General features: G+C 61.2%; 100 protein-coding genes, 1 tRNA gene and 2 pseudogenes (1 of these 103 only partly in view). 35 read left to right on the plus strand and 68 right to left on the minus strand.

Annotation, left to right across the window (positions count from 1 at the left end; genetic code table 11):
* The 4 genes in view from ACST81_RS05310 to ACST81_RS05325 are tightly spaced (at most 12 nt apart) and all read left to right on the plus strand, a layout consistent with a single transcriptional unit that may run on beyond the window.
* Positions 1–810, plus strand: partial view of a sarcosine oxidase subunit beta family protein gene (locus ACST81_RS05310; RefSeq protein ID WP_438751809.1) — the 3' portion only. 444 nt of this gene lie to the left of the window's left edge; the window shows 810 of its 1,254 coding nt (coding positions 445–1,254); the start codon falls outside the window, past its left edge; its stop codon occupies positions 808–810.
* A gap of 12 nt (positions 811–822) precedes the next feature.
* Positions 823–1,167: a sarcosine oxidase subunit delta gene (locus ACST81_RS05315; protein WP_438751810.1), complete on the plus strand. Its 345-nt coding sequence runs from the start codon at positions 823–825 to the stop codon at positions 1,165–1,167.
* The gene (locus ACST81_RS05320; protein WP_438751811.1) at positions 1,164–4,157 is read left to right on the plus strand and encodes a sarcosine oxidase subunit alpha; all 2,994 of its coding nucleotides are present in this window, start codon (positions 1,164–1,166) and stop codon (positions 4,155–4,157) included. Before ACST81_RS05315 ends, ACST81_RS05320 begins: the two co-directional genes overlap by 4 nt.
* A complete protein-coding gene (locus tag ACST81_RS05325; RefSeq protein WP_438751812.1) occupies positions 4,150–4,713 on the plus strand; it encodes a sarcosine oxidase subunit gamma in 564 nt (187 codons plus the stop codon). The genes ACST81_RS05320 and ACST81_RS05325 overlap by 8 nt, the downstream gene beginning before the upstream one ends.
* Before the next feature lie 148 nt (positions 4,714–4,861).
* Here the strand turns inward: ACST81_RS05325 and ACST81_RS05330 are convergent, their stop codons facing one another.
* The 18 genes from ACST81_RS05330 to ACST81_RS05415 form a co-directional block, all read right to left on the minus strand.
* Positions 4,862–5,350, minus strand: a complete 489-nt coding sequence (locus tag ACST81_RS05330; RefSeq protein WP_438751813.1) for a MaoC family dehydratase — start codon at positions 5,348–5,350, stop codon at positions 4,862–4,864.
* A gap of 81 nt (positions 5,351–5,431) precedes the next feature.
* Positions 5,432–7,420: a glycogen debranching protein GlgX gene (gene glgX / locus ACST81_RS05335; protein ID WP_438751814.1), complete on the minus strand. Its 1,989-nt coding sequence runs from the start codon at positions 7,418–7,420 to the stop codon at positions 5,432–5,434.
* 482 nt (positions 7,421–7,902) lie between these two features.
* Positions 7,903–9,531, minus strand: a complete 1,629-nt coding sequence (locus ACST81_RS05340; RefSeq protein WP_438751815.1) for an alpha-D-glucose phosphate-specific phosphoglucomutase — start codon at positions 9,529–9,531, stop codon at positions 7,903–7,905.
* 5 nt (positions 9,532–9,536) lie between these two features.
* Positions 9,537–10,976, minus strand: coding sequence for a glycogen synthase GlgA (glgA, locus tag ACST81_RS05345; RefSeq protein WP_438751816.1), 1,440 nt, complete (start codon positions 10,974–10,976; stop codon positions 9,537–9,539).
* A gap of 2 nt (positions 10,977–10,978) precedes the next feature.
* Positions 10,979–12,238 carry a glucose-1-phosphate adenylyltransferase gene (gene glgC, locus ACST81_RS05350; RefSeq protein ID WP_438751817.1) on the minus strand — a complete coding sequence of 420 codons (1,260 nt, stop codon included), beginning with the start codon at positions 12,236–12,238 and terminating at the stop codon, positions 10,979–10,981.
* A 123-nt stretch (positions 12,239–12,361) separates the two neighbouring features.
* Positions 12,362–14,572 carry a 1,4-alpha-glucan branching protein GlgB gene (gene glgB, locus ACST81_RS05355; RefSeq protein WP_438751818.1) on the minus strand — a complete coding sequence of 737 codons (2,211 nt, stop codon included), beginning with the start codon at positions 14,570–14,572 and terminating at the stop codon, positions 12,362–12,364.
* Positions 14,569–17,034, minus strand: a complete 2,466-nt coding sequence (locus tag ACST81_RS05360; protein ID WP_438751819.1) for a glycogen/starch/alpha-glucan phosphorylase — start codon at positions 17,032–17,034, stop codon at positions 14,569–14,571. Before ACST81_RS05360 ends, glgB begins: the two co-directional genes overlap by 4 nt.
* A gap of 378 nt (positions 17,035–17,412) precedes the next feature.
* Complete coding sequence (locus ACST81_RS05365) at positions 17,413–18,405, minus strand: TadE/TadG family type IV pilus assembly protein (protein ID WP_438751820.1); 993 nt, start codon at positions 18,403–18,405, stop codon at positions 17,413–17,415.
* A 268-nt stretch (positions 18,406–18,673) separates the two neighbouring features.
* Positions 18,674–19,789 carry a vWA domain-containing protein gene (locus ACST81_RS05370; protein WP_438751821.1) on the minus strand — a complete coding sequence of 372 codons (1,116 nt, stop codon included), beginning with the start codon at positions 19,787–19,789 and terminating at the stop codon, positions 18,674–18,676.
* 258 nt (positions 19,790–20,047) lie between these two features.
* The gene (locus ACST81_RS05375; RefSeq protein ID WP_438751822.1) at positions 20,048–20,926 is read right to left on the minus strand and encodes a transglutaminase family protein; all 879 of its coding nucleotides are present in this window, start codon (positions 20,924–20,926) and stop codon (positions 20,048–20,050) included.
* Positions 20,927–20,962: 36 nt separating this feature from the next.
* Positions 20,963–23,377, minus strand: a complete 2,415-nt coding sequence (locus ACST81_RS05380; RefSeq protein WP_438751823.1) for a circularly permuted type 2 ATP-grasp protein — start codon at positions 23,375–23,377, stop codon at positions 20,963–20,965.
* An 8-nt stretch (positions 23,378–23,385) separates the two neighbouring features.
* Complete coding sequence (locus ACST81_RS05385) at positions 23,386–26,715, minus strand: DUF2126 domain-containing protein (protein ID WP_438751824.1); 3,330 nt, start codon at positions 26,713–26,715, stop codon at positions 23,386–23,388.
* A gap of 152 nt (positions 26,716–26,867) precedes the next feature.
* A complete protein-coding gene (locus ACST81_RS05390; protein WP_438751825.1) occupies positions 26,868–27,257 on the minus strand; it encodes a VOC family protein in 390 nt (129 codons plus the stop codon).
* 22 nt (positions 27,258–27,279) lie between these two features.
* Complete coding sequence (locus ACST81_RS05395; RefSeq protein ID WP_438751826.1) at positions 27,280–27,660, minus strand: response regulator; 381 nt, start codon at positions 27,658–27,660, stop codon at positions 27,280–27,282.
* A 3-nt stretch (positions 27,661–27,663) separates the two neighbouring features.
* Positions 27,664–29,670: a GAF domain-containing protein gene (locus ACST81_RS05400; RefSeq protein WP_438751828.1), complete on the minus strand. Its 2,007-nt coding sequence runs from the start codon at positions 29,668–29,670 to the stop codon at positions 27,664–27,666.
* A gap of 199 nt (positions 29,671–29,869) precedes the next feature.
* Complete coding sequence (locus tag ACST81_RS05405; protein ID WP_438751829.1) at positions 29,870–30,646, minus strand: VOC family protein; 777 nt, start codon at positions 30,644–30,646, stop codon at positions 29,870–29,872.
* 64 nt (positions 30,647–30,710) lie between these two features.
* A complete protein-coding gene (locus tag ACST81_RS05410) occupies positions 30,711–31,199 on the minus strand; it encodes a DUF1579 domain-containing protein (protein WP_438751830.1) in 489 nt (162 codons plus the stop codon).
* 42 nt (positions 31,200–31,241) lie between these two features.
* On the minus strand, positions 31,242–31,973 hold the full coding sequence (locus ACST81_RS05415) for a DUF899 domain-containing protein (RefSeq protein WP_438751832.1): 732 nt from the start codon (positions 31,971–31,973) through the stop codon (positions 31,242–31,244).
* A 72-nt stretch (positions 31,974–32,045) separates the two neighbouring features.
* Here ACST81_RS05415 and ACST81_RS05420 point away from each other — a divergent pair, with 72 nt between their 5' ends.
* The 3 genes from ACST81_RS05420 to ACST81_RS05430 all read left to right on the plus strand — a co-directional run bounded on the left by ACST81_RS05420 (position 32,046) and on the right by ACST81_RS05430 (position 33,421).
* A complete protein-coding gene (locus ACST81_RS05420) occupies positions 32,046–32,492 on the plus strand; it encodes a MarR family winged helix-turn-helix transcriptional regulator (protein WP_438751833.1) in 447 nt (148 codons plus the stop codon).
* A gap of 58 nt (positions 32,493–32,550) precedes the next feature.
* On the plus strand, positions 32,551–32,949 hold the full coding sequence (locus tag ACST81_RS05425) for a VOC family protein (protein ID WP_438751834.1): 399 nt from the start codon (positions 32,551–32,553) through the stop codon (positions 32,947–32,949).
* A gap of 67 nt (positions 32,950–33,016) precedes the next feature.
* The gene (locus tag ACST81_RS05430; RefSeq protein ID WP_438751835.1) at positions 33,017–33,421 is read left to right on the plus strand and encodes a GFA family protein; all 405 of its coding nucleotides are present in this window, start codon (positions 33,017–33,019) and stop codon (positions 33,419–33,421) included.
* 6 nt (positions 33,422–33,427) lie between these two features.
* Here the strand turns inward: ACST81_RS05430 and ACST81_RS05435 are convergent, their stop codons facing one another.
* From ACST81_RS05435 to cpdR1, 6 genes are all read right to left on the minus strand, one after another.
* Complete coding sequence (locus tag ACST81_RS05435) at positions 33,428–34,249, minus strand: class I SAM-dependent methyltransferase (RefSeq protein WP_438751836.1); 822 nt, start codon at positions 34,247–34,249, stop codon at positions 33,428–33,430.
* Complete coding sequence (locus tag ACST81_RS05440; RefSeq protein ID WP_438751837.1) at positions 34,246–35,169, minus strand: metal-dependent hydrolase; 924 nt, start codon at positions 35,167–35,169, stop codon at positions 34,246–34,248. The genes ACST81_RS05435 and ACST81_RS05440 overlap by 4 nt, the downstream gene beginning before the upstream one ends.
* Before the next feature lie 153 nt (positions 35,170–35,322).
* Positions 35,323–37,161, minus strand: a complete 1,839-nt coding sequence (ilvD, locus tag ACST81_RS05445) for a dihydroxy-acid dehydratase (protein WP_438751838.1) — start codon at positions 37,159–37,161, stop codon at positions 35,323–35,325.
* 353 nt (positions 37,162–37,514) lie between these two features.
* On the minus strand, positions 37,515–37,703 hold the full coding sequence (locus ACST81_RS05450) for a hypothetical protein (RefSeq protein WP_438751840.1): 189 nt from the start codon (positions 37,701–37,703) through the stop codon (positions 37,515–37,517).
* A 250-nt stretch (positions 37,704–37,953) separates the two neighbouring features.
* Positions 37,954–38,028: transfer RNA gene (locus ACST81_RS05455), tRNA-Val, on the minus strand.
* 95 nt (positions 38,029–38,123) lie between these two features.
* On the minus strand, positions 38,124–38,486 hold the full coding sequence (gene cpdR1, locus ACST81_RS05460; protein ID WP_018327941.1) for a response regulator CpdR1: 363 nt from the start codon (positions 38,484–38,486) through the stop codon (positions 38,124–38,126).
* A 212-nt stretch (positions 38,487–38,698) separates the two neighbouring features.
* On the opposite strand from cpdR1, the gene ACST81_RS05465 reads away from it, so the two are divergent.
* The gene (locus ACST81_RS05465; RefSeq protein ID WP_438751841.1) at positions 38,699–39,586 is read left to right on the plus strand and encodes an N-formylglutamate amidohydrolase; all 888 of its coding nucleotides are present in this window, start codon (positions 38,699–38,701) and stop codon (positions 39,584–39,586) included.
* A 390-nt stretch (positions 39,587–39,976) separates the two neighbouring features.
* Positions 39,977–40,750, plus strand: a complete 774-nt coding sequence (hisN, locus tag ACST81_RS05470; protein ID WP_438751842.1) for a histidinol-phosphatase — start codon at positions 39,977–39,979, stop codon at positions 40,748–40,750.
* Positions 40,751–40,759: 9 nt separating this feature from the next.
* Here hisN and ACST81_RS05475 read toward each other — a convergent pair whose 3' ends face one another.
* The gene (locus ACST81_RS05475) at positions 40,760–41,740 is read right to left on the minus strand and encodes an alpha/beta fold hydrolase (protein WP_438751843.1); all 981 of its coding nucleotides are present in this window, start codon (positions 41,738–41,740) and stop codon (positions 40,760–40,762) included.
* A gap of 521 nt (positions 41,741–42,261) precedes the next feature.
* Between ACST81_RS05475 and ACST81_RS05480 the strand changes: the two genes are divergently transcribed.
* The gene (locus ACST81_RS05480; protein WP_438751844.1) at positions 42,262–42,738 is read left to right on the plus strand and encodes an Hsp20 family protein; all 477 of its coding nucleotides are present in this window, start codon (positions 42,262–42,264) and stop codon (positions 42,736–42,738) included.
* Between the two features lie 54 nt (positions 42,739–42,792).
* On the opposite strand, the gene ACST81_RS05485 is transcribed toward ACST81_RS05480, so the two are convergent.
* Positions 42,793–43,788, minus strand: a complete 996-nt coding sequence (locus tag ACST81_RS05485) for a bile acid:sodium symporter family protein (RefSeq protein WP_438751845.1) — start codon at positions 43,786–43,788, stop codon at positions 42,793–42,795.
* A 51-nt stretch (positions 43,789–43,839) separates the two neighbouring features.
* Positions 43,840–44,883 carry a threonine aldolase family protein gene (locus ACST81_RS05490; RefSeq protein ID WP_438751846.1) on the minus strand — a complete coding sequence of 348 codons (1,044 nt, stop codon included), beginning with the start codon at positions 44,881–44,883 and terminating at the stop codon, positions 43,840–43,842.
* Between the two features lie 561 nt (positions 44,884–45,444).
* Here ACST81_RS05490 and gltB point away from each other — a divergent pair.
* From gltB to ACST81_RS05505, 3 genes are all read left to right on the plus strand, one after another.
* Entirely contained in the window at positions 45,445–50,166 is a 4,722-nt protein-coding gene (gene gltB, locus ACST81_RS05495; protein ID WP_438751847.1) for a glutamate synthase large subunit, read from the plus strand.
* Positions 50,167–50,201: 35 nt separating this feature from the next.
* Positions 50,202–50,426, plus strand: coding sequence for a hypothetical protein (locus ACST81_RS05500; protein ID WP_438751848.1), 225 nt, complete (start codon positions 50,202–50,204; stop codon positions 50,424–50,426).
* A gap of 63 nt (positions 50,427–50,489) precedes the next feature.
* Positions 50,490–51,944, plus strand: coding sequence for a glutamate synthase subunit beta (locus tag ACST81_RS05505; protein ID WP_438751850.1), 1,455 nt, complete (start codon positions 50,490–50,492; stop codon positions 51,942–51,944).
* A gap of 110 nt (positions 51,945–52,054) precedes the next feature.
* Here the strand turns inward: ACST81_RS05505 and ACST81_RS05510 are convergent, their stop codons facing one another.
* Complete coding sequence (locus tag ACST81_RS05510; protein ID WP_438751851.1) at positions 52,055–52,645, minus strand: TetR/AcrR family transcriptional regulator; 591 nt, start codon at positions 52,643–52,645, stop codon at positions 52,055–52,057.
* Positions 52,646–52,785: 140 nt separating this feature from the next.
* Here ACST81_RS05510 and ACST81_RS05515 point away from each other — a divergent pair, with 140 nt between their 5' ends.
* Positions 52,786–53,184: a RidA family protein gene (locus ACST81_RS05515; protein ID WP_438751852.1), complete on the plus strand. Its 399-nt coding sequence runs from the start codon at positions 52,786–52,788 to the stop codon at positions 53,182–53,184.
* A 7-nt stretch (positions 53,185–53,191) separates the two neighbouring features.
* Here ACST81_RS05515 and ACST81_RS05520 read toward each other — a convergent pair whose 3' ends face one another.
* Together ACST81_RS05520 and ACST81_RS05525 are read right to left on the minus strand one after the other, a co-directional pair.
* Positions 53,192–54,418: an SGNH/GDSL hydrolase family protein gene (locus ACST81_RS05520; protein WP_438751853.1), complete on the minus strand. Its 1,227-nt coding sequence runs from the start codon at positions 54,416–54,418 to the stop codon at positions 53,192–53,194.
* Positions 54,419–54,554: 136 nt separating this feature from the next.
* Complete coding sequence (locus tag ACST81_RS05525) at positions 54,555–55,775, minus strand: lytic murein transglycosylase (RefSeq protein ID WP_438751854.1); 1,221 nt, start codon at positions 55,773–55,775, stop codon at positions 54,555–54,557.
* 305 nt (positions 55,776–56,080) lie between these two features.
* Here ACST81_RS05525 and galU point away from each other — a divergent pair, with 305 nt between their 5' ends.
* Entirely contained in the window at positions 56,081–56,968 is an 888-nt protein-coding gene (gene galU / locus ACST81_RS05530; protein ID WP_438751855.1) for a UTP--glucose-1-phosphate uridylyltransferase GalU, read from the plus strand.
* A gap of 74 nt (positions 56,969–57,042) precedes the next feature.
* On the opposite strand, the gene ACST81_RS05535 is transcribed toward galU, so the two are convergent.
* The 11 genes from ACST81_RS05535 to hmgA all read right to left on the minus strand — a co-directional run bounded on the left by ACST81_RS05535 (position 57,043) and on the right by hmgA (position 69,725).
* Positions 57,043–58,503 carry an outer membrane beta-barrel protein gene (locus ACST81_RS05535; RefSeq protein WP_438751856.1) on the minus strand — a complete coding sequence of 487 codons (1,461 nt, stop codon included), beginning with the start codon at positions 58,501–58,503 and terminating at the stop codon, positions 57,043–57,045.
* A gap of 103 nt (positions 58,504–58,606) precedes the next feature.
* The gene (locus ACST81_RS05540) at positions 58,607–59,065 is read right to left on the minus strand and encodes an NfeD family protein (RefSeq protein ID WP_438751857.1); all 459 of its coding nucleotides are present in this window, start codon (positions 59,063–59,065) and stop codon (positions 58,607–58,609) included.
* Between the two features lie 3 nt (positions 59,066–59,068).
* Positions 59,069–60,073, minus strand: a complete 1,005-nt coding sequence (locus tag ACST81_RS05545; RefSeq protein ID WP_438753392.1) for an SPFH domain-containing protein — start codon at positions 60,071–60,073, stop codon at positions 59,069–59,071.
* Between the two features lie 133 nt (positions 60,074–60,206).
* Complete coding sequence (hemH, locus tag ACST81_RS05550; RefSeq protein WP_438751858.1) at positions 60,207–61,238, minus strand: ferrochelatase; 1,032 nt, start codon at positions 61,236–61,238, stop codon at positions 60,207–60,209.
* Between the two features lie 127 nt (positions 61,239–61,365).
* Complete coding sequence (locus ACST81_RS05555; RefSeq protein ID WP_438751859.1) at positions 61,366–63,312, minus strand: 5'-nucleotidase C-terminal domain-containing protein; 1,947 nt, start codon at positions 63,310–63,312, stop codon at positions 61,366–61,368.
* A 236-nt stretch (positions 63,313–63,548) separates the two neighbouring features.
* Positions 63,549–63,920 (minus strand): hypothetical protein, encoded by a 372-nt coding sequence (locus ACST81_RS05560; RefSeq protein WP_438751860.1) that lies wholly within the window; start codon positions 63,918–63,920, stop codon positions 63,549–63,551.
* Between the two features lie 276 nt (positions 63,921–64,196).
* Positions 64,197–65,648 (minus strand): homospermidine synthase, encoded by a 1,452-nt coding sequence (locus ACST81_RS05565; protein ID WP_438751861.1) that lies wholly within the window; start codon positions 65,646–65,648, stop codon positions 64,197–64,199.
* 157 nt (positions 65,649–65,805) lie between these two features.
* On the minus strand, positions 65,806–66,453 hold the full coding sequence (locus tag ACST81_RS05570; RefSeq protein WP_438753394.1) for an alpha/beta hydrolase family protein: 648 nt from the start codon (positions 66,451–66,453) through the stop codon (positions 65,806–65,808).
* An 84-nt stretch (positions 66,454–66,537) separates the two neighbouring features.
* Entirely contained in the window at positions 66,538–67,173 is a 636-nt protein-coding gene (maiA, locus tag ACST81_RS05575; protein ID WP_438751862.1) for a maleylacetoacetate isomerase, read from the minus strand.
* Between the two features lie 9 nt (positions 67,174–67,182).
* Complete coding sequence (locus tag ACST81_RS05580) at positions 67,183–68,199, minus strand: fumarylacetoacetate hydrolase family protein (protein ID WP_438751863.1); 1,017 nt, start codon at positions 68,197–68,199, stop codon at positions 67,183–67,185.
* 176 nt (positions 68,200–68,375) lie between these two features.
* Positions 68,376–69,725 carry a homogentisate 1,2-dioxygenase gene (hmgA, locus tag ACST81_RS05585; RefSeq protein ID WP_438751864.1) on the minus strand — a complete coding sequence of 450 codons (1,350 nt, stop codon included), beginning with the start codon at positions 69,723–69,725 and terminating at the stop codon, positions 68,376–68,378.
* 75 nt (positions 69,726–69,800) lie between these two features.
* On the opposite strand from hmgA, the gene ACST81_RS05590 reads away from it, so the two are divergent.
* Entirely contained in the window at positions 69,801–70,250 is a 450-nt protein-coding gene (locus ACST81_RS05590) for a MarR family winged helix-turn-helix transcriptional regulator (RefSeq protein WP_438751866.1), read from the plus strand.
* Positions 70,251–70,257: 7 nt separating this feature from the next.
* On the opposite strand, the gene ACST81_RS05595 is transcribed toward ACST81_RS05590, so the two are convergent.
* Positions 70,258–70,734 (minus strand): Lrp/AsnC family transcriptional regulator, encoded by a 477-nt coding sequence (locus ACST81_RS05595; protein ID WP_438751867.1) that lies wholly within the window; start codon positions 70,732–70,734, stop codon positions 70,258–70,260.
* 130 nt (positions 70,735–70,864) lie between these two features.
* Between ACST81_RS05595 and hppD the strand changes: the two genes are divergently transcribed.
* A complete protein-coding gene (gene hppD, locus ACST81_RS05600; RefSeq protein ID WP_438751868.1) occupies positions 70,865–71,980 on the plus strand; it encodes a 4-hydroxyphenylpyruvate dioxygenase in 1,116 nt (371 codons plus the stop codon).
* Between the two features lie 62 nt (positions 71,981–72,042).
* Here hppD and ACST81_RS05605 read toward each other — a convergent pair whose 3' ends face one another.
* From ACST81_RS05605 to ACST81_RS05620, 4 genes are all read right to left on the minus strand, one after another.
* Positions 72,043–72,327 carry a YciI family protein gene (locus tag ACST81_RS05605; RefSeq protein ID WP_438751869.1) on the minus strand — a complete coding sequence of 95 codons (285 nt, stop codon included), beginning with the start codon at positions 72,325–72,327 and terminating at the stop codon, positions 72,043–72,045.
* A 2-nt stretch (positions 72,328–72,329) separates the two neighbouring features.
* Positions 72,330–73,130, minus strand: a complete 801-nt coding sequence (locus ACST81_RS05610) for an aminotransferase class IV family protein (RefSeq protein WP_438753396.1) — start codon at positions 73,128–73,130, stop codon at positions 72,330–72,332.
* Positions 73,115–74,272, minus strand: coding sequence for an aminodeoxychorismate synthase component I (locus ACST81_RS05615; RefSeq protein WP_438753397.1), 1,158 nt, complete (start codon positions 74,270–74,272; stop codon positions 73,115–73,117). Before ACST81_RS05615 ends, ACST81_RS05610 begins: the two co-directional genes overlap by 16 nt.
* Before the next feature lie 318 nt (positions 74,273–74,590).
* Positions 74,591–76,453 carry a M3 family oligoendopeptidase gene (locus ACST81_RS05620; protein ID WP_438751870.1) on the minus strand — a complete coding sequence of 621 codons (1,863 nt, stop codon included), beginning with the start codon at positions 76,451–76,453 and terminating at the stop codon, positions 74,591–74,593.
* Positions 76,454–76,658: 205 nt separating this feature from the next.
* On the opposite strand from ACST81_RS05620, the gene ACST81_RS05625 reads away from it, so the two are divergent.
* The 4 genes from ACST81_RS05625 to msrA all read left to right on the plus strand — a co-directional run bounded on the left by ACST81_RS05625 (position 76,659) and on the right by msrA (position 81,505).
* Complete coding sequence (locus ACST81_RS05625; RefSeq protein ID WP_438751871.1) at positions 76,659–78,206, plus strand: sigma-54-dependent transcriptional regulator; 1,548 nt, start codon at positions 76,659–76,661, stop codon at positions 78,204–78,206.
* Between the two features lie 184 nt (positions 78,207–78,390).
* Positions 78,391–80,271 (plus strand): DUF882 domain-containing protein, encoded by a 1,881-nt coding sequence (locus tag ACST81_RS05630; protein ID WP_438751872.1) that lies wholly within the window; start codon positions 78,391–78,393, stop codon positions 80,269–80,271.
* A gap of 269 nt (positions 80,272–80,540) precedes the next feature.
* Positions 80,541–80,987, plus strand: a complete 447-nt coding sequence (msrB, locus tag ACST81_RS05635) for a peptide-methionine (R)-S-oxide reductase MsrB (protein ID WP_438751874.1) — start codon at positions 80,541–80,543, stop codon at positions 80,985–80,987.
* Positions 80,987–81,505: a peptide-methionine (S)-S-oxide reductase MsrA gene (msrA, locus tag ACST81_RS05640; RefSeq protein ID WP_438751875.1), complete on the plus strand. Its 519-nt coding sequence runs from the start codon at positions 80,987–80,989 to the stop codon at positions 81,503–81,505. Before msrB ends, msrA begins: the two co-directional genes overlap by 1 nt.
* Positions 81,506–81,858: 353 nt before the next feature.
* Here msrA and ACST81_RS05645 read toward each other — a convergent pair whose 3' ends face one another.
* From ACST81_RS05645 to ACST81_RS05655, 3 genes are all read right to left on the minus strand, one after another.
* Positions 81,859–82,122 (minus strand): DUF2312 domain-containing protein, encoded by a 264-nt coding sequence (locus ACST81_RS05645; RefSeq protein WP_062584009.1) that lies wholly within the window; start codon positions 82,120–82,122, stop codon positions 81,859–81,861.
* A gap of 120 nt (positions 82,123–82,242) precedes the next feature.
* On the minus strand, positions 82,243–82,548 hold the full coding sequence (locus tag ACST81_RS05650; protein ID WP_438751876.1) for a DUF1244 domain-containing protein: 306 nt from the start codon (positions 82,546–82,548) through the stop codon (positions 82,243–82,245).
* 22 nt (positions 82,549–82,570) lie between these two features.
* On the minus strand, positions 82,571–83,365 hold the full coding sequence (locus tag ACST81_RS05655; RefSeq protein ID WP_438751877.1) for an N-formylglutamate amidohydrolase: 795 nt from the start codon (positions 83,363–83,365) through the stop codon (positions 82,571–82,573).
* A 297-nt stretch (positions 83,366–83,662) separates the two neighbouring features.
* Between ACST81_RS05655 and ACST81_RS05660 the strand changes: the two are divergent.
* Positions 83,663–84,034, plus strand: a pseudogene (locus tag ACST81_RS05660) (DUF1036 domain-containing protein); the annotation flags it as partial.
* The gene (pyk, locus tag ACST81_RS05665) at positions 84,034–85,473 is read left to right on the plus strand and encodes a pyruvate kinase (RefSeq protein ID WP_438751878.1); all 1,440 of its coding nucleotides are present in this window, start codon (positions 84,034–84,036) and stop codon (positions 85,471–85,473) included. The pseudogene ACST81_RS05660 and the gene pyk, both read left to right, overlap by 1 nt.
* A gap of 80 nt (positions 85,474–85,553) precedes the next feature.
* On the opposite strand, the gene ACST81_RS05670 is transcribed toward pyk, so the two are convergent.
* From ACST81_RS05670 to ACST81_RS05695, 6 genes are all read right to left on the minus strand, one after another.
* Entirely contained in the window at positions 85,554–86,552 is a 999-nt protein-coding gene (locus tag ACST81_RS05670) for an alpha/beta fold hydrolase (RefSeq protein ID WP_438751879.1), read from the minus strand.
* Between the two features lie 126 nt (positions 86,553–86,678).
* The gene (locus ACST81_RS05675; RefSeq protein ID WP_438751880.1) at positions 86,679–87,272 is read right to left on the minus strand and encodes a hypothetical protein; all 594 of its coding nucleotides are present in this window, start codon (positions 87,270–87,272) and stop codon (positions 86,679–86,681) included.
* Between the two features lie 171 nt (positions 87,273–87,443).
* Positions 87,444–87,569, minus strand: coding sequence for a type B 50S ribosomal protein L36 (gene ykgO, locus ACST81_RS05680; RefSeq protein WP_018327898.1), 126 nt, complete (start codon positions 87,567–87,569; stop codon positions 87,444–87,446).
* 184 nt (positions 87,570–87,753) lie between these two features.
* Positions 87,754–88,803: a 5-(carboxyamino)imidazole ribonucleotide synthase gene (locus ACST81_RS05685; RefSeq protein WP_438751881.1), complete on the minus strand. Its 1,050-nt coding sequence runs from the start codon at positions 88,801–88,803 to the stop codon at positions 87,754–87,756.
* Complete coding sequence (gene purE / locus ACST81_RS05690) at positions 88,800–89,264, minus strand: 5-(carboxyamino)imidazole ribonucleotide mutase (RefSeq protein ID WP_438753400.1); 465 nt, start codon at positions 89,262–89,264, stop codon at positions 88,800–88,802. Before purE ends, ACST81_RS05685 begins: the two co-directional genes overlap by 4 nt.
* Before the next feature lie 59 nt (positions 89,265–89,323).
* Complete coding sequence (locus ACST81_RS05695; RefSeq protein WP_062584015.1) at positions 89,324–89,527, minus strand: YdcH family protein; 204 nt, start codon at positions 89,525–89,527, stop codon at positions 89,324–89,326.
* Between the two features lie 241 nt (positions 89,528–89,768).
* Here ACST81_RS05695 and ACST81_RS05700 point away from each other — a divergent pair, with 241 nt between their 5' ends.
* Positions 89,769–89,942 carry a YdcH family protein gene (locus tag ACST81_RS05700; RefSeq protein WP_325465945.1) on the plus strand — a complete coding sequence of 58 codons (174 nt, stop codon included), beginning with the start codon at positions 89,769–89,771 and terminating at the stop codon, positions 89,940–89,942.
* Positions 89,943–90,131: 189 nt separating this feature from the next.
* Here ACST81_RS05700 and ACST81_RS05705 read toward each other — a convergent pair whose 3' ends face one another.
* Positions 90,132–90,392, minus strand: a complete 261-nt coding sequence (locus ACST81_RS05705; RefSeq protein WP_037099983.1) for an ArsR/SmtB family transcription factor — start codon at positions 90,390–90,392, stop codon at positions 90,132–90,134.
* Positions 90,393–90,521: 129 nt separating this feature from the next.
* Entirely contained in the window at positions 90,522–91,301 is a 780-nt protein-coding gene (locus tag ACST81_RS05710; RefSeq protein WP_438751882.1) for a sulfite exporter TauE/SafE family protein, read from the minus strand.
* A 106-nt stretch (positions 91,302–91,407) separates the two neighbouring features.
* Between ACST81_RS05710 and ACST81_RS05715 the strand changes: the two genes are divergently transcribed.
* From ACST81_RS05715 to ACST81_RS05745, 7 genes are all read left to right on the plus strand, one after another.
* Complete coding sequence (locus ACST81_RS05715) at positions 91,408–92,061, plus strand: thiamine phosphate synthase (protein WP_438751883.1); 654 nt, start codon at positions 91,408–91,410, stop codon at positions 92,059–92,061.
* 9 nt (positions 92,062–92,070) lie between these two features.
* Positions 92,071–93,273 (plus strand): tetratricopeptide repeat protein, encoded by a 1,203-nt coding sequence (locus ACST81_RS05720; protein ID WP_438751884.1) that lies wholly within the window; start codon positions 92,071–92,073, stop codon positions 93,271–93,273.
* Between the two features lie 105 nt (positions 93,274–93,378).
* Positions 93,379–93,942, plus strand: coding sequence for an elongation factor P (efp, locus tag ACST81_RS05725; protein WP_113105411.1), 564 nt, complete (start codon positions 93,379–93,381; stop codon positions 93,940–93,942).
* 67 nt (positions 93,943–94,009) lie between these two features.
* Positions 94,010–94,810, plus strand: a complete 801-nt coding sequence (locus ACST81_RS05730; protein WP_438751885.1) for an inositol monophosphatase family protein — start codon at positions 94,010–94,012, stop codon at positions 94,808–94,810.
* A 159-nt stretch (positions 94,811–94,969) separates the two neighbouring features.
* Positions 94,970–96,070 (plus strand): flagellar motor protein MotA, encoded by a 1,101-nt coding sequence (locus ACST81_RS05735; protein WP_438751886.1) that lies wholly within the window; start codon positions 94,970–94,972, stop codon positions 96,068–96,070.
* Between the two features lie 3 nt (positions 96,071–96,073).
* Positions 96,074–97,105 (plus strand): peptidoglycan -binding protein, encoded by a 1,032-nt coding sequence (locus tag ACST81_RS05740; RefSeq protein ID WP_438751887.1) that lies wholly within the window; start codon positions 96,074–96,076, stop codon positions 97,103–97,105.
* Between the two features lie 109 nt (positions 97,106–97,214).
* A complete protein-coding gene (locus ACST81_RS05745) occupies positions 97,215–98,858 on the plus strand; it encodes an FAD-binding dehydrogenase (RefSeq protein ID WP_438751888.1) in 1,644 nt (547 codons plus the stop codon).
* Positions 98,859–99,081: 223 nt separating this feature from the next.
* Here ACST81_RS05745 and ACST81_RS05750 read toward each other — a convergent pair whose 3' ends face one another.
* Both ACST81_RS05750 and ACST81_RS05755 read right to left on the minus strand, forming a co-directional pair.
* Entirely contained in the window at positions 99,082–100,071 is a 990-nt protein-coding gene (locus tag ACST81_RS05750) for a Bug family tripartite tricarboxylate transporter substrate binding protein (protein WP_438751889.1), read from the minus strand.
* A gap of 127 nt (positions 100,072–100,198) precedes the next feature.
* Positions 100,199–102,004: an ABC transporter transmembrane domain-containing protein gene (locus ACST81_RS05755; RefSeq protein WP_438751890.1), complete on the minus strand. Its 1,806-nt coding sequence runs from the start codon at positions 102,002–102,004 to the stop codon at positions 100,199–100,201.
* Between the two features lie 206 nt (positions 102,005–102,210).
* Between ACST81_RS05755 and rpmE the strand changes: the two genes are divergently transcribed.
* Positions 102,211–102,432, plus strand: a complete 222-nt coding sequence (rpmE, locus tag ACST81_RS05760) for a 50S ribosomal protein L31 (RefSeq protein ID WP_209852762.1) — start codon at positions 102,211–102,213, stop codon at positions 102,430–102,432.
* Between the two features lie 209 nt (positions 102,433–102,641).
* Here the strand turns inward: rpmE and rcdA are convergent, their stop codons facing one another.
* The 3 genes from rcdA to ACST81_RS05775 form a co-directional block, all read right to left on the minus strand.
* Entirely contained in the window at positions 102,642–103,160 is a 519-nt protein-coding gene (gene rcdA / locus ACST81_RS05765; RefSeq protein WP_438751891.1) for a protease adaptor protein RcdA, read from the minus strand.
* Between the two features lie 388 nt (positions 103,161–103,548).
* Positions 103,549–103,737: a DUF1192 domain-containing protein gene (locus ACST81_RS05770; RefSeq protein WP_438751892.1), complete on the minus strand. Its 189-nt coding sequence runs from the start codon at positions 103,735–103,737 to the stop codon at positions 103,549–103,551.
* Positions 103,734–105,011 (minus strand): MFS transporter, encoded by a 1,278-nt coding sequence (locus tag ACST81_RS05775; protein ID WP_438751893.1) that lies wholly within the window; start codon positions 105,009–105,011, stop codon positions 103,734–103,736. The genes ACST81_RS05770 and ACST81_RS05775 overlap by 4 nt, the downstream gene beginning before the upstream one ends.
* A gap of 185 nt (positions 105,012–105,196) precedes the next feature.
* Between ACST81_RS05775 and ACST81_RS05780 the strand changes: the two genes are divergently transcribed.
* From ACST81_RS05780 to ACST81_RS05790, 3 genes are all read left to right on the plus strand, one after another.
* Positions 105,197–105,355 carry a hypothetical protein gene (locus ACST81_RS05780; protein ID WP_438753804.1) on the plus strand — a complete coding sequence of 53 codons (159 nt, stop codon included), beginning with the start codon at positions 105,197–105,199 and terminating at the stop codon, positions 105,353–105,355.
* A 147-nt stretch (positions 105,356–105,502) separates the two neighbouring features.
* Entirely contained in the window at positions 105,503–107,011 is a 1,509-nt protein-coding gene (locus tag ACST81_RS05785) for a sensor histidine kinase (protein WP_438751894.1), read from the plus strand.
* On the plus strand, positions 106,989–107,399 hold the full coding sequence (locus ACST81_RS05790; protein ID WP_438751895.1) for a response regulator: 411 nt from the start codon (positions 106,989–106,991) through the stop codon (positions 107,397–107,399). Before ACST81_RS05785 ends, ACST81_RS05790 begins: the two co-directional genes overlap by 23 nt.
* A 322-nt stretch (positions 107,400–107,721) precedes the next feature.
* Here the strand turns inward: ACST81_RS05790 and ACST81_RS05795 are convergent.
* The 6 genes and pseudogenes from ACST81_RS05795 to tkt all read right to left on the minus strand — a co-directional run.
* Positions 107,722–107,890, minus strand: a pseudogene (locus ACST81_RS05795) (DapH/DapD/GlmU-related protein); the annotation flags it as partial.
* Positions 107,891–108,322: 432 nt separating this feature from the next.
* On the minus strand, positions 108,323–109,243 hold the full coding sequence (locus ACST81_RS05800; protein ID WP_438751896.1) for a PhzF family phenazine biosynthesis protein: 921 nt from the start codon (positions 109,241–109,243) through the stop codon (positions 108,323–108,325).
* A 152-nt stretch (positions 109,244–109,395) separates the two neighbouring features.
* A complete protein-coding gene (locus ACST81_RS05805) occupies positions 109,396–110,421 on the minus strand; it encodes a class I fructose-bisphosphate aldolase (RefSeq protein ID WP_438751897.1) in 1,026 nt (341 codons plus the stop codon).
* Between the two features lie 211 nt (positions 110,422–110,632).
* A complete protein-coding gene (locus ACST81_RS05810; protein WP_438751898.1) occupies positions 110,633–111,832 on the minus strand; it encodes a phosphoglycerate kinase in 1,200 nt (399 codons plus the stop codon).
* Positions 111,833–112,014: 182 nt separating this feature from the next.
* Positions 112,015–113,025, minus strand: a complete 1,011-nt coding sequence (gap, locus tag ACST81_RS05815; RefSeq protein ID WP_438751899.1) for a type I glyceraldehyde-3-phosphate dehydrogenase — start codon at positions 113,023–113,025, stop codon at positions 112,015–112,017.
* 73 nt (positions 113,026–113,098) lie between these two features.
* Positions 113,099–115,081 carry a transketolase gene (tkt, locus tag ACST81_RS05820; RefSeq protein WP_438751900.1) on the minus strand — a complete coding sequence of 661 codons (1,983 nt, stop codon included), beginning with the start codon at positions 115,079–115,081 and terminating at the stop codon, positions 113,099–113,101.
* Positions 115,082–115,343 lie beyond the last annotated feature (262 nt).

The raw sequence follows: 115,343 nt of genomic DNA on the forward strand, positions 1-115,343 counted from the left end.
ACGCCGGAGCAGGCGCAGGAATTCTGCCCGCCGCTCGATATTTCGCGCTCGGCCCGCTACCCGATCAACGGCGCCGCCCTGCAGCGCCGTGGCGGCACCGCCCGTCACGATGCCGTCGCCTGGGGTTATGCCCGCGCCGCCGCCGATCGCGGCGTGCATATCATTCAGAACTGTGAAGTCACCGGCATCCGGCGCAATCCCGATGGTTCCGTCGCCGGTGTCGATACCAATCGCGGCCAGATCAATGCCAAGAAGGTCGGCGTCGTTGCTGCTGGCCATACCTCGGTGCTGATGGAAATGGCCGGCGTTCGCATGCCGCTCGTCAGCTATCCGCTGCAGGCGCTGGTCTCCGAGCCGGTCAAGCCGATCTTCCCCTGCGTCGTCATGTCGAACACCGTGCACGCCTATATCTCGCAGTCCGACAAGGGCGAACTCGTCATCGGCGCCGGCACCGACCAGTATTCGTCCTACTCGCAGACCGGCGGCCTGCAGATCATCACCCACACGCTGGATGCGATCTGCGAGCTGTTCCCGATCTTCCGCCGCATGAAGATGATGCGCTCCTGGGGCGGTATCGTCGACGTGACGCCGGATCGCTCGCCGATCCTCGCCAAGACGCCGGTTTCCGGGCTTTATGTCAACTGTGGCTGGGGCACCGGCGGCTTCAAGGCGACACCCGGCTCGGCCAATGTCTTTGCCCATACCATCGCCAACGACGCGCCGCACAGGATCAACGCGCCCTTCACGCTGGAGCGTTTCCGTTCCGGGCGCCTGATCGACGAAGCGGCCGCTGCGGCTGTTGCGCACTAAGGGGAACACACCATGCTTCTGATCTATTGCCCCTATTGCGAGGAAGAGCGCTCCGAGCTCGAATTCCGTCATGGCGGCGACGCCCATATCGCCCGTCCGACCAACATGACCGAGATGAGCGACGAAGACTTCGAGGCGTTCTTCTTCCTGCGCGACAACGTCAAGGGCCTGACCTTCGAGCGTTGGCGGCATCTGAACGGCTGCGGCCGGTTCTTCAATGCGGCCCGCGACACCATCAGCGACAAGTTCCTGACCACCTACAAGGCTGGCCTGCCGCGCCCGGATATCGCCACCCTGCGTCCGGCGCCGTCCGCCCCTGTCGAAACCTATGAAGCCACGGAGTCGGACGCGAAATGAGCGGCGCCAATCGTATTCCCGGTGCAGGCCGTCTCACCCCTGCAAAAACCGCCCGGTTCTTTTTCGACGGCAAGAGCTATGCAGCGCTTGAGGGTGACACCGTCGCTTCGGCGTTGCTCGCCAACGGCGTTCATCTCGTCGGCCGCTCGTTCAAGTATCATCGCCCGCGCGGTATCGTGTCGGCTGGTGCGGAAGAACCGAACGCCCTGATCGGCGTCGAGCGCGACGCTGCCCGCAAGCAGCCGAACGTGCGCGCCACCGTGCAGGACGTGTTCGACGGCATGAAGGTGATCTCGCAGAACCGCTGGCCGTCGCTCGCCTTCGATGTCGGCGCCGTCAACAATCTGCTGGCGCCGTTCTTCGCTGCCGGCTTCTACTACAAGACCTTCATGTGGCCGAAGCAGGCCTGGAAGCATGTCTATGAGCCGCGGATCCGCGCGGCTGCCGGTCTCGGCGTGTCGCCGACCGAGGACGACAGCGACCATTATTCCAGCCGCTACGCCCATTGCGACGTGCTGGTGATCGGTGCCGGTATCGCCGGCCTGTCGGCAGCGCTTGCCGCCGCCAAGACCGGTGCCCGCGTCATCATCTGCGACGAGCAGGGGCAAGTCGGTGGCGCGCTGCATTACGACAAGAGCGTCACCATCGATGGTCTCGACGGCTACACCTGGGCACAGGCAACGGCCGCCAACCTCGCCAAGATGGACAATGTCACTGTCCTGCCGCGCACGACCGCTTTTGGTTATTACGCCCAGAATTTCGTTGGCCTCAACGAGCGCGTCACCGAGCATCTGGCCAAGCCGGATCGCAAGTTGCCGCGCGAGCGTCTCTGGCAGGTCCGCGCGAAGCGCGTCATCATCGCCACCGGCGCCATCGAGCGCCACATGGTGTTCGCCAACAATGACCGTCCGGGCATCATGCTGGCGTCTGCCGCCCGCACCTTCCTCAACCATTTCGGCGTTGCCGTCGGCCAGAAGGTTGGCGTCTACACCGCCAACGATTCCGCCTATGAGGCAGCCTTCGACCTGAAGCGCGCCGGCGTCACCATCGCCGCCATCGTCGACAGCCGTGAACAGCCGGGCGAGGGCGTTCTGGCTGAAGCCCGTTCGCTCGGCATCGAGGTTCTGGCCGGTCACGGCGTCGTCGATACCGGCGGCAAGCTCAGGGTCTCGTCTATGTCGGTCGCCCGCAACGGCGGCGGTGCCGCCCGCAAGATCGCCATCGACGCGCTCCTGACCTCGGCCGGCTGGACGCCTTCGGTGCATATGTTCTCGCAGTCACGCGGCAAGGTCGCCTATGATAACGAGACGCAGCGCTTCCTGCCCGGCACCTATGCGCAGGACTGCCTGTCCGTCGGCGCCTGCAACGGCACCAACGATCTGCAGGCCACGATCGAGGAATCGCTGGCAGCCGGTGAGCTGATGTCGAATGCATCCGGCTTCACCGCTCCGGAAAAGCTCGCCCTTCAGGGCGTGAATGCCTTTGCCTGGACCGGCGGCATGGCAGGTAGCGCCGAAGGCGCCGGTGCCGATACGACGGTCAAGGCCTTCATCGACTTCCAGAACGACGTCTGCGCCAAGGACATTCGTCTCGCCGTTCGCGAAGGCATGCACTCGATCGAGCATATCAAGCGTTTTACCACCAATGGCATGGCGACGGACCAGGGCAAGCTGTCCAACATCCATGGTCTGGCGATCGCTGCCGAGACGCTTGGCCGCGAAATCCCAAAGGTCGGTCTCACCACCTTCCGCGCGCCCTATACGCCGGTCACCTTCGGAACGCTGATCAACCATTCGCGCGGCGACCTGTTCGACCCGACCCGCAAGACGCCGATGCATGCACTCGAAGAGGCAACAGGCGCCGTGTTCGAGGATGTCGGCCAGTGGAAGCGCGCCTGGTATTATCCGCGCGCCGGCGAGGACATGCATCAGGCCGTCAACCGCGAGTGCAAGACCGTGCGCGACGTCGCCGGCATCTTCGATGCCTCGACGCTCGGCAAGATCGAGGTGGTCGGCCCGGATGCGGCTCAGTTTCTCAACCTGATCTACACCAACAGCTGGGATACGCTGAAGCCCGGCCGCTGCCGCTACGGCATCATGCTGCGCGAAGACGGCTTCGTCTATGACGACGGCGTGGTCGGCCGCATGGCGGAGGATCGTTTCCACGTAACGACGACGACGGGCGGTGCCGCCCGTGTCATGAACCATATGGAAGACTATCTGCAGACCGAGTTCCCGCACCTGAACGTCTGGCTCACATCGGCCACCGAACAGTGGGCGGTCATCGCGGTGCAGGGTCCGAAGGCACGCGAGATCATCGCGCCGCTGGTGGAGGGCATCGACCTGTCGAATGAAGCCTTCCCGCACATGAGCGTTCGCGAAGGCAAGATCTGCGGCGTGCCGACCCGGCTGTTCCGCATGTCGTTCACCGGTGAAACCGGCTTCGAAGTCAACGTTCCCGCCGATTTCGGCCCGGACGTCTGGGCCGCGATTTATGAGCGGACACAGGCGCTCGGCGGCTGCGCTTACGGTACCGAGGCGATGCACGTGCTGCGCGCCGAGAAGGGCTACATCATCGTCGGTCAGGACACCGACGGGACCGTGACACCGGACGATGCCTCGCTCGGCTGGGCCGTGGCTAAGAAGAAGACGGACTTTGTCGGTATCCGCGGCCTGCGCCGTCCCGACCTCGTCGCCGAAGGCCGCAAGCAGCTTGTCGGTCTCCTGACCAAGGACCCGAAGGTTGTGCTCGAAGAAGGCGCGCAGATCGTCGCCGATCCGAACCAGGCCTTGCCGATGACGATGATCGGGCATGTGACTTCGTCCTACTGGTCGGAAAACTGCGGCCGGTCGATTGCGCTGGCACTCGTTGCCGGCGGCAAGGCGAAGATCGGGCAGACGCTCTATGTGCCGATGCCCGACAAGACGATCGCCGTCGAGGTGAGCGACATGGTCTTTGTTGACAAGGAAGGAGGCCGTATCAATGGCTGACGTGATTGGGGCTGATCTGGCTACCCGTACCCTGCCGCTCTCCGGCTTCCATGGCGGCTCCGGCGCCGCATCCCTGTCGGTGGCGAAGCCCGCCACCCGCATGTCGCTGCGCGCCAAGCCGGATGCCGTTGCGGCGCTTTCCGGCGCGCTCGGCCTGTCGCTGCCGACGAAGCCGAAGACCTCGGCTTCCGTGAACGGCCGGCATGCGCTCTGGCTCGGCCCGGACGAATGGCTTGTTATCGACGAGACCGAAGGTGACCTGATGTCGGCTGTCTCGGGCAGCGGCGTCCTGCATTCGGCGACCGACATTTCCCACCGCAACACCGCAATCCTGGTCAAGGGTCGCGGCGCCGAAGTGGCTGTTAACGGCGGCTGCCCGCAGGACCTGTCGCTGATGGCATTCCCGGTCGGCGCCTGCTCGCGCACTGTGCTCGCCAAGGCGGAAATCGTTCTCCTGCGCACGGCGGAAGACGCCTTCCGCGTCGAGTGCTGGCGGTCCTTTGCGCCGTATGTCTCGGGGCTGCTGAACGAGGCGGCGGAAGACGCGGGGAATTGAGGTTTTTACTCGTCATCCTCGGCCTTGAGCCGAGGATCTACGGTAGTGTCTCGGAAAAAAGATTATCGATAGTCCGCAGGGCCGGCACCTTCAGTAGATGCTCGGGACAAGCCCGAGCATGACGGCCGAATTGGGGTGAGACCCCACCTCAAGCATCCTCCGGCCGGTCCTTCGGGTCGAACTGGATGATGGTCAGCCAGTTTGCCGTCAGCGCGGGTTTGCGTTCGCCTTCGATATCGACGGTGACGTCGTAGGTGACCATCAGCATGCCGGCGCCGCGGAAGCGGGCTTGCGCCATCGTGAAACGGCCGCGCACCTTCGCGCCGCTCTTCACCGGCGTCATGAAGCGCACCTTGTCGAAGCCGTAGTTGATGCCCATTGTCTGTTCGCGGACACGCGGCAGGCAGTTGTAATTCATCGCCGAGAGCAGCGAGAGCGACAGGAAGCCGTGGGCGATTGTGCCGCCGAACGGGGTCTCGGCGGCGGCGCGCACCGGGTCGGTGTGGATGAACTGGTGGTCGTCGGTGGCATCGGCGAAACCGTCGATGACCTTTTGCGTGACCGTAATCCAGTCGGAAATCCCGATTTCCTTGCCGACCAGATCCTTGACGTCAGACAGTGAAATTTCCTGCGGCATTGTCTTTCCCGATCAAAAAATATCCCCCCGCTCTCTATAGGCCGATCTTGCGATGAACGGCAAACAGGCTGGCGGGTTGGTTCATGAAATTTCAACGTGGGAAATTTCAACGTGGAAGCCGACGCTGCGGGCCGCGGCCATGTTGATACCGGCGCTGGCCGATGCAACGAGGCTCTGCCAGCCGGCACCGGGGCGGGCCGGAAGCTGGAATGGATGCGGCGCGTGGCTGCGGTTGATGACGACGGCGAGCCGGGTCCGCCTGTTCTGGACCGCATCGCCGGTTGCCAGCAGCATGACCAGGTTATCGGTCGCCGGGCTTTCCCAATCGCTTGTGGTCATCGGCTGGCCGTCGAGCCGCAGCCATTCGACATCGCCGTCGCCGGTGAAGAACGCGGTCTCGCGGAACACATCGAAGCGGGCGCGGATCTGGCCGAGCAGGGCGGTATGGGCAATCAGGGTGGGGTCGAGCGCCGGCCAGTCGATCCAGGTGATCTCGTTGTCCTGGCAATAGGCATTGTTGTTGCCGCGCTGGCTGCGCCCGGCCTCGTCGCCAGCCGTCAGCATGATGGTGCCACGGGTCGCAAACAGGGTCGAGAGCAGGGCCATGACATCGCGGCGGCGGAAGGCCAGCACTTCCGGGTCGTCGGTCTCGCCTTCCACGCCATTGTTCCAGGACTGGTTTTCGTTGTGGCCATCCCGATTATCCTCGCCATTGGCCTCGTTGTGCTTGCCGGCATGGGAGACAACATCCATCAGCGTGAAACCGTCATGGGCGGCGATGAAATTGACGCTGCGGGTCTCTTCGCCGCCGTTACGCGAAAAGATGCTGGAGGAGGCGGCAAGGGCGGTGGCGAGATCGCCGACGATATGGCGGTCGCCGCGCCAGGTGCGGCGCAGGTCGTCGCGGGCGCGGTCGTTCCATTCGAGGAAGGGGGCGGGGAAATTGCCGAGCTGGTAACCGCCGGGGCCGATATCCCAGGGCTCGGCGATGAGGACCCGGTCCTTCAGCACGGGGTCGGCGAGCATTTCGGTGATGAGCGCAGCGTCGGCGCGAAAACCGTTCATGTCGCGGCCGAGGATCGAGCCGAGATCGAAGCGGAAGCCGTCGATGCCGGCGGCGCGCACGAAATGTCGAAGACTGTCTAGGATCAGCCGGCGCACCACGGGGTGGTCGCAGGCAATGGTGTTGCCAGTGCCGGTGTCGTTGATCAACTCGCCCGGCCGATCGGTCGCATGGCGGTAATAGGTGTTGTTGTCGAGGCCGCGCATGGAGAGCGTCGCGCCGAGCCGGTCGCTTTCGCCGGAATGGTTGAAGACGAGATCGAGGATGACGCCGATGCCCGCGTCGTGCAGCGCCTTCACGGTATCGCTGAGTTCGACGAGCCCGCCGGGCACAAGGCGTGGGTCGAGCGCCATGAAGGCAATGGGGTTGTAGCCCCAGCCGTTGGTCAAGCCCAGCGGTGGCAGATGGCGCTCGTCGATCCAGGCGGTGATCGGCATGAGTTCGACCGCCGAGACGCCGATCTGCTTCAGATGGGCGATGACCGAAGGATGGGCGAGGGCGGCTACCGTGCCACGCTGGGCCACTGGAATGTCGGGATGCAGCATGGTGAAGGGCCGCACGGCGATTTCGTAGATCAGCTCGCCAGCCTGAAACAGGGGTGGTTGCGGCGGCACGACGGGATGCGTGGTGACGATGGCTTTCGGGACGAGGTCGGCCGTGTCGTCGCCGAATGTGGACAGGCGCGGATCGTAGCGGAAGGGGCGGTCGAGTTCGCTTGCATAGGGATCGACCAGCAGCTTGGCCGGATCGAACCATAGGCCATCGTCTGGCGAATAGGCTCCCCAAGCGCGAAAACCGTAGCGCGTTCCCGCCGGCGCATCCGCGACCGTCAGGCTGTGAACGCCATCCTCGCCGTGCTGCATCGGCAACCGCCGCAATTCGCGCTCGCCGATCTCGTCGAACAGGCAGAGCTCGATGCCGGAGGCTGAGCCCGACCAGACGGCAAACGTCGTGCCATCCGGGCCAAGCGTGGCGCCAAGGGAGGGGGAGACGGGCAGTTGGGGCATGGTGTCACCTTGGGAGGAGCTTGGTGGGCGGGGCGTGCTTCGTATCCGGTTGGTTTGACACTGATTTGTCTCTGCTTTGGGGGATGTTGCAAGCGGCAATGTTTGGGGATTGGGTTTGCCGGAACTTCTTTGTTGCGATTGCGGCCGTTCCCGCCTTTGCGTGTTTTGTTCTGACGGAGTTTCCATCCTTGGCCTTCGGCCCCCCCCCCATCCAAGAAGGTGGCCAAGGCCGGATGAGGGGGCGAAGCCAATGGGCTTGAAATCCATGATCTCCTTTCGCTTGCTCAACCAACACCTTCAGCCACGCCCAGAACATCCGTCGTGGTGATTGTCCTGATCTCTTTGACCGGGGCGCCGGAAAGTGCCGGATAGGTCCTTCAGGGCTTCGTCGCCTGTCGTGATTTTGCAGCGCTTTTCTCGGATGAAGAAGGCGTGGCATGTTCCGCCGCGCCTTTGCGAAATCACGGTCGCCAAAAATCCGGTCAGGTGATGACGCTCGGTTCCGTGCGGCCGGTGCGGGACTTGATGCCAGCGATCTCGTCGGCGACGGCGATGAGGTCGGCGAGCGCCTCTTGGGTCTCAGTATCGTGCCTGGAGGCGTCGGGTTCGTAGCGTTCGATATAGACGCGCAGGGTCGCGCCGGAGGTGCCGGTGCCTGAGAGGCGGAAGACGACGCGGGAGCCGCCTTCGAACAGGATACGGATGCCCTGGTTGTTTGAGACCGACTTGTCGATCGGGTCGTGGTAGGAGAAATCGTCAGCGGTTGCGACCTTGAGCATGCCGAAGCTCTTGCCCGGCAGGCTGGCGAGCTGGTCGCGCAGCGCGATCATCAGGCCGTTGGCGGCGTCGGAATCGACCTCTTCATAATCGTGGCGCGAATAGTAGTTGCGGCCGTAGGTCGTCCAGTGCTGGCGGGCAATATCCTCAACACTTTCCATGCGCACGGCGAGGATGTTGAGCCAGAGCAGGACTGCCCAGAGGCCGTCCTTTTCGCGGACATGGTTGGAGCCGGTGCCGGCACTTTCCTCGCCGCAGATGGTGACGCGGCCGTCATCCATCAGGTTGCCGAAGAATTTCCAGCCGGTCGGGGTTTCGTACATGCCGATGCCGAGCTTTTCGGCGACCTTGTCGGCCGCGGCACTGGTTGGCATCGAGCGGGCGATGCCGGCAAGACCCTTGGAGTAACCGGGCGCCAGCGTCGCATTGGCGGCGAGCATGGCAAGGCTGTCGGACGGGGTGACGAAGATACCCTTGCCGATGATCAGGTTGCGGTCGCCATCGCCGTCGGAGGCGGCGCCGAAATCCGGCGCGTCGTCGCCCATCATCTCTTCATAGAGCGCGCGGGCGTGGACGAGGTTCGGATCGGGATGATGGCCGCCAAAATCGGGCAGCGGGATGAAGTTCAGCACCGAACCCTTGGCGGCGCCCAGACGGTTTTCGAGGATTTCCTTGGCATAGGGGCCGGTGACGGCGCTCATGGCATCGAAGACGATGCGGAAGCCGCCGCCGATCAGGTTGCGGATCGCCTTGAAATCGAACAGTTTTTCCATCAATTCGGCATAGTCGGCGACGGGATCGATGACAACGACCTCCATGCCGGCAACGGTCTGGCTGCCTTCACTGTCGAGATTGACGTCGGCGACCTCGGCGATCTTGTAGCTTTCGATCGTGCGGGTGCCGGCATAGATGGCATCAGTGACCTTTTCAGGCGCCGGGCCGCCATTGCCGATATTGTACTTGATGCCGAAATCTTCGGTCGGGCCGCCGGGATTGTGGCTGGCCGACAGCACGATGCCGCCGAAGGCCTTGTACTTGCGGATGACGTTGGAGGCGGCCGGCGTCGACAGGATGCCGCCACGACCGACCAGAACGCGGCCGAAACCGTTCGCCGCTGCCATCTTGATGGCGATCTGGATGACGTCGCGGTTGTAATAGCGGCCGTCGCCGCCGATCACCAGCGTATCGCCTTTGAAGCCTTCCAGGCTGTTGAAGATCGACTGGATGAAATTTTCCGCATAGTTCTTCTGCTGGAAGACCGGCACCTTCTTGCGCAGGCCGGACGTGCCCGGCTTCTGGTCCAAATAGGGGGTGGTCTGAACGGTTCTGATCATGGGACTTAGCCTTTCGCAAGAAGACTGAAATAGAGATCGGCATAACGCTGCGCGCTCATATTCCAGGAAACGTCTGATTTCATGCCTTGGGCCTGCAGGCGGGCCCAGACTTTCGGTTGCCGGTAGGCGTTGAACGCCCGCCGGAGTGCCTGACGCAGGCTGGGTGCGGAAACAGGCGAGAATTGGAAGCCGGTGGCGACCTTGGCGGCAAGTGCTGCCTCGTTGGCGTCGATGATCGTATCGGCGAGGCCGCCGGTATGGGCAACGATCGGCACGCAGCCGTAGCGCAGGCCATAAAGTTGGGTAAGCCCACAGGGCTCGAAGCGCGAGGGGATGAGGATGGCGTCGGAGCCGGCCTGCATCAGGTGCGACAGGGGCTCGTTGTAGCCGACGACCAGCCCGACGCGACCGGGATGGCGGGCGGCGGCATCGCGGAAGGAGGCTTCGAGCGCCGGATCGCCGGAGCCAAGCACGGCCAGCTTGCCGCCGTTGTCGACGATGTCGTCGATCACCTCGGCGAGCACGTCCATGCCTTTCTGCCAGGTCAGGCGGCTGACGACGCAGAAAATCGGGCCGGGTGCATCGTCGAAGCCGAAATGCTCCGACAGTGCCTTGCGGTTGACCGCGCGTTTTTTCAAAGAACTCGCGCCATAGGTGGCGGCGATGTTGGTGTCGGTCTGCGGGTCCCAGACGGCGGTGTCGATTCCGTTGACGATGCCGGAGAGGTCGGCGAGCCGAGCCGTGAGCAGGCCTTCGAAGCCCATGCCGAATTCGGGCGTCAGGATTTCCTGGGCGTAGGACGGGCTGACGGTGGTGATCGCGTTGGCCGTCTGCAGTCCGCCCTTGAGGAAGCCGACATCGCCGAAATATTCGACATAGTTCACCGAGAAGGCTTCGCGCGGCAGCGCCAGTTCCGGAAAGACCTGCGGGCCGAACTGCCCCTGGAAGGCGATGTTGTGGATGGTCAGCACCACCGGCGTGGCTTGCGCCGGACCGAAGCGCATGTAGACCGGCGTCAGCGCCGCCTGCCAGTCATGGACATGGACGAGGTCAGGCTTCCAGCTCGGCAACAGCCCGCCGGCAATCTCGGCCGCGGCTAGGGAGAGGGCCGCGAAACGGCGGAAATTGTCGGGATAATCGATGCCCGCCCGATCGACATAGGGGCCGCCGTCGCGGTCGAACAGTTCCGGTGCGTCGAGCACGAGAATGTCGATGCCTTCATGCGTGACCGCAAGGATGGAGGCGGGATGGCCGAACAAGTTTTCGAAGCCGCCGATCCTCTCCGGCTTCCTGATCTTCTGCATCACCACCGGATAACCGGGCATGAGCGTGCGCATGCGGATGCCGTGCGGCTTCAGCGCCGCCGGCAGGGCGCCCGCCACGTCGGCGAGACCCCCTGTCTTGATCAGCGGAAAGACTTCCGATGCGACGGAAAGGACTTCCATCCTCACATGCCCAGCTTGTCGATCATCGCCTGGGTGATCAGGCAGATGCCGTTTTCCGAGCGGCGGAAACGCTTCGCGTCGAATTCCGGATCTTCGCCGACGACCAGTCCTTCCGGGATGACGACGCGGCTGTCGATGACGACGTTGGTGAGTTGCGTATGCCGTCCGATCTTGACGTTCGGCAGGATCACGGCGCCGTCGAGGCGGGAGAATGAATTCACCCGGACGCCGGTAAACAGCATCGAGCGGTTGAGCGACGCGCCGGAAATGATGCAGTCGCCCGACACCAGCGAGGAGGTCGCCGACCCGCGACGGTTCTCGTCGTCATGGACGAACTTTGCCGGCGGTTTGATCTCGGCGAATGTCCAGATAGGCCAGGTGCTGTCATAGATATCAAGTTCGGGGGTGACATGCGTCAGGTCGATATTGGCCTGCCAGTAGGCATCGATCGTGCCGACGTCGCGCCAGTAGGCCTCGCGCTCGAAGTCGGACCGGACGCAGGACTGGTTGAACCGGTGGGCGACGGCTTTGCCGTGGTTTACGATATAGGGGATGATGTCCTTGCCGAAGTCGCGCGAGGAGGAAGGATCGGCGGCGTCGCGGCGCAGGATGTCCATCAGGAACTTGGTGTGGAAGACGTAGATGCCCATCGAGGCCAAAGCCATGTCCGGGTTGCCGGGAATGCCCGGCGGATCGGCGGGCTTTTCGACGAAGTCGATGATCCTGTCCTTTTCATCGACATGCATGACGCCGAAGCCGGTGGCTTCCATGCGCGGTACTTCCAGGCAGCCGATGGTGACGTCGGCGCCGGAATCCACATGCTGCTGCAGCATGAGTTCGTAGTCCATCTTGTAGATATGGTCACCGGCGAGAATGACCATATATTCGACGCCATGATCCTCGATGATGTCGATATTCTGGTAGACCGCGTCGGCCGTGCCTTCATACCACTGCGTCTCGGAGACGCGCTGGGAGGCCGGCAGAATGTCGAAGCTTTCGTTTCGTTCAGGACGGAAGAAGTTCCAGCCGTTCTGCAGGTGGCGGATCAGGGAGTGCGCCTTATACTGCGTGGCGACGCCGATGCGGCGGATACCGGAATTCATCGCGTTCGACAGGGCGAAGTCGATGATGCGGGCCTTGCCGCCGAAATAGACCGCCGGCTTGGCGCGGCGGTCGGTGAGTTCTTTCAGTCGGCTTCCGCGGCCGCCGGCAAGGACATAGGCCATTGCATCACGGGCGAGGGGCTGTATTCGTTTTTCCATTGATTTTCCTCCCGGTAGTATGGTTCCCGGAGCGGTTTGACCGTTCTTGGGAACAGTGTCCTCTCCAAATATTTTTTCTGACGCACCGCCTGGACGGGACCCTCCGGTCCGCCATGCGAAACGCTAATCCTGCTCCAGCATCAATGTCGCCAAGGGCGGCAAGGTGATGGTCGCGGTAATCACGCCCGAGCTGTTTTTTGTCGCCTGAACGGCGCCGCCATTGCCCTTTCCGCTGCCGCCATAGATTTCGGCGTCGCTGTTCAAGATTTCCTTCCACCGGCCTTCGGCCGGCAGCGGGATCGTATAGTTTTCACGGTAGACCGGCGTGAAATTGCTGACGACCGCGACCATCTTCTCACCCGGTGCCTTGCGCAGCCACGCAAAGACCGAATTTTCGCGGTCGTCGGCGATCAGCCACTCGAAGCCTTCGCCCTCGCAGTCGCGCGCATGCAGCGCCGCCTTGTTGCGATAGGTGCCGTTCAGGTCTCTGATCAGCCGGCGCATGCCCTCATGCATCGGATATTCGAGCAAATTCCAGTCGAGCGAGCGGTCCTCCGACCATTCGCGCCACTGAGCGAATTCCTGGCCCATGAACAGCAGCTTCTTGCCGGGATAACCCCACATGAAGCCGTAATAGGCGCGAAGGTTGGCGAATTTCTGCCAGTCGTCGCCGGCCATCTTGGCGATCAGCGCGCCTTTGCCATGCACCACTTCGTCATGGCTGAGCGGCAACACGAAATTTTCGCTGAAGGCGTAGAGCAGGCCGAAGGTCAGGTCGTTGTGATGGTGCTTGCGATGGATCGGTTCTCGCTGCAGATATTGCAGCGTGTCGTGCATGAAGCCCATGTTCCACTTGAAGCCGAAGCCGAGGCCGCCAGCATGGACCGGGGCGGAGACTTTCGGCCAGGAGGTGGATTCCTCGGCAATCGTGATGATGCCGGGATGGCTGCCGTAGACTTCCTTGTTCATCGTCTGAAGGAAGCGCACCGTATCCAGGTTCTCGTTGCCACCATATTCGTTCGGAACCCATTCGCCATGCTTGCGCGAATAGTCGAGATAGAGCATCGACGCGACCGCATCGACACGCAAACCGTCCAGATGGAATTTTTCCGCCCAGTAGAGGGCGTTATTGACGAGATAAGAGAATACTTCGGCGCGGCCGAAATTGTAGATCGCCGTGTTCCAGTCCGGGTGGTAGCCCTGACGCGGATCCTCATGTTCATAGAGGGCGGTGCCGTCAAACCAGCGCAGTCCATGGGCATCGGTCGGGAAATGCGCCGGCACCCAGTCGAGGATGACGCCGATGCCGACCTTGTGGGCGCCGTTGACGAAGCGGGCGAAACCTTCCGGCTCGCCGAAACGGGCGGTTGGGGAGTAGAGGCCGGTCGTCTGGTAACCCCAGGACGGATCAAACGGATATTCGGTGATCGGCAGGAACTCGATATGGGTGAAACCCATGTCGACACAGTAGGGGATCAGCCGCTCGGCCAGTTCGTCCCAGGACAGCATGGTGCCGTCATCACGCAACTGCCAGGATGCGGCGTGCACCTCGTAAATCGAGATCGGCTGGCGGCGGGCATCGACGCTGGCCCAATGGGCCCGATGCGCCTCGTCCTGCCAGACCTGTTCGATCTCGCCCGTCGTCATCGAGGCGTTTTTCGGGCGCAGTTCCGAGCGGCGGGCAAACGGGTCGGCCTTCAGCGGCAGAACCTCGCCGTTCTTGCCGACGACCTCATACTTGTAGATCGCACCGGCCTGGATGTCCGGCAGGAAGATTTCCCAGATGCCGGTATCCTGGCGCAGCCGCATGACGTGGCGGCGGCCATCCCAATTGTTGAAATCGCCGACCACCGAGACGCGACGGGCATTCGGCGCCCAGACGGCGAAATGGAAACCATCGGCGCCATCATGCTTGATGGGATGCGCGCCCATCTTGTCGAAGAGCCGCAGATGCGAGCCTTCGCGGATATAATAATCATCCATCGGCCCAAGCACGGGACCGAAACTGTAGGGATCGGTGACCGTCCATTCACCGCCGCTGTTGCTTGCGCGGTAGCGGACCGGCTGGATCTTCTTGACGGCGACCGGTCCTTCGAAGAAGCCGGCATCGTCACGCCTTGTCAGCGTGCCGATGTCCTTGCCGGCCAATGTTTCGGCGGTCACGGTTTCGGCGCCTGGAATAAAACAACGGGCGACGAAGTCCTTGCCCGCGGCATGAACGCCGAGGGCGGCAAACGGATTGGTATGAGTGCCAGCGAGGATCGCCGCAATCTCTTCCGCCGACAGACTGGCTGGCGGAGCGGTAGGCGTGGCGTCTTTCGGCACTGATGTCATCCGGCTCTCCAGATTTCCCCGGCATATTGCCGGATTGTACGGTCAGAGGAGAACCAGCCCATGCGCGCGGTGTTGCGGATGGTCTTGGAATACCAGCTGGCCGTGTCGGTCCAGATCGCGTCCACTTCGCGCTGTGCCTTGGTATAGGCATCGAAGTCGGCCGCGACCATGAACCAGTCATGATTGTAGATTCCGTCGACCAGACCGGTGAAGCGGTTTCGATCGTCGGGCGAAAAGACGCCGGAGGAAATCGCAAGCAGGGCCTGCGACAATTCTCGCGACTGTTCGATGATGGCGCGGGGATTGTGGCCTTCGGCGCGAACCTTGGCGACTTCGTCCGCCGTCATCCCGAAGATCTTGATGTTTTCCTCGCCCACCCAGTCGCGCATTTCCACGTTTGCGCCATCCAGCGTTCCGATCGTCAGCGCACCATTCAACGCGAACTTCATGTTCCCGGTTCCCGATGCTTCCATGCCGGCCGTCGAAATCTGTTCCGACAGGTCGGCCGCAGGCACCATGATTTCGGCGAGCGAGACATTGTAGTTCGGGATGAAGACGATCTTCAGCAGGCCATGCACCGACGGGTCGTTGTTGATGACCTTGGCAACGTCGTTGGCCAGCTTGATGATCAGTTTGGCGTTGTGATAGCTCGGCGCCGCCTTGCCGGCGAACAGTTTTACACGCGGCACCCATTCGAGTTCCGGATGCGTGCGGATCTGGTCGTAGAGCGAGATCGCCTCGATGATGTTGAGGAGTTGGCGCTTGTATTCGTGGATGCGCTTGATCTGGATGTCGAACATGGCCGACGGATCGATGCGGATGCCCATGCGGCTCTGCACCAGCTGGGCAAGCTTGACCTTGTTGGCGCGCTTGATGGCGGCGAACTGCTCCTGGAAATCCTTCTTGTCGGCAAAGGTATCGAGGCTCTGCAGCGCCTCGGTATTGTCCATGAACTCGTCACCGATCGCACCGCGGATCAGGGTCACCAGATCCGGATTGCACTGCATCAGCCAGCGGCGCGGCGTGATGCCGTTGGTCTTGTTGTTGATGCGGTTCGGGTAGAGCCGATGCAGATCGGCAAAGACGGTTTCCTTCATGAGCTCGGTATGTAGGGCGGACACGCCGTTGATCGAGTGCGACCCGACGAACGCCAGGTTGCCCATGCGGACGCGGCGGTCGCCGCTTTCGTCGATCAGCGAAATGTTGCGCACTTCCTCATCCGTGTGCGCCTTTTGCTTGCGGGCCTCAAGCAGGATCTTGGCGTTGATCGCGTAAACGATCTGCATGTGGCGCGGCAACAGTCGCTCGAACAGCGGAACCGGCCAGGTTTCCAGTGCTTCCGGCAAAAGCGTGTGATTGGTGTAGGAAAACGTGCGGCGGGCGATATCCCAGGCGGCTTCGAAGTCGATGCCGTGCACGTCGGTCAGCAGGCGCACCAGTTCGGCGACGGAAACGGCCGGATGGGTGTCGTTGAGCTGGATGGCGACCTTGTCCGGCAGCGAGGTGAAATCCGGATATTGCTGCAGATGGCGGCGCAGGATATCCTGCAGCGAGGCGGAGGAGAAGAAGAACTCCTGGCGCAGGCGCAGTTCCTGGCCGGCAGGCGTTGCGTCTGCTGGATAAAGAACGCGGGCAAGGCTTTCCGCCTTGTTGCTCTCCCTCAGCGCCCCGATATGGTCGCCGGCGTTGAAGGCGTCGAGCAGGATCGGATCGATCGGATGCGCGGTCCACAGGCGCAGCGTGTTGACGCGCTTGGCGCGCCAGCCGACGACCGGCGTATCGCAGGCCGTGGCGATGACGCGCTCGGCCGGCTTCCAGACGTAGCGGGTCAGTTCCTCGTCGATATTGACGGTTTCGACCGAGCCGCCGAAGCCTATTTCATAGGAGCTTTCGCGGCGCTCGAACTCCCAAGGGTTACCGTGGGCAAGCCAGGTTTCCGGCAGTTCCACCTGCCAGCCATCGGCCATCTGCTGGCGGAAAAGACCGTGCACGTAGCGGATGCCATAGCCATAGGCCGGAATGTCGACCGTCGCCATGCTTTCCATGAAACAGGCGGCCAGACGGCCAAGGCCACCATTGCCGAGTGCGGCATCGGGTTCCAGCGTGGCGATGATGTCGATATCGACACCGAAGGAATTGAGCGCTTCGCGCAACTCGTCCATCAGGCCGATATTGGTGACCGCGTCGCGCATCAGGCGGCCGATCAGGAATTCCAGCGATAGATAATAGACTCGCTTGGCATCGGTCGCGTAGGTCTTGCGCGTCGATTCCATCCAGGCGTCGGTGATGCGGTCGCGAACGACCAGGATGGCGGCCGTCAACCAGTCATGCGGCTTGGCGACCTTGGGGTCCTTGCCGATACGATAGGTGAGGCGCTCGATGATTTCCTGGGCGAGAACTTCTGAGCTCGAGGCGCGGGGAGCAGCGCTCGGGATGCTTTCGTTGGACAAACGATCGATCATGGAAACAGGCTTACCCTTCTTGCAGTTTGGGAGACCGCAGGCCGAACACCAACGGGGCATATAAGCGATTTATGCACCGATACGAAGCGCTTGCAATAGTGTTTTCAATAAGATGAAATTTGTCTGCGACCGCAGGGTCATTGCGGTTTCAAACCGCGTATGGCCTCTCGGCGGACGTAACAGCGGGTGGAACGGACTGGCATGCGCTGATGTATATGGCTTTGCGCTTAAATACGAATTGCCATTTTCGATATGCCATCGTTTCCATTGGAAAAATTTAATTGGCGGCCGTGCAGGCTTTGAAATGTTGGAAACCGTCCCTACCTGGCTGGCGGGACGGCTTTGAAATCGTACATTGCTGATTGGCTGTTTCGGGCGCTATTTGACCAAGCGAACGAAGGTACCGTCGGCGCCGCATGTGGCGGTGACCGTGTAGAAGAAGTCCTGGCGATCCCAGCCGCCACCGTCTTCCCAGGCATGCTCCTGCTTCTTAGAGCAGCCGAAATATTTTTCCAGCGATGCCTTTACGCCAATGGGAACCTGCTTGCCATCGACGAACAGATGATTGCTGGTGTTCGGATCATCCGTGCGCAGGACGGTGTTGTAAGTCTTGTAGGAAGCGCCGTTGTCCTTCTTGCAGGTCACCGCGCTGTTCTTGACGGTGGCCTTGTAGCCGATATCGCAGCCGTCGTTCTTGATGTCCATCCGCAGGGCGAGATTGGTGTACTTGCCGAGATCAATCGTGCCGGCTGGGTTGGCAACATAGGTTCCCTGGCCGCCATTGGTTTGCGTGGTCGGCTGATAGACGACCGTGCCGAGCAGTTCTTCCGTTGTCGCGCCCTTGCGCAGGACCAGGACGGAAATTTTCTTGAAATACCAGCCCTGGGCCTTGGTCGGCGTGAAGGTGATTTTCTCAGGCTTCATCGGCGAGAGGGCGGATGCCGAGACGCTGACATCGACCTTGTCGATGTTTGCGATCTTCAGCAGGCTTGTCGGAACCGATTTTTGCATCCAGACCCTCAAGGTCTTGTCGGAAGAACTGACCTTATACTTGACCTTGTTGGTCAGGGCCTTGTCGTCCGAATTCTGCTCGTCCGTCGCCGTTTCGACCTGGCCCTTGATATAGTGGACGGCGGCGGCCTCGGCGACGGCGAAATTGGTTCCGTCGAAGACGGCGCCACCGGCAAGAACGGCTGAATCGGCAACCTGCTGGAGATTGGTTCTGTCGCTGTTGGCAACCGTATAGTCGACCGCGGAACCTGCCGCGACGATGATGACGGGGACCGCGACCGCGGCCATGATGCCGAAGTTGCCGGAGCGGTCTCTGAAAAGCTTTGCGCAGAGCTGCGCGAAAGTCGAACGAGTTGCCATGTGATCCACTCTAGAAAATCATTTTCCGATGAGACCGTTTTACGCCGGAACCCTTACGAAGCCGTTCCGCCGATACATTGGATTTTATGCAATTTCGGAATTGCGGAAAAATGGCCTTGAGAAGCGCCGGTTTCGCGTCTGCGGCCGGGAAATGGTGCCGTCCCATTTCGACGCATCGTGGCGGAATCGGCATCTGTGACCGGTAGATCGGACGAAAGCAGAAAGGCCGCCCGGAAGTCTTGCGGGCGGCCTTTGATGAGTAAAGATCTTACTTGGTCAGGCGGACAGCTGTCTGCGAGGCCTTTTCGCCGATATATTTAAAAGCTGCCGTCAGTTCCGTAGCGTTCTCGGCCGGGAAATAATGCGCTGTCGTGGTGGCGCAGTATTTCAAGAGATCCTGACCACGGGCCGGGGCCATGAAGGCGACGGTATAGACTTCCATGCCGTCGGCACGGGCCTTGTCGCAGGTCTTCCTGGTCGCGGTGTCGGACGCGGTGTCGTTCGGCTTGCTTTTGTAATAGTTGTTTTCGCCGTCCGTCATGAAGACGATGAACTTCTTCGGCACCTGGCCATTCTTGTTCTTGTGGGCGCTGTCTTCGCTGCTGTTCGCCAGCGCCTTGTAGGCGGTTTTGATCGCATCGCTGGAGTCGGTAAAGCCGTCTGCCGGCAAGGCGTTGACATAAGCGAGGACGGCTTTCACTCCCCAATCGGGAGCAAGTGCCGGAAGCATCTTGGTGCTATAGGATACCGAGCCCAACCTCACCAGGGACAAGGTTGGATCGGCGGCGTGCAGTTGCGTCAGGAGGTTCGCCGTTGCAAGCTTGAGCGCCGCGATCTTCGATAGGAAATTGTCGCAGGTCTTCTTGCCGCAGGCGATGGTCGGCTGGTCGGGGTTCTTTGTTGTCGTCGCACTTGCCATCGACCCGGATTGGTCGAGTACCAGGTACATGGACAGGGCATTCCTCGCCTCGGTCGAACTGATCGACTTGCTGGTCGCGCCAATCTCGGTCGTGTCCTTGCCGAGCAGGCGCGTGAAGGCGTTCAGCGGCAGATCGAACTTCGCCGAAACCTCGACGGTATATTTCTTGGCGTTGCCAAGGATCGCCTTTTCCTCAGTGATCTTGATCGCCGTGCCGGACAGCTCGTTTTCGATATTTTCGATCTGTTCGGCCGTCATTCCCGACGTGGCCCAGTTCAGCATCTGAGTCTTGAGGAATTCCTTCGCCTGCAGCTTGGCTTCCGCGTTCGTGAGGTTCTGGTTGACGAGTGCGGAGGAGGCGGCAAGGGCCGCGGCATCGGTCGCGTCCTGCAGATGGTTCTTGGCCATCAGCATGTTGGTCATGTCCATCGCGACGCCGCCGGTGGCGAGAAGTACGGGAACCATGATGGCTCCCATCATCGCGAAGTTCCCCCGGCGGTCTTTGAAAAAGGCTGAGCAGGACTGCAGGAAAGTTGAGCGCTTTGCCATTTTACTCACTCGGAACGGGACTAATGATCGATTAGGCCACGATATCCAAGAATTCTTACAGTTCGGTTTTCCTCAACCATTGGGTTTTACTATAAGTTTAGCGACCCCTGTGATTCAGGCTCTGGAGGCTTGGGGCGTTGTCCGAAATCGAGACGCGAAAGATCCCGTTTTATGTCACTGTAGCGGAATGACGTCCACGGCTTGTTCCGTCTTGTGTGATCCGTAGCTTTTCAGCACACCGATGACCGGCGCGACGTCGCTGTAGTCACGGCCGTGGCCGACGACGATGTGATCCAACCCGGCAAAAATATTGTTGGTCGGGTCGAGTTCCAACCAGCCGGATGTCGATCCGCACCAGAAACGCACCCAGGCATGCATGGCGTCGGCGCCTTCGAGGCGCTCCTTGCCCGGCGGCGGGATGGTGCGCAGGAAGCCGCTGACATAGCCGGCGGGGATGCCGAGGCTGCGCAGCGCTGTTATCATCACATGGGTGAAATCCTGGCAGACGCCCCGCTTCAGCTTGAAGGCCTCGCGCGGGGTCGTATCGACCGTCGTTGCCTTCGGATCGTAGGTGAAGTCCTTGTGGATGCGCTCGCAGATGGCGGTGGCGATCTGGCGGACGGTCATGTCGGGCTCGACGATCGAGCGGGCATAGGCCGAGATGGCCGGGTCTTCCGGCAGACGGGGGCTTGATCCGAGGAAATGGTGCGGCGAATTGGCGTCGAGTGACCAGACACTGGCGATATCGGCGGGAAAGCCGGCGAGATCGGGCGAGAAGTCCGCCGTCAGCGGCTGGGCGTCGAGCTGGATGCGCGCCTGCATGCGGATGACCAGTTTTTCGTGCGGCTTGCGAAACAGGATCGATGTGGAGGGATTGGCGAAGAAGTCGGTGGTGTCTGTTCGCTCTTCCGGCGTCGGTGTGCAGGTGACCGTGCCGGCCACCAGTCGCTGGCGCTCAGGCAGCGAAACCGGCAGCACACGGACGATATGCCTTCCGCCGGAAACCGGAACTTCGTAGGTATAGGTGATCCGCAGATTGATGTCGTAGAGCATGGTCTCTCAAATCCGGCGCAGGCGATTCGGCATATTCTATCCGAGATAGGTTTGCGCGAGGATGTCCGAGAAGCGCCCAAGTTCCTGCTCCAGTTTGCTGTAGACCGTCGCGTCCATGGCTTCCGGGGTCATGACGGCGAGACCGGCATGCAGACGCATGGCTTCGCGATAGAAGGGCGACATCTGCCCGTTGGTGAAGGCCTTCGGCAGTTGCTCGACTTCCGTCTTGATCTCGTTCAACTGGTAGAGGATCGAGCGCGGATTGAGCGGATCGAGTGCCAGGAGATCGGTGACGGTCAGCGAGGCCGTGTTGACGTTGTAGCGGCGGCGATGGGTCATGACGCTGTCGCCGATTTCAAGCAGCATGTCATAGGCGCCGTCGGGCGCGTTCTCGCCGGAGAGATGGCCGAGCAGGCGGGTCATGTGCAGGCCGCGTTCGAGATAGCGGCCGATCGACAGGAAGCGCCAGCCGGTGAAGCGGTACATGTTTTCATGCACGAGACCGGCAAAGCCCGCCAGCTTGCGCAGCAAAATGGTCATGGCATGGGTTGCGTCGTCGCCCGCCTGCACCGTCGACTGGAATTTCCGCGCGGTCTTGGCAAGATCGTTGAGCGCCAGCCAGCCATCGGCGGAGAAACGGTCGCGGATGTTGCTGGCGGAAAACAGTGCGCTGTCGATGTTCTGGATCAGGCTGTCCGGCACCGGTTGCCTGGTGTCGATATCGAGGTTTTCCAGATAGTCGCTGATATCCTTCAGCAGCGGCATTTTCCGGTTGGCGGATTCGGCATAACGGCCGTGCCAGGCGCGCAGGATGCGAAGCGCGCCTTCCGCCCGCTCGATATAGCGGCCGAGCCAGAAGAGATTGTCCGCCGCCCGGCTCGGCAGGCTACCGGGCATGATGCGGATGAAGCTTTCCTCGGCGGGCAGCAGGGTCGAACGCTCGACGGGCTTGTCGCTGACGATCCAGACATCGGCGGCCGAACCGCCGGCCTGCATGGCGATCGCCGCGGCGTCGGCGCCTGAGCCGATACGGGCGAAGCCGCCGGGCATGACCTGCCAGCCGTCGCGGGTGCGGGCCGCATAGACCCGCAGGCTCATCGGCCGTGGCGTCAGCTTGCCGTTGACCCAGGCGGGCGTCGTGGAGAGCGTGACGACTTCCTGGCCGACGAGTTTCGGGCCGTCGGTCAGAAGCCAGTCGGCAACCGAGGTCCTGGCTGTCTCGCGCAGCGACGAGCCGAGAACGGACTGGCCGTTGTCGTCGAAGAAGGGGCGAGTGGAATAGGCGGGTCCGATGACCATCTTCTCGATATTGGCGGCGACCTGATCGCGCTCGGGCTGCTGGCCGCACCACCAGGTAGCGATGCTCGGCAGCAGCTGATCCTCGCCGAGAAGATGCCGACAGATGGTCGGCAGGAAGGCGAGGAAGGCGCGGGTTTCCAGGATGCCGGAGCCGAGCGAGTTGACGATCGACACGGAGCCCGAACGCAATGCCTCGACGATGCCGGGTGTGCCGATATGCGAGCTTTGGTTCAGCTCCAGCGGATCGGCGAAGGCCGCGTCGAGGCGTCGCCAGAGGACGCCGACCGGCTTCAGGCCGGCGACGGTGCGCACCATCACCCGGCCATCGACGACGGTCAGGTCCTCGCCCTCCAGCAGCATGAAGCCGAGATAGCGGGCGATATAGGCATGCTCGAAATAGGTCTCGTTGGCGAGACCTGGTGTCAAAACGGCGATGCGGTCGTCGGGATGTTTCTTGCGCGCCTGCAGCGTATCGCGGAAGGCGCCGAAGAAGCCGGCAAGGCGATGGACATGTGTCTCGGCATAGAGGTCGGAGAAGGCGCGGGTGGTGGCGACACGATTTTCCAGCGCGAAGCCGGCGCCAGAGGGCGCTTCGGTACGATCCGACAGGACCCACCAGTTGCCGTCCGGACCGCGACCGATCTCGAAGGACACGAAATGCAGGAAATGGCCATCGGCCGGCAGGACGCCGACCATCGGGCGCAGGAATTCGGGGTTGGACGCCACCAGCGAAGGCGGCAGGAAGCCTTCGGCGACCAGCCGGTTGGGACCGTAAATATCGGCGGCGACCCGCTCCAGCAGTTCGGCGCGCTGGACGAGGCCCTTGGAGACGGCCTGCCATTCATTGTCGTCGATCAGGACCGGGACATGGGACAGCGGCCAACTGCGTTCCGAGTTTTCCTTGGTGCCATAGGCGCGGTAGAACACGCCGGCATCGCGCAGGTAACGATCGGCACGGGCGAAGCGGTTGGACAGGTCCGTTTCGTCCATGCGGCCGATGGCGGAGAGAAGATGCTGCCAGACGGGGCGCACATTGCCATGCGTATCGAGCATTTCATCGGCAATGCCGGGAAGGGCACGATAGCCAAAAACCGGATCGTTTCCGGTCCGGTCTTCCCTGCGCGTCGCTTCCGCCGTTTGCTTCTTGGACATTGACGTCTTTACACTCCTGGCGGACGCCGAAGATCGAGCGTCAGCGGAAATTCTGCCGATGGTGTTTCCGCAACGAGAGCGTAAGCGCCGGCAGTGTGGCCCCACGGTTCGAAGCGTGCCAGTCTGCGGGCTTCCGCCTCGTTGCCGTTCACCGGGAACGTGTCGTAGCTGCGCCCGCCCGGATGGGCAACATGATAGATGCAGCCGCCGATCGAACGCTTCGACCATGTATCATAAATGTCGAATGTAAGCGGTGTGTTAACCGGCAAAGTGGGATGCAAACCCGACACCGGCTGCCAGGCCTTGTAGCGCACGCCGGCAACGGAAACGCCGTTGGTGCCGGTCTTCTTCAATGGCAGCGGACGGCCGTTGCAGGTGACGGTGTAGCGCTCCGGATTGGCGGTTTCGAGCTTGACCTGCAGACGCTCGACGGAGCTGTCGACATAACGCACGGTGCCGCCGGGCGCGCCTTCCTCGCCCATGACGTGCCAGGGCTCGAGCGCCTGGCGCAGTTCCAGCTTGGCGCCCTCGTATTCGACCTCGCCGCAAAACGGGAAACGGAATTCAAGCTGTGCCTCGAACCATTCCGGCTTCAGGTCGAAACCATTGGCACGCAGGTCGTTCAAGAGGTCCAGGAAATCCTGCCAGAGGAAATGCGGTAGCATGAAACGGTCGTGTAGTGTCGTGCCCCAGCGCACCAGCTTACCTTCAGCCGGGTTTTGCCAATAGCGGGCGATGATGGCGCGGACCAGCACCTGCTGGGCGAGACTCATGCGGGCATTCGGCGGCATTTCGAAGCCGCGGAACTCGACGAGCCCCAGCCGCCCGGTCGGGCCATCCGGCGAAAACAGCTTGTCGATGCAGATTTCCGAGCGGTGCGTGTTGCCGGTAACGTCGGTCAGTAGATTGCGGAACAGCCGATCGACCATCCAGGGCAGAGGAGCCTGAGCCATGCCGGGCAAAGGCACCTGGGCCATGGCGATTTCCAGCTCGTACAATGTGTCATGCCGGGCTTCGTCGACGCGCGGTGCCTGGCTGGTCGGGCCGATGAACATGCCGGAGAACATGTAGGACATCGACGGATGTCGCTGCCAGTGGAGCACGAGGCTCTTGAGCAGGTCCGGGCGGCGCAGGAACGGGCTGTCGTTCGGATTCTGGCCGCCGACCACGACATGGTTGCCGCCGCCGGTGCCGGTATGGCGGCCGTCGATCATGAACTTGTCGGCGCCGAGCCGGGTGAGGCGGGCTTCCTCGTAGATCGCCGTGGTAATAGTGACGCAGTCCTTCCAGTTGGAGGCCGGGTGGATGTTGACCTCAATGACGCCGGGATCCGGCGCGACGCGCATGACATTGATGCGCTCGTCCTGCGGCGGCGAATAGCCTTCGATGTGGATCGGCAGGCGGATATCTGCGGCAGCCTTTTCGGCGGCAGCGATCAGGTCGAGATAGTCCTCGATGCGTTCGACCGGCGGCATGAAGACGCAAAGGCGGCCGTCGCGCGGCTCGACGCTCATGGCGGTTCGCACCGCGCCACGGATGTCACCCTTGGAACCGGCGATATTCTGTTCGTTGCGGTCCTGCTGCGGTTCGCTCGCCTTGCGCGAGGCCTCTGCCATCGCCCTTGCCGGCGCGCTGTAATCCGGCAGGGGCTCACGCGGGATGGAGGGGTCGGCCTGATGGATATAGGGATATTGCGACGGCGGCACATAGGGAAGGGTGCCGAGCGGCATGCGGAACCCGATCGGGCTGTCGCCTGGGATCAGGAAAATCTTGCCGCGCCGGGTGCGCCAGCGCTCGCTTACCCAGCGGCGGCCGCCGGCCTTGGCATTCCAGGCCTGCACGGGAAGGATATAGCCGGTCGGCGTCGTCAGCCCGCGTTCGAACACCTTGGCGATGCGGGCCCGCTCTTCCGGGCTTTCGAGCTTGGAATTGGACGGATCGACGTTTTCCGGCAGGCTGCCTTCCTTGATGATCCATTCGGCCGGATCCTCGAAGGCGGGGATGATCATCTCCGGCTCGATGCCAAGCTCCGTGGCGATGCCGCTCAAAAGCGCGTCGGCTTCCTTGTCCGTGACCTTGGTATCCTGACCTTCGGCGGCGATCAGGTCAGGATCGTGCCAGATCGGTTTGCCGTCCTTGCGCCAGTAGAGCGAGAAGGTCCATCGCGGCAGGCTTTCGCCCGGATACCACTTGCCCTGGCCGTAATGCAGGAAGCCGCCGGGGGCAAAACGTTCGCGCAAGCGCCGGATGAGTTGGTCGGCCTTGTCGCGCTTGGTGGGACCGACGGCACCGGTGTTCCATTCCTCCGATTCGAAATCGTCGATGGAGACGAAGGTCGGCTCGCCGCCCATGGTGAGGCGCACATCTGCGCCGTTCAGCACTGTATCGACATGTTCGCCGAGCGCATTCAGCGCGTCCCAGCTTTCCTCGGAAAACGGCTTGGTAATGCGCGGATGCTCGGCCACGCGGCTGACCGTCATGGCGAAATCGAAGGTGGTGTTGGCATCGCCGTAAAGGCCGCCGGAAATGGGAGCGGCGTTCCGGTAGTGCGGCGTGGCGGCGAGCGGAATATGGCTCTCGCCGGTCAGCAGGCCGGACGTGGGGTCGAGCCCGACCCAGCCGGCGCCGGGAATATAGACCTCGCACCAGGCATGCAGGTCGGTGAAATCGACCTCGGTGCCGGACGGGCCGTCGAGCGCTTTCAAATCAGGCGCGAGCTGGATGAGATAGCCGGAAACGAAGCGGGCGGCGAGACCGAGGTTACGCAGGATCTGAACCAGCAGCCAGCTGGAATCACGGCAGGAGCCGAGTGCCAGCTGCAAGGTCTCTTCCGGGGTCTGGACGCCGGGCTCCATGCGGATGACATAGTTGACCTTCTGCTGCAGGCGGGCATTGAGACCGACGATGAAGTCGATGGTGCGCATCGGCGTGCGATCGATGCCGTCGACATAAGTCTTCAGCGCCGGGCTCATCGGCTCCGGCTGCATGTAGATCTTCAGGTCGTCGCGGATGTCTTCAGGATATTTGAACGGGAAGGTCTCGGCCTCTTCCTCGATGAAGAAGTCGAAGGGATTGTAGACCGTCATGTCGGCGATGAGATCGACCTCGATCTTCAGTTCGGTGACTGGATCGGGGAAGACGTATCGTGAGAGATAGTTGCCGTAGGGATCCTGCTGCAGCGTGACGAAATGGTTTGCCGGCGAGACCTTGAGCGAATGGCTGATGACCTTGGTCTTGGAATGAGCAGCAGGCTTCAGCCGGATGATCTGGGGGCCGAGCCGCACGGGCTTGTCGTATTTGTAGTGCGTCAGGTGATAGATGCTTGCCTTGATCGCCATGCGGATTTTTATCCCCTCGATGATGGGTCTTTGCCATCCTTGGGAAGATTTTGTGCAATGCAAAGAGAGATTGCAAGGCGCAATTCCGAACAGGAGGATTCATTTCCTGTTGCCATACTACAGAACGCCCACTCTGCTGAAAGTTCAATCGCCTAGCTCAATTCCTGGGCAATTTCCCAGGCATGTCCGGATGGATCGGCGAAGGCAGCCGTGCGTCGTCCCCACGGGCGGTCGATCGGGCCGTTCAGGAACGTTACGCCCCGGTCGCGCAAGTCGGCATATGTCGCGTTCACGTCATCGACCCGAATCGTCAACAGGATGCGCGATCCCGAAGCAGACGGCGCGACGGGCAGCGGTGTGACGAGCGCCGGCGCTTCGGTTGCCTGCAGCAGGTTCACCATCAGGCCCTTGAATTTCAGCACGGCGGAAACGGCGTCCTGATAGACGATCTCCGGCGCGAAGACTTTTTCGTAGAAAGTCTTGGCATTGCCGATATCGTCGACGAACAGCGTGATCACCTCGATGGCGTTGAGCTGCGTCATGTCCGGGTCTCCATTTGCCGGGTCAGTGCCGTGCCATGCGGTGCAGTGTAGCCGTGACCTTGGTGCTGTCATAAGGCTTGGGAAAGAAGACGCTTCGCTCCGGCAAATCGAGGTCGGCGACCTGCCGATGTCCCGACGTGATGATGATCTCGATCGGTGGCCACCGGTCGCGCACGGCGGCGGCCAGCATCATGCCATCGATGCTGCCGGGCATGTCGATGTCGGTGAAAACAATGCGGATATCGGTGCGCGTTTCGAGGATTTTCACGGCCTCGTCGGCATTGGCTGCCTCGACCACGTCAAAGCCCGCATCTTCCACAAGATCCACCGCCATCATCCGCAGCAGCGGCTCGTCTTCGACGACGAGAACGATGCGTTTGCTGATGGGTTTGGACTGCGCCATGATTTATTTCGCCTGCTGCAACTGGGAAAGGAAGGCAGTCATTTCCACCATGAACCCTGAGTGGCGGTAACTCGCGACGACGTCCCCGGTTCCGGTCAGGCCCATGTTTATCAGGCGCGATCCGAAACCCTTGCGGATGGGCTCCGATGTCGGCGGGCCGCCTTCTTCCTGCCAGCGGAAATGGAACCTTGCCTGATCTCCTTCGTCCTCGATTGACCAGTCGATCGACACGCGACCGGTCTGGCTCGAGAGTGATCCGTATTTTACCGCATTGGTCGCAAGCTCATGCAGCAGGAGCGACAGCGACAGGCTGCTTCGCGGGCCGAAGGTGAAGGCCGGTCCGCTGACACTGAAGCGTTCGGCCATCCCCAATGTTTCGATGCTGCTGGCGACAAGTGCCGCGACATCCGCACCGGTCCAATTTTGCTCCAGCAGCGCGTCATGGGCGGTACTGAGCGCCTGCAGCCGCTTTTCGAAATTCAGGACATGATCGCGCTCTGTCACAGGACGCAAAGTTTGCGAGGCGATTGCCTGGACCATCGCGAACGTGTTCTTCAAGCGGTGGCCGATTTCGTTGTTGAGCAGGGTCTGATCAGCCTCGGCCTGCAGCCGGGCAAGCGCGCTCTGGATACGATTGCCGAAGCTGCGGATGAAGGAGAGCTCTTCCTCGCTCCATTCATAGGGGTGGTCGTGGTGGACGAAGACGACGAGGCTGAACTTGCCGTGATCGAAAATCGGCAGGTTGACGAGGACCCGGATGCCGATCGCGAGCAATGCATCGGCATTATCGGCGGTGCGGGGATCGGCGGTGACGTCCGCGATGACCACCGGCAGGCCTTGTTTCAGGTCTTCGATGAACGTGCCATAGGAGCGGAAAGGGTGGACGCCTGCGAGGCTTTTGATGCCGGGCGCACGCCATTCCGGCTGCATCAGCACGGTCTCCGAAGCGCTGTCGACAATGCCGAACCCGGCCCGGGTCGCATCCAATGCCTTGGCCATGAGGTCGGAGGCGACGAGCGCCATGGATTCGATGTCGTCGAGATCGCGCAGCCGGTCGCCAAGCGCAAGCAGCGCTTCCGTGCGGGCGACCGAGCGCTTCTGCGCGGTGATATCCTGGACGGTGCCGAGCATGCGCACGGGCCTGCCATTGGCGTCATGCTCGAAGGTGGCATGGCGAGCGATCCAGCGGACACCGCGATCGGCCGTTGAAATCCGGTATTCGACATCGGGCTCGGCATTGCCATCATTGCGGCTTGCGTCATCCGATTGCAGCCCGCGGTCCTCCGGGAGCACCATGTCCTCGAATGCGCTGGCGGGGTAGGAATCCGCCGGCGTCATGCTGAAGATGCGGCAGAACTCGGCGGAGCCTTTCACGCTGCTTGTGGCAATATCGACCTCGAAAGTGCCGATGCGCCCAGCCTCCTGAGCGGCCAAGGTCTTGCTGGCGCTGGTGCGGATACTGGAGGCGATCGATTTCTGGCGCTTGAACAATTCGTCCTTGCGGCGCGAGACGCGGCGCGCTTCCAAAAGCAGGATCACCTGCCGCGCCAACGCTTCCAGCGCTTTCCCCTGGGGCTCGTCCAGTCCCTGATGTCGCGCCGTCGTATCGATAACGCAGAGTGTGCCGATGATAGTGCCGTCCGGTGTGATCAAGGGGGCGCCGGCATAGAAGCGCAGGTGCGGATCGTCTGTCACCACCGGATTGGTGGCGGTGCGCGCGTCCTGCGTCAGATCGGGGATGACGAGGATATTCGGACTGCTTATGGCATTGGCGCAGATCGACTGGCCGATCGGTGTTTCGCTTGCGTCGAAACCGATGCGCGCCTTGAACCATTGCCGCCCGATCTCGACGAGACTGACGAGCGCTGAAGGTGCCTTGCAGACGATCGAGGCGACCAGCACGATATCGTCGAATTCCGGCTCCGGCGGCGTGTCGAGGATGTCATAAGCCTCAAGGGCTTCAAGGCGCTTCTGATGATCTGTGTCTATGGCGTCTAAAAGCGGGGACAACGAAATCTCTTCGTATAAAATACAGGGACATGCCCGCCGCCAGCATGAACCGGACATGCATCTGCGCGCCTTTGAAATCTAACGTGCCTTGGTCTCCCGTCAAGGCAGTCGGGCCCGTGTGTTTACGCTAAGGGCGTGCCGACGTCAGGAAAGGCACCGCCGGTGGCCCGGCGATGCCTTCGAAACGAAGGATTTGAGGTCAACGCTTCATCGAGACGAGATTGAAATACGCGCCCTGCGGATCGACGCAATTGACGACCCAGGCACCACCCGGCACTTCCATCGGACCGTTGACCACCTTGCCGCCCCGGGCATTCGAGCGTTCGATCGAGGCGTCGAGGGCCGGGACGTTGAAGTAGAAGCCCCAGTATGGAGGCGCGGGCATTTCCGCAGGCTTGGTCATCATGCCGCCGATCTGGGCGCCGTCATGGGCGAACAACTGGTAGTCGCCCATCTCGCCCATCGGAATGGTCTGGTCCTTCGCCCAGCCGAACATTTTCTGGTAGAAAGCCAGATCGGTGTCGAGGTCGCCGGCCATCAGTTCATGCCAGCCGACATTGCCGTCCGCCATCTGCGAAATCTCGGGCATTTCGCCATCGGGGGTGCCCTTGAACAGCGCAAACACCGCGCCGTGCGGATCGGTGACGATGGCGAAGCGGCCGATGCCCGGAATATCCTCGGGCTCGCGATGAACGGTGCCACCCAGTTCCGCGAGCTTCTTGGCGGCGGCATCGACGTCATCGACGCCGACATAACCGAGCCAGGCCGGCGGCACGTCCATCTTCAAGGCATTTTCCGGCATCGTCATCAGGCCGGCAATGCGGGCGTCGCCCGCCTTGAACAGCGTGTAGTTCGCACCGGGCATGCCGGAATCGACCGAGGTCCAGCCGACCACGTCGTCGTAGAATGCTGCGGCAGCCTTGGTGTCGGTGGTCATCAGTTCGTACCAGACGAACGCGCCGTGTCCCTTGCTCATTCTCTTCCTCCTTTTGTTTTCGCGTGGTCTACTGGATGGAAAGCCCGGCCGTGGAAACAGGCCGTCAGAGTGCCGACAGGCGATGATAATCGCATGACATGATCGGCTTCCATGTTCCGTCGGCGGCCTGGACGCGGGACGAGAAGTTTCGCTGGTCCTTGTCCAGGATGGTCATGACATCCTGATAACGGGCTGTACGCCCGGCATGCTCGAAATCTGGGCCGTCGCAGTCAAGTGTCAACACCGTGCCGGTCTTGTCGAGCGAGCCTTCGTAGACCCAGAGGTTCGTCATGGCGGAACTGACGAAGGACCCGACATAAAACTTCTTCAGCGGATCGAAGCCAAGCGACAGGATATTGGTCGCCGAACTCCCGTCCGGCATGTTGCCGATCGTCTCGCAGACGACCCAGGCGCCCCCGAGAGAGCGGACGGTCTCTTCCCAACTGCCGCCGGAATCGCCGTGATCGCTTCCCTCGGGCATATTGAAGACGAGGCGCCATCTGCCGATCAACTGTTCCAGCCAGCGATGTTCCTCAACAAGTTCTGCCTTCATCGCCTCTTTCCCCTCTCTAGTGCGATTGCCGGTCAGTTTCTGTCAGGAGCAGCAGGAATGCGCTTTCGGCGCCTCCTCATATTCGTCGTGACGTTTGACGAAGCTCAGCGTTCCCGTCTCGTTGCGGCCTTTCGGCGCCCGGTCGAGGATCATCAGGGTGGAGAGGATTTCCTCGCCGCCGCGGGCATAGTCGGAATAGGTGTGGTAGATCGTGCCGTCCTCGTCGCGGAAGAAGGCGCTCATGCCGGGAAGCTCGTCATGCGCCTGGTCGCGCGGCGTTTGCCGGAAATTGTAGAAGACCGTGTCGCTGTCCAGTTCTTCCTTGGTGAAGGAGACGTGGTAGTCGAAATTGAAATCGCTGCCGAAGGAGGAAACCCAGGGGGCTTTCCAGCCCATGCGCTTCTTGTAAGCCTCGATCTTGTCGAGCGGCGCGCGGGAGACGTTGACATAGGTGACGTCGTGATTGTTGAGATGGGCAAGCGTGCCGTCGATATGATCGGCCAGGAACGAGCAGCCCGGGCAGCCGGCATCCCAGTCGGGGCCGAACATGAAATGATAGATCATCAGCTGGCTGCGGCCGTCGAAAAGCTCGGCCAGCGTCTTCTTGCCGGCGGGCGTGTCGAATGTGTAGGCCTTGTCGACCTTGACCCAGGGCATGGCCTGGCGGTCGGCGCGGATCTTGTCGCGGAGTTTCGTTTCTTCCTTTTCAGTGATGAGCAGCGCCCTGCGGGCTTCGAGCCATTCCTCGCGCGATACAACCGGATTGCTCAACATCGTTCATTCCTCCTCAAGAAATCGCGTTTCGTTCCCGTTGACTAAATAGGTTGATATCAACATTATTGCGGCATGTCAAAGCCCATTGTGATTCCCTTTGAAACCACCCTGCTTGTCCGCGACACCTGCCTATGTCTTCACGTGCAGCGCGCCGCGCGGGCCCTGGCGCGTAAATTCGACGATGCGCTGCGGCCCTTCGACCTTACCAATGGACAGTTTTCCCTGCTGATGTCGCTCAATCGGCCGGAGCCTCCGGGCATGGGGCCGGTTGCGCATCTGCTCGCCATGGACCGGACAACGCTGACGGCGGCGCTGAAACCGTTGGAAAAGCGTGGCCTGCTTGAGATAATAATGGATGCCAGGGATCGCCGGTTGCGGCGAATGAAGCTGACGCTGGCGGGGCACGCGCTCCTGTCGCGGGCGGTGCCGGTCTGGGCGAGCACCCATGCCGATGTCGATGCGGCCCTCGGCGAGGGGCGTCCGGACCGCTTGCGGTTCGACCTTCTCGCCCTGGCTTAGGCGTCACATTCCTGGCCTAATAAGACGACTATCCAGAAATCAGAGGAGGAGACTATCGATGAGGATGATTTTCGTGAACCTGCCGGTCAAGGACGTATCGCGTTCGAAGGCCTTTTTCAGCGGGCTGGGCTTCAGCTTCAATCCGGATTATTCCAGCGACGATACGCTATGCATGATCATCGAGGAAAACATCTTCTGCATGTTGATGCATGAGACGCGGTTCAAGGAATTCATCATCCGCGACATCGCCGATACCAGCAAGGTGACGGAAGTGCTGACCGCGCTTTCCGCAAGCAGCCGCGCCGAGGTGGACGACACGCTTGCCAAGGCGCTTTCGCTCGGCGGCAAGGAATGGCGGCCGATCATGGATTATGGTTTCATGTATGGCTGTAGCTTCCAGGATCCGGACGGCCATGTCTGGGAACTGGCCTATATGGAGCCGCAGCAGGCCGATTGAGGTGGACGGCGGAAGCGTTCGATTTTCCGGACTGGCGGAGAAGCGCATCAGGCAAGGGAGAGCCGGGATGAAATTGACCTACAAGGGAAGTTGCCATTGCGGCAAGGTGTGCTTCGAGGCGGATATCGATCTCGATGCGGGAACCGGCAAATGCAACTGCTCCATCTGCACCAAGCGTCGCGCCTGGAGTGCCCTGATCAAGCCCGAGGATTTCCGTCTGCTGTCGGGTGCCGATGAGATGAGCGAGTATCAGTTCGGCACGATGAGCGGCCATTACCGCTTCTGCCGCACCTGTGGGATCATGCCGTTCAGCGATGGGTATATCGAGCAGATCGGCGGTGCCTTCGTCTCGGTGAACCTCGCCTGCCTTGACGATCTCGATCCGTCGGTTCTCGCGGAGGCGCCGGTCACCTATTCGGACGGCCGCAACAATGCCTGGTGGAATACGCCGACGGAAACGCGACATTTGTAAGATGGTTCAGTCCATTTTGCGGTAGCGGCGGGCGACGTAGATGACATCGCCGCGCGAAAGTCCCTTGTAGAGGGCGGAGCCTTTCGAGCCGGAGAATTCCGTCATGAAATGCTTCAGCAGTCGGGACTTGCCGATGCGTTCGCGCTTGCGGGCCTCGGCGGCGTTGAGCGCGGCGACCACGCCTTTCGAGATATTGCGGTCCTCAACCAGATCAAGGCCGGGCGCACCGAGTTGCCCGCTCAGCGCGGTCAACTGGTTTTTCGACCGCATGTCGGCAAAGGTGAACCAGCCGCCCGGGGCAAGCACGCGCGACACTTCGCGGGCAAAGGCCGGCACGTCACCATAACAATGCGACGACTCGATATTGACGACGATATCGAAGGAGCCATCGGCAAAGGGCAGGTTTTCCGCATCGCCCGTCTCGAAGGTCAGGGATGGGGTGTCCTTGTTGATGCGTCTGGCGCGCCGGACGGTATCGGGCGAATAGTCGAGCCCGACGATCGAGGCCGGTGCGTGGTAGCGGGCAATGTATCTCGATCCGCCGCCGCGCCCGGAGCCGATTTCTAGAACGCGCTTGCCCGCGATCGGAAGGCCTTCGACCGCCTGCTGGTACAATCCGATGAAGGCGCGCTCCGCCTCGTCTTCCGCACTCAGCGGAAAGGCGGGGCCGGCCGGCACGAAACCGTAATTCATGAAGCGCCAGTCCTGATCGCGCCAGGATAGGGACAGGAGATTATAGATGCGTCGCCAGACCCATTTTTGCAGGCGCGGAAACTTGCCGGTCGATGCAACATCGAGAACGCGGGAAAAGAGGCGGCTGCTGCTCATGTTGCGGGGGATTCCATTGGTGCCGCCTTGGCGGCCTCGATTGCCTTGAACTCGCCATAGAGCCAGGCCCGCCCCTTGCGGATCAATTCGGCATCGTCCTTGTTGAGAGGGCTGAACCAGGGCAGGTAGTATTTCAGGATCAGTGGCCAGCATCGACGCCAGTATCCCGGTGATATGACTGTCAGCCGGCCCAAGCGCAACCAGAAGCGCGGCCCTGTCTTGATCCCGTCGCCGGCAGCAAAAATCTTGATATTGCGGAGCGTGATGGCAATGAAAGGCAGGAGGGTCGCGTTCATCGCCATCACGCGGATGAAATAGCGCTTCCAGCCTGGCATGTTCGGTGTCGCCTTCTTCAGGACATCCAGCGCGACCGCCTTGTGTTCGAGTTCTTCCAGCGCGTGCCACATCCACAAGCGCCGGTAGGCCGGCGCGGCATCGGCGAGCAATTCGGGATAGCGCAAGGTCACGGTCGACAAGGTGGCCGTCAGATGTTCGATCGCGCAGGTGACGACGAGCCGCAGGATTGGCGACGTATCCCGGGCCATGCCGGCGCGAACGGGACGCTCCATCTTGTCGACGTCATAGCCGAGCTTGCTGAGAGCCCGGTTGTAATCCAGGTGCTCGCGGGTATGGAACGCCTCCTGGACAGCATAGCCGTTGATCTCGTCGGTCAATTCCTTGTCGTTAAGTTTCGACGCATAGTGTCGCAGCGCGCGAATGAAATAGCGCTCGCCTTCGGGCAGGAAGATCGACAGGCCGTCCAGCAGCACGGTTTTCTGGAAGTCGCCGCCAAACCAGTGGCGGACCGGGTTTTCGACAATGCCGAAGCGGATGTCGCGGGGAATGATATCCTCGTCGTCGCTCCCTTCGGACGCGCCTTTCCAATGTGCCGCCTCGATCTGTCCTAACCCTTGCACCATGTTGCCCGCCATATCAGAAGTCGTTGCCCCGCCGCTTCAATCGGCCGGGCCGATTATACCCGCATGCCGATCGATTGACCATCTGATGCACAAAGGGCGTGCCGGTTTCAATCGGCACGCCACGCAATTTATCGGGAAGGCCTGCAGGCCTTCTTATTCGCCGAGATCACGCACCGCGCCACGATCGGCGGAGGTGGCGAAGGCAGCATAGGCCTTGAGCGCCGTGGTGACCTTGCGCTTGCGCTGCTCGACCGGCTTCCAGCCCTTGACGTCCTGCTCGGCGCGCCGGGCGGCGATTTCGGTTTCGTCGACGCGCAGCGAGATCGTGCGGTTGGGGATGTCGATGTCAATCATGTCGCCTTCGCGCACGATGCCGATCAGGCCGCCATTGGCGGCTTCCGGCGAGACGTGGCCGATCGACAGGCCCGAGGTGCCGCCGGAGAAGCGGCCGTCGGTGATCAAGGCGCAAGCCTTTCCGAGGCCCTTCGACTTCAGATAGCTGGTTGGATAGAGCATTTCCTGCATGCCCGGGCCACCCTTCGGACCTTCATAGCGAATGACCACGACATCGCCGGCCTTGACCTCGTTGGCAAGGATCGCCTTGACAGACGAATCCTGGCTTTCGAAGACGCGGGCGGGGCCGGAGAATTTCAGGATGCTCTCATCGACGCCGGCCGTCTTCACGATGCAGCCGTTGATGGCGATATTGCCCTTCAAGACGGCGAGACCGCCATCCTTGGAGAACGGATGCTGCGCGTCACGGATGACGCCCTTTTCGCGGTCGAAGTCGAGTTCCTTCCAGCGGGCGCTCTGGCTGAAGGCGACCTGGGTCGGCACGCCGCCGGGGGCGGCACTGAACAGTTCGAGCGCTGCCGGATTGTCGGTGACGGCGATATCCCATTGTGCCAGTGCTTCGGCCATGGTCTTCGAATGCACGGTCGGCAGGTCGGTGTTCAAAAGACCGGCGCGGTCGAGTTCGCCGAGAATCGCCATGATACCGCCGGCGCGATGGACGTCTTCCATATGAACGTCGGACTTGGCGGGCGCGACCTTCGACAGGCAGGGCACCTTGCGGGAAAGCCGGTCGATATCGTCCATGGTGAAATCGATTTCGCCTTCATGGGCGGCGGCCAGGATGTGCAGCACGGTATTGGTCGAGCCGCCCATGGCGATGTCGAGCGCCATGGCGTTTTCGAAGGCTTTCTTCGAGGCGATGGTGCGGGGCAGGGCGGTGACGTCCTCGGCCTCGTAATAGCGCTTGGCAAGGCCGACGATCTCGCGGCCGGCGCGCAGGAACAGCTTTTCGCGGTCGGAATGGGTAGCGAGCGTCGAGCCGTTTCCGGGCAACGAAAGGCCCAGCGCTTCCGTCAGACAGTTCATCGAATTGGCGGTGAACATGCCGGAGCAAGAGCCGCAGGTCGGGCAAGCGGAGCGCTCGATGGTCTGGACGTCCTCGTCCGACATTTTTTCATCGGCGGCGGCGACCATGGCGTCGACGAGATCGAGCGCGTGGATCTTGCCGTCGGACAGCACGACCTTGCCGGCTTCCATCGGGCCGCCGGAGACGAAGATGACGGGGATGTTGAGGCGCAGCGACGCCATCAGCATGCCGGGGGTGATCTTGTCGCAATTGGAGATGCAGACCATCGCGTCGGCGCAATGCGCGTTGACCATGTATTCGACCGAGTCGGCGATCAGTTCGCGCGAGGGCAGCGAATAGAGCATGCCGTCATGGCCCATGGCGATGCCGTCATCCACCGCAATGGTGTTGAATTCCTTGGCGACGCCGCCGGATGCCTCGATCTCGCGGGCGACCAGCTGGCCGAGGTCCTTGAGGTGGACGTGACCGGGCACGAACTGGGTAAACGAGTTCACTACCGCAATAATGGGCTTGCCGAAGTCGCTGTCCTTCATGCCCGTCGCGCGCCAGAGGCCGCGAGCGCCGGCCATATTGCGGCCGTGGGTGGTGGTGCGGGAGCGATAGGCAGGCATGGACGTCTTCCTTGAGCTGTGTCGGGTGAACGGCGGATATGGGCAACAGGTATCGCAATTGCAGCGGTTCCTACTCCAAAACTGCGCCCGCGTCACGATTTTCGTAACAATATTTCGTGTTTTTTGGCGCGGCAGGATGGTTCCCCGGCGCGTGATATCTTCCTGAGATTAACGAAAATATTCATCACGCTTCCGATTTCGGAGACGATGGGCGTCGATTTACCTCATTTGGGGGATGCGCGATGCGGCGTTTCGCTCTCTAGTGGCCGTGCTGGACACTTTGCAGGCCGGCAATTTCATCACGTAAACATTCTTCAAAGTCCCCTCTCCGGTAACGGCGGGGGGCTTTTCATTTAAACCAGTCGGCTTTTGCGGCGTTCGAGGTAATCCTTGTTGAGAACGTCCATGATATCCGCGGCGTCTTCCCGGTCGAGCCCCGCCAGGTCGCGGCCGTCTGTCGCCGCCGGAACCCTGGTGATCAAGTCCAGGATCGTCCAGCTTCCGTTCTTTTCCTGTCTGAGGCCATAGCGCGGTTCGTTCACGACAGGCCGTCCTCCATCCGTTCCCTTGTAATGGTACGCTTTGCCGGGACAAATCAAACATAGGAATCTGCCCGTATTTGACAATGCCAGCCACATCGGCCGTTGCGATCAAAAACGGTCGAGGGGCAAACGCCGCGTTGCAGGACGGTTCGCCCTGCTGCAGGGATGCCTCGCGAGAACCTGCCATTCAGACAAAGGCAGGGAATCAAAAAAGGCTTTCCGGTTTCCCGAAAAGCCTTTTAAAACTGGATGGTGGGCGTAACAGGGATTGAACCTGTGACCCCTACGATGTCAACGTAGTGCTCTCCCGCTGAGCTATACGCCCATCCGATGTCGGCGCATAGACCACAAACCTTCTGGGGCGTCAATAGGCTTTTATCGGCTTTTTGACAGGAAGTTTTGCGGCCCTTGCGGCGCGGCCTATGCGGCCAGCATCTTGTTCACTTCGTCCACAAGATCGCGCAGGTGGAAGGGCTTCGACAGGACCTTTGCATCCTTCGGCGCCTTCGAATCAGGGTTGAGCGCGACGGCGGCGAAGCCGGTGATGAACATGACCTTGAGGTCGGGATCGAGTTCCGTCGCCCGGCGGGCGAGTTCGATGCCGTCCATTTCCGGCATGACGATATCGGTCAATAGGAGCGAGAACGGTTCTTCGCGTAGCCGGTCATAGGCGCTGGCGCCATTGTCGAAGGACAACACCTTGTAGCCGGCCTTTTCCAGGGCTTTCACCAGGAAGCGGCGCATGTCGTTATCGTCTTCGGCGAGGAGAATTTTTGGACTCATGGATTAAGCCGTTTGCACCTTACGTGTCGATGTCGGGAATTGCGGTGCCATCATGAAACCGCACGCGGGTAAATATCCGGTGAAGGCCGGATATCTGTCGAAGAGATGGGGCCAAGCCCGGTCACTGGCAGGACGCGACTATGGACACAGATGCTGCCAGCTGGCAACATACACCAAGCATCAAGATTATGACATGGTAAAAAAGGGCTGCGATGACGCAGAACGTCAGCGAAACCGAACCGTTCGAAGTTCGCGAGCCGGAAATGCAGCGAATTCCCTTTGTCTTCAATTCCCCACATAGCGGGCGAATCTACAGCCAGTCCTTCCTGAACCAGACGAAACTCGACGACATGGCGATCCGCCGGTCGGAGGATCATTTCGTCGACGAACTGTTCCATAGCGTGACAGGTCTCGGCGCGCCACTGCTGATGGCGCATTTCCCGCGCGCCTTTCTCGACGTCAACCGCGAGCCCTATGAGCTCGACCCCCGCATGTTTGACGGGCCGCTGCCACCGCATGCCAATATCAGTTCCATGCGCGTTGCCGGCGGTCTCGGAACGGTGCCGCGTCTGGTGGCGGAAAACATGGAAATCTATCGCGGCCGCTTATCCGTCACCGAGGCGCTGGAGCGGATCGAGAGCATCTACAAGCCCTATCACGCTTGCCTGCGCAAACTCATCGCCCGCACCCATGTCCGCTTCGGCCTGGCCGTGCTGATCGACTGCCACTCCATGCCGGGCAATATCCGGATCGCCGGCAGCGGCCAGCGGCCCGATTTCATCGTCGGAGATCGCTACGGGACCAGCGCTTCCGCCGACCTGTCGCGCGCGGCGGTCTCGCTTCTGGAGGATCTCGGCTTCTCCGTTGCCCGCAACAAGCCCTATGCCGGAGGCTTTATCACCGAGCATTATGGCCGCCCAGCGCGCGGTCTGCATGCGCTCCAGATCGAGATCAATCGCGGTCTCTATGTGGATGAGGCGACGCTGCTCAAGAAGCCGGAATTTTCCAAGCTCGCCGATGCGATCCGGCTGTTCCTGACCGGCCTTGCCGCGCATGTGCAGAAATATGTGGTGATGCCCACGCCGCTTGCCGCCGAATAATCGATCCGCGCCGAGTTTCCGTTTTCCCAGCTCAAAAAAAACCGCGCTTGTGGCGCGGCCAAGTCTAGGGAGGAAACACCCAAGGAGGGTATTTACAGCCACGAGTGACTGTAGGGAAAAACTAATATTGCAGTGCACAAATGTCAAGCCAAATTTAGCCATATTGCTGCGTTGCGCTATTCGGCCGGTTCAACGCAAAGCCCTGAAATGCGCGGTTTTGCGCAAATTTTAGAGGTTTTGAGGCACGTTCTTCGAGATTCTCGGTCCATGCTCATCTCGCGGACGCGAATTTGGGCATTTTTCATGGTTTTCTGCGCCCGAGACTTCATTTTCAAAAAAATGTGCCATAAGCAAATTCAACGATTCTTTTCCCGATCTTCGTGAGGTTTCATGCTGCCGGACCGTGAATTTTTTGACCGCCTCGCCGATGCGGCCAAGGCCGAAACCCTGCCGCGTTTTCGCACCGGCACCAGCGTCGTCAACAAGGAGGCCGGTGGCTTCGATCCTGTCACTGAAGGCGATCGGGCGGCGGAAGCGGCGATCCGCGCGCTGATCGAGCGGGATTTCCCCGAGCATGGCATTCTCGGCGAGGAATTCGGCAATGTCGGGCTCGATCGCGACTATGTCTGGGTGATCGATCCAATCGACGGCACACGCGCCTTCATCTCCGGCCTGCCGGTCTGGGGCACGCTGATCGGACTCTATCACAAGGGCGACGCGGTGATGGGCGTCATGGACCAGCCCTTCACCGGCGAGCGCTATTTCGCCGACGGGAAGACGGCGTCCTATCGCGGCCCGGACGGGAACAAGCAGATTGCGACGCGTACGGGTATCGACCTGGCCGATGCGATCATGTTCACGACGACGCCGCACATGTATTTCGGCGACGCCAAGACCCGCTTCGAAACCATTGAGGGCAAGGTTCGTCTCTCGCGCTACGGCGTCGATTGTTATGCCTTTGCGCTTCTGGCATCGGGCCATATCGACCTGGTGCTGGAATCCGGCGTCAAGGCCTATGACGTCGGCGGTCTGATCCCGTTGATCGAGCAGGCTGGCGGCGTGGTGACCGACTGGAACGGTGGCCCGGCGGAAATGGGCGGCAATGTGATCGCGGCCGGCAGCCCGGAACTCCACGCGCAGGCCTTGGCACTGCTCCAGGGTTGAGCCGCGACATCAGTCGGCGAGCGCGATCTCCCTGACTGGTTCCGGGTTCTCGTTACCGCTGCCGGGGATGAAGGCCTCGATGGCCGCAATGGCCTGGGCGCGGTAGTGGTCGGCTTCCTGGAACAGTTCGTGGCGGGCGCCGTCGATCGGGATCATGTGGCCGGCGCGGAAGTTGCGGGCCAGCGCCTCGACGGCGAGATGCGGCACGAGCCTGTCCTGCGTCGGCGCCAGCACGATCGTCGGCACCCGGACCTGGGTCAGGTGGTCATGGCTGGCGATCCGCTTGATCGCCTTGAACGTCTCATGCAGCCAGCGGGCACTGGGCGGGCCGAGCGCCAGTTCCGGATGCGCATCGGTCAGTGCCTTGTTGCGGGCGAAGCGCCGGCTATCCGATGTCAGCAGGTTCTCCGAAAATGGCAACGGCCCCTTGTCGCGCATCAGGGGTAGGGAACCGAGCCCTAAAAGGGTGAAGGTGGTGGCGAGAATGCCGATCATCCGATGGCCGACTTTCTGCGCACCGAGTGCGACGAAGGGTGCGGTTATAGCCAGCCGATCGATGCGGCTTGCCAGAAGCGGGGCCTGCGACAGGGCAATCAGGGCGCCCATCGAATGCGCCAGCATGAAGAAGGGCAGGCGGGTGTCGGGCAGGACGATCTGCTCAAGGAAGATGGCGAGGTCCCGCTCGTAATCGGCAAAGCGCCGGACATGGCCGCGGCGGCGGTGTTTCAACAGCCGTTCCGAGCCGGCCTGGCCACGCCAGTCGAATGTCGCCACCCAAAGCCCACGGGCCGTCAGTTCGCCGATCGTCTCGGCATATTTCTCGATCGATTCGTTCCGTCCCTGAAGCAGGACGACCGTGCCCTTGGAGACCGTCGCCTTCGACTTGAAGATCGCATAGCGCAGCTTCGTGCCGCCGGCACCCTCGAAGAAACCGACCATATGATTGCCGGGGATCGGATTGTCGGGGGTCGCGTGAAGGATCGGCGTCATGGGCAAGGTCCGTGTCCGGGCAGGCTTTGCATCGGCGCGCAGGCGGCAGGAATTTGCGCTTTCGGCACGCCGGATGGGCGAAACTCTATCCTTGATCCATTCCTCTTAAGGAACGGTGCAAACCATGTCACCATTCAGGGATAGGCCGGCCACCTGGCCGCGTCAAAGAAAAAAGGCCGGAAACGGCGGGGGACTGGATAGTTCCGCTTCCGGCCAGAGACAGTCGCTCGGCAGCAGGGCAAAACGGGCGGGAGAAGGGACGTTCACCGCCGGGACTTTGCCTTGGTCCGATAATGACGTTTTACGCCCGCCAAGCTGAACGCATCCGGAACCGGACGTTCATCCTGCGTTTAGGAATCAGGCTTCTGCAACTTGTTTTGCCAGGGCCTTGAAGGCGCGAAAAACAATTCCCATCTCATCGTCACGGGCGCCGAAACCGGGCTCGTTCACCGGTTCTGCCATCGCCGCTTAAAGGGATGACAGGATCAGACCCGCACAACAGTTGCTCACAAGAGGACACCATGCGTCACGTTGATTTTTCCCCGCTCTATCGTTCCACCGTCGGTTTCGACCGTCTCTTCACCATGCTCGACAGTCTCGGCCAGCCGGACCAGTCGCAGACCTATCCGCCCTACAATATCGAGCGGACCGGCGAGAGCACCTACCGGATCACCATGGCCGTTGCCGGCTTCGATGAAAGCGAACTTTCGATCGAAGCACGCGAACATACGCTGACCGTCAAGGGTGAAAAGGGCGAAGACAAGGGCACCGACAGCCATTTCCTGTATCGCGGCATTGCCAAGCGCGCCTTCGAGCGCCGCTTCCAGCTCGCCGATCACGTGGAAATCCAGTCCGCTTCGCTGAAGAACGGCCTGCTGCACATCGACCTCCTGCGCGAGATTCCGGAAGCCGCCAAGCCGCGCCGGATCGACATCGTCGCAGCCCAGTCGGCGCCGAAGCAGATCGAAGCGACGCAGATCGAAGCTGCCGCCAACTAAGCGTTCGACATCGATCACTGCCTGAAGAAACGGCGTCCGGAAGGGCGCCGTTTTTTATGGCGAGGACGCCGCCACTGCCTCGGCCTCACGCCTGCGACCGCGCTCGGCATATTTCTGGGCGATCACCGCGCAGGCCATCAACTGGATCTGGTGGAACAGCATCAGCGGCAGCACGATGCTGCCGATGCTTTGGCCGACAAAGATGACGTTGGCCATTGGCACGCCGCTGGCAAGGCTCTTCTTTGATCCGCAGAAGGTGATGGTGATCTCGTCTTCCTTCGAGAAACCGAGCAAACGGCTGCCGAACATGGTGGCCAACAGCACGATGGCCAAAAGAACCATATCGAGGATGATGACCACGGCGAGGTCGCGGACCGAGAAGGTGTGCCAGAGCCCCTCGGTCACCGCTTCGCTGAACGCGAGGTAGACCACCATCAGGATCGAGCCGCGATCGACCGGCATCAGCAGCTTCTTGCGGGCGCGGATGAAGCCACCGATCCATGGCTGCAGAATCTGACCGAGCAGGAAGGGCGCCAGAAGCTGCAGCAGGATTTGCTCCAGCGCGTCGAAGGAAAAGCCGCCATGGCCGCCGGCGGCAAATAGCAGCCCGACCAGAAGCGGCGTCAGGAACATGCCGAAAATATTGGACGCCGACGCGGCGCAGATGGCGGCGGGCACGTTGCCGCCGGCCATCGAGGTGAAGGCGATCGAGGATTGAACCGTGGACGGCAGGACGCAAAGAAACAGGATGCCTGTATAGAGCGCCGGCGGAAGCAGCGATGATGGCAGCAGCCCGACGGCGAGACCGAGCAGCGGAAAAAGGACGAAGGTCGAGCCGAGAATGACGAGGTGCAGCCGCCAGTGCAGAAGGCCCGCGACCACCACATCGCGCGACAGCCGGGCACCATGCAGGAAGAACAGCAGCCCGATGGCGATCTTGGTAGCCAGTCCGAACCATTCGGCCGGTTCACCGGAAATCGGCAGCAAGGAGGCGAGAACGACGGTGAGGACGAGGAGGATCGTGAACGTATCGGGCAGAAAGCGGCGCATGGTGTCTCTTGTCTTGATCAGGCGTCGCAATCCTTTACCCGTCATCCGCGCTTAGCAAGCCGCAATAAATTGCCTGACGTCATCCGCCGTTGTCGCAAAGCTGGTGACGAGGCGGTAAAGCCCTTCGTCTTCGGCGACATCGGTCAGGGTCTGCGGCACCGGCCAGTCGTAGAAGACGGCGCCCTGTGCTTGCAACTTGGCAGCCGTTTCCTTTTTCACGACGACGAACAGTTCGTTGGAGCCGGTTGGCCAGGCGAGACGCGCGGTGCTGGAGGCTTCGATGCCCTTGGCGAGTTCATTGGCCATACCATTGGCGTGGCGGGCGAGATCGAGCCAGAGACCGTCTTCGAGATAGGCATCGAACTGGGCGGCGATGAAGCGCGACTTGGAGAAGAGTTGGGCGGAGCGCTTGCGCAGATAGCCCATCTCCTCGGCCTTCGACATGTCGAACAGGATGAGCGCCTCGGCGCACCAGCAGCCGTTCTTGGTGCCGCCGAAGGAAAGCAGATCGACACCGCGCTTCCAGGTCATGTCCGCGGGTGTCGTGCCAAGCGTGACGAGCGCGTTGGCGAAGCGGGCGCCATCCATGTGGAGCGGCAGTTTCTCGGCTTTGGCGATGGCGGCAATCGCCTCGATCTCGTCGAGGCTATAGACCGTACCAGCCTCGGTTGCCTGCGTCATGGTGATCGCCATCGGCTGGCCGCCATGCACGCCGCCGCCGCGCGAATGTCGGATTTGTTTTTCCAGAAGATCCGGTCGCATCTTGCCGAGCGTTCCGTCGACAGCGGAAAGCTTGGCGCCGTGGGAGAAGAATTCCGGAGCGCCACACTCGTCGACATAGACATGTGCCTCCCGGTGGCAGAACACATGGCCGCCCGGGCAATTGGCGCTGGCAAGCGCCAGCGAATTGGCGGCCGTTCCCGTCGCGACAAAGAAGACGGCGACTTCGCGCTCGAACACTTCGGACAGTGTGTTGCCGACCTTCTTGTCGAGATCGCTGGTGCCATAGGCGGAGGCAAAACCGCCGGCCGCCTTGACTAGGCTTTCGGCAATCACGGGATGGGCGCCCGCCCAATTGTCGGAAGAAAAAATCATCGATGCGATCCTGTGGTGTGGCGGGCGGAACACCCTTTTTGGTCTTTGAAGCCGACCATACGGATGCTGTCGCGGCAATCAATGCCCACAAATGGATATAAGGACAATCTCAGACCAGTTTGAAACCAAATCAAAGAAAACGAGCAGTTCTTGAAAGAAAATTACAAAAATACGCAATTAACCGCAATGTTCAGCAAAATCTCCCCGATTATTTTGTGTCGGTGGTCTTGCAGTCTTATGAGCTTTCTGGCATAGAACCCATGAAATAGGACAGTCTTGCTGTCCTATTTCGGTCCCAAGACCGGAAAGAGCCGGAAAGCCCGCGAAACGCGGCCCCCGGCGGACGACTGCAAGCTGCGCCGGACGCCTATGTCCATGGCACCGGAGCCGTCGCGATGGTCGCGGACCTTCTCTGCCTGATGCAGTCAATGCTTCATTTGCGACCGGATCAGGATCATGCGACGATAATGCCGGTGCCGGCCTCGACGGGACTCTTGCCCGCGAAAGCCTGTCTGGACTGCGGACGTACCCGGCAAAACCGGGTTAACAGGAGGGACGACGATGACGGACTTTACGCCATCCACCATGACTGGGCTCAACGATGCGCGCCAAATGGCGACAGTTGAGAAAACTACCGCATTTCCGGGCCTGCCGAAGAAACAGGGTCTCTACGACCCGGCGAACGAACATGACGCCTGCGGTGTCGGCTTCGTCGCGCATATGAAGGGACAGAAGTCGCACCAGATCGTCAAGGACGGCCTGTTCATCCTTGAAAACCTGACGCATCGCGGCGCTGTCGGCGCCGATCCCCTCATGGGCGACGGCGCGGGTATCCTCGTACAGATCCCCGACCGTTTCTTCCGCGAGGAAATGGCGGCCCAAGGCGTCACCCTGCCCAAGGCGGGCGACTATGCCGTCGGCTACATGTTCATGCCGCAGGACGAAGACCAGATCGCCCATTTCAAGCAGGTGATCACCGATGTCGTGGCCGAGGAAGGTCAGGCCCTGCTCGGCTTCCGCGATGTTCCGGTCGACAATGCCTCACTGTCGAAGGCGCCTGATATCGCAGCGACCGAGCCGCGCCATATCCAGGTCTTCATCGGCGCCGGCCGTGACGCCGCGACCAATGCGGAATTCGAGCGCCGCCTGTTCACGCTACGCAAGGTTATTTCCAACCGCATCTACGATGCGTTCAAGGGCGCCGAAACCGGCTTCTACCCGGTCTCGCTGTCGTCGAAGACCATCGTCTACAAGGGCATGTTCCTGGCGTATCAGGTGGCCGCCTATTTCAAGGATCTGGCCGACCCGCGCTTCGAAACCGCGGTTGCCCTCGTGCATCAGCGGTTCTCGACCAACACCTTCCCGTCCTGGAAGCTGGCGCATCCCTACCGCATGGTCGCGCATAACGGCGAAATCAACACGCTGCGCGCCAATGTCAACTGGATGGCGGCACGCCAGGCGTCGGTCTCCTCGCCGCTGTTCGGCGACGATATTTCCAAGCTCTGGCCGATCTCCTATGAGGGCCAGTCGGACACGGCCTGTTTCGACAACGCGCTGGAATTCCTCGTCCAGGGTGGCTACTCGCTCGCGCATGCGGTGATGATGCTGATCCCGGAAGCCTGGGCCGGCAACCAGCTGATGAACCCCGAGCGCAAGGCGTTCTACGAGTATCACGCCGCCCTGATGGAGCCGTGGGATGGTCCGGCAGCCGTCTGTTTCACCGATGGCAAGCAGATCGGCGCGACGCTCGACCGCAACGGCCTGCGTCCTGCCCGCTATCTCGTCACCGACGACGACCGCATCATCCTTGCGTCCGAAGCCGGCACGCTGCCGGTCAAGGAAGAGAGCATTGTCAAGAAGTGGCGCCTGCAGCCGGGCAAGATGCTGCTGATCGACATGGAAAAGGGCTGCATCATCTCCGACGAGGACGTGAAGTCTTCGCTGGCGGCCCAGCATCCCTATCGCCAGTGGCTGGACAACACCCAGCTCATCCTGGAAGACCTGAAGCCGGTCGAGCCCCGCGCGCTGCGCCGTGACGTCTCGCTGCTCGATCGCCAGCAGGCTTTCGGCTACTCGGTCGAAGACACCAAGATCCTGATGTCGCCGATGGCGACGACCGGCCAGGAAGCGATCGGTTCCATGGGCACCGATACGCCGATTTCGGCCATGTCGGACAAGACCAAACTGCTCTACACCTATTTCAAGCAGAACTTCGCGCAGGTGACCAACCCGCCGATCGACCCGATCCGCGAAGAGCTGGTGATGAGCCTCGTCTCCTTCATCGGTCCGCGCCCGAACCTTCTCGATCATGCCGGCATGGCTCACGCCAAGCGGCTCGAGGTGCGCCAGCCGATCCTGACCAATGGCGATCTCGAAAAGATCCGCTCCATCGGTCATACGGAAGACCGTTTCGATACCAAGACGCTCGACTTCACCTATGATGTCGCCCGTGGCGCCGAAGGCATGCCCGAAATTCTCGACCGGCTGTGCGAACGGGCGGAAGCAGCCGTCAAGGGCGGCTACAACATCATCGTCCTGTCCGATCGCCAGATCGGCCCGGACCGCGTGGCGATCCCGGCGCTGCTCGCCACCGCCGCCGTTCACCATCATCTGATCCGCAAGGGTCTTCGCACCTCCGTCGGTCTCGTCGTCGAAACCGGCGAGCCGCGCGAAGTGCATCATTTCTGCCTTCTCGCCGGCTATGGCGCCGAGGCGATCAACCCCTATCTCGCTTTCGACACGCTGACCGACATGCACAAGCGTGGCGAGTTCCCGAAGGAAGTCGATGGCAGCGAGGTCGTCTATCGCTACATCAAGGCTGTCGGAAAGGGCATCCTCAAGGTCATGTCCAAGATGGGCATCTCGACTTACCAGTCCTATTGCGGCGGCCAGATCTTCGACGCCATCGGCCTGAACTCAGAACTGATCGATCGCTACTTCTTCGGTACGGCGACGCAGATCGAAGGCATCGGTTTGACGGAAATTGCCGAGGAAACCTTCAAGCGCCACCAGTCGGCCTTCGGTGCAGATCCGCTGCTCAAGAACACGCTGGATATCGGCGGCGAATATGCCTACCGCATGCGCGGCGAAGATCATGCATGGTCGCCGGATGCGATTGCCTCACTGCAGCACGCAGTTCGCGGCAATGCCGTGGATCGCTACCGCGAATTCGCCGAGATGGTGAACGGTGCCTCGCTGCGCATGAACACCATTCGCGGCCTGTTCTCGATCAAGGGTGTCGAAGCGCTTGGCCGCAAGCCGATCTCGATCGACGAGGTCGAGCCGGCCACCAACATCGTCAAGCGCTTCTCGACTGGCGCCATGTCCTTCGGCTCGATCAGCCGCGAGGCGCATACGACGCTCGCCATCGCCATGAACAGCATCGGCGGCAAGTCCAACACCGGTGAAGGCGGGGAAGAATCCGATCGCTACTTCCCGCTTTACGACGGTTCGCCAAACCCCGAGCGTTCGGCCATCAAGCAGGTGGCCTCCGGCCGTTTCGGCGTCACGACCGAATATCTGGTCAACGCCGACATGCTGCAGATCAAGGTCGCGCAGGGTGCCAAGCCCGGCGAAGGCGGCCAGTTGCCCGGGCACAAGGTCGATGCGACCGTCGCCAAGACCCGGCATTCGACCCCCGGCGTCGGCCTGATCTCGCCGCCGCCACACCATGACATCTATTCGATCGAGGATCTGGCGCAGCTGATCTACGACCTGAAGAACGTCAACCCGGCGGCGGATATCTCGGTCAAGCTCGTCTCCGAAGTCGGGGTGGGCACGGTTGCCGCCGGCGTCGCCAAGGCGCGCGCCGATCATATCACCGTCTCCGGTTATGACGGCGGCACCGGCGCTTCGCCGCTGACTTCGCTCAAGCATGCCGGCAGCCCTTGGGAAATCGGCCTTGCCGAAACCCATCAGACGCTGGTGCTGAACGGCCTTCGCTCGCGCATCGCCCTGCAGGTGGACGGCGGCCTGAAGACCGGTCGCGACGTCATCATCGGGGCGCTGCTGGGTGCCGACGAGTTCGGCTTCGCCACCGCGCCGCTGATTGCCGCCGGCTGCATCATGATGCGCAAGTGCCATCTCAACACCTGTCCGGTGGGCGTGGCGACGCAGGATCCGGTCCTGCGCAAGCGCTTCAAGGGTGCGCCCGAGCACGTCGTCAACTACTTCTTCTTCGTTGCCGAGGAAGTGCGCGAAATCCTGGCATCGCTGGGCTTCGCCAAGTTCGACGACATTATCGGGCTTTCCGAATTGCTCGAAAAGGATGCGATGATCTCGCACTGGAAAGCCAATGGCCTCGACTTCAGCCGCATCTTCCACAAGGTCGATGCGCCGAAGGAAAAGACCTACTGGACCGAAAAGCAGAATCATCCGATCCACGATATCCTCGACCGCAAGCTGATCGAGGCGGCCAAGCCTGCGCTCGACTCCAAGACCCCGGTTTCGATCGAGGTCGATATCAAGAACGTCGACCGTTCGGCCGGTGCCATGCTGTCGGGTGAAGTCGCCAAGCGCTACAAGCACAAGGGCCTGAAGGACGATACGATCTCCGTCAAGCTGCGCGGCACGGCCGGCCAGTCGTTCGGCGCCTTCCTGGCGCGTGGCATCAGCTTCGAGCTGATCGGTGACGGCAACGACTATGTCGGCAAGGGCCTGTCGGGTGGCCGCATCGTCGTGCGTCCGCCGGAAGGGTCGAAGATCGTCGCGGCAAAATCGATCATTGTCGGCAATACGGTGCTTTACGGTGCGATCTCCGGTGAATGCTATTTCAACGGCGTCGCCGGTGAACGCTTCGCGGTGCGCAACTCCGGTGCCGTCGCGGTTGTCGAGGGCGTGGGCGACCATGGCTGTGAATACATGACGGGCGGTGTCGTCGTCGTGCTCGGTGAAACCGGCCGCAACTTCGCAGCCGGCATGTCGGGCGGTGTCGCCTATGTGCTGGACGAAAGCGACGATTTCCCGAAACGCTGCAACATGGCGATGGTCGAGCTCGAGCCGGTTCCGGAAGAGGACGACATGCTGGAGAAGTTGCACCATCACGGTGGCGACCTGATGCACAAGGGCAGGGTGGACGTGTCGGGCGACATGACGCGCCACGACGACGAGCGGCTCTACCAGCTGATCTCGAACCACCTGCACTATACGGGTAGCCCACGCGCCAAGGAAATTCTCGACCACTGGGTCGAGTTCCGGCCGAAATTCCGCAAGGTCATGCCGGTCGAATACCGGCGTGCGCTGGAGGAGATGGAACGCATGCGCATGGGCATCGCGGCGGAATAGTTTCTTTTCGGCGCCTTATGTTATGAGTTCAGCTCATGACGGAGGCGCCGATGGGACCGCAATCGAAAGAACGCAAGAGTAATATTATTAGAGAGGGCAAACGCCGTCTTGTTGCACTTCCGGATGACTTCTTCCTTGAAGGAAATGAAATCATCATTCGTCAGGAAAAAGATGGGATTATAACGATCCATCCTGCCGAAGAAGCTGCACGGAAGGCGATGTGGAGCAGGTTTAATCCATTCGCTGACTGGAGCGAATAAACCTGATTAAGCATGACAGCCTTTTGAAATAGTCGCTGGAAACAGCAGAGCAGGGGTGAAGACATGGGTAAGGTTACAGGTTTCATGGAAATCGACCGGCAGCTGGCGAAGTATCAGCCGGCTTCGGATCGCATTCGGCATTTCCGCGAATTCACAATCCCGATGTCGGACCCGGAAGTGCAGAAACAGGCGGCGCGCTGCATGGACTGTGGCATCCCCTATTGCCACGGCCCCACCGGCTGCCCGGTTCACAACCAGATTCCCGACTGGAACGATCTCGTTTACAACGGCAACTGGGACGAGGCGATCCGCAACCTGCACTCGACCAACAATTTCCCGGAGTTCACCGGCCGCATCTGCCCGGCGCCGTGCGAGGAAGCTTGCACGCTGAACCTCGAGGATGCGCCGGTCGCGATCAAGACCGTCGAGCAGGCGATTGCCGACAAGGCCTATGAAATGGGCTATATCGTGCCGCAGCCGGCTTTTACCAAGACCGGCAAGAAGGTGGCGATCATCGGTTCGGGACCGTCCGGCATGGCCGCTGCCCAGCAACTCGCCCGCGCCGGCCACGAAGTCCATGTCTACGAGCGTGAAAGCAAGCCGGGTGGCCTGCTGCGCTATGGCATTCCGGACTTCAAGATGGAGAAGAACTTCATCGACCGGCGTGTCGACCAGATGCGCGGCGAAGGCGTGACCTTCCACTGCGGCGTCAATGTCGGTGTCGATAAGACTGTCGCAAGCCTGACCGACGAGCATGATGCGGTTCTTTACTGCGGCGGCTCGGAAACGCCGCGCGATGCCGGCATTCCGGGCGTCGACTTCGCTGGCGTGCATGACGCGATGCCCTATCTCGTCCAGCAGAACCGCCGCGTCGGCCGCGAAAACATCGACAGCGTCGGCTGGCCGTCGGACCCGATCCTGGCCGGTGGCAAGCACATTGTCGTCGTCGGCGGTGGCGATACGGCGTCCGACTGTGTCGGCACCGCCTTCCGTCAGGGGGCCGTCAAGGTGACCCAGCTCGACATCCGCCCGCAGCCGCCGGAAAAGGAAGACAAGCTTGCCGTCTGGCCGTTCTGGGCGACCAAGATGCGCACTTCGTCGTCGCAGGCCGAAGGTGCCGTGCGCGAGTTCCAGGTGGCGACGCTTGAATTCGTCGGCGAAGACGGCATGCTGACCGGCGTCAAGTGCTGCCAGGTCGATGAACGCCGCAAGCCGATCGCCGGCACGGAATTCGTCATCAAGGCCGATCTCGCCTTTATCGCGATCGGTTTCAGTGGTCCGTTCACCAACAGCGTGCTCAAGGATCTCGGCGACAAGCTGACGATCAACACCGACCGCCGCGGCTCGACCAATGTCGTCGCCAACGACAAGGACTACAAGACCTCGGTCGACAAGCTCTGGGTTGCCGGAGACGTCCGTCGCGGTCAGTCGCTGGTCGTCTGGGCCATCCGCGAAGGCCGCCAAGCCGCGCGTGCGATCGATGAAGCCCTGATGGGCTCGACGACCTTGCCGCGGTAAACACCATCCTTACTGGACGGGTCGCTTGTGCAGAATATTGCGCAAGCGGCCTTTTGATTCCGTGCAATGCCCTCCATGTAGCGCTCGGTCACAAGACTTCGGCGTGAGGACTATCGAACCTTGGCTAAAAATCCCGAAGCCAGAGTCTGAAACGCCTCGACCGCCTTTGGCAAGACATCCTGCGGATTGTCGCTCGCCGCGATCCATAGGGCTGCATTAAGCGCTGCGCCGCTCAGCAGCCGTGCCGCGGCCTCGGCATTGACCGGCTTGACCACCCCATCCGCGATCAGCTTTTCCACCGTTCGTCTGGTCACCTGCAGGCAGCTGTTCTGGCTCGGCCATTGCGATGGATCCCCCAGAACGGCGGGGCCGTCCAGGAGGACGATGCGCTGCACTTCCGGATCCAGCGCCATCTCGATATAGGCAGCGCCTTCCGCCAGCAGACCATGCCAGGGATCTGCCGCACCAGCGCCGATCTCCTGCGCGCGCAATGCCATTTCCGTATCAATCTGGTCGACAACGGCGGCCAGAAGCCCGCGCTTGTCTCCGAAATTGTGATAGAGCGCGCCCCGCGTCAGCCCCACATCGGCCGTCAGGTCGTCCATCGACGCGGCCGAATATCCCTTTTCGGCGAAGGCCTTGCGCCCAGCGGCAATCAGCTTGGTCCGGTTCTGCTCCATCGTTTCGGCACGCTTCGCCATCTCGAATCTCACATACGTTTCGTATATTAATTTGACATACGTTGCGTATGTCATCACATTGCATACGTACCGTATCTGAGATCGTGGCATCCGTGAAGCATTACACCTCCCCACGGCCGCCCAATAAGGAAAGAACGAACATGACTGAACGACAGGTAATTTTTCCCGCTGATCGTCACGCCCTTTATGAAGAGCACGGCTATTCGGCCGCCATCCGCTCCGGCGATCTCTTGTTTGTCTCCGGACAGGTCGGCAGCCGTGCCGATGGAACGCCGGAACCCGATTTCGAGAAACAAGTCCGTCTGGCCTTCGACAATCTGAAGGCGACGCTCGCGGCCGCCGGCACTACGTTGGACGATCTGGTGGATGTGACGACATTCCACACCGATCCTGAAAACCAGTTCGGGACGATCATGGCGGTCAAGCAGTCGATCTTCGAGAAGCCGCCTTATCCGAACTGGACGGCAATCGGCGTGAACTGGCTCGCCGGTTTCGATTTCGAGATCAAGGTCATCGCCCGCATTCCCTCAGCGGGATGACGATGCATTAGTTCCGGATCACCGGATTGCTGATGACGGTTTCCGGCTTGGCCAGCCGGAAATCATCCACCCGGCCAGCGGGAGCGGAGACGACTTCGCCTTTTTCGACCAGCTTGTCGCGCGGGCTCTTGCCGTTGCCGGCAAGAGCTGTTGTTCCACCAAGCAGCGCCGATCCGCCGTCGAGATCGGGATCATCCAGGCTGATCGGCTGGGTCTGGATGATATCCTCGTTGGCGGTTGGCGCCGTGACGACCAGATCCTTCAAACCGTCGGCGCCGGGCACGTCCTGTCCTGACGCTGCGGCTTCGCCGAGCAGCTTGCGGATATCCTTTTCGACATAGAAGGCGAGCTTGCGTTTGCCGGCCTTGGTCAGGTTAATGCCGTCGGAGCCGCGCAGGCGGACCTGCTGGCCGTTGATATCGGAGCCGGTCATGACGAACTTGCCGCCCTCGTCGACGAAGCCGTCCCAGATATCGATGAAATTGCCGCCGACCCTTTCGGCTTCCGTGCGGAAAATGCCGTTGAAGGTGACCATGTCGGCCGTCATCGAGTTGGACTGGAACGGCGGCATGCCGACCCAGAGCAGCGGAATCTTGTCCTTGCGGGCGAGCGCCGCGAAGGTACCCACACGCCTGGTATATTCGGCAAGCCAGGCGTCCGTCCGGAATTTTTCCTTGGCCCCATCGATCGACATCTGCTGGCGCTCGTTGGCGCCGAGGCTGACGATGATGACGGACGGTTTCACCTCGCCGATATAGGCGGGCAGGCTCTCGGGCCAGTCGAAATAGTCGTCGCGCACCAGACCGGACGAGCCGTTGGCGCGAGTTTCAATGACGATGCCAGGCGTGGTCTCGAACGCGGTCTGCAGCCCGTCGCCCAGGCTTGCCGCCACGAAATCGCCGACAACCAGCACCTTTTTCGCGTCCGGCAGTTTCTCGACGACAACCGGCGCCGGTTCGGCTGGAACAGGCTTTGCCTTCTGTTTGACCTTCTTGGTCCTCGGGCGTTGCTGCTGCGGCTCACGCTGGCGTGGCTCGTAGATCGGGACGTCATCATAGACCGGTGGTGGACGCCGGCGGCCAAAGCCGAACAGCATGTCTATAATGGTTCGTCGCTCCTGAGCACCCGCCTGGCGCGGCGGCTCGATCAGCAGTGCCGTCAGCCCGATCGAAAGCACGATGAGGGCGTTGAGCAGCCATCGAAGACCGGTCCTGTCGCTGTGTCTGCCGCTCATGCGTCTGTTCCGCGGTTGTCTGGCTGGAAATCGATTGCGTTTCTCAACAGGCACGCAACGCCTCTCTTGCGAAAGGCGTTGCGGCAGGATGCATGCGGATTGCGCCGCAATTGAGAAAAGGCGTTCGCCAGCCCGGTTACTTCCGCAGGACCTTGAGCAGGTGCTGGGTCGGTTCGCCGTCCGCAGCCATGCCGTTACGGCTCTGGAAGGCCTGGATCGCGGCCTTGGAGCCGGAGCCGAAATTGCCGTCGACCTCGCCATCGTAATAGCCGAGTTCCTTCAGCCGGTTCTGCAGCTCGAACTTCTGCTTGATATCGAGCGAACCGTCCGGACGGCTCCAGGCCTGCTGCATGCCGCCATAGCCGGCGATCTCGTCGGCCAGAAGACCAACGCCGAGCGCATAGGAGTCCGACGCATTGTAGCGCTTGATGACGAAGAAGTTCTTGGTCATCAGGAAGCCCGGGCTGCCGGCGCCGCCGGGCATCTTCAGTTCGGCGCGCGTGCTGCCATTGCGGAAACCCTTGCCGTTCGGCCGGGTGAAGCCGAGGGCTTCCCATTGGGCAAGCGTCTTGGTCTGGCCGGCATAGTCGCCGCCACCGCGCGGCGGTGCGACTTCGTAGCCCCAGGTCTGTCCCGGCTGCCAGCCATTCTTCTTCAAAAGATTGGCGGCGGTCGCCAGCGCGTCCGGCACGGAGTTCCAGATGTCCTTGTGACCGTTGCCGTCGGCGTCGATCGCATAGAGCAGGTAGCTGGTCGGAATGAATTGGGTGTGACCCATGGCGCCGGCCCAGGAGCCGTTGAGGTCACGCGGCCCGACATCGCCGTTCTGCAGGATCTTCAGCGCCGCGATCAGCTGGGTCTTGGCAAACTTGGCCCGCTTCGGGTCAGCATAGGCAAGCGTCGCCAGCGCACGGGGGACGTAATGGAGACGGTCGTCTTTCTCCAGCACCGCGCCATAGTTGGATTCCATCGACCAAATGGCCAGAAGGATGGTCTTGTCGACACCGAAATGCTTTTCCAGCGCAGCCAGCGTGCGGCCATGCTTGACCGCCATTTCCTGGCCGATCTTGCGCGTATAGGGGTTCACGCGGCTGTCGATATATTCCCAAATCTTGTGCTTGAACTCGGGCTGATAGGCCGCTTTCTGCAACACGTCCGGATCGGGTGTCTTGACGCCGGCAAAGGCTTGTCGATAAGTCGCCTTGGTGATGCCGCTCTTGGCCGCCGTGGCATAGAAGCTGTTGATCCAGGTTGTGAAACCTTCGTCGGCGGAAGCGGGCGAAGCGGCAAACAGGGCGGCAGCCGTCATGAACGCGGCGGCGGCACGGCAAAGGAGGTTTTTCGAGGTCTTTGTCATCAGCTGTCGTTTCCGTTGCTCGGCACCCTTCCGCAGCCACCGTGGCTGAATAGGAGAGGCGCAAATTTACAGTCTAAGAGCCAGCTTCATGCATCAACTACATGCACGTGGTCCCATCTTCGAGCCGGTTTGCCGGGAAGGCAACCGCCAGAATCAGAATCCTACGAGAATGAAGTCAACAAAATCTTTACCATGAATGCCTTGTGCCGTCCTCCTTTGCAAAAAAATAGCAATTTGCCATCTAAAGCCTATTGATAGCCAACTGTTCCGTTTTAAATCACAGTGTTGTGATCCTGGAGATGTCAATGACTGACAAGCGTAAAGTTCGTAAGGCCGTCTTCCCCGTTGCCGGTCTTGGAACGCGATTTCTGCCCGCCACCAAGGCTGTCCCGAAGGAAATGTTGACGGTCGTCGACAAGCCGGTGATCCAATATGTGGTGGACGAGGCGCTGGATGCCGGCATCGAACACCTGATCTTCGTTACCGGCCGCAGCAAGGCGGTCATCGAGGACTATTTCGACATCCAGGTCGAGTTGGAACAGACCCTGCGCGAGCGCAACAAGAACGCCGAGCTGACGCTGCTCGACAGCATCCTGCCGGTTGCCGGCAGCACCAGCTTTACCCGCCAGCAGTCGCCGCTCGGGCTTGGCCATGCGGTCTGGTGCGCGCGCGAACTGGTGGGCGACGAGCCCTTCGCGGTCCTGCTTCCCGACATGATCATGTCTTCGGAAAAGGGCTGCCTCAAGGGCATGGTCGAGCTCTACGGGCAGACCGGCGGAAACGTGCTGGCTGTGGAGGAATGCGATCCCGACCAGGCGCATAAATACGGCATCGTCGGCAAGGGTGATCCCGTCGGCGGCGGCTTCAAAATCACCAAGATGGTCGAAAAGCCGGCCAAGGGCACCGCGCCGTCGAACTTCTTCATCAACGGCCGCTACATCCTGCAGCCGGAAATCTTCTCGATCCTGGAAACGCAGGAGCGCGGCGCCGGCAACGAGATCCAGTTGACCGACGGCATGCTGAAGCTTGCCCAGAACCAGGACTTCGCCGGTTACCACTTTCGCGGCACGACCTATGACTGCGGCATGAAGGAAGGCTTCATCCTGGCCAACGTCGCGTTTGCGCTGGCGCGCGCCGATATTCGCCCGGGTGTCGAGGGTGCGCTGAAGAGCCTGCTCCAGAGCCTGAAGTAAGACGCTCCGGTTGAAACGAAACGCCCGCTCGCATGGGTGCGAGCGGGCGTTTTCGTTTTGAAGAATGTTTGATCCTATCGCCGCAGTGTCAGGCCGACGCCGACGCGGGCGGTGTCCGTGGAAGGGCCTGTGTCCCGCGTGGTGCGCTCGTAGCTGACATCGCCGGTCAGCGCCAGCGTGCGGTTGACGTCCCAGGTAAGGCCCGCGCCCGTCATCCAGACCTTCTCGTCTTCGGAAGGCCCGCCGGACGGATAATTGCGGAAGGTCAGGCTGTTCGACCAGCGTGCCAGGAGATTGGACCGCAGTTCATGCGTGCCGTTGCTGGAGAGCGTATAGGTCATGGCGCCGCTTTCGCCGGGCGTGGTGGATGGCTCGAGGCCCGTCGAGATGCCGTAGGTGATATTCGTGCCGCGCTGCGGCGACCAGTTGATCAGGCCATCGATGGTAACGCCGCCCAGTTCGTCGAGGCGGCTGTCATCGAACCGGTAGGTCTCGTAACCGAGCGCGATTTCGCCCGTCAGCTTTTCTCCGAGATCGGCCTCGATGCCGGCCCGCAGGCCGTAATTGTCATAGGATCGTTCGAAGCCCAGCGTGTCCTGGCGCAGGTCGTAGATCGACCGTCCGGCGGATGCTTCGAGGAATGGCATCAGCGCAGGTGAAAGCTCGTAGCCGACGCGTAGCGTCAACGCACCCTCGTTGCGGTCACGGTCTTCCCGGGACAGGCTCATGCCATTGTCGAGATCCACGTCGCCATAGGTATAGCGATCAAAATCGACCTTGGCCGATCCACGCAGGATGCCGAAATCGTGCTCTATGCCGGCCCCGAGCGTGTACTGGTTCACGTTCGATTGAGAGGTTGCATTGGCGACCGCGTTCGGGTCATCGGCGTCTTCGCGTTCGAAACGGTAACCGGCCTTCAATGTCCCGGTCGTGTCATTGCTGATGTCGAGACGAAGTGTGGCCTCGAAATCCGCGGTCGGCTCGGTCTCGCCGGAGCCGGACACGTTGCGCTGCCATGTGCCTCCGCCGGTAATCGCCAGTTCGTGGCGCGACCAGTCGGAGGTCAGCGTGCCTTTCAATCCGGTTTCGAGATAACTGCGGCTTTCCGTGTCGCTGCCGGTCTTGGTCTTTTCGAAGTTGAACGTCTGCCCCAGTGTCGGCTTGAGGATGAAGCTGCCGAGGCGAATGCCGGGGGCGGCATCCTGCGCGATATTGAGCTGCTGCCGCAGGCCATCGACACTGTTTTCGCGCAGGTTGGTCCGGGCGAAATCCTCGTCCACGGTGGGATCGGTCAGCAGCGGTTCGCCTGCCTCCGTGCTGATCGAGTCGGTGGTTTCCGGGGATGCGTTGCCGGCCTGAATGGCGGCTGTTCCGGTCCGCGTGGCCGCCGATGCCGTGGCGGCTGTGTCGTCGGTCGGGGCGAGAAGCGCTTGGGCGAAGGCGGCCGGTGGTGAAAACAGGGCGCAGCCGGCAAGAAGCCATGCCGCCGGGCGTAGGACGCGGGTGCTCTTCGTGCGTGGTTGGAACTGCGTCATATGCCGAATGCCCGGAAATCCGTTTACGAGTGTTGAGCAACCGTAAACGGATGTGGTTAACCATTCCTTTCGGAAATGGTTTTCGGCTTCGATTTCAGCAGTTTCAGGCGCTTTCGACCGTCAGACGGCCGCTGTTGGCGCCGATGACCTTCACGCGGGTACCAGAAGGCAGGTCCGGCCCATTCACGGTCCAGGTCGTATCGTCCAGCCGGATGCGTCCCCGCCCCTCGGCGATTGGCTGTTCCAGCACCGCCGTGCGGCCGATCAGGCTGGCGCCGCGCTGGTTGAGCAGCGGCTCGTCCGAGACATTGCCGGAGCGCGCCAGCAGCCGGCGGCCGACAAAGACCGCGGCGATGGAAAGAATGGCAAAGAACACCAGCTGCAGCTGCCAGACCCAGAAGCCGGCTTCCCAGAGGACCAGCGAGACGAGGCCGGTCAGGATGGCGGCGATGCCGATCCAGACGAGGAAGACGCCGGGCGCGACCACCTCCGCCGCCAGCAAGACAAGGCCCAGCACCCACCAGCTCCAGGGGCCGAGTTCGAGAACGATACGCTCGATCATCGATCAGCCTTCCTGCCTGCCGGTATCGAAAGGGTTCCGGGTCGGGCCGGTGCGTGGCGTCGTCTGCCGGATGGGCGAGGGCGAACTGCCGCCACCATCGCCGAACACCTCGCGCGCGATCGCGCCGATGCCGCCGAGCGAGCCGATCAGCGACGAGGCTTCCATCGGCATCAGCACGATCTTGGAGTTGGACGCGGTGCCGATCGATGCCATCGCCTCGGTATATTTCTGCGCGACGAAATAGTTGATGGCCTGGACGTTGCCGGCGGCGATCGCCTCGGACACCATTTTCGTCGCCTTAGCTTCGGCTTCCGCCAGGCGTTCACGCGCCTCGGCATCCCGGAAGGCCGCTTCGCGCTGGCCTTCCGCCTGCAGGATCGCCGACTGCTTGGCGCCTTCGGCGCGCAGGATCTGCGCGTTACGGGAACCCTCGGCCTCCAGCACCTGCGCACGCTTCTCGCGTTCGGCCTTCATCTGCCGCGCCATGGCATCGACGAGGTCCTTCGGCGGCTGGATGTCCTTGATCTCGACGCGGGTGACCTTGATGCCCCATGGACCGACTGCTTCATCGACGACACGCAGCAGCTTGTCGTTAATGATCTCGCGGTTCGACAGGAGTTCGTCGAGGTCCATCGAGCCCATGACGGAGCGGATGTTGGTCATGGTGAGGTTGAGAATGGCGGTTTCGAGATTGGAGACCTGATAGGCGGCCTCAGCGGCATTCAGCACCTGATAGAAGGCGACGGCATCGGCGGCGCAGCTCGCATTGTCGCGGGTGATGACCTCCTGCGTCGGCACGTCGAGCACCTGTTCCATCACGTTCATCTTCGCGCCGATCTTGTCGATGAAGGGAATGATGACGTTGAGACCGGGCTCGAGCGTGCGGGTATAGCGCCCGAACCTCTCGACCGTATAGCGATAGCCCTGCGGCACGGTCTTGATGCCGGCAAAGAGTACAAGGACGACGAGCACCACAAAGGCGATGACGGCGATATCCAGTCCTGTCAGGGGCATCGGGTTCCTCCAGCTTGGTCCATTGCGTTGAACGACGCTCTAGCAGAAGACGTGGCAGTTGCGCGCCTTATTTGCAAGGACTGGTGGAAAATCCGGGGCTGTTTGCTTTTTTCTCAAGGGAAGGGCATCAAGCCCATCCCATCAGTTCCCGCCGTACCACATGCTCCAGCACGGCCATCCCGCCCGGGCTGTCGTTGAGACAGGGGATATGGGTAAATTTCTCGCCGCCGGCGTGGTGGAAGGTCTCGGCCGCTTCGACGGCGATTTCCTCCAGTGTTTCCAGGCAATCCGAGACAAAGCCGGGATTGATGACGGCGATGCGCTTGATGCCGTCCTTGCCGAGTTTTTCCACGGTCTTGTCGGTATAGGGCTGCAGCCATTCTTCCGGTCCGAAGCGGGACTGGAAGGTCACCTGCAGCTTGTCCTTCGACCAGCCGAGCTTTTCGCGCAGCAGGCGCGCGGTCTTCTGACACTGGCAGTAATAGGGATCACCCTTGTCGAAATAGGATTTGGGGATGCCGTGGAACGAGGTGAGCACCACTTCCGGCTCCCAGTCGAGCGCGGCCAGGTGGCTGGTGATCGAGTTGGCCAGCGCGTCGATATAGACGGGGTCGTCGTGATAGGGGGGGACGGTGCGCAGGGCCGGCTGCCACCGCATCTTGAGAAGCGCCTTGAAGGCCTCGTCGTTGACGGTCGCCGTGGTCGCCGCCGCATATTGCGGATAGAGCGGGAACAGCAGGATCTTCTCGCAGCCGTCCTTCTGCAACTCCTCGATCTTCGAGCGGATGGACGGCTGGCCGTAGCGCATCGCCCAGTCGACGCGGACATTCGGCAGGCCGGCAAAGGACCTCGCCATCGTCTCTGCCTGGTTGCGGGTGTAGGTGCGCAGGTAGCTTTCGTTGAGCTCGTTGTTCCAGATCGTCTTGTAGGCCTCGCCCACCTTGGCAGGGCGGCGGTTGAGGACGATGCCGAACAGGATCGGATACCAGAACCAGGGCGACCATTCGATCACGCGCCGGTCCATCAGGAATTCCTTCAGATAGCGCCGCATCGAAACCTTATCGGTTCCGTCCGGCGTACCGAGATTGACCAGCAGCACGCCAACCCTGCCGAATTTCACGGGCGGATGGTTCGGGGCGGTCATGTCAGTCGTCATCATTCGAAAATCCTGCGTCTAAGGGCATGCCTGTTATACGGCGAGGCGGTCTCATGGTTCATGCCGTACATAAAAAGAAAAACCGGTCCGGGAAACCCCGGACCGGTCGCTTGGCAAGAGACATATTGTCTTACTTGGCAGGAATCTTCAGTTCCGTGCCGATTTCGAGCCTTTCGGGAACCGGATTGCCGTTGGCCTCTGCAATCTTTTTCCAGAGTTCGGCATCGCCATAAAGGGCCTTGGCGAGATCCCAGAGCGTATCGCCACGGACGATGACATGCTTGGTTTCCCCACTTGTCGGTGTTGTCGCCGCCGGTGTCTCGGCCACTGGCTTCGTTTCCGGAGTGGCCGTTTCCGTCGTGGTGGTCGTCTCGGCGGGCTTGGTATCCGGCGTCACGGTTTTTGCGGCCATATCGGTATTGGCCGCAGGATCGGTGCTCGTCTGCGTCGAGGGTTCCGCAGGCGTCGCAGCCGCGATTTCGGTGATGCGGCCGTCGGTCATCGGCTTGTAGGGATTATGGGCCGTCAGATAATCGGCAAGCACCGTCTCAAGGCCCGGGCCGTAATCATAGGCGTTGATGGCCTTGGCCTTGAAGACGCTATAGCCGTCGCCGCCATTGCGCATGTAGTTGTTGGAGACCAGCGTATAGGTCTTGTTGGCGTCGAGCGGCGCGTAAGCTTCGCCTTCCTTGACCTCGACGACAGACACACGGCTGCCGACCGGCTTCGATTTGTCGAACGAGAACTTCATGCCGGCGACCTGCGGGAAGCGGCCGCCGCCTTCCTCGATCTGGCTCAGGCCGTTTTCAAGGGCGGTGAGGATATCGGCGCCCTTCAGCTGGAACGTCGCAACCGTGTTCTGAAACGGCAGGACGGTAATCGCTTCGCCCATCGAGACATCGCCGGCGTCGATCGAGGCACGCAGGCCGCCGCCATTGGTGATGGCGATGGTCACGCCCTGGTCCTTGACCCGGTCGAGCATGGCATCGGCGACGAGATCGCCCATTTCGCATTCCTTGGCGCGGCAGGATTCCCGCGTTCCATCGACCGCCGCTTCGGTCTTGCCGATGATCTTGGTCTTCAGGTCCTCGATCGGCTTGCCGAGTTCCTTGATGCGCGCCAGCACCGTCTCGTCCGGCTTGACCTTGGAATCGAGCAGGATCGGGTCGCCCTTGGCCGATTTGACGATACCATTGTCGTCGAAATTGACGACGAGGTCACCGAGATACTTGCTGTAGGATCCGGCCTGGACCACCGGCACCTTGTAGCCGCCGGGATTGTCGACCGTTGTCGGATAGGGACCTTCAGCCTTCTCGTCCGTATTCGACAACAGGCTGTGCGAATGGCCGCCGACGACGATATCGACATCCGGGATCTTGGCGATGACAGCGAGATCGCGGGGATAGCCGACATGGGTGAGCGCGATGATCTTGTTGACGCCCTGTGCCTTCAGTTCCTGGACAGCGGTAGCGATGGTATCGACATCGAGCCCGATCAGGACCTCGTCGCCCGGCGCGGAGATTTCCGGCGTGTCGTTGGCGACGGCGCCGACGACGCCGATCTTCTGGCCGCCGATATCGAGCACGATCGAGGGCTTGATGCGGTCCTTCAGCTTCGACTTGAAGCCGGGCAGCACGTTGGAGCTGATGACGGGGAAAGTGACCTTGTCGAGGAAGGTCGTCAGTCCGTCCTCGCCCTCGTCGAATTCATGATTGCCGACTGTCATGGCGTCGAATTTCATCAGGTTGAGAAATTCGGCTTCCGCCGCGCCCTTGTAGGTGGTGAAGAACAGCGAGCCCTGAAAATTGTCGCCGGCATTCAGCAGCACGACATTCTTGCCGGTCAATTCGCCGCGCTTCCGCTCGATTTCGGTTTTCAGGCGCGCCACGCCGCCGAAGCATTCGTTCTTGCCTTCTTCCTCGGCCGAGCAGGTGGAATCGGACTTGTTGATCGATTCGATGCGGGAATGCAGATCGTTGATATGCAGGATGTTCAGTTCATAATCGGCGAAGGCCGCGCCCGACGAAAGTGCAAGGATCGAGGCCGTCATCAGCCCGGTTCGCAGATGTCTGATCATGGATGTCTCCTGTTTTTGACGGCTGTAATCAGCCTGCAAGGGCGTGGACCTTTGTTACGCTCAAACTATGACGACGAGCGTATCCCGTCCGATGGTTTCATCTGGAGGCGCCAACATCAAGCTGTAATTCGATTTATGACTGGCTCCAGGCGCGGCAAGGTTAAGAACGCGATCGCTCAAGCAAAAAAGCCTCCGCGAATGAACGGAGGCTTCTGGCACGTTTAATCGTTTGATTGTTACACCTTGCGGGCAAGCGAAAACTGCGCGCCGGACTCTGTAGTGCAGTTCAACTGGCTTGGCGCGACCAATGCGCAATTGACTAAGGAGGATGTTCTTTTCACGTTAGAGTAGAGATTTATCTCTGTTACGCTTCCCCTGCTCGTGTAAGTGCCGGACGCCATTTGAGTATTTGTACCGTCACTTGTACGAGTTTGAAATTGTCCTCCGGCGAAGGTTGAAACTAGGCCGTTCGGATCGACCCATGCGCCTTCGACGCCGGCCGGTGCCATCTGCTGGGGCGGAAGCTGGCGAACCTCGCGCGGGGAGGATTGGCAGGAGGCCAAAGCCGCGGCGGCGCACAGGACGGTTAGGATTGCGATCGGCTTCATAAATATCTCCCGGATGCTGCGCGGAAAGCTTCTTTCAATTGGAAAAACCATGCCGTGATCAGGAGTTGAATGCAAGAGTGGGGCGAGAGCACGGCGGGTATTATTCGATCGTCAACGAAAAACGCCCGGGGATCGTTCCCCGGGCGTTGAAAATTCAAGCTACTGCATAATTCTTTAAATCGGATTCGATTTAAGGATAAAATTATGCAGCATATTTAAAGTGTTACAGCGACCTTTGCGCGTCATATTTGACGCGCGGCGCTGTAATCAGTCTGTTCAGCGAACGAGGATGTTCTTGAACTGCCAGGGATCCTTCTCGTCGAGATCTTCCGGGAACAGGCCGGGGCGACCTTCGAGCGGTGTCCATTCGGTGTAGTGGCCTTCAACCGGGCCGAGATAGGGAAGCTGCACTTCCAGGCAGCGCTTGTAGTCGACTTCGTCGGCCTCGACGATACCGGCCTTCGGGTTTTCCAGCGCCCAGACCATGCCGGCGAGCACGGCGGAGGTTACCTGCAGGCCGGTGGCGTTCTGGTAAGGCGCGATGCGGCGGGTTTCTTCCAGCGACAGGCGCGAACCGTACCAATAGGCGTTCTTGTCGTGGCCGTAGAGCAGCACGCCGAGTTCGTCGATCCCGTCCACCAGCTCGTTCTCGTCGAGCACGTGCAGGACCGGCTGCGCATTGCCGCCGTTGCCGAACATTTCGTGCATCGACAGCACGGCGTCATTGGCCGGGTGATAGGCATAGTGGCAGGTCGGGCGGTAGCTGACCTCGCCGTCCTTGTCGCGGACGGTGAAGAAATCGGCGATCGAGATCGCCTCGTTATGGGTGACGAGGAAGCCGTACTGCGGACCCGGCGTCGGGCACCAGGTGCGCACACGGGTGTTGGCGCCCGGCTGCTCCAGATAGATACCGGCCTTGCAGCCCTTCTTGTGCTTCTTGCCGTTCTTCGGCATCCAGTTCTCATGCGTGCCCCAGCCGAGTTCGGCGGGCTGCAGGCCTTCGGAGATGAAGCCCTCGACCGACCAGGTGTTCCAGAAGACGTTGAGCGGCTTCGGGTTCTTGGTCAGCTGCGTGTCGCGCTCGGCAATGTGGATGCCCTTGACGCCGGCCTTCTTCATCAGCTTGGCCCAGCCTTCGCGGTCGTCCTGCGCCGGTTCGTCGAATTTCAGCCCGAGATCCCTGGATAGGTTGACCAGCGCCTGCTTGACGAACCAGGAGACCATGCCCGGATTGGCACCGCAGGTGGAAACGGCGGTGGTGCCGCCGGGGTTCTTTTCCTTTTCCTTGCGCAGCGTTTCGCGCAGCGCATAATTGGTGCGGTCGGCATTCTTCATGTTCTTGTCGAAATAGAAGCCGAGCCAGGGCTCGATGACCGTGTCGATATAGAGCGTATCGATCTTGCGGCAGAAACGCATCAGGTCGACCGAGCCGGTATCGACCGACAGGTTGACGCAGAAGCCCTGGCCGTCGCCTTCGGTGAGAAGGGGCTTCAGGATTTCCTTGTAATTGTCCTTGGTGATATGCGCCTTGATATGGCGGGCGCCATGGCGGGCCATGATTTCCATATCGCCCGCATCTTCGCGGGGTTCGATGACAACCAGCCTGTTCTTGTCGAATTTGAAATGGCGTTCGATCAGCGGCAGCGCGCCGCGGCCGATGGAGCCAAAGCCGATCATCACGATCGGTCCGGTGATTTCGCCGTGAACCGGATAGGTTGTTTCTGCCATTTTGCTTTCTCTCCTGCGGACGGGTTCTTTTGGCTGCTTATTGAGCCATAGCCTGCCAATTTCTGGCTTGGAAGGCCCTAGAGCACAGATTTCTGTCACAATAAAGAGCGCTACGGCAAGTCATTCCGCTCTTGCGACCTTCTGTCCCGGCGCTTTTTCAGGTCCTGGACGAAATCCGGCTGGCCCAGGTCTTGGTCGAATGTGCCATGGTCGCGAGATGGTCGGCAGCCGAAAAGCCGGAGATTTTCTTGCGGGGTTTCAGGTCGTGATCGCCGTCTTCAAACCACAGGATTTCGATCCGGTCGGAGAGGCCGTAAGCGCCAACCTCGTCGGTCGTCCCGAATTCGTCGCGCGTTCCCTGGCAGATCAAGGTCGGCGTTTTCAGGCTGGTGAGGTGGGCGGTGCGCAGACTTTCCGGCTTGCCCGGCGGGTGGAAGGGATAGCCGAGGCAGAGCAGACCGAAAATTGCACCGGCGGAATAAAGCTCGTCGGCGATCATACTGGCGACCCGACCGCCCATCGACTTGCCGCCGATGATCAGCGGACCCTCTACGCCCAGCGCTTGCACGGCAGCCTGATATTCCGGGATCAGCGTTTCGGCGCGCGGCGGAGGTTTCCGTGTGCCGGAAGTTCGGCGAGCGGCCATATAGGCGAATTCGAAGCGTGCAACACGAAATCCCGCTCCGACAAGCACTTTCGTCGCTGATGTCATCGAGGCTGAATCCATCGGAGCGCCGGCGCCATGCGCCAGCAGGATGGTCACGTCGGCATTATCGGCGCCGTCAATCAGGAAGTCTGGTTTCATCATCTGGCTGTGGGGCTGTGGACCATGCCTGCTGTTCTACAGCGATCGGCGGGAAAAGCCATGACCGATGTCCTCAGCCGGCAGTCAGGCCGGCGCGATGGGCTGCGCGGCTTCAAAGGCCGGGAGTTTCCGGCAGGCCTCCGCGATCGCGACGAGACGAGGGCAGGCCGAGAGATCGGCGCCCCACCGTTCGGCGTTGTAGACCTGCGGCACGAGGCAGATATCCGCCATGGTCGGCTGGTCGCCATGGCAGAAGATACCAGTCTGCGGATTGTCGAGCAGCTTCTCGAACGCGGCCAACCCTTCGCCGATGAACTTACGCATCCAGGCGACCCGCGCCGCCTCTGGATTGCTGGATTGCTGCATGACGTGAAAGACGACCCCGAGATTGCAGACGGGGTGGATATCCATGGCAATGGCATAGGAGAGCGCGCGAACCCGGTGCCGACCGAACGGATCGGCTGGCAGCATACCGTGTTGCGGATGTATTTCAGCGAGATATTCGATGATCGCCAGCGATTGCGTCAGCATGTGGCCGTCAATGTCGAGCGCCGGCAGCAGACCTTGCGGATTGCGGGCCAGATGGTCCGGCTGCTTATGCTGTCCGGTAAGCAGATCGACGGGAACGGATTGATGGGGTAGCCCCAGGAGATTGAGGGCGATCCGCACCCGGTAGCTGGCCGAGGAGCGCCAGTAGTCGAACAGAACCGTATCGCTCATCGAGTGGCCTCAGCGGGTTTCATGGTGCGTGACGGTCTGCTCGATGGTGCCGAAGATCGAGTGCCCGGTCTTGTCCTTCATTTCGATGCGGATGGTGTCGCCGAAGCGCATGAACGGTGTTTTCGCAACACCCGTCTCGATGGTCTCGATCATGCGGATTTCGGCAATGCAGGAATAGCCGACGCCGCCCTGGGCGACCGGTTTGCCGGGACCGCCATTCATCTTGTTGGACACGGTGCCGGAGCCGATGATCGTGCCGGCGCAAAGCGGCCGGGTCTTGGCGGCATGGGCGACGAGCTGGCCGAAATCGAAGGTCATGTCGATGCCGGCCTCGGCGCGGCCGAAAGGGTTGCCGTTGAGATCGACCAGCAGCGGCAAATGCAGGCGACCGCCATCCCAGGCCTCGTCAAGTTCATCCGGGCTGACCGCAACCGGCGAAAAGGCGGAGGAGGGTTTCGACTGGAAGAAACCGAAGCCCTTGGCGAGTTCGGCCGGAATCAGCCCGCGCAGCGAGACGTCGTTGACGAGCATGACCAGACGGATGGCAGCCCGTGCCTCATCCGGCGTTGCGGCCATCGGCACGTCGCCGACGATCACGGCGATCTCGGCTTCCATGTCGATGCCATAGGTCTCGTCCGCCATGACAATGGGATCGCGCGGGCCAAGGAACGAATCCGAGCCGCCCTGGTACATCAGCGGCTCGGTCCAGAAGGTGGCCGGCATCTCGGCGTTTCGCGCCTTGCGCACCAGTTCGACATGATTGACATAGGCCGAACCATCCGCCCACTGGTACGCGCGCGGCAGCGGCGAGGCCGCATCATGCTCATGGAAGCGCATCGAGGGCTGCGCTCCGCTCTCCAGCCCTTCCGCCACTTCCGCGAGGCGCGGGCCGACATGTTTCCAGTCGTCGAGTGCCGCCTGGAGCGTGCGGGCGATATGACCGACTTCCGAGCAGCGGGTCAGATCCTTCGAGACGACGACGAGGCGACCGTCGCGGGTGCTATCCTTCAGGGTGGCGAGTTTCATGTTCTTGGCTTTCGTTATTCAGAATACATCATTTAACGGCTGCCCCTCACCCTAGCCCTCTCCCCGTTCTGACGGGGAGAGGGGACGATGGAGCTTGCCGCTTGTCCCTTCTCCCCGTCAGAACGGGGAGAAGGTGGCCGGCAGGCCGGATGAGGGGCTTTCAAGCGCGGCTACCCTCACTTCACCCCCGGCGTCCCATCGAACCGGCGCTCCAGCCCGTCCCAGCAGTCGAGGTAATTGTCCTGCAGCGTTTCCAGTTCCGCTGCGTAGCGGGTCAGCTGCTGCGGGTAGCGGGTCTCGAACATGAAGGCCATGGTGTGGTCGAGCTTGACCGGTTTCAGCTCGGCGTTGGAGGCCTTTTCGAAGCCGGTCGTATCCGGCCCGTGCGGCAGCATCATGTTGTGCAGGCTCATGCCGCCCGGAACGAAGCCTTCTTCCTTGGCGTCGTACTGGCCGTGGATCAGGCCCATGAATTCGCTCATGATGTTGCGGTGGTACCAGGGCGGGCGGAACGTGTGTTCGGCCACCAGCCAGCGCGGCGGGAAGATGACGAAATCGACGTTTGCCGTTCCCGATTCCTCCGTCGGCGCGGTGAGCACCGTGAAGATCGAGGGATCGGGGTGGTCGAACAGGATGGCACCGACCGGCGAGAAGGTGCGCAGATCGTATTTGAATGGCGCATAATTGCCGTGCCAGGCGACGACGTCGAGCGGCGAATGGCCGATTTCGGTGAGATAGAACTTTCCGCACCATTTGACATGGACGCGGCAGGGCGTCTCCTTGTCCTCGTAAGCCGCGACCGGCGTCTTGAAGTCGCGCGGATTGGCCAGGCAATTGGCGCCGATCGGGCCGCGATCCGGCAGGGTGAACTTGGCGCCGTAATTCTCGCAGATATAGCCGCGCCAGTCCGACCCTTCGCCGAGCCGCGAAACCTTGAACATCATGCCGCGCGGGATCAGGCAGATCTCCGAGGGCTCGACATCCATGATGCCCATTTCGGTGAACACCCGGATGGCGCCGAGCTGGGGCACGACAAGTAGCTCGCCGTCGGCATCGAAGAAATAGTCGTCGGTCATGTCCTCGTTGAAGACATAGGCATGCGCCGCCATGCCGACCTGCGTCATGACATCGCCGGCGGCGGTCATGGTGCGGATACCGGCGAGAAAATTGAGTTTTTCGTTCGGGGACGGCAGCGGGTTCCAGCGAAGCTGGCCGAGCGGCAGCGAATGATCGTCGATGCAAGGCGCGGATTTCCAGAGCGGATAACTGCCATGGGAAAAGCGGCGCGTATGCCGGACGCTCGGGCGGATGCGGTACAGCCAGGATCGCTCGTTGGTGCCGCGCGGCGCGGTGAAGGGCGAGCCGGAAAGCTGCTCGGCATAGAGGCCGTATTCACATTTCTGTGGACTGTTCTGGCCCTGCGGCAGCGCGCCCGGCAGCGATTCCGTCTCGAAATCGTTGCCGAAGCCCGGCATGTATCGTGGGCTGTTGGCGGTGATATCGGTATTCCCGCTCGCATCGGACATAGCTTGACCTCCTCCCTCAATATGGTTTTAAACGTAACTGTCGATTTTGTAACCATCAAGGAGGCCGGACGGGACATGGACAACGGGGACTTCGATCTTGAAACCTTCCTGCCGTTTCGGCTCAACCGCGCGGCTGAATTCATCGCCCTGCGGTTCGCAGCTGCTTACAAGGCGGAATACGGTCTGACTCGCCCGGAATGGCGCACGCTGGCGGCCCTCGGCAGCTCCGGACGCATGACCGCAACGGCGGTCGGCACCCATTCGACCATGCACAAGACCAAGGTTAGCCGCGCGGTCTTCGCGCTGGAGGAACGCCGCTGGCTGAAGCGGAAGCAGGACGAGGACGACCGCCGGGTCGAGCATCTGGAACTGACCGCCACCGGACAAACCGCCTATCGCGAACTCACCCGGCTTGCGGTCGATTATTCGATCGAACTGACAAGCCTGATCGGCGAGGAGGGTCTTCAGGCGCTGTCGTTCGGGCTGAGAGCCGTTGAAAATGCCATGGCGCGCCGCCGCCGGTAGAGTGCAGCTACGCCCGACGCGGCCGCACCGGCAAGCCCTGAAAATCCTTCAGCGTCGAGAGCACGATCGATGTCTTGACGTGCTGGACGCTGTCATGTGGCAGCAGTACATCGTTGACGAAATGCGCCAGCCCGGCGAGGTCGGGCGTCACCACCTTGAGGTGATAATCCATCTCCCCTGTCAAAGCGTAGCATTCGAGCACTTCCGGCAGGTCGGCGATCAGGGCGGCAAAGCGCTTGGCATTGTCGCGGTTGTGCGTCGCCAGCGTCACGGCGATGACGATCAGCAAATCGAGCCCCAGCCGGCCGCGATCGAGGATGGCGCGGTAGGTCTGGATGAACCCTTCCGCCTCCAGCCGCGCCCGTCGCCTTGAACATTGCGACGGCGAAAGAGCGATGCGTTCCGACAATTCGTTGTTGGTCAGGCGCCCGTCATTCTGCAGTTCCGCGAGAATCTTGACGTCATATCCGTCCATCTGCTCCATCTGTGCATCCAATCTCGAAATTGCGCATGTTCCTTGCATTAATCTTGCCAAACAGCGCAAGAATGCAAGCTCAATGCATGGGTTTTGCGGCATCATCCGTCTTGGAGTTTGGATTTCGGAGGAGAAGACGATGGGCCCGTTCCCGCATGACGCAGCACCGACCGGCATTACGCTTGATAACCCGGCCGGCACGGACGGTTTCGAGTTCGTGGAATTCGCGCATCCGGAGCCGGAAAAGCTGGCCGAGCTTTTCACCCGCATGGGATACCAGCCGGTCGCGCGCCATCGCAGCAAGGACATCACCGTCTGGCGCCAGGGCGATATCAACTATCTCGTCAATGCCGAGCCCGACAGCCATGCCATGCGCTTCGTCGGCGATCACGGTCCTTGCGCGCCGTCCATGGCCTGGCGGGTGGTCGATGCGCAGCACGCGTTCAACCACGCGGTCTCAAAGGGTGCGACGCCCTATGAAGGCGCCGACAAGGCGCTCGACGTGCCGGCCATCGTCGGCATCGGCGGATCGCTGCTTTATTTCATCGACAAGTACGGCGCCAAGGGTTCGGCCTATGACGCCGAATTCGAGTGGCTGGGCGCGCGCGACCCGAAGCCGCAGGGTGTCGGTTTCTATTATCTCGATCATCTCACCCATAATGTCTATCGCGGCAACATGGACACCTGGTGGGATTTCTACCGGGAGCTGTTCGGCTTCAAGCAGATCCATTTCTTCAACATCGATGGTCGCATCACCGGCCTGATGAGCCGGGCGATCACCTCGCCTTGCGGCAAGATCCGCATTCCGCTGAATGAATCCAAGGACGATACCAGCCAGATCGAGGAATATCTGCGCAAGTACAAGGGCGAGGGCATCCAGCATATCGCCGTCGGCACCGAGGGTATCTACGAGGCGACCGACAGACTGGCCGAGAACGGCCTGAAATTCATGCCGGGACCGCCGGAAACCTACTATGACCTGTCGCATGACAGGGTGAGCGGCCATGACGAGCCGATCGAGCGGATGAAGCAGCACGGCATCCTGATCGACGGGGAGGGCGTGGTGGATGGCGGCGTGACCCGTATCCTGCTGCAGATATTCTCGAAGACCGTGATCGGCCCGATCTTCTTCGAGTTCATCCAGCGCAAGGGCGACGAGGGTTTTGGCGAAGGCAATTTCCGCGCTTTGTTCGAATCGATCGAGGCCGACCAGATCCGGCGCGGCGTGATCCAGCCGGCCGTCGCGGCCGAGTAGGAATACCGTATTTTCCTGCCCCTGCCGCCGGCCGGGACAGGATCGCGGTCAACCTGCGTGAGTTATTCTTTCAGGCCTTCGAGACGGGCCGCCGTCCGGCTGACCAGGACCTCGGTCACCTCATAATCGGCGACACCGTGAACGGTGAACGGGTCGGTCGCGACAAGCGCGTCGATCTCGCTGCGCGTCCCGCGCGCCAGGATGACGCCGCCGGTGCGCGGGTTTTTGCGGCCGGACGCAAGAAAGACTCCTCGATCGTATCCGTCCTTCACCCAATCCATATGCGGTTCGATATGGCGATCCACCTCGGACAGGTCGGCCGTATAGGTCAGTGACAGGATGAACATGATCAGTCCTCGGTTAGGAGTTGGGCGCGGATCAGCCCGCGCAGGGAATTGCCCATATAAAGCGTTCCCGCCTTCAGCTCGTCGAGCGACAGATGCTGGACGCGTGCGCGGCGCGTGCAGATCAGCTCGGTCCTGAGCACGCCGGCCAGCAGGCCGCAGCTGATCGGCGGCGTCTTCAGCTGCCCCGAGCCGTCGTCGAGAAAGATCGAGGTGATCGTTCCCTCACAGGGCTCGCCCTTTTCGTTGAGCAGCAGCACCTCGTCCGCGATATCCGCCGGATATTCACGCCGGGCGGCCTCATAGAGTTCGCGGCGGGTCGTCTTGTGGCGCAGCAGCCTATCGACAGAATCGAGGCGGGATTCGGCGAGCGCGATCCGCCAGATGGTGTTTTCGGGCAGGGGGGAGAAGGGGGCGGTGGTGACGGCGATGTCGCCCGTGGGGCTGAGGGTCAGGCGGACGCGGAGGGGATGGTTTCTTGCGCCGTGGGAGGCGTCACCCCCCTCTGTCGGGCTGGCCGACATCTCCCCCTCAAGGGGGGAGATCAATCCGGAGCTGCCTTTCGGGCGGAGGTAGTTTTCGGCGATCTCCCCCCTTGAGGGGGAGATGCCCGACAGGGCAGAGGGGGGTAGAGCATCGGCAATCGCTTCTGCCAGCTTTTCTTCTGCTCTGTCAGCGCCGACAAATCCCAATCGCCCCGCAGAGCGCTTGAGCCGGGCGAGATGTAGCCGCAGCCGGACGATGCCGCCCCCCGGCTCCCAGCGCATGGTTTCGATCAGCGAGAAGGAGTTCATCGCTCGATCCACGCGTCGCCGACGGCGAAACGGGCCTTCAGCAGGCATTCCTCGTATTCCGCTTCTGCCGTGGAATCATAGACGATGCCGCCGCCGACATTGAAGATGGCTTTGCCGTCCGGAAACAGCGATAGGGTCCGGATGGCGACGTTGAAGCGCATGGTGCCATCTGGTGCGATGAAGCCGATGGATCCGCAATAGGCGTCGCGCGGGCCGTCCTCCAGATCATGCAGGATTTCCATCGCCCGCATTTTTGGCGCGCCGGTAACGGAGCCGCAGGGGAACAGGGCCTCGAAGATCCGGGTGATGGTCGTTCCTGGCAGGAGCTTTGCCCGCACGTGGCTTACCATCTGGTGTACGGTCGGATAGGTCTCGATATCGAATAGGCGAGGGACATTGAGGGTGCCGACCTCGGCGATGCGCGAGACATCGTTGCGCAGGAGATCGACGATCATCCGGTTTTCCGCCTGCGACTTTGGGTCGGCGCGCATCTCCTCGACCAGTGCCCTGTCTTCCACAGGGGTGGCGCCGCGCCGCGCGGTGCCCTTCATCGGATGCGTCTCGATCCAGCCATCGCTGTCCACCCGGAAGAACAGTTCCGGCGAGCGGGAGAGAAGGATCGGCCCATCGAGCGCGACGAGCGCACCATATTTCACCGGCTGGCGCTCGATCAGCGACCAGAAGGCGGCGAGCGGATCGCCGTTCCAGCGGGCATCGACCGGCATGGTCAGGTTTGCCTGGTAACAATCGCCCTGGCGCAGATGCTGGTGCAGGCGGTCGAAGCGCTGGCGGTAGGCTTCCAAGTTCCAGCTTGCGCGCGGCTCGGTGATGAAGGGCTCGTTTTCCGTGCGGCGTCTTGGCTCAGCGAGCGTATGCTCCTCCGCCGGCGCATCGAACACGCCGAAGGACATCAGCGGCGTCGGCCGGTTTTCCTGCGCGAAGGGGGCAAGCTTCTTTTCGAACAGATGGCCCGCCTCGTAGCTCATGAAGCCGGCCAGCCATTTGCCCTCAGCCTGCGCTGTCTCCATCTCGGCGAGCCCGCGCCAGAACTGGGCTTCAGTGCGGGCGGTGATGACATGGGAAGGCTCCGCAAAGACCGTCGTCCTGTCTTCGCTGTCGTCCCGGAAGAGGACATAGGGGCCGGTGTGGGTCATGCTGCTCACGTACGCATGGATCCTCGGGTCAGGCCCGAGGATGATGGAGGATGAGGCCGGCGTCTGGCTGCCTCTTCTCCCAGCGGGGAGAAGGTGGCCCGAAGGGCCGGATGAGGGGGGCCGAAGGCCACTCCCGGTTTCGCCGCACGCGCCGGCCAAGCCGGCGCCCCCTCATCGCCTCGCTTTCGCTCGGCACTTCTCCCCGCTGGGGAGAAGAGGAAGCGTGGCGCCAGCTCCATCCTCCGTCATCCTCGGGCTCGATCCGAGGATCCACGGCCGTATCGATCATACTCGCCATCATCGCCCTGCTTTTGAAAATCACGCCTGCTTATCAAGCGCTTCCAGCTCGTCGATCAGCCCTTCCAGCATCGACAGGCCCTGTGCCCAGAACGACGGATCGGTGGCGTCGAGCCCGAAGGGGGCGAGAAGTTCGGAATGATGCTTGGTACCGCCGGCCTTCAGGAGCTCGAAATACTTCTGCTGGAAGCCGCTTTCGGCTTGTCTGTAGACGGCGTAGAGCGAATTGACCAGGCAGTCGCCGAACGCATAGGCATAGACGTAGAACGGCGAATGGATGAAGTGCGGGATGTAGGTCCAGTAGGTCTCGTAACCCTCGGAAATCCGGATCGCCGGACCGAGGCTTTCGGCCTGAACCGACAGCCAGAGTTCGCCGATAGCGTCGGCCGTCAGTTCGCCGTCCTTGCGGGCGGTGTGGACCTTGCGCTCGAATTCATAGAAGGCAATCTGGCGCACGACCGTGTTGATCATGTCTTCGACCTTCTGCGCGAGCATTGCCTTGCGCTCGCGCTTGTCGCGGGTCTTGTCGAGAAGCGCGCGGAAGGTGAGCATCTCGCCGAAGACGGAGGCGGTCTCGGCGAGTGTCAGCGGCGTCGAGGCCATCAGCGCGCCCTGACCGCCGGCCAGAACCTGATGGACGCCGTGGCCGAGTTCGTGGGCGAGCGTCATCACGTCGCGCGGCTTGCCCATGTAATTGACCAGCACATAAGGGTGCGCGGAGGGCACGGTCGGATGCGCGAAGGCGCCCGGCGCCTTGCCCGGACGCACCGGCGCATCGATCCAGCCGCCATCGAAGAAGCGGCGGGCGATATCGGCCATTTCCGGCTCGAAATCGCCATAGGCGGACAGAACGGTTTCCTTGGCCTCGTTCCAGGAAATCAGCGAGGTCGGCGTTTCCGGCAGCGGCGCGTTGCGGTCCCAGAATTCCATCTGCTCCATGCCGAGCCATTTCGCCTTCATCGCATAATAGCGGTGCGACAGGCGCGGATAGGCGTCTTTCACAGCAGCGGCCAGTGCATCGACAACATCGCGCTCGACGCGGTTGGCGAGATGCCGGCTGTCGGCGATATCGTTGAAGCCGCGCCAACGGTCGGAAATATCCTTGTCCTTGGCGAGCGTGTTGGTGATCAGCGTGAAGGTGCGCAGGTTGGCTCTGAAGGTTTCCGTCAGCGCCTGCGCCGCCTTCTTGCGAATGGCGGGATCGGATTCTTGCAGCATGCTGAGCGTGACTTCGAGCGGCAGTTCCTCGCCATCGATGGTGAAGCGAAGCGCCGCCATCGTCTCATCGAACAGCCGGTTGAAGGCGCTGGCGCCGGTCATCGACTTTTCGAGGAAGAGCTGCTCGATCTTGTCGTCCAGCTGGTAGGGCTTGTCCAGCCTGAGATCGACGATCCATGGCTTGTAATGGGCGGCCAGCGGGTCGTTGTTTAGAGCTGTATCGATGACGGCGTCGTCGATCCGGTTCAGCTCCAGCGAGAAGAACAGGAGATGGCTTGCCATGTCCGTCAGCTTCGCCTGGGCGTCGCCGTAAAGCTTGCCGTTGGCCGGGTTGGACGTATCGGAGAAATAGGTGAGGCCGGCAAACGAGCCGATCTTGCCCATCAGGTCCTCAAGCGCCTCGAACTCCCGAACTGCAGCGCCGATACCCGCGTCGCCGGTGCGTGTCGCGGCCTCTGCAAGTGTGCCCTTCCATTTGCCCTCGAAGGTCAGCGCCAACGCCTCGGCCTTCGCCAGGTCCTCCAGATATTCCGGCGACGTCGCCGACGGATAGAGGTCTTCCAGTTTCCAGGAAGGCAGGTCGCCGAGCCCGGACGTGTCTGCAGCCGCCGAGCTTGTGGCACGGACGATGCGGGAAAACGGCTGAAAAGCGGCGAGATGATGCATGAGCGGTTCACTCTTTTTGTCGAATGCCGGCCCGGTTTCGGGCAGCGAAGCAGGGGCGGATATGGGGCCATGACCTAACGTCGGCAATGGTTAAAATGCAAGCATTTCTCAAAAGAGGATTTTCAGGCCTTTGTGGGAGGAATGCTTCTCACGATGCGGCACATGACGTGACGATCCGGATCTACGCGGAAAGCAGGAGGCCCTCATGACATCCCAAATTCTCGTCATCGACGACGATCCGGTTCAGCGCCGGCTGCTCACCAACATGATCGAGCGGCTTGGCCATATCGCGCATCTGGCCGATAACGGCCGCAGCGGCCTTGAGCTCCTCGAGCGCAAGCGCGGCCTGATCAGCGTCATCCTGCTCGACCTGATGATGCCCGAGATGAACGGGCACGGCTTCCTCGAAGCGGTCGCCGAACGCGGCATCGATACGCCCGTCATCGTCCAGACCGGGCAGGGCGGCATCGAGACCGTCGTGCTCGCCATGCAGGCCGGCGCCTTCGATTTCGTCGTCAAGCCTGTGTCGCCGGAGCGTCTGTCGGTCGCCATCGGCAATGCCCTGAAACTGGAGCATCGCGAGGGCAAGGGCCGCGCGCCGAAGCGGTCGCGCAGCGGCTCGGTCGGTTTCGAAGATGTCGTATCGGCAAGCCCGGCGATGATCCGCGTGCTCGATCTGGCGCGCCGTGCCGCGCAGTCGAACATTCCGATCGTGCTGGAAGGCGAATCCGGCGTCGGCAAGGAAATGGTCGCGCGCTCGATCCAGCATGCGAGCGAACGCGCCAGCAAGCCGTTCATCACGGTCAACTGCGGCGCGATCCCGCACAATCTGGTCGAAAGCATTCTCTTCGGCCATGAGAAGGGTGCCTTCACCGGCGCCAATGAAAAGCATACCGGCAAGTTCGCCGATGCCGACGGCGGCACGCTGTTCCTCGACGAGATCGGCGACCTGCCGCTGGAGGTCCAGGTGAAGCTGCTGCGCGCGGTGCAGCAGGGCGAGATCGAGACGATCGGCGCGCGTCATCCGCAAAAGGTCAATGTCCGGCTGATTTCCGCGACCAACAAGGACCTGATCAACGAGGTTCGCGAAGGCCGCTTCCGCGAGGATCTCTATTACCGGCTGAACGTGTTCCCGATCGCCATCCCGGCGCTGCGCAAGCGCAAGGAGGATATTCCGGTTTTGGTGCGGACCTTCGTCGAGCGCTTCGCCGTCGAACAGCGGCTCGCAACGCCATTGACGGTTTCAAGCGGGGCGATGGCATTGCTCACGGCCTATGACTGGCCCGGCAATATCCGCCAGCTGGAAAACGCGATCTTCCGCGCCGTGGTGTTGGCCGAAGGCACGGAACTGACGGTCAAGGACTTCCCCCAGATCGCCACGCAAATTCCGGGCTATGTCGTCGCCGAGAAAACCGGCTTCACCTGGGAGGAGACGGGGCCGGTGAAAATGCCGATCGTCGAGGCTGACCATTTGCCGCCGGTCTACCCCCAGTTCGGCTCGACAGAGCGGGCGGACACACGCAGCCATGCGTCCGATCACCAGCCGGAAAACGCGATCGCGAGCGTCGACGATGGCGGAAATGTTCGAAAACTGGCCGATGTCGAGGAGGAATTGATTCGGTTCGCGCTGAAATTCTACCGCGGACAGATGAGCCAGGTGGCCCGCAAGCTCGGCATCGGGCGGTCGACATTGTACCGTAAACTCAAGGATTATGGCATTAATCCGGATGATCCGTTCAGCGAGGCCGCATAAAATTAGGGATAACAATCAACCCCGTTCCGTCGTATTCGCCAGTTGTCGTTTAGACCTTGTTAGTGATCCATTCACTATATTATAAGGATAACCGATGACTGTGGCATATTTGCCATGCTGTCACCGCAATTGACAGTCATCTGAGCAGCCACGGGACGCATTGTCCGTCGGACGGGGATTGAGTTTGCAAAATTTGTTCGGTTTCAAGAAGCCTCGCGGCTCCGTGATCACCCGCTTTTGCGCCGCGATAGCCGGTAAGATGCCGCGCGTTCTTGCATCGCTTGTCATCGCTGCGTCCCTGGTCACTCCGGGCTTTACCCCGCCTGTCGAAGCCGCCGGTCAGACGCGGACGCTGAAGCTCTATTTCATTCATACGCAGGAAAAGGCCTCCATCACGTTCAAGCGCAATGGCCGCTATGACCAGAAGGGCCTGCAGCAGATCAACCGTTTCCTGCGCGACTGGCGCCGCAACGAGCCGACGCGGATGGATCCGCGCCTGCTCGACCTCGTCTGGGAAGTTTATCAGAAGAGCGGTTCGCGCGATTACATCCACGTCGTTTCCGCCTACCGCTCGCCGGCAACCAACGGCATGCTGCGGTCGCGCTCGAAAGGCGTCGCCAAGAAGAGCCAGCACATGCTCGGCAAGGCAATGGACTTCTATCTGCCCGACGTGAAGCTGAAGACGCTGCGTGAGATCGGCATGAAGTTCCAGGTGGGCGGCGTCGGCTACTATCCGACGTCGGGCTCGCCTTTCCTGCACATGGACGTCGGCGGCGTTCGTGCCTGGCCGCGCATGAACCGCAACGAACTCGTCCGCCTGTTCCCCGACGGCAAGACCTTGCACGTTCCCAGCGATGGCAAGCCGTTGCCGGGCTACCAGATGGCCGTTGCCGACTACAAACGCCGCGTTGGCGAAAGCACGATCGAAGTGGCCGGCGGCGGTGCCAAGGGGCCGGGTGACAAGGACACCACGAAGCGGAAGGGTAACCTCTTTGCCATGCTGTTTGGCGCCGGTGGCGACGAGGATGAAGAACCCAATGCGATTGCCAGCGCCGAACTGGAAGGGGCCGACGAACAGCCGGCTGCAAAGTCCAAGGCCAAGGTGACAGAAGTCGCCGCCGCCGAAGAAGCGCTGCCCGGCGTCGATAATTCCGTTGCGAAGGCTGCAGAACAGGCCAAGGACGTTGCTGCCCCGGTTCCGGGCGTACGGCCGGCCTTCAAAGACGCCGATGCCGGCATCCAGACGGCACTCGTCGCACCGGCCAAGGATACGTCGCAGGAAGCCTGGGCAGCGGCACTGCCCGCCGGTACGCAGGCTGCCCAAAGCGAATATGCAGACTTGACCGCCTACAAGATTCCGGTGCCGCAGATGTTGGGCAAGCGTGGATCGAACGGTGATGCCGGCAGCAGCGACACGTTGATGGCCTCGACCGATCCGAATGCCGCCGTGGTGCCTGAAGACGTTGCGGCGCTTGGCTTCGTGCCGGTTCCGGGCATGCGTCCGGCGGGTGAGGATGCGATGATGGCCGTTGCCGACGCCAATGTCGCCGTGCCGTCCTTTGCCGATCGCAGCCTGCAGCCGCAAGCCGTCGCGCTCGCACAGGAACCGGTGGATGCCGAAGCCCAGACGCGCGTTGCGTTGGCGCAGCCAACGGCCAAGCGTGAAGAACAGCCTGTCGAGATGGCGGCCTTTGTCCCGCAGACAGCGGCGAAGACCCGTGGCCTTGTCTTTGACGATGCCTTCAACACCGACAAGAGTGCCGAGGCTCCGGCCAAGGGCAAGCGCCCGAACAAGCAGGAAGCAGACGCTGCGACTCGCTCGTCTGTTCGCACCGAGCCGAAGCTGACGCAGCAGATCATTTCCTCATGGGCTCTGACGAACGGCCGCATGGCGACGCTGTCCAAGTCGGTCAAGGCGCCGCGCTTTGTCAGCAAGACCCTGCGGGCCTCGCCGACGACGGTCTATTCGGCCGGCTTCTCGAACAACGCGGTTGCCATCGACACGGCCCGGTTCAGCGGCAATGCGGTCAACTTCCTCGAAGTGAAGAAGTTCAGCACCAATTGATCCGGCTCCATCTGACTTGTGAAAGCTCGCTGGTGACGGCGAGCTTTTTTCGTTTCGGACCAGTTTATTGGCGAACGGGCTCACGCGAACGTGTGCATGGTGTGAGTTTCGGCGCGCTTCGTGGGCTATGGCGGAACCATGCCTTCCTTCCTATATGACGGTCATCTCTTTTGCTGCCGCGCGTTCGCATTTCGCGTCGTTCGCGGTAAGGTCATGGGATGCGTGGCGGCGGCGAAGGCAATCCCGTTCAATCGGGTCAGGAGTTGTGAATGTCCAAATACATGAAGACCCCGGAGGCGATTTCAAAACTGTCTCCGGAACAATATCGCGTCACGCAGGAAAGCGGTACGGAACGGCCCGGGACGGGGGAATATCTCGGCAACAAGAAGCCAGGGATCTATGTCGATATCGTTTCGGGCGAGCCATTGTTCGCGTCCTCGGACAAATACGAATCCGGTTGCGGCTGGCCGAGTTTTACCAAGCCGATCGACCCGGCCCATGTGGCGGAACTGCGCGATGCATCCCACGGCATGGTCCGGACGGAAGTTCGCTCGACCCATGGCGACAGCCATCTCGGCCATGTCTTTACCGACGGTCCAAGGGATCGCGGCGGGTTGCGTTATTGCATCAACTCGGCCTCGCTCCGCTTTGTCGATCGCGACAGGATGAGAGAGCAAGGTTACGGTGATTATCTCGACCAGGTGGAGGATATCTGATGACGACTGAACGCGCAGTATTGGCCGGCGGCTGTTTCTGGGGCATGCAGGACCTGATCCGCCGTTACGACGGCGTGGTTGACACACGGGTCGGTTATACCGGCGGGGACGTGAAGAACGCCACCTACCGCGATCATGGCAGCCACGCGGAAGGCATCGAAATCACCTTCGATCCCGCCCGGATCAGCTATCGCGATCTCCTGGAGTTCTTCTTCCAGATCCATGATCCGTCGACACCAAATCGGCAGGGCAATGACCGGGGAACCAGCTACCGCTCGGCGATCTACTATACCAGCGACGAGCAGAAGCGCGTCGCGATCGACACAATCGCCGATGTCGATGCCTCCGGCCTGTGGCCCGGCAAGGTGGTGACGGAAGTGGAGCCGGTCGGCGATTTCTGGGAAGCGGAACCGGAGCACCAGGATTATCTGGAGCGGATTCCAAACGGTTATACCTGCCATTTCATCCGCCCGGGTTGGAAGCTGCCCCACCGCGAAAAGAGCAGCGACGCCGCCTGAGGCGTCCGGATGGTGTTAAAAGCAAAAGACCGGTCATTATCGACCGGCCCAGACCGCTGAAAGTCTTGCCAACAGGGATTAGGGAAAGCAGCGCAGCCAAAACCTCCGTCATTCTCCCCTCGGGTTTAACCCGAGGGCTTGTGGCGGGAATCCAGCCGGTCCAAGTCATTGGGCCGAAAGAGTCTTTTGACCCGACGGACGTCGGGTCGCTGGATGCCCGCCATAAGGGCGAGCATGACGGAGGATGCGGTGTCGCTTCGTCAAACAGCTGCTTTTAGGGTTTGTCAGCAACCTGAGGCCGGTTGTGACCGGCCTTTTCGATATTCTGACGCTTCTGAAAGCGCTCCGGGCGATTATTCAGCATCCGGTGCGTCGATCATGCCGAGAGCGGCAAGATAGGTGTCGAGGATGGCTTCCTGTTCCATGCGCTCGTCCTTGTCCTGCTTGCGGATGGCGATGACCTTCTTGAGAATCTTCGTATCGAAGCCGGTTCCCTTCGCCTCGCCGTAGACATCCTTGATGTCATCGGCGATGGTCTTTTTTTCTTCTTCCAGCCGCTCGATCCGCTCGATGAAAGAGCGAAGCTGGTCGCGGGCGACGCCATGGGCATCCGACATGGTCTTCTCCTTATTGGGGACTGAATTTGTGAGGCTGTGACCTGACGTGAAGCGCGGCCAAGGTCAAGTGACATTGCGCATGTTGGCGTCGATTTCGCGGCGACCAAGGCCGTATCGTCCCTATTCCTGCGGCTTGTTCACGTCGAAGGCGGCCTTCTGCTCGGCGCTCGCCTCGCGCTGGTGGAGTGCGCGCCATTCCTCATAGGGCATGCCGTAGACGATTTCGCGCGAGGCTTCCTTGTCGAGCGGCACGCCGGCCGCATTGGCCGCGTCGCGGTACCAGTTGGACAGGCAGTTGCGGCAAAAGCCGGCAAGGTTCATGAGGTCGATGTTCTGGACGTCGCTGCGCTCGCGCAGGTGGGCGGCCAGCCGGCGGAAGGCGGCGGCCTCGAATTCAAGCTGTTGCTGTGGCGTCAGGTCACTCATCGTCGGTCTCTTTCCGGTCGTGTCAGAAGGCGTGTGGTCCGGTGCGGGACGGATAGCGCCTGATCTCGTGCATTTCAGGGCGCGCGTTCAGTCCTTCAAGGATCGGGCCGAGGCGTTCGCTCCATTCGGCAACGCCGGCATCGTCACCGATCAGGTCCTGCCGCACTTCGATCAGCGCATGCGCGATGCCCGTCTCCATGCAATGGCGAAACATCGTATCGCCGCGCAGCGCGCCATCATAAGGTTCGTTGTTACCGACGATGATGTCGCCTGAGGCTTCCAGTTCCCTGATCAGCGGATGCACGGCGCGCGGATCGCTATCCCACAGAACAGCGGCATGCCACGGACGGGCGACGCCTTTCCAGGCGGGCGTATAGGAATGGAGCGATATGACCAGCGGAGTCTTGCCGCTGGCGGCACTCACCTCGGCGAGCGTCTGCGAGACGGCACGGTGATAGGGGCGGTGAAAGCGATCGAGGCGGGCTTCCCATTCTTCCGGGGTAATCGGATGGTTGCCGGGAATGATGGCGCCGTCGGAAATCTTCATGATCAGCGTCGGATCGTCCTCGCCGCGGTTAGGATCGATCAGCAACCGCGAGAAGCAACTCATGACGGCGGGAACGCCAAGGCGGGCGGCCAGCCGCCGGGTCAGCGCCTCGACGCCGATATCATAGGCGATATGCCGTTCGAAGGCGCTATCCGGCAGCCCGAGGCGGCCATATTCCGGCGGCAGCCTGTTGGTTGCGTGATCGGCCAAAAGCAACAGCCCTGCCGTCCTGTCGCCATCGATGATTTCGAACGCTGGTGTTTCCGGCATACAGTATCTACTCGTTTTATCCTTGACGAAATTTGATGGCATGATGGGGTTGCAATCGCAAGGCACTGCTCGATTTGTCCGGTTTCGGTCAACAAAAAGCCGGATGTAATCGATTAGAGTCGCGTTGACTTTCAAAGCCTCCCGTCGCAAGAAAGTGCCACGACAAATCACAATGGAGACCCATTGGAAACCGTGTCCAGATATCCTTTTTCCAGACTGAATGTGCGGAATTGGGCGCTCGGCGCCATCATTCTTGCTGGTCTGACGGTGTTTTCGCCGGCTCTGGTGACCAGCGAGGCCCATGCGGAGTTTCGAGTGTGCAATGGCACGCAGAACCTCGTCGGCGTGGCCATCGGCTATCGGGCCAAGGAAGGCTGGATCACGGAGGGCTGGTGGCAGGTTCCCGCGACCACATGCGCGACCCTGATCGAGGGCGAACTGCAATCACGCTATTATTATCTCTACGCTGAGGATGCGGCCCGCGGCGGCCGATGGACCGGCGGGGTCAACATGTGCCTCGCTGAAAACGAGTTCAAGATTACCGGCGTGCAGGATTGCTTCGCGCGCGGTTTCCAGCGGGTGGGATTCAAGGAATACGACACGGGGCGTCAGGGAAGCTGGATGGTTCAGTTGTCCGATACCCCAGGGACTCAAGAAAGCCACAACTGATGAAGCGGAATAGAAAAGTCAAAATCCTCGCCACGCTCGGCCCGGCGTCGAACGAAGAAGAGATGATCCAGAAGCTGCATGAAGCAGGTGCTGATCTCTTCCGGATCAACATGAGCCATGCCAGCCACGACATGATGCGCACTTTGATCAAGCGCATCCGGAACGTGGAAGAGCGCTGTGGCCGTCCGATCGGCATTCTCGCCGATCTGCAGGGGCCGAAGCTGCGCGTCGGCAAGTTTGCCGAGGGCAAGGTCGATCTGGTTCCCGGCCAGACCTTCACGCTCGACAGCAACGAGGCGCTCGGCGACGCCAAGCGTGTCTACCTGCCGCATCCGGAAATCCTCGAATCCGTCAAGCCGGGCCACCGCCTGCTGATCGACGACGGCAAGCTGCATTTGCGCGCTGAAAAGTGCGACGGCAAGTCCATTGTCTGCAGCGTTGTATCTGGCACGAAGATTTCCGATCGCAAGGGCGTCAGCCTGCCGGACACGTTGCTCGGCGTCGGCGCACTGACCGAGAAGGACCGGTCCGATCTCGATGCCGTCTTGGAGACCGAAGATGTCGACTGGGTTGCCCTGTCGTTCATCCAGCGCCCGGAGGACCTGTCCGAAGTCCGCAAGATTTCGCGTGGCCGCGTCGGCCTGATGTCGAAGATCGAAAAGCCGCAGGCAATCGAGCGGATCGACGAGATCATCGAACTGTCCGATGCGCTGATGGTCGCCCGTGGCGACCTCGGCGTCGAAATGCCACTGGAAGCCGTTCCGGGCCTGCAGAAGCAGTTGATCCGCGCTGCCCGTCGCGCCGGCAAGCCGGTCGTCGTTGCAACGCAGATGCTGGAATCGATGATCTCCGCGCCGGTGCCGACCCGCGCCGAAGTCTCCGATGTCGCGACCGCCGTGTTCGAAGGCGCCGATGCGATCATGCTTTCTGCCGAATCGGCTTCCGGCGATTATCCGGTCGAAGCGGTTGCGACCATGGCGTCCATTGCCAGCAAGATCGAAACCGATCCGCACTATCCGGGCATCATCTACGCCCAGCGCACGCCGCCGGAAGCAACCGGCGCCGACGCCATCTCGCTCGCCGCCCACCAGATCGCCGAAACGCTGAAGCTGTCGGCCATCGTCTGTTACACGTCGTCGGGCAATACAGGCTTGCGTACCGCGCGCGAGCGTCCGCAGGTGCCGGTCATCGCCCTGTCGCCGGTTATCCAGACGGCCCGCCGTCTTTCTGTTGTCTGGGGCCTGCACTGCGTCGTCACCGGCGATGCAACCGACCTCGACGACATGGTCAATCGCGCCTGCCGCATCGTGGCGAGCGAAGGTTTTGGCAAGCCGGGCGACCGGGTGATCATTTCGGCTGGCGTGCCGTTGGGAACGCCGGGCGCCACCAACATGCTGCGCATCGCCTATATCGGCTCGGACGGCCTCAGCGGCGTCTGAACCCGATTATACGGAAACGAGAAAAGCCGTCGGATCGCTCCGGCGGCTTTTTGTTGCATCACGTCAGGCGCCCGAAGTCGCTATTTGACGACGACAATCCGCGCTTCGGCTTCAGCGGCCAGCTTCTTCAGGTTCCGTTTCCTCCCGGCGACACTCTCGATGGCGGAGATAGCGAGGTCGGTGACGATATAATCCGGTTTGTGCCCGAGGTTGTGGATGGTGAGGAGCGTCGATCCGTCGATGGCCTCGTGCAATTGGCGGGAATGGATTTGCGGATAAACGACATTGTCGGCGTCGCCGGTGATGATCACGGTCGGTGCCTTGATCTCCCGATATCGCGGCGAGACACGCTTCACATATTCCAGCAGGTTGGCGATATCGATGGCGTTGTTGCGAAAAGCGCGAGGCCGGATGGCGAGATAGGCGGCTGTTTTCTCGATATAATTGTCCGGCCGGGGATTGGGCGCGAAGACCGCCTTGGTCGCCTTGTCGATGGCGGCAAGACCTGCGGGAGGTGCCACCAGCGTCGAAAACAGCCAGCCGAGCACCGGCGTCTTGGCCACCGAATAATACCATTCGATGCCGCCCGGCCAGGGATGGGTGGCGGGGGAGAGGAACACGAGGCCCTCGACCATGTCCTTATGGTTCAGCGCGAAACTTGCGGCAATGGCGCCGCCGAAGGAGTGGCTGACGATGATCGCCTTACGGATGCCGCGCTTCTTCATCAGGGCCGCGATCGCATCCGCCTGGCCGTCCGGATAGGCATTCCGTGGGCCGCCGCGATCGGAAAAGCCAAGCCCCGGTCGGTCGAGAAACAGCATCTCGGCACGCCCCTCCAGCTTGTCGCGAAAGGCGCCCATCGGATCGCGCAGATTGGCGCTGGCGCCGTGGATGAAGACGAGGGTCGGCAGGTCCGCAGTCTTTGGGCGCGGCACGTAGACGCTGTTCATCCGGTAGCCGCCGACATCGATTAGTTCGCCCTGGTTCGGATTGTTCTTCTCGAAGGCGGCAGCCTGATAGGCACTAAAGCCAAACCCTGTGGCGAGTGCTGCGAGAAAGACGGACGCGATAAACAGCATGATTTTCCTGGAGGCGAAATACATCAATCAATCTCTCGCGCACTGCACGCATACGCAACCGGCCGGATGGAATGGTATTGTGCTGATACGTTGGGGAGGAGTGCCCGGTTTCGTCCCAGGGGCGAATTACGTGCGATTGCCGGCAAGTTTTTCCTCAAGCTCGCCAAGCTGTTCTTGCGCCTTGCGGTCGGCCGGGTAGATATCGAGGAATTGTTCCCAGGCTCGCAGCGCCAGTTCGTCCTTGCCGGCCGACGTCAGGATCGCCGCCATGCCGGCGAGCGCGCCGAAATGACGAGGCTCAATCGCCAGCACGCGGTTGATGTCGGACATGGACTTTCGATAGTTGCCCATCTGGTAGTGCAGCGTCGCGCGCTGGTTCCAGCCTTCGACATAGTGCGGGGAAAGGGCGATGACCTGATCGAGCATATCAAGCGCCGCAGCCTGGCGGTTCGCTTCCATCGCCTTGGCCGCCCATTGCATCAGCAGATTGACGGAGGCGCTTCCGGAATCCTGCCATTCGATACGGATTCGCTCGGAAATCTCGCGCGCCTTGTCCGGCTCACGCTCCCGCTTCAATTCGCCAAAAAGCGTCTCGAGTCGGTGCTTGGGCGTCGTCAGTTCTGATGTCGCGGAGGCCTGCGAAGCATCTGCCGCATGAAGGGCAGGGCTGCCGATGAGGGAGGCTGCCAGAAAAGAACCGAGAATCAAAGATGAAGACATGATTTTAGCCATGGCAGATAAGGTAGTCCGCCATGGCCGAAGATCAAATCAAATTTGAGACATCAATATGCTGAACCGCCGCGCGCCGTTTCCTCCCGGAACAAGGGCAGCGCAACGCGCTCAATCCATTCACGAAATGCCGGAAAGCACGCTTTCCGACGCGCCAATGGATCAGCCCTGACGGGCCTTGAAGCGCGGGTTCAGCTTGTTGATGATGTAGATGCGACCCTTGCGGCGAACCAGACGGTTTTCGCGGTGACGGGCCTTCAGCGACTTGAGCGAATTTTTGATCTTCATTTTTCTGATCCGCGGTTTTGGCGAATCTCACTTCGCCGGTCTTTAACAATCAAAAGCGCGCTTGCAGACCGTCAGGGTCGAGCGCGCTCTTAGGGTGGCAGGCAAATAACCCGGCATCGTAAAAGTGTCAACCACAGAGAGCCGGTTTTCGCAGGGGCTTGCGGCTTTTCTGTGGGTTAAAACCCTATTTCAGCCAGGTGACATGCCCCATCTTGCGCCCGGGACGTGCTTCCGTCTTGCCGTAAAGATGGACAAGCGTGTTGGGCTTGGCGAGCCAGGACGGCACCTCGTCGATGTCGTCGCCGATCAGGTTCTGCATCACGCAATCGGAGTGGCGCGCACCATCCGACAGCGGCAAGCCGGTGATGGCGCGGATATGCTGCTCGAACTGCGAGACGGCACAGGCGGCTTCCGTCCAGTGTCCGGAGTTGTGGACGCGCGGGGCGATCTCGTTGCAGACCAGCGTGCCATCGGCCAGCACGAAGAATTCGACGCCGATGACGCCGACATAGTCGAGCGCCGTCAGGATCGCCGTGGCGGCAAGCCGGGCTGCTTCCGCGGCTGCTTCGTTCACGGAGGCCGGAACGGTCGATGTATGGAGTATCCCGTGACGATGGATGTTTTCCGCCGGGTCGTAACAGGTGATCATACCATTGGTGCCGCGCGCGGCGATGATCGAGATTTCCCGTTCGAAGGGAACGAAGCTCTCCAGAATCAGCGGAACGCTTCCAAGCGCCGCGTAAGCATCGGCCGGATCGTCGGCGGCGCTCTTGAAGACGCGCTGTCCCTTGCCGTCATAACCGAGGCGGCGGGTCTTCAGAACGCCCTGGCCGCAGAAGTCGGCAAGCGCCGTATCCAGTTGTTCCTGGCTGTCGACGGCGTGGAAGCGTGCGGTCTCGATGCCGCAGCCGTTGAGGAACCGCTTTTCGGTGACACGATCCTGGGACACTTCCAGAGCTTTGGCGGGCGGACAGACCGGGCGCGTGCGGGCGAGCAGTTCGGCGGCTACGACCGGAACGTTCTCAAATTCGTATGTGATGACATCGCAGGTATCCGCAAGCTCTCGCAGTGCGGCTTCGTCGTCATAGGCGGCGATGATCTGGCCATTGGCGACTTGTGCCGCCGGACAATCGGCCTGCGGTTCCAGAATGATGGTGCGGAAATTGAGACGCGCCGCCGCCATGGCGAGCATGCGGCCGAGCTGGCCGCCGCCGATGATGCCGATCGTTCTCATGCGTTGTCCACGGGATATTCTGCGACCGATGCGCTCTGCTGTTCGCGCCAGTCGTCGAGGCGGTCGGCAAGATCGGGGTCGCTCAATGCCAAGACGGCGGCGGCGAGAAGTGCTGCGTTGACCGCGCCGGCGCGGCCGATCGCCAGCGTGCCGACGGGGATGCCGGCGGGCATCTGCACGATCGAAAGCAGGCTGTCCTGGCCGGACAGCGCTTTCGACTGGACGGGAACGCCGAACACGGGCAGGGGTGTCATCGCCGCCGTCATGCCGGGCAGGTGGGCTGCGCCGCCGGCGCCGGCGATGATGACCTTGAAGCCCTCGTCGCGCGCGCCCCTCGCAAAATTGATCAGCCGGTCCACGGTCCGATGCGCCGAAACGATGCGCGCCTCATAGGCGACATCGAGCACGTCAAGCATATCGGCGGCATTCTTCATGGTTTCCCAGTCGGACTGGCTACCCATGATGATGGCGACGGGCGGAGTGGCTGCTTTCGTCACGTCTTCGTTCCTGTAGGGCCGGATCAGGCGATGATATCAGGGATGATCTGGTCTTCGATCTTGGTGATCTTATCCTTGATGATCAGCTTCTTCTTCTTCATCCGCTGGATGCGCAGGGCATCGCAGCCTGTCTGGATCATCGCATTGATCGCGACGTCATAATCTTCGTGTTCCTGCCTCAGTCGAGCTACGCCCAGTCTGAGTTCGGCCTGATCCTGATCTGGCATGCATGTTCCCCGTCGGCGCCGGCAGAAGTCGGTCTGCCATCCGTATCAAATCGTCGTCGCTCTAGCACAGAATTGTTGGTAACGGGAAGTTATCCCAATACCAAATCTCGTGAGCCGGATTTGGCGCCAGCCACGATTTCGCCTTCGACAAATGAAAAATAGCGTGGCACACTACCCCGGTTACAACGTGGAACATCCGGCATTTGATGGCCGGGTGCAAGCAAAAGGAAGGGACTGCCACATGACCATTGAGGCTCATCTTGCAACGCTTGAGAAAAAACATGGTGTTCTGGAGCAGGAGCTCCATTCGGCTCTCACGCAGCCGTCTGTCCATGACCAGCACATCGCCGACATCAAGCGTCGGAAGCTGCGCTTGAAGGACGAAATCGAGAAGATTCGCTCTTCATCTCACTGATTAGGTAAAGCAATCTCATTCATCGGGAGACTTTTGTTCCAACGTATGAATTGACGACCGGACGAAGGAAGACAATCCAGAATCGGCTTCAAGCGTTGTTGATAAGCGGGCTCACCGGGTGCGGACATGACGTTCGCCGGAGCCCGCGGTAGCGAGTTTCCCGATGTCTGGCCTTTCAGGCCGCCATCCTCAAGACCAGAACTGATCCAGCCACAGATTGACCCGGTCGAAACCGGGCTTGTTGATGGCGTAAATCCGTTTCGTGCCGCTTGCCGAGACCGAAACCAGATTTGAATCCAGCAAAGCTTTCAGATGCTGCGACACGGCAGGCCGGCTGATCGGCAAGCCTTCCGCCAGTTCGTTCACGGTGCGGGGAGCGCGTCGTAACTCCTCCAGCAGGTAGCGCCGGTTCGGGTCCGAAATCGCATCGAAGGGATCTGCGTGTGACATGGGCAAAAGCTAGGGGAATTCAACGCGGTGGGCAAGTAAATTGTGCGTTGCGGTAAGAATTTTGCTGCGCGGTATGCAAGTACTCCGAGCGGGATTATGCGGTTATCCTGCGGGCGGATTTCCGCCAAATCACTGCGCGATCGTCAGCGCCATCATGCCATCGTAGCAGAGCTTCATTCCGGCCAGGAACGCCATGGAATACATGAACGGATAAAACACCTGCGGCTGCATGCGCCGCACGATCCAGGCGCCGGCCATTGTCGCCAGCATGGCGAGTGGGAACAGGGTGACGGATGTCGTCAGGTTGCTCATGTCGAGCTGGCCGAGGGCGAAGTAGGGAATGAGCTTGACCGCATTCAGGATGGCGAAGAAGCGCACCATCGTTCCGGTATAATCGCGCGGCGGCAGTTTCAGCGGTAGCGCATAGATCTGGAAGGGTGGGCCGCCGGAATGGGCAACGAAGCTGCCGTAACCGGCAAAGGAGCCGAAAAAGATCGCCGGCAGCGTCCGGTGCGGCTTGGCGGGGATAACGATGCCCTGCCGCGCCCGCCAGGTGTTGTAGGCGTAGCGCAGCACGAAGAGCACGGTGATCAGGCCGATGATCAGCCGCAACATGTCGCGGGAGACATAGGCCGAGGTCGCCCAACCGATGCCGATGCCGGCGAGCGCTCCGGGAAGCAGCATCGTCAGCGTCTTGTGGTCGCCATAGTGGCGCCAGGTCCAGAGCGCGACGATGTCCATGGCGATCAGGATCGGCAACAACAGGGCCGCGGCCTGCACCGGCGACACGACCAGTGACAGGATCGGCACGCCCATCATCGAAAGGGCTTCCCCCATGCCGCCCTTGCTGAAGCCGACGAGCAGGACTGCGGGGATGGCGATGGCATAGAACTGAATATCGGGAAGCATGGGGTACCGGTTGATCCTTTGGCCCGCAGGGTCTATCGCTTTTGCGGATCGAAATCGAGTAGGGATGGTGCGCGCGGATGCGCATTTCATCGGAAACAGAGACATTATGAGCAATCAAGACAATCGCTGCCGCCTGGTCCTCATCGTGCCGGATATCGCCGATATCGACAGCCGTACCGCGATCCTGGCTGGCGCGCTGCGCGGTGGCGACGTGGCGTCCGTCATCGTCCCGCAATACGGGCTGGACGACCACACATTCCAGAAGCACGCCGAAGCCTTGGTGCCGGTCATCCAGGACGCCGGTGCGGCTGCCCTGATCGCCGGCGATACGCGCGTCGCAGGACGGGCCAAGGCGGATGGCCTGCATATCACCGGCAATGCGACGGAACTGGCCGAGGCGGTCGAAAAATTCGCACCGAAGCTGATCGTTGGCGGCGGCAATGCCGCCGATCGCCACCACGCATTGGAAATCGGCGAAATTCGTCCGGACTATATTTTCTTCGGCAAGGTCGATGGTGATATCAAGCCGGAAGCGCATCCGAAGAACGTGGCGCTGGCCGAGTGGTGGGCGTCGATGATCGAAATTCCCTGCATCGTCATGGGCGGGACTGATCCGGATTCGGTATTGACCGTTGCCGAGAGCGGTGCCGAATTCGTTGCGCTTCGGCAGGCTGTTTTTTCCGAGCCTGAACAGGCGCCCGTGATTGTTGCCAGTGTCAACGCACTTCTTGACGAAAAAGCGCCACGGTTTGAAGCTTAAGACATTTTCATGTTGATCCGTCCCTCTACATCGCTGCACCGATTCCGGCTGTTTCTGCTGTGTGCCGTAGCCTTTACGGCGCCGGCCGGTCTTTACGCGCAGACGGGGCTGCCCGGTGTCGATGAGCCGGTGGCGGTCAAGATCGACGATCAGCCGGCAGCGGAGCAGAACGAGATCGATGAAGGCGCCGCGGCCAAGCGCGGCCGGATCACGCCATTCAATGGCGCGGCGCTGCCGGAAGGTGAAATTCCGCCCTTGCAGTCTCCGGAAGAGGCCAGGAAGGCGGACCAGAAAGCCCTTGAACCGTCGAATGGCGTGAACGTGCTGGAGCGGATGGGTGCGGCCTTGCCGTCGCTGCCGAAGGAAAAGCCGTTTACCGGCAAGGCGGACGATGCCTATGGTGCGTTTCAACGCGGCTATTACCTGACGGCGATGGAACTGGCTCTGCCGCGGGCACAACTGGGTGATGCAGCGGCGCAGACGCTGGTTGCCGAAATCTTCTCGCAAGGGCTGGGCGTAGCCCGAAACACCAAGGACGCGGCCTTCTGGTATGGTCAGGCGGCCAATGCCGGCGATCCAGGCGCCATGTTCAAATACGCGCTCATGCTGATGGAAGGCCGTGACGTTCCGCGCGACAAGAAGCGGTCCGAGGAACTGATGAAGAAGGCGGCCGATCTCGGCAATTCTTCGGCGCAGTTCAACTACGGACAATTGCTCGTTGCCGACATGCCCGGCGAAAAGGGTCTGAAGGCGGCCTTGCCTTATTATGAGAAATCGGCCGAGCAGGGCATTGCCGATGCGCAATATGCACTTTCGCAGATTTATCTGAATGTCGATGGAATCGACGAGAACAAGCGTTCGATGGCGCGCGGCTGGCTGATGCGGGCGGCAAAAGCCGGCTTCGATACGGCCCAGCTCGATCTGGCGATCTGGATGGTCGATGGCATCGGCGGCGAGCGCAATCTCGAGGAAGGCTTCAAGTGGATGCTGCGCGCGGCGCGCGGCGGCAATGTGGTTGCCCAGAACAAGCTGTCGCATCTCTATATCAATGCCATCGGCACGCGGCCGGATCCGGTCGAGGCCGCCAAGTGGTATGTCCTGTCGCGCCGGGCCGGTTTGAAGGATCTTGCGCTCGAGGATTTTTATCTCGGTCTGAACGACGACCAGCAGAAAGCAGCCCTAAGCGCTGCCAACAAATACCGCTCGTCCTAAACGCTGTTTTGTCGCAAGACTTGAACTTTCGGGGTTTTTGTGGTCTTGAGGCGCCGGATTGACTGGCCGATAAGGCCGCACGGAATTCTGTAGGGTCTGCTCCCCATGAAAATCAATGGCAATGAAATTCGCCCCGGCAGCGTGGTGGAACACAATGGCGGTCTTTGGGCCGCGGTGAAATGCAACACGGTCAAGCCGGGCAAGGGTGGCGCCTTCAATCAGGTCGAGCTCAAGAACCTGATCGACGGCACCAAGCTGAACGAGCGCTTCCGCTCGTCGGAAACCGTCGAACTGGTCAGTCTCGAACTGAAGGACTTCCAGTTTCTCTACGAACAGGGCGATGCGCTGGTGTTCATGGACAATGAGAGCTATGAACAACTGGAACTGCAGAAGGATTTCGTCGGCGATCGCGCCACCTTCCTGCAGGACGGCATGATGGTGACGGTGAAGCTCTACGACGAGAAGCCGATCGGCATCTCGTTGCCGGACCAGGTGGTGCTGACGATCGCGCAGGCCGATCCGGTGGTGAAGGGGCAGACGGCAGCGTCGTCCTACAAGCCGGCGATCATGGAAAATGGCGTGCGCGTCATGGTTCCGCCGTTCGTCGAGACCGGGGAGCGTATTCTGGTCGACACCAATGAAATTGCCTATCTCCGCCGCGCGGACTGATCCGCAGCGGCACGTCTAAAATTCTCCGGTCGTTGATGCGGCCGGTTTCTGTTCGAAGGAAGCCACGATGGCACGCTCAGCTCTTCTCAATGTCATGGTTCAGGCCGCGTTCAAGGCCGGAAAGTCCCTGGCGCGCGACTTCGGCGAAGTGCAGAACCTGCAGGTTTCCCTGAAAGGTCCCGGCGACTACGTCTCGCAGGCTGACCGCAAGGCCGAGAAACTGGTCCGCGAGGAGCTTTTGAAGGCACGCCCGACCTATGGGTTCCTTGGCGAGGAAAGCGAAGAGATTATCGGCACCGACGGCGCGCATCGCTGGATCGTCGATCCGCTGGATGGCACGACCAACTTCCTGCACGGCATCCCGCATTTCGCCATCTCGATCGCGCTGGAGCGCCAGGGCGAGGTGGTTGCTGCGGTTATTCTCAATCCGGCGACCGACGAACTTTACACCGCCGAGCGCGGCGGCGGCGCCTTCCTCAATGATCGCCGCCTGCGCGTCGCGGCCCGCAAGAGCCTGTCGGATGCCGTCATCGGCACGGGCACACCGCATCTGGGCGCCGGCAACCATGGCACATACCTGATCGAACTGCGTCACGTCATGGGCGAAGTCGCCGGCGTGCGCCGCATGGGTGCTGCCTCGCTCGATCTCGCCTATGTCGCAGCCGGCCGGTTCGACGGTTTCTGGGAGCGCGGCCTGATGCCGTGGGACCTCGCCGCAGGCATTCTCCTGATTCGCGAGGCGGGCGGCTGGGTCGCCGATATCGACGGCGGCAACAAGCCAATCGAGGACGGCACGATCGTTGCCGGTAACGAATATATCCGCAAAGCCCTGCACGATGTGCTGCATCGGCCGATTCCGGGCAAGTAAGCCCGGAAATGATTGAGACGGCGGCTGTTGTGTGTCGTCGCCGTACTCTGTTGTTTCCCCTTCAATTTGGCACAAAGTTCCTCTAGTCTCCGGACCAGCATCGTCGCGACCGCTTATGCGGACGGGTTGCGGCCCTGAAAAACCGGAGAAGTGAGCCTCATGGCGAAATTGGAACTGTCGGGATGGGATGCCGGCGGAGAGTTGAACGAGGGGTATAATCCCAACAAGCTGACGAGCCCGATGGTCTTCTTCTGGACCATGGTGTTCTTCCTGATCATCGTCGGCTTTGTCGGTGCGATCCTGTTCCGTCAGGCGCACGCGGCGTTCATGAGCAATCCTGGCCTGAACGGGCTGATCCTCGGCGTGCTGCTGATCGGTATCCTTCTCGTCTTCAATCATGTGCTGGGGCTGCGGCCCGAAGTGCGCTGGTTCAATTCCTTCCGCGCTGCCGGTAGCGCCGAGAAGGTCGGCCGCGACCCCGTGCTTCTGGCGCCGATGCGGGCGCTGATCGGCCAACGGCTCTCGATGGCGATCTCCACTGCCGCCCTGCGCTCCATTCTGGATTCGATCGCAACGCGTCTCGACGAATCGCGCGATACCTCGCGCTATCTGATCGGCCTGCTCGTCTTCCTCGGCCTGCTCGGCACCTTCTGGGGTCTGCTCGGCACGATCGGATCGATCAACACGGTCATCCAGTCGCTCGATGCGGGATCTGGAAGTACGCAGGATGTGCTGGCTGCGCTCAAAACCGGCCTATCCGCACCGCTGACCGGCATGGGCACCGCCTTCTCCACCTCTCTGTTCGGCCTCGCCAGCTCGCTGATCCTCGGCTTCCTCGACCTGCAGGCCGGCCGCGCGCAGAACCGGTTCTATACCGAGCTTGAAAACTGGCTGTCGTCGGTGACCGATGTGGGCTCTGATCTTACGGCAGCCACGGTAACGCCAGGCGCTGCTCCGTCCGACGATCTCCGCCTGCTGACGGAACAGCTATCGCGGCTCAACCAAGATGGCGGCATGAGCCAGCGGACGACCGCGGCCATGGCAAGCCTGGCGGAAGGTATTCAGGGCCTGGTCAAGAACATGCGTGGTGAACAGCAGATGTTGCGCGACTGGATCGAGGCGCAGCAGGAAGAAGCGAAATCGATGCGCAAGACGCTCGACAAGCTCTCCGCCCGCATCGGCCATGCCGACAAGGCGCCCGTGCACCCGGATCGTTCGCCGCCGAAGCTTGCCCGCGTCGAAGACGCCGGGGGGGAATGATCGATGGCACTTGCGCGCAAGGGCCGCAGCCAGAGGACCGTCGATTACTGGCCGGGCTTCGTCGATGCCTTGTCGACACTGCTTCTGTCCATCATGTTCCTGCTGTGCGTTTTCGTGCTGGCGCAGTTCCTTCTCAGCCGTGAAATCAGCGGCAAGGACGATGTGCTGAACCGGCTAAACAGCCAGATCAACGAACTGACCCAACTCCTGGCGCTGGAAAAGGGTGGCAAGCAGGATCTCGAGGATTCGCTGGCGAACCTTCAGGCCTCGCTTGCGACTTCGGAAGACGAGCGCTCCCGCCTGCAGGCGCTGCTTCAGCAGGGTGCCGGCAGTTCGGACAGTGCCAACCAGCAGATCGGTGACCTGACGGGCAAGCTGGACGCTGAAAAGCAGGCCAGCGCCCGTGCGATGAGCCAGATCGACCTCCTGAACCAGCAGATTGCCGCCTTGCGCAGCCAGATCGCCGCCATTGAAGGGGCGCTTCAGGCGTCTGAGGCCAAGGACGAGGCATCACAAACGAAGATCGCCGATCTCGGTCGCCGCCTCAACGTGGCGCTGGCACAGCGTGTGCAGGAGCTGAACCGCTACCGCTCCGATTTCTTCGGCCGTCTGCGTGAAATCCTGTCCGACCGCGAAAATATCCGCATCGTCGGCGACCGGTTTGTGTTCCAGTCGGAAGTGCTATTTCCTTCCGGCGGAAACGAACTGAACCCGGCGGGTCAGGAGGAAATGGTAAAGCTTGCGAATGCGCTGCTCGATCTCGCCAAGGAAATTCCGGCGGAGATCAACTGGGTTCTGCGTGTCGATGGTCATACCGACAATGTGCCGCTTTCAGGTACGGGGCGTTATGCAGACAACTGGGAGCTTTCCTCGGCGCGTGCGACTTCCGTGGTCAAGTTTCTGATTTCAAAGGGCGTTCCGGCGGATCGCCTGGTGGCGGCCGGTTTCGGTGAATTCCAGCCGATTGCCGAGGGCGAAAGCCCTGAGGCGCGTTCGCAAAACCGCCGCATCGAGTTGAAGCTGACCGAAAAATAGTGATCTTTCCCTTCTCTTGGCGAAGTTGGCCGGAATCGACTGACTTCGTCGTTGCCCTGACCTTTACGTGTTCGTAAGCTGGCGCCGGGAAATGCGGCGGAGGGATGCGATGGATTGCGATGTGCTGGTGATCGGAGCCGGGCTTGCCGGTCTCGTGGCGGCGGTGGAGGCCGCCGACCGGGGACTGCGCGTCATCGTTCTCGATCAGGAGGGCGAGCAGAATCTTGGCGGACAGGCCTTCTGGTCGCTTGGCGGGCTGTTTTTCGTCGATAGCCCCGAACAGCGGCGTATGCGCATTCGCGATACGCTCGATCTCGCCCGTCAGGACTGGATGGGTTCGGCGCAGTTCGATCGGCCCGAGGATTTCTGGCCGCGCCGCTGGGCGGAGGCCTATCTCGATTTTGCCGCGGGAGAAAAGCGTAGCTGGCTGCATGCCCAGGGCATGCGCTGGTTTCCGTTCGTCGGCTGGGCGGAGCGCGGCGGCGGGCTTGCCGACGGCCACGGCAATTCGGTGCCGCGCTTTCATGTCACTTGGGGAACCGGTCCGGGTGTTCTCGCACCGTTCATCGCAAGGGCAAGGGCGGCGGAGGTGAAGGGGCGCATCCGGTTTCGCTTTCGCCACCAGGTCGATGAATTGATGGTCAGCAACGGGGCCGTCACTGGCGCCCGTGGATCGGTGCTCAAAAATGACGGCGTGCCGCGTGGTCATCGCAGTTCGCGCGAGGTGGTCGACGAGTTCTGGTTCGAGGCCGGCGCGGTGATCGTTTCGTCGGGCGGTATCGGCGGCAATCATGACATGGTGCGCCGGCAGTGGCCGGTCGATCGGTTAGGTCCGGCGCCGGGGCGCATGGTGAGCGGCGTGCCGCATCATGTCGACGGGCGGATGATCGAGATCGCCGGACATGCGCGCGGATCGATCATCAACAAGGACCGGATGTGGCACTACACCGAGGGCCTGAGGAATTTCGATCCGATCTGGCCGGATCACGGCATCCGCATCCTGCCCGGGCCGTCCTCGTTCTGGTGCGATGCCAATGGCAACCGGTTTCCCGCGCCCGCCATGCCAGGCTTCGATACGCTTGGCACGCTGAAGGCGATCGGCCGCAGCGGCGCGGATTACAGTTGGTTCATCCTGACCAAGGCGATCATCAAGAAGGAATTTGCCCTTTCGGGGTCCGAACAGAACCCAGACCTGACCGGCAAGGATATTCCGCTGCTCCTCAAGCGGCTGGGAAAGAACCCGCCGGGCCCGGTCCAGGCCTTCATGGACAAGGGCGAGGATTTCGTCGTTCGCGACCGGTTGGAGGATCTGGTCGAGGGCATGAATGCGCTGACCGGCCAGAGGCGCCTGTCGCTCGACCATCTACGCCGCCAGATCGAGGCGCGGGATCGGGAGGTCGACAATCCGTTTTCCAAGGACGCGCAGGTCACCGCTATTCGTGGCGCCCGCAACTATCTCGGCGACCGATTGATGCGTACCGCGAAGCCGCACCGGCTGCTGGATCCGAAAGCGGGGCCTCTGATCGCCGTGCGCCTCAATATCCTCACCCGCAAGACCCTCGGTGGCCTGCAGACGGACCTCGACGGAAGGGTGGTGGAACTGTCGGGCGAGCCCGTGCCGGGCCTCTACGCGGCCGGAGAGGTCGCGGGCTTTGGTGGCGGCGGCATGCACGGCTATAATGCGCTGGAAGGCAGCTTCCTCGGCGGCTGCATTTTTTCTGGTCGCGTCGTGGGACGCAGGGTCGGAGCTTAGGTCAGCCCATCGGCAGTTGCCGCTTTAGGTTGAGTTACCTTGATATTCGGGGGCTGCCGCCATCTCCCTCTTCGCCCCAGCGGGGAGAAGTGCCGAGTGAAACGAGGCGATGAGGGGGACGGCGAAGCCGGCGCGAGCGGCGCACTCCAATGGTGGCCTTCGGCCCCCTCATCCGGCCCTGCGGGCCACCTTCTCCCCGCTGGGGAGAAGAGGAAACCCGAAATCAATCCAACTGAACGTTGGCATCCTTGACGACCGGCGCCCATTTGGCGAGTTCGGCGGTCACATGCGCGCCGAGTTCTTCCGGGGTGGAGGCGACGATGGTGGCGCTGAAACCCTTCATCTTTTCAGCAACGGCCGGATCGGCGAGCGCCGTCTTGGCAGCCACGTTCAGCCGATCGATCGCCTCTTTCGGCGTTCCCGCCGGTGCGAAAAGGGCATTCCAGGTATAGGTCTCATAGCCGGGAATGGTTTCCGCGATCGTCGGGACGTCCGGGAAGGACGGGGCACGTTCCTTCGTCGTGACGGCCAGCGCCCTTAGTGTGCCGGACGTGATGTGGCCGGAGGAGGAGGGAAGGTTGTCGAACATGATCGGCACCTGGTTGCCGATGATATCGTTCAGCGCAGGCCCGGACCCCTTGTAGGGCACGTGCTGCATGCTGACATCAGCCATGCTCTTGAACAGTTCTCCCGACAGATGCAGCGGCGTGCCGTTGCCCGAGGACGCGTAGGAATATTTCTCCGGTTCGGCCTTCAGGAGCGCGATCAGTTCGGCGACATTCTTGACCGGCAGTTCGGGGTTGACGACCAGCACGTTCGGCACGACGACGAGCAGTGAGACCGGGGCAAAATCCTTTTCGGGATCATAGGGCTTGGTCTTGAGGATCAGTGGATTGAGCGCATGGGTGGCAACCGTTGCCATCAGGATCGTGTAACCATCGGGCTCGGAGCGTGCCACGCGGTCGGCACCGAGATTGCCGCCGGCACCGGCGACGTTTTCCACCACGACCTGCTGGCCGAGTTCCTCTGACATTTTTTGCCCGATGATACGGGCGACGACATCCGTCGAGCCGCCGGCGGCAAACGGGACAACCAATGTCACCGGCCGGTCCGGAAATCCTTCAGCCCGGGCCGCGCCACCCAAGGCGAGCGCGGATGTGGCTACGACCGCAAGCCCGAGTGCGGTCCGACGCTTCAACAAAGACAATGCCATTCCAATCTCCTCCCAAAGACGTGCCGTCCGAAAATGGCGTCATGACCATTTCCGCGATGAACAATAGCGCGGCCTGCCCTCACTGCAACGGGGGGAGGGAGATTAACCGTTAGCCAATAGTCGAAGATCAGCCGAGCGAGACGATATTGCTCGCGTCGCGGTCGTCGTGATCGAACTGCAGGCGGGCGAGCTTGGCGTAAAGGCCGCCCTGGCGGACGAGCGAGGCATGTGTGCCTTCCTCGACGATCCTGCCCTGATCCATGACGAGGATGCGATCGGCCTTCAGCACCGTTGCCAGCCGATGAGCGATGACCAGCGTCGTGCGTTCCTTCATCAGGCCATCCAGAGCCTTCTGGACCAGCGTCTCGCTTTCGGCATCGAGCGCCGATGTCGCTTCGTCGAGCAGCAGGACCGGGGCGTTCTTCAGGATGGCGCGTGCAATGGCGATGCGCTGTCGCTGGCCGCCGGACAGGGTGATTCCACGCTCGCCGACCTGGGTGTCATAGCCTTGATCCAGCTTGGCAATGAACTCGTCCGCTTGCGCGGCAATCGCCGCTGCCTTCACCATGTCGCGGGAAGCGGCGGGCAGGCCGAAGGCGATGTTGTCGTGGATCGAGGCGGCAAAGATCGTCACATCCTGAGGGACAATGGCGATGCGGCGGCGCAGGGCTTGCGGATCGACGCTGCGGATATCGACTCCATCGAGTGCGACTGCGCCCTTGACCGGATCGTAGAAGCGCAGGAGGAGCGAAAAGACCGTGCTCTTGCCGGCGCCGGAAGGGCCGACGACTGCAACGGTTTCGCCCGGCTTGACGACGAAGCTCAGCCCCTTGACGCTCTTGTAATCCGGGCGGGAGGGATAGGCGAAATGGACGTCGTCGAAGGTGACCGCGCCGGTTGCCGGTTCGGGCATCGGAACAGGATCAAGTGGTGCGGCAATCTCGGGCTGCTCGTCGAGCAGTTCGTTCAGGCGTTCGGCGGCGCCTGCCGCTTGCGAGATTTCGCCCCAGACTTCCGAAAGCGCACCAAGACTGCCGGCGGCAAAGACGGAGTAAAGCAGGAACTGGCCGAGCGTGCCTGCCGACAGCGTACCGGACAGGACATCCTGCGCACCGAACCAGAGAACCGCAACGACGCTGCCGAAGATCATGGTAATGGCAAAGGCGGTCAGGACAGAGCGGGCCCTGACGGCGGCGCGGGCTGCATCATAGGCGCTCTCGACGGCGCCGCCATAGCGGGCCTGTGCTGCCATCTCGCCATTGAAGGCCTGCATGGTGCGCGAGGCTGCGATTGCCTCGCCGGCATAGGCGGAGGCCATCGCCAGCGTATCCTGCGCCTCGCGCGAGCGGCGGCGCACGGAACGACCGAAACCAACCAGCGGGAAGACGATGACCGGAATGGCGGCAATGACGAGGCTCGACAGCTTCGGGCTGGTATAGACCATCATGCCGATGGCACCGAGACAGAGGATCGTATTGCGCAGCGCGACCGAGGCGGTCGCGCCGACGGCGGACTTGATCTGGGTCGTGTCCGCGGTCAGTCGCGATACGATCTCTCCCGACTGATTGACGTCGAAGAAGGAGGGAGACAGCCGGGTGACGTGATCGAACACATCGCGGCGCAGGTCCGAGACGATCCGCTCGCCGAGCGTGATGACGAAATAATAGCGGGCGGCGCTGGCGAGCGCCAGGATGATCGCCAGGATCATCAGCATCGAGAAATAGGTGTTGATGAAGCCGGAATCGGAGGTCGAGAAGCCGTGGTCGATCATGCGTCGTACGGCCATCGGCAGCGTCAATGTCGTCACGGCGGCAGCGACCAAGGAAATGCCGGCGCCGATGACGAGATTGCGGTAGCGCCGGATATACGGCAGCAGCTTGGCCAGGGGGCGGACGGACTTTCTTGCCCCCTGTTGAACGACCTCATTCGACACATGACCTCCAGTGCCGAAGAAGCCCGCGAATCTCGCATAAGTCTTCTCCGGCGGTACTTGTTATCCCACCAACCATCATGTATAGGCACGGCATCAAATTGGGAAGCCGTGGTCCCTCAAGTGGTCTGCGGCTTCATTTACGTGTTCGGTCCCCCTGCCGCAATGGCTTGCGACAATTGGACCCTGGAACTTGCAGGAAGATTGTTATGAAGGCTGATATCCATCCCGCTTACCACATGATCAAAGTCGTCATGACCGACGGCACGGCATACGAGACCCGTTCGACCTGGGGTACCGAAGGCCAGACCATGAACCTCGAAATCGACCCGAAGTCGCATCCGGCCTGGACCGGCGGCAACCAGCAGATGCTGGACCGCGGCGGCCGCGTTTCCAAGTTCAAGAAGCGCTTCGAAGGCCTCGGCCTCTAAGCCTCTGCAGCTTGCTTCGATTTTCGGAAAGCCCGGTTCGTCCGGGCTTTTTGCGTTGGCGTCTGCAAACTCTCATGAAGCTCCGCCGAGCGCCTCGTTGCAGGCCGCGGGTGCGTTGAGAGATGCTTGCGAGAATCGAGAAAATATCATCGTCATAAGCAAAAAACCGGCCAATGGCCGGTTTTCGCATCAGTCCGTATTCGTAATGGTTAGTTGGTGCCGAACGCCGTCTGCAGCAGGTTGAGCTGCGCCTTGACGCCGTTCTGGTTGTCCGGGGTGAAATTCTGGGCGTCCTGCGGGCGATAGATTTCGCGGTCGAGCAGGGCGACGCGGTTCTGCAGGCGCAGTGAGCGATCGATCAGGTCGCGGAAACCTTCCGGCAGATCGTTCCATCCCGGGGCGGTGCGATCGACGTTGAAGCTGTCGAGGCGGACCTTGTTCTTTTCAGACAGGACCTGCTCACGATTCATCTCGCCATTGTTGACGGCGCGCTGCAACAGCAGCCAGGATGCCATCTGCATCAGGCGGGTGGTGAGACGCATCGATTCAGCTGCATAAAGCACGGACGCCATGCGCGGCAGGACCTTGGATGCGGCACGGCCGGTTCCGTCGAGATAGCTTGCGGTTTCTTCGACCAGGCCCATGCCTTCCGCGTAGAGCGCCTTGAACTGCGCCGAAGACGCAGCGTGCCCCGCGAAGCTCACAGTATTGAATCCCCGTTCGGACATGGTCTCATTCCCTGGTTAAACGCATCAACTTGGACAGGTAACGAGCGGGTTAACAGAAAGTTTCCCGCCGCTCGTCTTATGATTTGAACATGATCCCATAGCGCATTTCGCGCAAGCCCATTCTTAAGAAAGGGTTAATCTCCACAATTCTTTGAAACTTGTCCGCAATAAAGCAAAAAAAGAGCCGCGAAGGCGGCTCTCAAGGTAAAACAGGGAGAAAAATCAGACCATTCGCCAATCGGGAAATCGTCTGAGTCCAGAGCGATCCGGATGTGTTAGTAATATCTTATAAGGCTTAATGAAGCGTTAAGGAGCCGCGATTCACGCTTAATTGATGTCCTATTTTCGACAGACCGGCATGATTTCCGAGCGGGAAGGGATGAAAGTATTAACGAAAGATACTTTCGGCCGCCGAGCGGCTCGCCGTTTTCCTCACCCGTTCCGCATCGAGACGCTCGATTTCTTCCTTGAGCAGGATGATTCGCGCTGAAAGTTCACCGGCGGAGAGGAGGCTCAGGTCGCAGCCGATTTCATGGGGTGGCTGCTTTTTCGGGCGATCGTCATCGAACAGGCTCATTCCGGCCTCCGCGCAGGTTGCTCGTCGTTCTGCTCCTCAAGCGGTGCAGCGCGCGGCGAAAGCTGCAGGCTTTCCGGCGTCGTTAGCGTGCCCGGGTTGATGGTCGAGTAGGCGTCGCGCTCGGAGGCCGGCAAGGCGGCGCGCATGCGGCTGCGGAAGATGGCGTAGGCCGTGATCAGGACATGGGCGCAGGCGGTGATCATGAACAGGCCATAGGGGCCGGTGACGGTCATGATCGGGCCGCCGATGGTCGGGCCGATGATCGTGCCGATGCCGTAGAGCAGGAGCAGGCCGCCGGAAATCTTGACGAAATCCTCCGGCGTCGCGAAGTCGTTGGCATGCGATACGGCGATCGGATAGAGCGCGTTGGCGGCCGCGCCATAGATGCCGACCAGTGTCATTAGCATGATCACATGCGTCGGCTCGATCAGGAAGACCAGAAGGCCTGCGACAGCGGCGACTGCGGCAAGGGCCGCCAGCACGTAGCGGCGGTCGATCATGTCGGACAGGCGGCCGGCGGGGAATTGCATGACGGCGCCGGCGAAAATCGTCGTACTCATCATCAGCGCGACATTGCTGTCCGTCAGGCCGACCTGCCGGCCGAAGACGGCGCCGAGCGTGCCATAGGCACCATTGGCGACGCCGACGAGCAGGATGCCGAGGAAGGAGATCGGTGAATTGCGATAGAGCGCCCGCAGGTCGAGACGCACCTGCTTCAAGGGCTGCGGCGAGGCGGCGGTGGAGAGCAGCGTCGGCAGCATGGCCAGGCAATAGACGATACCGCAGATCATGAAGAACAGCGTCGTCGACGTATCGCCGAACGGGATCATCAACTGGCCGCCGACGACACCCATCAGGGTGATGGCGATGTAGAGAGAGAAGATCGCGCCGCGGCTTTCATTGGTGGCGCGCTCGTTCAGCCAGCTTTCGATGATCATCGAGGTGCCGGCCGTGGAAAAGCCGGTGAAGGCGCGCAGGACCACCCACCATATCGGATCGACAAGAAGGCCGGTGAGCAATGCGATGATGGCGAGAAGCGAGGCGAAGCCGCTGAAGGCGCGGACATGGCCAGCGCGCTTGACGATCGTCGGGGCCAGCAGGCAACCCAGCACGAAACCGCTCGCCCAGGATGTGCCGAGCAGGCCGAGCAGCGTCGTCGAATACCCTTCAGTCGTGCCGCGAACCGGCAGCAACAGACTGTGCAACCCGTTTCCAAGAAAGAGAAACAGCGTTCCAAGCAGGAGGGCGGCGACGGGCAGAAGGTTTTTTCGCATGTGAAATCCGCTGGTTCCGGGCAGCAGTGGCAAGGTAGAGCGACACCGTCACAATTGCCAGCCGGAATTTTCGTGAAGGGGAGATTGCAAAAGACAGCACTAGGGCCTAGCGCTGATCGCGCGCAACTGTGACGGACGTGTGACGCTCCGCAAGGTCGCCAGGTTATTTTCCACAAAAGAGAAGAATGATGTCGAAAGCACTGGCGGTGATCCTGCTTCTGGCCATGGCGATCCAGGTGATCAGACCCTTGAATCTTCCCGGACTGCGTCATCGCCGCGATTTCTGGAAAATCGCCGTCTTTGCCATCGCTCTGATGATGTTGACCGTTCTTATCCGCCCATAGCCGCGCCAAGCCAGTGTTTTTACGTCGAAATCTCTCCGTTTCTCCCCTTGCCGGTGATTTTTTGTGCATTAGATCAGCGCTATTGAAGGCCATGCCATACAGCGAGGTTGGTTCGGCCTGCGGGTTGTGAAGGGGACACCGGCAATCATGAATGTTGGACTGGGCGAAGACGATGCCGGTGACTACGAGTTCCTGGGTAACGGTGGTGAGCTCGGAGCGCTCATCCGGACCTATGATTGGGCGCCTACACCGCTCGGACCCGTCGCCCAATGGCCCGGCTGTCTGAGGACCGCGACTTCGCTGCTGCTCCAGTCTCCGGTGCCGATCGTCATGCTTTGGGGGGCTGAAGGCGTCATGATCTACAACGACGCCTATTCCGTTTTCGCCGGCCGCCGCCATCCCCAACTTCTCGGATCCAATGTGCGTGAAGGCTGGGTCGAGATCGCGGATTTCAACGATAATGTCATGAAGGTCGGCCTCGCGGGCAAAACGCTTGCCTACCGGGACCAGGAACTGACGCTGCACCGGAAGGGCTTTGCCGAGCAGGTCTGGATGGATCTCGATTATTCGCCGGTGCTGGACGAACATGGGAAACCTGCCGGCGTCATCGCCATCGTCGTCGAGACCACGGAGCGGGTTCTGGCGGATCGGCGCAATGCGGCCGAGCACGAACGGCTGCAGAAGCTGTTCGAGCAGGCGCCGACCTTCATGGCGATGCTGAATGGGCCTGAACACCGGTTCGAACTGGTCAATCCGGAATATCGCAAGCTGATCGGTAATCGCGATGTGCTGGGAAAGACAGTCGAGCAAGCGCTGCCGGAACTGACTGGACAAGGCTACGTCGAGTTGCTCGACCGTGTGTTCCAGACCGGCGAGGCCGTCAGCCGCTATTCGGAAAAGATTTACATCCAGCGTTCCGGTGACAAGCCGGAAGAGTGCTACCTCGATTTCGTCTATCAGCCGATCAAGAGCGATGACGGCCAAGTCACCAACATCTTTGTTCAAGGATCGGACGTGTCCGAGCGCGTGCGCGCCGAGCACCACCAGAAATTGCTGATCAACGAATTGAATCATCGGGTCAAGAATACGCTTGCCTCGGTGCAGTCAATCGTGGTGCAGACACTGCGTGGCAAGCAATCGAATGACGAAGCGAGCGCCGATATCAGCGGGCGCATCCTTGCCCTGTCGCGGGCACATGATGTCCTGACCAACGAAAACTGGGATGGCGCGGATCTCATCGATGTGGTCAACGCCTCCATCGAGGCCTTTGCCGGTCCGGACAGGAACCGGTTCAGCATATCAGGTCCCGCCATCCGGCTCGGGCCGCGCGCGGCGCTGTCGCTTTCGCTTGCCCTGCACGAACTGTCGACCAACACGGCCAAATATGGCGCTCTGTCGAACGAAGCCGGCTCCGTCGCAATTACCTGGGAGGTGAGAGAGGGCGAGAACGGCAGGATGTTCACCCTTGTCTGGCGGGAGCAGGGTGGACCACCGGCGCCCGCCTCGCCGCGCCAGGGATTCGGATCGAAACTCATCCTGCGTGTTCTGCCAACCGAGTTGGGTGGCACCGCCAGCATCGACTATGCCGAAGCGGGGCTGGTGTTCACGCTCCAGACGTCGGTCGACGCCCTCGATGAAGGTCGGGTCGGTGCGTAACCCGGGTCGAAAACGTGTGCTGCTGGTCGAGGACGAGGCACTCGTAGCGATGCTTGTCGAGGATTTCCTGACGGAGATGGGGTTTTCGGTCGTTGGCCCGGCGATGCGGCTCGAGCCTGCGTTACAGATGGCCGCGACCGCCGAGATCGATTTTGCCGTGCTCGATATCAACCTGGCCGGCAAGCATTCCTTTCCCATCGCACAGGTTCTGCGTCAGCGCGGAATCCCCTTCCTTTTTGCCAGCGGCTACGGCGTTGCAGGGCTGGCGGAGGGTTTCGAGACGGCTCCCGTATTGCAAAAGCCGTTTGACAAAAGCGATCTTGAAAAAGCGATCTTGTCGGTAAATCCAAAGAGCGCGATCCAGAGTATAAATCGATCGGGTATTTGATTTGCTTTTAAAGGGTAGGCAGAAACTTACCAAAAGGCCACTATTTCGCTCTGCCAGACCGCTGCGAAAATTGCGACCGTTATCGCGGCGACAATGAAGATCGGCTTGGCAAACGCGCGATAGACCTTCTCAAAACGTGATGGCTGATGCTGCGGAAGAGGCTGATGGTTCGCAAGAACATCCGTCAGTTTCCTGAGAGAGCCGGCGCTCTTGAGTTCTTCCAATCGATCCAGAAAGAGCGGTACATCCGAATAATCCACGCCGATCGTTGATTGATCCAGGTGATAGTCCCACCACTCCGACTTTAGCAGACGCTCGACCAGCACGGGCTCGAAACGGTATCGAATGATTTTTGCAGGCACGCCGCCGACAATGGCGTAAGGCGGCACGTCTTTCGTGACGACGGCGCCAGCGGCGACAATTGCACCCGTGCCGATCGTGACGCCGCAAAGCACCACGGAATTGGCGCCGACCCAGACATCATGGCCAATCCTGGTACGGCGCCGGTTTCGAGGATGCGGCGACGCTTTCGCCTTCATCGCGGCGAAAACCGGATTATCGAGGTAACGTGGACTGTTATACACCAATGAATGCGTGCTCAGGCGGTCCGTGGGATGCTCGGTCAATCCGATCGCCGTACCCGTGGCGATCGAGCAATACCGGCCGACATCGGTCTTCAGAACCTCTGCTGTACCGATAACGTAGGAAAAGGCACCGAATGTAGACTGCTTGGTATTTTTCTTTTTCGCCTGGAAGGGTTCCATTTCGCCTCACGTGTCGGCTCAGCCGGAAGTCGCTTTTATCCGATTATATCAATTTGGAAAGATGAATCGACCGCACATGACGCCAGGCCTGTCGTTCTTAACAACCGGATTGACGCAGGAATTCGTATTTCAGCGCGGGATAACCATCGGTCTTGAACATTACAGATGTATCATGCCGCTCATGACCGCAGCGCACCGCCCAGCGATCCTGACGCCGCTCACCTTTCCGCCAGCTTTGCGGACTTGGACGTCGATCAGGCTTCTGCGCCCCATTTCGACGCCCTGTTCAATGGTGATGTCGATAACGATATCTTTTTCCGGAAGCAGTGAGGTCAGGAGTGCGCCGAGTGCACCGGACGCGCTTCCGGTCGCTGGATCCTCGATGATATTATCGAGCGGGGCGAACATCCGGGCACGCAGGTGCCACGGGTTTTCCGGCAAGCGCGTGTAAAGGAAAAGTGCAAACTGATCTTCCTCTGCGGAGTATCGCCGCCCGGCCTGAGCGAAGGCCGCGGTGTTCGGGCAGGCTTTGCCAAGCGTCTCAAGATCGTCAAGTTCAGCGATTGCGAAAGGCAAGCCGACCGAGGCGATGACGGGAGCATGAGTCATGCGGCGGATCGCCCGGATATCGAGCGAGGCACAGCGGGCAACAGTATCTTCGTCAATCACCGTCCCGCGAGAGAGCGGCTGCGGTGCAAGAATACTGGCGGCAGCCACGCGTCCGTCCGCATCGCGTGTAAGGGTTGCCTCGACAATGCCCGCCTTTTCCTCGAACCGGAGAACGTTACCGGCTGGCTGGTCGAAAATGTCGGGCTGGTTGCCGAGAACGAAGGCCGTGCCGACATTGGGATGACCGGCAAACGGCACTTCCATGGTCGGCGTAAAGATGCGGACCTGCGCGGTGTTGGCAGCGTCTCGGGGTGGCAGGACGAAGGTGACTTCCGAGTAGCGAAACTCGGCGGCGATGGCCTGCATCTGCGCGTCCGTGAGACCACGCGCATCCGGAATGACGGCAAGCTGGTTGCCGGAAAACCGCTCGCTGGTGAAAACGTCAACCGTGACGTAAGCAACGCTCTTCATGTTGGCTCCCAACTCATCCGCACATAGGAATAGCGTGTGCGGCGAAACGAGCGAACACGGTTCTTGTCACCCTGACAATCATTGGTGTCGCGAAATGGAAAAAGCCCGGCCGCTTTCGCGATGCCGGGCTCTTTTCCTGGGACGTCTAAAACTTACGCTGCCTTTTCAAGCTCCTTCTTCCAGCCGCCCGTGGCGGCAAGGCTGCACATCTGGGCGCGATGGGCAAAAGCGCGCTGGCCGGCGGCGACGTTTTCCGGCTTACCACCCCAGGCGGTGAGCGCCTCGGTCTGCAGTGCCCGGCCATAGGAGAAGGTCATGCCCCAAGGCAGGTCGTAACCGGCCTTCATGGCCGAGAGATGGGCGGTCGCTTCTTCGGTGGACTGGCCGCCGGACAGGAAGGCGATGCCCGGAACGGCCGAGGGGACGGTGCGCTTCAGGACCTTGACGGTGCGCTCGGCGATTTCGGCGACGGATGCATGCCGAGCCTTCTTGCCGTCGATGACCATGCTCGGCTTCAGGATCATGCCTTCGAGGCTGACGCGGGCGTCGCTCAGTTCCTCGAACACGATCCGCAACGTCTCTTCGGTGATCTCTTCCGAACGGTCGATCGAGTGGTCGCCGGGGGCGCCATCCATCAGCACTTCCGGCTCGACGATCGGAACGATGCCGGCTTCCTGGCAGAGTGCGGCATAGCGGGCGAGCGCCTGTGCATTGGCCTTGATGGCGCCGAAGCTCGGCAGGACATCGGAGACAGAGATGACGCCGCGCCATTTGGCGAAGCGGGCGCCGGCGTCATAATAGGTCTTCAGGCGGCCGGCCAGGCCATCGAGGCCCTCGGTGATCGTCTCGCCCGGGAATTTCGCCATCGGCTTGGCGCCGGTATCGACCTTGATGCCGGGCACGGCGCCGGCTGCGCGGATGACATCGACGAATGGCGTGCCGTCGGCCGCTTTCTGGAACAGGGTCTCCTCGTAGAGGATGACGCCGGAGATATAGGCCTTCATCGCCTCGTCGGCACGAAACAGCATTTCGCGGTAATCGCGGCGCGACGTTTCAGTGGAAACGAGCCCGATCGTGTCGAAGCGCTTGCCGATCGTCGCGGTCGATTCGTCCGCCGCCAAAAGCCCCTGGCCCGTTGCCATCATGGCGGCTGCGATGTCTTCCAGTCTTTCGCTCATTGATGTTCTCCTGTTGTCCTTATGGATCGCGGATAGCAGAAGAATACGGCAACGAAAACGGAAGTTAAATTGTTTAAAACGATTTAACTTAATTTAATCGTTTGAAATACCGACGTTATTTTGCAGTGCAGTGGAAAAGTCCGCCGCAAAAAACCCCCGGCCGCTGGCCGAGGGTGATGATCTTGCAATTGGCCGGGTGAAACGGCTTGCGTTACTTCTGCTGGTGCAGGATATCGACGCCCGGCAGCGGCTTGCCTTCCATCCATTCCAAGAAGGCGCCACCGGCGGTCGAGACATAGCTGAGATCGTCGGCAACACCGGCATGGTTCATCGCCGAAACCGTATCGCCGCCACCGGCAACGGACACCAGCGCGCCGCTCTTGGTGCGGGCTGCTGCATGCTTGGCGACCGCAACCGTGGCCTTGTCGAAAGGAGCGATCTCGAACGCGCCGAGCGGGCCGTTCCAGACCAGCGTTTCGGCTTTGCTCACCCAGTCGTTGATGGCGGCGACCGACTTCGGGCCGACGTCCAGAACCATGGCATCGGCCGGGATCGCTTCGATGTCGACGACTTCGTTTTCAGCGCCAGCCTTAAACTCGCGGGCGACCACGCCGTCGACCGGCAGGACGATGGCGCAGCCGGCTGTCGCGGCTTCGGTCATGATCTGCTTGGCGGTGGCGGCCAGGTCATGCTCGCAGAGCGACTTGCCGACATTGGTGCCGCGTGCGGCGATGAAGGTGTTGGCCATGCCGCCGCCGATGACGAGGGCATCGACCTTTTTCACCAGGTTCATCAGGAGATCGATCTTGGTCGACACCTTGGCGCCGCCGACGATGGCGACGACCGGACGCTTCGGATTGCCGAGGCCCTTTTCCAGCGCTTCCAGTTCGGCCTGCATGGTGCGACCGGCATAGGCGGGCAGCAGGCGAGCGAGGCCTTCGGTCGACGAATGGGCGCGGTGCGCGGCGGAGAAGGCGTCGTTGACATAGATGTCGCCATTGGCGGCGAGCGCCTTGGTGAAATCGGCGTCGTTCTTTTCCTCGCCGTTGTGGAAGCGGGTGTTCTCAAGGAGCAGGATATCGCCATTGGCGATGCCGGCAATCGCGCCAGAGGCCTTGTCGCCGATGCAATCGGCTGCGAAATGGACGCGCTGGTCAAGAATGTCCTCGACGGTGGGCGCGATCAGCGACAGCGACATATCAGCGACCGGCTCGCCCTTCGGGCGGCCGAAATGGGCGAGCAGGATGACCTTCGCGCCCTTTTCCGAAAGTTCTCGGATCGTCGGCACGACGCGCTCGATGCGGGTGGCGTCTGTCACCTTGCCGTCCTTGACCGGAACGTTGAGATCGACGCGCACGAGCACGCGCTTGCCGGCGATATCGGTGAGGTCGTCGATGGTCTTGAAAGTCATGGGTGTTCTCCGCTGATGTCTATGTGTCGCACCAAGGCTCGATCAATGTTTGAGAGCGTGCGGCAGTCTCGAATATCCCTCCCCCTTGTGGGGAGGGTGGCCCGAAGGGTCGGGCGGGTTTTCTTTGAATGGAAAAGTCCCCTCCCCAACCCTCCCCACAAGGGGGAGGGGGTCCATCGAATTTAGATCAGCTTGGCCATCGCAACGGCCGTGTCGGCCATGCGGTTGGAGAAGCCCCATTCGTTGTCGTACCAGGACAGGATACGGACGAACTTGCCTTCGAGGACCTTGGTCTGGTCGTTGGCGAAGATCGAGGAATGGCTGTCATGGTTGAAGTCGCGCGAAACCAGCGGTTCGTCGGTGTAGCCGAGGATACCCTTGAGAGCGCCGTCGGACGCAGCCTTGATTGCGCCGTTGATTTCGGCGACGGTCGTGTCGCGCTTGGCAACGAACTTGAAGTCGACGACCGAGACGTTCGGGGTCGGAACGCGGATCGAGGTGCCGTCGAGCTTGCCCTTGAGGTGCGGCAGCACGAGGCCGACGGCCTTGGCAGCACCGGTGGAAGTCGGGATCATCGACAGGGCCGCAGCGCGGGCGCGGTACAGGTCCTTGTGCATCGTGTCGAGCGTCGGCTGGTCACCCGTGTAGGAGTGGATCGTGGTCATGAAGCCGTGATCGATACCGACGACGTCGTCCAGCGTCTTGACGACCGGAACCAGGCAGTTGGTCGTGCACGACGCGTTGGAGATGACCAGGTGTTCCTTGGTCAGTTCGGTGTGGTTGACGCCGAAGACGACGGTGAGGTCGGCACCGTCGGCCGGAGCCGAGACGATGACGCGCTTGGCGCCGGCCTGAAGGTGCAGGGCGGCCTTGTCACGCGACGTGAAGATACCGGTGCATTCGAGCGCGATATCGACACCCATTTCGCCATGCGGCAGGGTTGCCGGGTCCTTGATCGCAGTGACCTTGATCGGCTTGCCGCCGGCAACGATGATCGTGTCGCCTTCGACCTGTACGGTCGCCGGGAACTTGCCGTGGATCGAATCGTAGCGCAGCAGATGGGCGTTGGTCTCGACCGGGCCAAGATCGTTGATGGCGACGACTTCGATGTCGGTACGGCCGGATTCGACGATGGCGCGCAGAACGTTGCGGCCGATACGGCCGAAGCCGTTGATGGCAACTTTTACAGTCATTTCAGGTCTCTCCCTGTCTCAGGTGCTTTGCGGGGGAACGGGGCGCGCGTGGGCCGCACGCCCCGGAAGGAAATCAGGCGAGCTTCTTTTCGGCGGCAGCGACGATGGCGTCGACGGTGATTCCGAAATGCTTGAACAGATCCTTGGCCGGGCCGGAGGCGCCGAACGAGTGCATGCCGACGAAATCGCCATCCGAACCGATGAAATAGTCCCAGCCCTGGCGAACCGCAGCTTCGGCAGCGATCTTGACCGGTGCATCGCCGATGACCGACTTGCGGTATTCATCCGGCTGTTCCTGGAACAGCTCGAAGCACGGAACGGAGACGACGCGGGCGGCGATGCCCTTGCCGTTCAGCTGTTCGGCGGCCTTGACCGCAAGCTCGACTTCCGAGCCGGACGCGAAGATCGAAACCTTGGCACCTTCGGCGGAGCGAAGCTCGTAGGCGCCCTTGGCGCAGAGGTTGTCTGCTTCGTAGGTCAGGCGCGACGGCGCGAGGTTCTGGCGGGTGAGCGCCAGACCGGACGGACGATGCTGTTCCTTCAGCGCGAGCTGCCAGCACTCGGCGGTCTCAACCGCGTCCGCCGGACGGAACATCAAGAGGTTCGGGATGGCGCGGAGCGCTGCCATGTGCTCGACCGGCTCGTGGGTCGGGCCGTCTTCGCCGACGCCGATGGAATCGTGTGTCAGGACATGGATGACGCGGATGCCCATCAGGGCGGCGAGGCGGATCGACGGACGGCAATAATCCGAGAAGATCATGAAGCCGCCGGAATAGGGGATCAGGCCGCCGTGCAGGGCGACGCCGTTCATGGCAGCGGCCATGCCGTGTTCGCGGATGCCCCAGTGCATGTAGCGACCGGAGAAGTCGGTCGGGGTGATCGACTTCATCTGGCTGGTCTTGGTGTTGTTGGACGGCGTCAGGTCGGCCGAGCCGCCCAGCGTTTCCGGCAGCACGCCATTGATGACTTCGAGCGCATCTTCGGAAGCCTTGCGGGTGGCAACCGTCGGCGGAGCGTCGGCCAGCTTCTTCTTGTAGGCATCGATCGAGGAGTCCAGGTTGGTGGTGAGTTCACCGGCGAAACGGCGGGTGAACTCGGACTTCTTGCCAGCTTCCGTGCCGGAGAGACGACCTTCCCAGGCTTTGCGTGCGTCAACCGAACGGGTGCCGACGGCGCGCCAGGCGTCGAGAATGTCGGCTGGGGTTTCGAAGGCCGGGCTTTCCCAGTTCAGCGCCTTGCGGGTAGCTGCAATTTCGTCGGCGCCGAGCGGCGAACCGTGGACCTTGTGGGTTCCGGCCTTGTTCGGAGCGCCGAAGCCGATCGTCGTCTTGCAGGCGATGAAGGTCGGGCGATCCGACTTCTGCGCGGCTTCGATCGCGGCAGCGATCTCGTCCGGGTTGTGGCCATCGACACGGATCGTGTTCCAGTGAACGGCCTGGAAGCGGGCAATCTGGTCCGTCGAGTCCGACAGCGAAACAGCGCCGTCGATGGTGATGTTGTTGTCGTCCCAGAAGAGAACGAGCTTGTTCAGCTTCAGGTGGCCGGCCAGCGCGATGGCTTCGTGGCTGATGCCTTCCATCAGGCAGCCGTCGCCGCACAGAACGTAGGTGAAGTGGTTCTGCAGGTCGGAGCCGAACTCTTCCTCGAGCTTGCGCTCGGCGATCGCCATGCCGACGGCATTGGCGATGCCCTGGCCGAGCGGACCGGTGGTGGTTTCGATGCCCGAGGCATGACCATATTCCGGATGGCCGGCGGTCTTCGAGCCAAGCTGGCGGAACTGCTTGAGATCCTCCACCGTCATATCTTCGTAGCCGGTCAGATAGAGCAGCGAGTAGATGAGCATCGAGCCATGGCCGGCCGACAGCACGAAGCGGTCACGGTCGGCCCAGAGCGGCGTCTTCGGATCGAATTTGAGGTAACGGGAGAATAGAACCGTTGCCACGTCGGCAGCACCCATGGGCAGGCCCGGATGGCCTGAATTCGCCTTTTCGACGGCGTCCATGGAGAGGAAACGGATCGCATTCGCCATCCGGTCGTGTTTTTCGCGAGAGATCATAGACTGTTCCGCTTGAGTTCGGTGGACAGGGAACGGTCTCTATCCTCCAAAGACCGTATGAGAAGCGGCTGACACATAGCAGTTGCTTCGACGGAGTCAATAAATACGGCCTTTTTGAACGGCTCGGTAGAGGCTTTTTGGTCGCGATTCCATTGATCCGGCTTCAGATTGTCGCCGCCGATGCAAATCGATTTAAAAACCGGTGATCCACAGCTTCTGCAGGCAGCGCGGGCCGTTACCGTTGTAGAGACTTGCCGAATGG

Source organism: Pararhizobium sp. O133, assembly GCF_051669845.1.
In the GTDB taxonomy this organism is placed as follows: domain Bacteria; phylum Pseudomonadota; class Alphaproteobacteria; order Rhizobiales; family Rhizobiaceae; genus Pararhizobium.

Bases quoted from the DNA above. Each gene is read 5' to 3' on its own strand.
- ACST81_RS05555 (WP_438751859.1), bottom strand. From the start codon at position 63,312: ATGATCAGACATCTGCGAACCGGGCTGATGACGGCCTCGATCCTTGCA.
- ACST81_RS05505 (WP_438751850.1), top strand. From the start codon at position 50,490: ATGGGTAAGGTTACAGGTTTCATGGAAATCGACCGGCAGCTGGCGAAG.
- ACST81_RS05565 (WP_438751861.1), bottom strand. From the start codon at position 65,648: ATGGCAGAAACAACCTATCCGGTTCACGGCGAAATCACCGGACCGATC.
- ACST81_RS05695 (WP_062584015.1), bottom strand. From the start codon at position 89,527: ATGCCAGATCAGGATCAGGCCGAACTCAGACTGGGCGTAGCTCGACTG.
- ACST81_RS05730 (WP_438751885.1), top strand. From the start codon at position 94,010: ATGGCACGCTCAGCTCTTCTCAATGTCATGGTTCAGGCCGCGTTCAAG.
- pyk (WP_438751878.1), top strand. From the start codon at position 84,034: ATGAAGCGGAATAGAAAAGTCAAAATCCTCGCCACGCTCGGCCCGGCG.
- ACST81_RS05645 (WP_062584009.1), bottom strand. From the start codon at position 82,122: ATGTCGGATGCCCATGGCGTCGCCCGCGACCAGCTTCGCTCTTTCATC.
- ACST81_RS05655 (WP_438751877.1), bottom strand. From the start codon at position 83,365: ATGCCGGAAACACCAGCGTTCGAAATCATCGATGGCGACAGGACGGCA.
- ACST81_RS05595 (WP_438751867.1), bottom strand. From the start codon at position 70,734: ATGGAGCAGATGGACGGATATGACGTCAAGATTCTCGCGGAACTGCAG.
- ACST81_RS05580 (WP_438751863.1), bottom strand. From the start codon at position 68,199: ATGAAACTCGCCACCCTGAAGGATAGCACCCGCGACGGTCGCCTCGTC.
- ACST81_RS05490 (WP_438751846.1), bottom strand. From the start codon at position 44,883: ATGATTTTTTCTTCCGACAATTGGGCGGGCGCCCATCCCGTGATTGCC.
- purE (WP_438753400.1), bottom strand. From the start codon at position 89,264: ATGGGTAGCCAGTCCGACTGGGAAACCATGAAGAATGCCGCCGATATG.
- ACST81_RS05720 (WP_438751884.1), top strand. From the start codon at position 92,071: ATGTTGATCCGTCCCTCTACATCGCTGCACCGATTCCGGCTGTTTCTG.
- hmgA (WP_438751864.1), bottom strand. From the start codon at position 69,725: ATGTCCGATGCGAGCGGGAATACCGATATCACCGCCAACAGCCCACGA.
- ACST81_RS05375 (WP_438751822.1), bottom strand. From the start codon at position 20,926: ATGCTCTACGACATCAATCTGCGGATCACCTATACCTACGAAGTTCCG.
- ACST81_RS05700 (WP_325465945.1), top strand. From the start codon at position 89,769: ATGACCATTGAGGCTCATCTTGCAACGCTTGAGAAAAAACATGGTGTT.
- ACST81_RS05620 (WP_438751870.1), bottom strand. From the start codon at position 76,453: ATGCATCATCTCGCCGCTTTTCAGCCGTTTTCCCGCATCGTCCGTGCC.
- ACST81_RS05745 (WP_438751888.1), top strand. From the start codon at position 97,215: ATGGATTGCGATGTGCTGGTGATCGGAGCCGGGCTTGCCGGTCTCGTG.
- hemH (WP_438751858.1), bottom strand. From the start codon at position 61,238: ATGATGACGACTGACATGACCGCCCCGAACCATCCGCCCGTGAAATTC.
- ACST81_RS05735 (WP_438751886.1), top strand. From the start codon at position 94,970: ATGGCGAAATTGGAACTGTCGGGATGGGATGCCGGCGGAGAGTTGAAC.
- glgA (WP_438751816.1), bottom strand. From the start codon at position 10,976: ATGGAAGTCCTTTCCGTCGCATCGGAAGTCTTTCCGCTGATCAAGACA.
- ACST81_RS05570 (WP_438753394.1), bottom strand. From the start codon at position 66,453: ATGAAACCAGACTTCCTGATTGACGGCGCCGATAATGCCGACGTGACC.
- ACST81_RS05500 (WP_438751848.1), top strand. From the start codon at position 50,202: ATGACGGAGGCGCCGATGGGACCGCAATCGAAAGAACGCAAGAGTAAT.
- tkt (WP_438751900.1), bottom strand. From the start codon at position 115,081: ATGATCTCTCGCGAAAAACACGACCGGATGGCGAATGCGATCCGTTTC.
- ACST81_RS05780 (WP_438753804.1), top strand. From the start codon at position 105,197: ATGATGTCGAAAGCACTGGCGGTGATCCTGCTTCTGGCCATGGCGATC.
- rpmE (WP_209852762.1), top strand. From the start codon at position 102,211: ATGAAGGCTGATATCCATCCCGCTTACCACATGATCAAAGTCGTCATG.
- ACST81_RS05340 (WP_438751815.1), bottom strand. From the start codon at position 9,531: ATGATCAGAACCGTTCAGACCACCCCCTATTTGGACCAGAAGCCGGGC.
- ACST81_RS05380 (WP_438751823.1), bottom strand. From the start codon at position 23,377: ATGTCCAAGAAGCAAACGGCGGAAGCGACGCGCAGGGAAGACCGGACC.
- ACST81_RS05405 (WP_438751829.1), bottom strand. From the start codon at position 30,646: ATGAGCAAGGGACACGGCGCGTTCGTCTGGTACGAACTGATGACCACC.
- ACST81_RS05430 (WP_438751835.1), top strand. From the start codon at position 33,017: ATGAAATTGACCTACAAGGGAAGTTGCCATTGCGGCAAGGTGTGCTTC.
- ACST81_RS05605 (WP_438751869.1), bottom strand. From the start codon at position 72,327: ATGTTCATCCTGTCACTGACCTATACGGCCGACCTGTCCGAGGTGGAT.
- ACST81_RS05705 (WP_037099983.1), bottom strand. From the start codon at position 90,392: ATGTCACACGCAGATCCCTTCGATGCGATTTCGGACCCGAACCGGCGC.
- ACST81_RS05750 (WP_438751889.1), bottom strand. From the start codon at position 100,071: ATGGCATTGTCTTTGTTGAAGCGTCGGACCGCACTCGGGCTTGCGGTC.
- ACST81_RS05800 (WP_438751896.1), bottom strand. From the start codon at position 109,243: ATGAAGAGCGTTGCTTACGTCACGGTTGACGTTTTCACCAGCGAGCGG.
- gap (WP_438751899.1), bottom strand. From the start codon at position 113,025: ATGACTGTAAAAGTTGCCATCAACGGCTTCGGCCGTATCGGCCGCAAC.
- ACST81_RS05425 (WP_438751834.1), top strand. From the start codon at position 32,551: ATGAGGATGATTTTCGTGAACCTGCCGGTCAAGGACGTATCGCGTTCG.
- galU (WP_438751855.1), top strand. From the start codon at position 56,081: ATGACTGACAAGCGTAAAGTTCGTAAGGCCGTCTTCCCCGTTGCCGGT.
- ACST81_RS05510 (WP_438751851.1), bottom strand. From the start codon at position 52,645: ATGGCGAAGCGTGCCGAAACGATGGAGCAGAACCGGACCAAGCTGATT.
- ACST81_RS05685 (WP_438751881.1), bottom strand. From the start codon at position 88,803: ATGAGAACGATCGGCATCATCGGCGGCGGCCAGCTCGGCCGCATGCTC.
- ACST81_RS05315 (WP_438751810.1), top strand. From the start codon at position 823: ATGCTTCTGATCTATTGCCCCTATTGCGAGGAAGAGCGCTCCGAGCTC.
- ACST81_RS05670 (WP_438751879.1), bottom strand. From the start codon at position 86,552: ATGCTGTTTATCGCGTCCGTCTTTCTCGCAGCACTCGCCACAGGGTTT.
- ACST81_RS05365 (WP_438751820.1), bottom strand. From the start codon at position 18,405: ATGGCAACTCGTTCGACTTTCGCGCAGCTCTGCGCAAAGCTTTTCAGA.
- ACST81_RS05805 (WP_438751897.1), bottom strand. From the start codon at position 110,421: ATGAGCGAAAGACTGGAAGACATCGCAGCCGCCATGATGGCAACGGGC.
- ACST81_RS05465 (WP_438751841.1), top strand. From the start codon at position 38,699: ATGACGCAGAACGTCAGCGAAACCGAACCGTTCGAAGTTCGCGAGCCG.
- glgX (WP_438751814.1), bottom strand. From the start codon at position 7,420: ATGCCCCAACTGCCCGTCTCCCCCTCCCTTGGCGCCACGCTTGGCCCG.
- ykgO (WP_018327898.1), bottom strand. From the start codon at position 87,569: ATGAAGATCAAAAATTCGCTCAAGTCGCTGAAGGCCCGTCACCGCGAA.
- ACST81_RS05320 (WP_438751811.1), top strand. From the start codon at position 1,164: ATGAGCGGCGCCAATCGTATTCCCGGTGCAGGCCGTCTCACCCCTGCA.
- msrA (WP_438751875.1), top strand. From the start codon at position 80,987: ATGACGACTGAACGCGCAGTATTGGCCGGCGGCTGTTTCTGGGGCATG.
- ACST81_RS05385 (WP_438751824.1), bottom strand. From the start codon at position 26,715: ATGGCGATCAAGGCAAGCATCTATCACCTGACGCACTACAAATACGAC.
- efp (WP_113105411.1), top strand. From the start codon at position 93,379: ATGAAAATCAATGGCAATGAAATTCGCCCCGGCAGCGTGGTGGAACAC.
- ACST81_RS05790 (WP_438751895.1), top strand. From the start codon at position 106,989: ATGAAGGTCGGGTCGGTGCGTAACCCGGGTCGAAAACGTGTGCTGCTG.
- hisN (WP_438751842.1), top strand. From the start codon at position 39,977: ATGCTGCCGGACCGTGAATTTTTTGACCGCCTCGCCGATGCGGCCAAG.
- glgB (WP_438751818.1), bottom strand. From the start codon at position 14,572: ATGACATCAGTGCCGAAAGACGCCACGCCTACCGCTCCGCCAGCCAGT.
- ACST81_RS05615 (WP_438753397.1), bottom strand. From the start codon at position 74,272: ATGACCCACACCGGCCCCTATGTCCTCTTCCGGGACGACAGCGAAGAC.
- msrB (WP_438751874.1), top strand. From the start codon at position 80,541: ATGTCCAAATACATGAAGACCCCGGAGGCGATTTCAAAACTGTCTCCG.
- ACST81_RS05770 (WP_438751892.1), bottom strand. From the start codon at position 103,737: ATGAGCCTGTTCGATGACGATCGCCCGAAAAAGCAGCCACCCCATGAA.
- ACST81_RS05435 (WP_438751836.1), bottom strand. From the start codon at position 34,249: ATGAGCAGCAGCCGCCTCTTTTCCCGCGTTCTCGATGTTGCATCGACC.
- ACST81_RS05540 (WP_438751857.1), bottom strand. From the start codon at position 59,065: ATGATCGAGCGTATCGTTCTCGAACTCGGCCCCTGGAGCTGGTGGGTG.
- ACST81_RS05485 (WP_438751845.1), bottom strand. From the start codon at position 43,788: ATGCGCCGCTTTCTGCCCGATACGTTCACGATCCTCCTCGTCCTCACC.
- ACST81_RS05740 (WP_438751887.1), top strand. From the start codon at position 96,074: ATGGCACTTGCGCGCAAGGGCCGCAGCCAGAGGACCGTCGATTACTGG.
- ACST81_RS05525 (WP_438751854.1), bottom strand. From the start codon at position 55,775: ATGACAAAGACCTCGAAAAACCTCCTTTGCCGTGCCGCCGCCGCGTTC.
- ACST81_RS05520 (WP_438751853.1), bottom strand. From the start codon at position 54,418: ATGAGCGGCAGACACAGCGACAGGACCGGTCTTCGATGGCTGCTCAAC.
- hppD (WP_438751868.1), top strand. From the start codon at position 70,865: ATGGGCCCGTTCCCGCATGACGCAGCACCGACCGGCATTACGCTTGAT.
- ACST81_RS05480 (WP_438751844.1), top strand. From the start codon at position 42,262: ATGCGTCACGTTGATTTTTCCCCGCTCTATCGTTCCACCGTCGGTTTC.
- ACST81_RS05410 (WP_438751830.1), bottom strand. From the start codon at position 31,199: ATGAAGGCAGAACTTGTTGAGGAACATCGCTGGCTGGAACAGTTGATC.
- ACST81_RS05625 (WP_438751871.1), top strand. From the start codon at position 76,659: ATGACATCCCAAATTCTCGTCATCGACGACGATCCGGTTCAGCGCCGG.
- ACST81_RS05370 (WP_438751821.1), bottom strand. From the start codon at position 19,789: ATGGTTCCCGTACTTCTCGCCACCGGCGGCGTCGCGATGGACATGACC.
- ACST81_RS05785 (WP_438751894.1), top strand. From the start codon at position 105,503: ATGAATGTTGGACTGGGCGAAGACGATGCCGGTGACTACGAGTTCCTG.
- ACST81_RS05515 (WP_438751852.1), top strand. From the start codon at position 52,786: ATGACTGAACGACAGGTAATTTTTCCCGCTGATCGTCACGCCCTTTAT.
- ACST81_RS05560 (WP_438751860.1), bottom strand. From the start codon at position 63,920: ATGAAGCCGATCGCAATCCTAACCGTCCTGTGCGCCGCCGCGGCTTTG.
- ACST81_RS05590 (WP_438751866.1), top strand. From the start codon at position 69,801: ATGGACAACGGGGACTTCGATCTTGAAACCTTCCTGCCGTTTCGGCTC.
- ACST81_RS05475 (WP_438751843.1), bottom strand. From the start codon at position 41,740: ATGACGCCGATCCTTCACGCGACCCCCGACAATCCGATCCCCGGCAAT.
- ACST81_RS05535 (WP_438751856.1), bottom strand. From the start codon at position 58,503: ATGACGCAGTTCCAACCACGCACGAAGAGCACCCGCGTCCTACGCCCG.
- maiA (WP_438751862.1), bottom strand. From the start codon at position 67,173: ATGAGCGATACGGTTCTGTTCGACTACTGGCGCTCCTCGGCCAGCTAC.
- ACST81_RS05415 (WP_438751832.1), bottom strand. From the start codon at position 31,973: ATGTTGAGCAATCCGGTTGTATCGCGCGAGGAATGGCTCGAAGCCCGC.
- ACST81_RS05775 (WP_438751893.1), bottom strand. From the start codon at position 105,011: ATGCGAAAAAACCTTCTGCCCGTCGCCGCCCTCCTGCTTGGAACGCTG.
- ACST81_RS05715 (WP_438751883.1), top strand. From the start codon at position 91,408: ATGAGCAATCAAGACAATCGCTGCCGCCTGGTCCTCATCGTGCCGGAT.
- ACST81_RS05420 (WP_438751833.1), top strand. From the start codon at position 32,046: ATGTCAAAGCCCATTGTGATTCCCTTTGAAACCACCCTGCTTGTCCGC.
- ACST81_RS05395 (WP_438751826.1), bottom strand. From the start codon at position 27,660: ATGGCGCAGTCCAAACCCATCAGCAAACGCATCGTTCTCGTCGTCGAA.
- glgC (WP_438751817.1), bottom strand. From the start codon at position 12,238: ATGGAAAAACGAATACAGCCCCTCGCCCGTGATGCAATGGCCTATGTC.
- cpdR1 (WP_018327941.1), bottom strand. From the start codon at position 38,486: ATGAGTCCAAAAATTCTCCTCGCCGAAGACGATAACGACATGCGCCGC.
- rcdA (WP_438751891.1), bottom strand. From the start codon at position 103,160: ATGTCCGAACGGGGATTCAATACTGTGAGCTTCGCGGGGCACGCTGCG.
- ACST81_RS05810 (WP_438751898.1), bottom strand. From the start codon at position 111,832: ATGACTTTCAAGACCATCGACGACCTCACCGATATCGCCGGCAAGCGC.
- ACST81_RS05675 (WP_438751880.1), bottom strand. From the start codon at position 87,272: ATGTCTTCATCTTTGATTCTCGGTTCTTTTCTGGCAGCCTCCCTCATC.
- ACST81_RS05330 (WP_438751813.1), bottom strand. From the start codon at position 5,350: ATGCCGCAGGAAATTTCACTGTCTGACGTCAAGGATCTGGTCGGCAAG.
- gltB (WP_438751847.1), top strand. From the start codon at position 45,445: ATGACGGACTTTACGCCATCCACCATGACTGGGCTCAACGATGCGCGC.
- ACST81_RS05440 (WP_438751837.1), bottom strand. From the start codon at position 35,169: ATGGTGCAAGGGTTAGGACAGATCGAGGCGGCACATTGGAAAGGCGCG.
- ACST81_RS05650 (WP_438751876.1), bottom strand. From the start codon at position 82,548: ATGAGTGACCTGACGCCACAGCAACAGCTTGAATTCGAGGCCGCCGCC.
- ilvD (WP_438751838.1), bottom strand. From the start codon at position 37,161: ATGCCTGCCTATCGCTCCCGCACCACCACCCACGGCCGCAATATGGCC.
- ACST81_RS05325 (WP_438751812.1), top strand. From the start codon at position 4,150: ATGGCTGACGTGATTGGGGCTGATCTGGCTACCCGTACCCTGCCGCTC.
- ACST81_RS05710 (WP_438751882.1), bottom strand. From the start codon at position 91,301: ATGCTTCCCGATATTCAGTTCTATGCCATCGCCATCCCCGCAGTCCTG.
- ACST81_RS05360 (WP_438751819.1), bottom strand. From the start codon at position 17,034: ATGATCGATCGTTTGTCCAACGAAAGCATCCCGAGCGCTGCTCCCCGC.
- ACST81_RS05390 (WP_438751825.1), bottom strand. From the start codon at position 27,257: ATGACGCAGCTCAACGCCATCGAGGTGATCACGCTGTTCGTCGACGAT.